We start from the raw sequence: 115,343 nt of genomic DNA on the forward strand, positions 1-115,343 counted from the left end.
AAAAGAGAGCGATTTTCTCGCTCTCTCAAGATATATGATATTTAATTTTTCATTTTCCCAAAACTCTAGACACTTACAACTATTTTTTTATTTAACGTAAACAACTCCAAGTTTACCAAAAGCAACTTCCCCACGGATAATCAGAGTTTTACTAGTTGGCGCTACAGGAGCATCTGCCTTAGCTGCACCAAAGGAGGTTTCTACTTTCAAATCGACACGCCAGTGTTGTGGAACATAGACGGTTGCATTCCCGAAGGCCACTTCAATATTTAAAGTTGCAAAATCACCTAACATCTCTGCATTATCATAGTAGATTTTAGCATCCCCAAAAGCGACTTCCACTTGGTCATCTACGAGATCTTGATCTTGCTTATAGAAGGTCCCGCTACCAAAAGCGACTTCCTTATCCGTGACGACTGTTTTTTTCCCATCGTACCACCATTTTTTTTCATTCCAGAACTTACTTGAATGCGTCAGATAACCAACACCGAGTACCACCAAGATGCTAGCCCAGATGAGAGAATGATTGGTAACTGGCAAAAAGTCATAAGCGTAATTTGCAATGATGAGCGCCAGTAAACCTGTAAAAACTGCCGAAGTGAGATGGCGTCTAAGGATAGACTCAATGGTCTTATAAGCAAAAAAAACAATACCTAGTAAAGGCCATATCTTGCCATCCAAAGAAGGAATTCCAAAATTCCCTTGCAGCAAGATCCAAGCTGCTAAAACCAATAAAACAATACCAAATGCTTTCTTTTTCATGTTTTTTACCTCATGTTTCTTAGATTTTCTTTTAGGAGGGATTGGTAATGCCGTGAGACATGAACCTCCTTGTGGGTCTGATAAAAGGAAATAGTGCCCGTTCCTGAAAAGGACTTGTCCACTGAGTAAATCTGACGGATGTTTGCGATAGTTGACTTGGACACTCGGCTAAAATAGCGAGGCAAGATGGTCTCCAACTCATAGAGTTTGAGCCGAACCTCATAGGCTTCCTTATGGGTATGGGCGTAGATCTTGCTACCTTCGGTTTCAAAGAAGAGAATCTCTGATAGGTCAAGATAATATTCGCCTGTCCCCTTGTAAAAAATCAACCTCGGAGCTGTCGACTCCTGCAAGAGCCGTTGCAAGTCCGCAATTTCATCTGTCAAAGCAGGGGTCTTGATGACAATTTCAGTTTCTTCTAAATCGCCGTCAATCTCAATTCGTAACTTCATCACATCTCCTTTCTGACTCTACTATATCAAAGCTAGATTAGGAAAACAAGGGCAAAAAAGCAAGTGGTCAATTTGAAGCAGTAAGTGGTTGTCAGACTAGCTTGACTTACATGTCAAAAAAGGAAGAAAAGAACCCCCCACATGAGACCACAAGCGTAACCAACGACCACATCCTTGGGATAATGAACACCCCCTAAAACCCTCACCAAGCCCAGCAAAGCTGAAAAGAGCAAACATACTAAACCAACAGGTAGACTAGCATGCAGACTGGCCATGGAGATGATAGTTGCCGAAAAAACATGGCGACTGGGCATAGACTGTCCCGAACTATCCTTGTCAAGTAAGGGGGCGATGTCCCAAGTTTCGTAGGGGCGTGGATGATTGATTTTCTTACGCAAGAGGGACAAAATTACAAAGCCTGTAGCAGGGACAAGCAAATAGACCCCGACTTGCTGACCAAGTCCTAGTTGCAGGTAAGTGGTGACTAGCAAGGCCAGGTAGACCAGGGGCATGGTGAATGTCATCAAACGATTGAAACTGCGTAACAGAAATAAAAGAGGGGGATGGCTGGTGAGTCTGGAACTGATATTTCGATACCATTCTTGATAATTTTTCATTTATGCTTCTCATTCATTACTTTTTTGCCTACAGGTGAGACGTTTGTCTTCTAGTATAGTCCAGAAAAAGAAGGCCGTCAAGCCTTCTTTTGTTTTATTCTTCTGCTTCGTCTTCTGTAAATTGACTATTATAAAGATCTGCATAGAAACCACCTTGTGCCATTAGTTCCTCATGGTTTCCTTGTTCAATGATATTGCCATCTTTCATGACAAGAATCAAATCTGCATTACGAATAGTTGACAAGCGATGGGCAATGACAAAGGAAGTTCTTCCCTCCATCAAACGGTCCATGGCTTTTTGGATCAATTCCTCTGTACGTGTGTCGACTGAAGATGTCGCTTCATCCAAAATCAAGAGTGGTGCATCCTTGAGAAGGGCACGAGCAATAGTTAAGAGCTGTTTTTGTCCAACAGACAAGGTCACAGTGTCATCCAAAACAGTATCGTAGCCATCTGGCAAGGTCATGATAAAGTGGTGGATTCCCACAGCCTTGCTGGCCTCCATCATTCGTTCATCGCTGATGCCCGTTTGATTGTAGATGAGATTATCTCGAATGGTTCCTTCAAAGAGCCAAGTGTCCTGCAAGACCATTGAAAAGGCATCGTGTACTTCTGAGCGTTTCATGTCCTTAGTATCCACGCCATCGATGCGGATGCTTCCCTTATCTATCTCATAGAACTTCATCAAAAGATTGACAATGGTTGTCTTCCCAGCCCCAGTCGGTCCAACGATAGCAACCTTCTGACCTGCATGAGCTGTCGCAGAAAAGTCATGGATGATGGTGCGCTCTGGTGTATAGCCAAAGGACACATGATCAAAGACTACTTCCCCTTTCATGTTGCTCAATTTTCTGTCCTTATGAGATTCATCTTGCATCTCTGCTTCAGCTAGAAATTCTAATACACGAGTCATGGCTGCACTCGCTTGTTGCAGGCTCGTAATCCCTTGGGCAATCTGTGACAGAGGTTGGGAGAAGGTCCGTACGTAAACCATAAAGGCTACGATAATCCCTATCGTGATATGCCCTTCTAACGCCAGCGCGGCACCAACGATGATGACTAAGACATAACTAAAGTTTCCAACAAAGAACATGGCTGGCATCATGATACCAGAGATAAACTGAGATTTCCAGATACTATCATGCAAGTCTTGGTTTAAACCTGCAAATCTCGCTTTGGAGGTGTCCACTGCGTTGTAACTGGTCACAACATTATGACCTGAGTACATTTCTTCTACATAACCATTGACGGCTGCTAGATTATTTTGTTGGGCTTTAAAATAACCCTGTGACTTGGCCATGATTACGGAAACCGCCGCAAAACCAACAAGGGTTGATACAACGGTTACCAATGCCAAAATCCAGTTCATCCCAAACATGGTCACCAAGACAGCAATCAACAAGAAACTAGCTGAAAGAACTGTCCCTAGACTTTGGTTGAGAGATTGCGCTGCTGTATCCACATCATTGGTCACGCGCGAAAGGGTATCTCCTTGTGAATGACGGTCAAAATAGCCAAGTGGCAAACGATTGATTTTTTCAGCGATTGCCGTCCGCAAGCGTTTTGAAAAATGCTGAATGCTCGTTGAAAAGATATAGGCCTGTGTATAATTAAGGATAGCGCCAAATACATAGAGAATCACTAAAAAGCTAGCAATGTTTGACACAGCTACCAGGTCGATTTCTGTAGCCAAGCCATCTGAAATCAAGTTGGTAATTTCCTTAATCTTAGTTGGACCATAAACGGTGATTATGCTTGAAATGACTGCAGCCACAACTGCTATTAGGAGAGGGAGTTGGAGGCCTGCCATATAAGGTTTGCACTGTTTCCAGACCGAAACTTTTTTATTTTCCATGTTCCAATTCCTCCTTCGATAGTTGTGAGTAGGCAATTTCTTGGTAGACTTCGTTGGTTGCAAGAAGTTCCTTGTGGGTGCCTTGTCCCACGACTTTACCTTGATCCAAAACCAAGATCAGGTCAGCATCCATAATGGTAGAAATGCGCTGCGCTACGATGAGCTTGGTCATGGATTTTGTTTTCTCAGCTAGCTCTTGGCGAAGGACACGATCTGTCTTGTAGTCCAAGGCTGAGAAAGAGTCATCAAAGATGAGAATCTCTGGTTTACGAGCCAAGGCACGCGCAATGGCCAGACGCTGTCTTTGACCTCCTGAGAAGTTGGTTCCACCTTGGGCTACTTCTGATGCAAGACCTGCTTCCTTGTCCTCGATAAATGCTTTAGACTGGGCCAATTCAAGAGCTTGCCACATAGCAGCCTCGCTCAGAGGAGTTTCTTTGCTCTTACCAAAGTCCAAGTTCCCCTTGACATCTCCAGAAAAGAGTACAGCTTTTTGTGGAATATAGCCTACCTTATTGCGCAAATCTTCCAAGTCATAATCTTGCACATTGACACCATCCACTAGGATTTCTCCATCAGAAACGTCGTAAAAACGTGGCAAGAGGTTGACAAGCGTAGACTTACCTGATCCAGTCGATCCGATGAAGGCTACGGTTTGACCCGCTTCTGCTTTGAAAGTGACATGTTCCACGACTGCTTCAGAGTTTTTAGAGTAACGGAAAGTCACATCACGGAATTCCACTTGTCCTTGAACTGAAGGATCCGCTGTCTGTGCATGACTAGGATTTTCAATAGAAGAATGCAGATCCAATACTTGATTGATACGTCCTGCCGAAACCAAGGTACGAGGAAGAACGATAAAGAGTGCTCCCATGAGAAGGAATCCCATCACGACCTGCATAGCATAGGACATGAAGACCACCATATCACTAAAGAGTGGCAGACGTTCTGCCAAACTTGCATCGTTGATGATATAGGCACCAATCCAGTAAATAGCTAAACTTAGTCCACTGGAAATCGCCATCATAATGGGATTCATAATGGCCATCAAACGATTGACAAAGAGATTGAGACGTGTTACCTCATCGTTGGCTGCTTCAAATTTCTTATCTTGGTAATCTTCCGCATTGTATGCACGAACAACTCGAATCCCAGTCAAACTTTCACGAGTGATGCTATTGAGTTTATCTGTCAATTTTTGGATAACAGATTGTTTTGGAAAGGCCAGAGTCATGAGAACGGTAGTCATCAAGACATTGACAATAACAGCCACAACGACCGCCCAGAGCCAGTATTCCGATTTTCCAAGGATTTTTCCAATGGCCCAGATAGCCATAATTGGCCCACGAGTAACCACTTGCAAGCCCATGGTAAAGAGCATCTGTACCTGGGTAATATCATTGGTCGTCCGAGTCAAGAGACTTGGGATTGAAAAGCGCTTGATCTCTGTCTGCGAAAAATCTAAAACACGATGAAATACGTCTCTACGTAGATGGGTTGTATAGGAGGCTGCAACACGAGCGGCAAAGAAACCAACCATAACAGATGAAAAGAAAGCCAATAAAGACAATCCAATCATCTTCGCAGCTGGTGACCAGAGTTCACCCAACTGCGTTCCAGACGTTCCCAGTAATTCTGTAATTTGCGAAATGTAAGTCGGTACCTCTAACTCGAGATAGACCGAGAAACAAGTGAACAGAATCGTAAGGATAATCATTCCCCACTCTTTTCCTGTAATACGTTTAGCGAGTTTCTTCATTCTCTCCTCCTATCTTCTCAACATTTTCTTGCAACTGACTGAGGACCTTTTCAAAGATTGCTAAGTCTGACTTTGAAACCCCCTCTAGCAGACTCTGATCAATCCGATCAAAAAAAGCTTTAACTTTTTGCATCTGCGAACGCGATTTCTCCGTCAGGCGAACAAATTTTGCCCGCTTATCACTCGGGCTGGCCTCTAGCTCAACCAAACCATTTTGCACCATGCGCTTGACTAAATTACTCGCCACAGATTTGGTAATATTGAGTTCCTGCTCGATATCCTTAATTAAGACCAGATTTTCAGACTGTTCTTGGCAATCTAAAAAACGCAGAACCTGCCCTTGCGGTCCACCCATAAATTCAATGCCACAACGCTTGGCTTCTTTCTGTACCATCAGATGAACCTGGTGTCCAAAACGTTTGAATATTAACATTGGCTTGTCCATGATTGCTCCTTTCTCACGATAAATATAGTTCTCACAAGAACTATTTAAGTTTCCATGAGAACTATTTTATCATTTTCAGAAAAGATGTCAAGAAAAAAGTTTCTATGAGAACTATCTTGGTTTAAATTGACATTAGGCAATATTTTTTCTATAATAAGCACTAACTACTGTGGATAGAAATCCATTCACTCGATGAAGGGAGAAAACTTTCAAATGAAACCAGAAGAACAAAGAGTTTTAGGAATCTTAGCAACCATTTTTGGAGCTATCGCACTTTTAGGGTCCTGGATTCCATTTATTAACTATCTATCGTTTTTCATCGCCATCGTAGCATTTATCTTGGGGATTATCGGCCTTATCGTCAACCTCAAAAAGCGGAAAACAATGGCTATTATTGGAACATCCCTGGCAGTTGCCTCTGTTGTACTTTTCTTTACGACCCAGGTACTGTACGCTAATGTCTACAAAGAGTTTGTCAGGGAGTTTAACCGTTCCTACAGCGAGGCGAGTGCCTCAATGGAACGCGAAGAAGAAAGCGACTTGACAGATGATAGCGCCTATTCCATCCCTGAGGAGGAAGAAGACGACACCTTCACCTGGACCCAAGAACAGTTCGACGCCTTAATCGAAGGTGACCTTGACAACAAAGGAAAAGGTGGTACCAACTACAAGGATATTATCAAAAAACACGGACTACCAGACTCCGAGTTTGACTCCACTATCGGAGGTTATAATACGAGAAAAATCACCTATATCTCCATTGGAGACAAGATCAAGACCGTTACCCTAACTTTTGCAAAAGATGACAATGGGCAGCTCTTGCTCGTCCAAAAACATGCAGTTGGTCTAGGTCAAGGAAAAAGCAAGCAACAAAACGATTCTGAAAGCAGAGTCTAAGTTCAAATATCAAAAAAACGAACAGCTAGTAAAACTGTTCGTTTTTCTATTAGAATCCATCTACGTTTGTGTAGATCTTTTGTACGTCTTCGTCGTCCTCAAGAACGCTGTAAAGTTTTTCAAAGGTTTCAAGGTCTTCGCCTGACAATTCCACTTCAGACTGTGGAATCATTTCCAATTCAGTCACTTGGAATTCTTCGATACCAGACTCACGAAGGGCAACGATAGCCTTGTGAAGGTCTGTTGGAGCTGTGTAAACCGTGATTGTTCCTTCTTCTGCTTCTACATCGTCCACATCCACATCTGCTTCTAGCAATTGCTCAAAGACTGCATCAGCGTCCTCACCCGCAAATACGATCACACCCTTGTTATCAAAGAGGTATGAAACTGAACCTGAAGCACCCATGTTTCCGCCGTTTTTACCAAAAGCTGCACGGACATTGGCTGCGGTACGGTTAACGTTTGAAGTCAAGGTATCCACAATCAACATAGAACCATTTGGTCCAAAACCTTCGTAACGTCCTTCTGTAAAGGTTTCGTCTGTGTTTCCTTTTGCTTTATCAATCGCTTTATCGATAACGTGTTTTGGCACTTGGGCTTGTTTCGCACGGTCGATAACGAATTTCAAAGCAGTGTTTGATTCTGGGTCTGGATCACCTTTTTTAGCTGCTACATAGATTTCTACACCAAATTTTGCATATACTTTAGAGTTAGCTCCATCTTTAGCCGTTTTCTTGGCTACGATATTGGCCCATTTACGTCCCATTAGGAATCTCCTTTTTTCACATTTTAATCTTTCTTATTATAACACAAGTTTTTTCGATTTTCACTAGAGGAAATGGATTTTATTCAGCAAATCCAGCTAGGATTGTCCTTTTGTTGCCAAGATTGCCTTGCCTTCTTTTATCAGGGGATGGCGGAAAAGTGAAAAGTACAGTTGGGTAGTCATGGCAACCCAGATAAGGGGTTCGCAGAGAATAACTCCCCTATACCCTGCCCAAGGGATAATCAAGACCACAAAAACGATCTTCCCGATTAGTTCTATAAAGCTGGAAACTAGAGGAAGGACTTTCTGCCCCAATCCCTGCAAGCAATTGCGATAAATCAGCAAAAGGCTCAAAATCGGATAAAAGACTGAACTGATTTGCAGGTAGAGGCTACCATTTTCTACCAAGTATCCATCCGTCGAACTGGCCAAGAAGGAAACCAAGCTAGGACTGGCAAAAAAGAGGAAAATACAAATAAAACCTGCTCAGGACATGCTCAGGCGACTGCCAATTCGAAGACCTTGAACAATGCGGTCTGGTCGCTTGGCCCCGAGATTTTGAGAGGCAAAGGTCGTCATAGCAGAAGAAATAGCCGTCATCGGAAGGAGAGCAAAAGCCATAATGCGTCGAGCTGCTGTTTGGGCACTAATAATCACAGCTCCAAAAGTATTGACCGAAGATTGTAAAATCACACTACCGATAGACACAATGGAACTCATCAAACCCATAGCCAAACCTTGCTCTAAAAGATCCGCGTACAAGGCCTTGTCCCATTTAAAATGCTTGAGTTGAGGAAGCAGTTCTGGAACACTCTTACGGATATAATAAAAGCAGAGAACAGCTGATAAGCCTTGCGAGATGATGGTAGCAAGCCCCGCAGATTGAACTCCCAGATGCAGTTGCGTAATGAAATAGAGATCCAGAACCACATTGACCAAGGCAGAAAAAATCAGAAATCCAAGAGCTGCTAGACTGTCTCCAATGGACCGCAACAAACCTGCAAAGAGATTATAGGCAAAGCTGACGCCTACACAGGTCACAATCATAGAAATATATTGATAGGACTGAGGAAGGATTTCTGCAGGAGTATCTAAATATTGCAAGAGTGGATACAGACCGACAAATCCCATCAGCATGACCACAATGCTCAAAAGAGCACCTAAAATCCAGGTAGCTGCTACTGCTTCCTTGATCTTTGTAAAATTCCGAGCCCCATAATAGCGGGCAATGACGATCCCCATGCCATTGCCAACACCAAGCGTAAAGCCTATAATCAAGTCAAAAATGGCAGTTGTCGCCCCTACTGCTGCCAAGGAATCTTGACCAAGAAATCGTCCAACAATCAAGACGTCAGCTGTATTATAGAGCTGTTGGAAAATATTTGACAGCAAGATTGGAAAGGCAAAGCTTAACAGCGCAGGAAGAATAGGACCATGTATCAAGTCCACGGATCGTTTCTTATTCATAAAGCTATTATATCAGCTTTCTAAAGGAGCGACAAGGCTCTATCACTAAGTTTGCAATCAATTGCTTACAGAGAGACAATTTGCTATAATCAAGAAAAGGAGGTCATTTATGAATTTGACCAGTCAATTAATAACCGATGCATTTCCCGATCTGGATAAGGTTGAAAAGCTAAACAAGGAAGCTTTCCCCAAGGAAGAACGAGTCCCTCTATCCGAGTTCTTGCGCTATCAGGACCGAGAAGACGCTCACTTTTTTGCCTTTTATAACCAAGAAGAGTTTGTCGGCTTTGCTTTTGCCATCTCCAATCAAAAAGCTTTTTATATCAGCTTTTTTGCCATCATGCCCCACTTGAGAAGCCACGGATATGGAAAAGAAATCATCGAAAAGCTGACTGATTTTTACCAGCGAACCATGTTATTGGAAGTCGAGCGATTGGACGAAGAATGCGATAACTTGGAGCAGAGAAAGGCACGCATGGACTTCTACCGCCAAAATGGTTTCAAAACAGCCAATGCTTTTCTAGAGTACGAAGGTTTGAGTTTTGAAATTCTCTACCGTGGCGACTATTTTGACGAAGAAGCCTATCGCGACATCTTCCAAAAGCTACAGAATGAACATTACTTTGACTTTCATATCGAATACAGACGCTTTAGTGATCATTAGTTCGTTTGAGTTAGATAAAAAAGTAGCAGAAAATCTGCTACTTTTATTTTTATTCTTCAATTTCGATTCCAAGATCATCGCCAAGGTCAAGCGTTACTTCTTGGTTAGAAGTTGCCTCCGCTACTGGACTATGATCAGAAGCTTCTTCATCTTCAATCAACCCATATTGAACACGGACTTGGTGGTCAATGGCATCAAAAATTTCCGGATGATCTGCCAAATATTTCTTAGCATTTTCAGATCCTTGCCCGATTTTTTCACCCTTGTAAGAGTACCAAGCTCCTGCTTTTTGGATGATATCAAGGTCACTTGCAATCTTCAAGAGCTCACCAGTCTTAGAAATCCCTTCCCCATACATGATTTCAACAAAGGCTTCCTTGAAGGGTGGAGCCACCTTATTTTTAACAACCTTGATCTTGGTTTCCTTACCGACATTAGTATCTTTTTGGTCACCAGTTCCCTTGATCTGTGTACTTCCACGAACATCCAAACGGACTGAAGCGTAAAATTTCAGAGCACGTCCACCTGGAGTTGTTTCTGGGTTTCCAAACATGACCCCAACTTTTTCACGCAATTGGTTGATAAAGATAGCAATTGTTTTGGTCTTATTGATAGAAGCTCCGAGTTTACGCATGGCCTGGCTCATCATACGAGCCTGCAAACCAACGTGGCTGTCTCCGATATCACCATCGATTTCTGCACGAGGCACAAGGGCCGCAACTGAGTCGATAACGACTAGGTCAACTGCACCTGAGTCAATCAATTTTCCAGCAATTTCAAGACCTTGTTCACCTGAGTCTGGTTGTGACAAGAGCAATTCGTCAATGTTCACACCAAGGGCTGCTGCATAGGCTGGATCAAGGGCATGTTCCGCGTCGATAAAGGCAGCGATACCGCCTTCTTTTTGAGCTTGCGCAACAGCGTGAAGGGCAACGGTTGTTTTACCAGATGATTCTGGTCCATAGATTTCGATGATACGTCCCTTAGGATAACCACCTGAACCAAGAGCAATGTCCAGAGCCAATGAACCTGAACTCATCACTTGAACTTTTTGCTCTGCACGCTCGCCCAAACGCATGATTGAGCCTTTACCGAAATCTTTCTCAATCAATTTAAGCGCATCGTTCAAGGCTTTTTCACGATCAGCTCCAAATTTTTTTCCGATTTCATCTAATTTTTTTGTTGGTTTTTTCGCCATTTTGTTCTCCTATATTCTACTGGTCCTTAGACCTATCTTTCATTATACCAAAATTTAGTCACTTAATAAAGCCTTGCGAACTAGGTTAAAGGCATGCATGACCGCAATATGTCGGACATCTGCTCGACTCCGTCCTGCGATATTAGCCTTGATAACCTCTGTCCCTTTTGCATGTGCCAGTCCAATAAAAACTGTACCAGCTGGATGCCCCTCTAGGCTATCTGGTCCTGCCACACCCGTCAAACTAACTCCGTAGTCAGACTGAGTCTTGAGTCGAGCCTGCTCTGCCATTTTTCGGGCCGTAAACTCAGAAACAACCCCGTGTTCTTTTAGCTCTTGCTCGGAAATATCCAATATCTTGGACTTTTCTTCTAGGCTGTAAGTGACAAAACCGCCATTAAAGATAGCTGAAACGCCCGAAAAGTCTGCTAATGTCGCTTGAAAGAGACCTGCCGTCAAGCTTTCTGCCGCAGTAATGCTTTTCTGTCTCTTCTTTAGCTCTTCTACAACGACACTTGCGAGGCTGGTTTCTTCCCCATATCCATAACAGATGTCTCGTAGAGAAATTCCCTCGAAAGTTTGGCGACTCAAGATTTGACTTTCTAGGATGTCCAGTGCTTGATGAGCCTTTTCTTGACTAACTGCTTTTGTAGACAAGCGCAAGGTCACTTCTCCTGTTTTGGCATACGGCGCCAAAGTCGGATCGGTTTGATGGTCAATCAAATCCGCCAAAATGGTCACCAACTGACTCTCCCCAATTCCAAAGAAACGGAGCACTCGAGAGTATAACTTGGTACCAGTCATTAACTTGGGTAAGAGTTGATTTAAGACCATAGGTTTCAATTCACTAGGTGGTCCCGGGAGGACCACGTAGGTCACGCCATCCACTTCCGACACCCCTCCTACTGCTAAACCTGTCTCATTTGGCAGTGGAGTCGCCCCTTCTACAATTTGGGCTTGGCGCTCATTATTCGGTGTCCGAGCATAGTCAGGTCTATGAGCAAAGAAAATATCCAGTTTCTCTTGCGCTTGAGGGTCAAACACTAGATCTTTTCCTAAAAATTTTGCCAGGGTTTGTTTGGTCAAATCATCCTCAGTTGGTCCCAAGCCCCCTGTCAAAATCACAAGATTACTACGTTGGCTCGCAATCTCAAGCAAGGACAAAAGACGAGCTTCATTATCTCCAACAGCTGTTTGGAAGTAGACGTCTACCCCGATTTCGGCTAGTTTCTCTGATAAAAACTGAGCATTGGTATTGACAATCTGCCCTGTTAAAATTTCTGTTCCAACAGCAATAATTTCTGCTTTCATGTTTCCTCCTACTTATCTATTCGAATTTTTTTGAAAAAATCGCAGGAAATTTCCCACGATTTGATTCTTTTCTTATTCTGCTTCTTCGTTTGAAGCATTAGTACTGGTTGAAGGTGCTGTCCGACCAAAGGCTGTTTCGTACAGTACCGCATTGGTTTCCAATTCTGTCACTGGCTCTTTACCTAATGAACGACGCAAGAGATTTTGCATCTCAAGCATATGTTCTGAAGTGACAATCTGATAAGAAATTCCCTGTAGCTCAGCATCTTCCCCACGCAATTGATGCGTTTCGATATTCTTGAAAGAATCTTGATAGCCAAGCAATTGTGGAATGCTCTTAGCTGATAAGTCTACATTGGTCTGCATGTTATCACTCAAAGCTTTGAGGATACCTTGATAATGACTCACACTGTTTAGGCTCAAAACCTTCTCAACGATTTTTTGAATGACTTCACGTTGACGTTTTTGACGACCATAGTCTCCCTCTGGGTCTTGGTAACGCATCCGTGAATACACCAGGGCTTCCTCCCCATTCAAAGTTTGTTCTCCAACACCGATGGAAATCTTATTAAACTCCTCTTGGTCAGCAATCGAAATTGGGAAACCAAGTGTATTATTGACGGTGATCCCACCAACTGCATCCACCAATTGTTGAAGTCCCTGCATGTTAACCATCACATAGCGGTCAATGTGGATGTTCATCATCTTTTGAATAGTAGAAATTGCAAGTTCCGCACCACCATTAGCATAGGCCGCATTGAGTTTAGCTTCCTGAACTTGACCGTTTCCAGTCTCAATCTTGGTCAAAATATCACGTTCCAAACTCATCATAGTGGTTTTCTTTGTTTTGGGATTAACCGTCAAGAGAATCATGGAATCACTATTTCCCGCCCACGGGTCTGTACGTTCCACATTTCCCGTATCTACCCCCATCAAGAGGATGGTCAGAGGCTCCGTCGCTTCGATAACGTTGGTTTCTTCCCCGATTTTTTTGTAAGTCTTTTTACTTAGGGTTTCTGTTCCCTGTTGGTAGATGGTATAGCCATAAACCGCTACACCTAAAACTGTTACTGCTAGGAAACCTAGCACCATTCCAATTAATTTTTTAATCATCTCGTTATTTATTTATCAGCTTGCCCATAAGACAAACATCTAAAAATATCCCTTCTGCTAAATAGGCTCCTCTTTCTTGTAAGCCTTCTGTGATAAATCCCATTTTTGAATAGAGGTGGACTGCAGCCTCGTTTCGTTTTTGTACACTAAGTTGCAAACGGCGCAAGACGCCACTGACTTTAGCCCACTCGATGCCTTCTTCTAGAAGTATAGTCGCCAAGCCTTGGTTCCAAAATTTCTTGCGAACTGCTAAAAAAACATCACCGATATGTCGAACTCTTAAATGTTGGTCCGCTGTGATATTTAAAACTCCTGCAATCTCATCATTCAGTAAGGCGAGGAGAGTAATTTGATTTTCTGAAGAAGCTTGTTTTTCGATAAAAAGAGCCATTTCAGACGCAGTCATCCCTATGCCATGTTCATCCAAGCTAGTGTAGTCTGTCTCTCGACCGACTTGATTTAAAAATGCAACCAAAGCTGAAGCATCTTGGATCTCAGCCTCACGAATACACAACTCATACTCCATCTTGAAGCTCCTTGATGAGTTGTTCAGCCCGAGAACCATGAGCTATAAATTGAAGGCAACGGCCATCGGCTTCTTTCAAAATTTCCAACTCCAAGTAGGAATCTGGTAAATCCTCACCCAAAAGATGCCCCCACTCGATAACAGTCACACCACCACCAAAGAGAAACTCATCCAAGTCAATAGAATCAGCATCACCTTCGATACGGTAGACATCCAAGTGGTAAAGTGGCAAACGCCCTTCGTACTCTCTGACAATGGTATAGGTCGGACTTTTAATCATCTGACGGATATCCAAGCCCTTGGCAAGGCCCTTTGTAAAGGTTGTTTTACCCGCACCCAACTCTCCAGTCAAGATTAGAACATCGTCTTTTTGGAGTAAATGGCCTAATCTTTCTCCGAGAGCTAGAAGCTCTTCTTCATTTTTTGTGTGCATGCTACTATTATACCAAAAAGTTTTCTTTTGTGTGAATTTTCTTTATGGACTTACTATAACAATTTTGAAAAATTCTCCTCCACTTAAAAGAATACAACTATTGAAAAAACAAACAGGATATCCCGAATCAGGTGTCCATAAAAGGAGATTTCCCTTTGGATACATTTGGGAAAAAGGAAACGTGCACATAGAAAACCGACACTGATATAAAGGAGAATCGAGGAAATCACTAAGGGATTCCTCAAGAAAACCATCGTAGCTAGAACGGAAATGACGACTGTTTTCTTTTTATTTAGGTGATTTTCTATATCGCGAAAAATTTTATCAAAAGGTAAGAAAATCAATAGATCTACTCCTAGCAAGAAAAAGAAGGAGGGTAAAAAGAGGTCAACCAATTCCTGCTGCAATTTGCTAGTGGTTTGGATGCTTTCTGAGAGAACCAGACAGGTTGCCAGAAGATTGACTACTAAAAGGAGGCAATAAACAAGACTCACTTTCTTTTGAACATGCAAAATACTATGTCTAGACTGGTCTGCTGTATGGAAATAATTTATCCCAGCGCACAAAACAGAAATTCCTACTATCAAAATCAAAAAATAAGCATTGGTCTGTTTTAAAGATAAAAAGGATTCTTTCCATAATAGGCAACTACTAAAACTAATCTGGATGACTGCAATCAGTAACAATAGGCGAATTGATTTTACCATTTCTTTTCCCTCCCTATATGGGATTATACCTTGTGAGGAGTTTGAAATGATTGTTTCCGCCTCAAGTGTCCATTTTTTGTGCTCAACTGACCAAAAAACAGCTCTGTTGTGCACAGAACTGTTCTTTTACCAGTCTAATCCTTAAACCAGAGAGCAATTTCACGTTTTGCAGAAGCTTCCGAATCGGAGCCGTGAACTACATTTTGAATGGCTTGATTGTCTCCTGCAGCCTTGGCAAAATCTCCTCGGATAGTTCCTGGCAGAGCTTCTTCTGGACGAGTAGCCCCCATCATGGTTCGCCAAGTTTCAATCACTTTCGGACCTGATAGAATGCCCACCACTACTGGTCCTGAAGTCATAAACTGACGGATAGGAGGATAAAAACTTTTTTCAACCAAGTCTTGATAGTGCTGGTCAATCAAATCTTCTGAAACTGCTGAACGCAACTCTAATTTTTCGATTTTGAAACCACGCTCCTCAATTCTTTTCAGAACCTGACCAACCAGCCCTCTTTTCACACCATCTGGCTTAATGATAAAGAATGTTTGTTCCATACGGACACCTCCTTGGCATTTTAGTTCTTCTATTCTACCATACTTTATGAAAAAGTGGGAAAATTTTTCTGAAATAAAACAAAGAGAACCCAAAGGTTCTCTTGTTTGCTTTTATTCTACTGTTTCTTCAACTTGGATTTCCACAACTTCCTCTACAGGAGCAAGTTCTGCCTCTTCTTGTTCTGGAGCCAGATATTCTGCTTCATTGATAGCTTGTGGTTCAAGGTTACGGTAGCGAGCCATACCAGTACCAGCTGGGATGATCTTACCGATGATAACATTTTCCTTGAGACCAAGGAGATGGTCTTTCTTACCACGAATAGCTGCGTCTGTAAGGACACGAGTTGTTTCCTGGAAGGAAGCAGCTGACAAGAAACTATTTGTTTCAAGTGAGGCTTTGGTAATTCCCATAAGGACTGGGCGACCAGTTGCTGGAACACCACCTGCGATAAGAACATCTTTGTTGGCATCTGTAAAGTCGTTGATATCCATGAGAGTACCCATGAGAAGGTCTGTATCCCCTGGATCCATGACACGAACTTTGCGGATCATTTGACGAACCATTACCTCGATGTGTTTGTCACCGATTTCTACCCCTTGGCTACGGTAAACTTTTTGTACTTCACCAAGTAGGTAGGTTTCAACTGACAAGACATCACGAACAGCAAGGAGACGTTTTGGTTGGATAGAACCTTCTGTCAATGCTGCACCACGAGATACTTGATCGCCAACTTCAACACGCATATGGGCTGTGAATGGTACCACGTATTCGCCTTCGCCAGTTTCACCTTTAACGAAGACTTTCTTAGTACGAGTTGAAGCATCTTCTTCGATTGCTGTAACTTCCCCTTTGACTTCTGTGATGACCGCTTCCCCTTTAGGATTGCGGGCTTCAAAGATTTCTTGGACACGAGGAAGACCCTGAGTGATATCGGTATTTGAGGCAACCCCACCCGTGTGGAAGGTACGCATTGTAAGCTGTGTACCAGGTTCCCCGATAGATTGGGCAGCGATTGTACCAACTGCTTCACCAACTTCAACCGCATCACCAGTTGCCAAGTTGATACCGTAACAGTGACGGCAGACACCATGACGAGTGTTACATGTAAATACTGAGCGGATGGTTACTTCTTCGACACCGGCATTGACGATTTCACGAGCCTTGTCTTCTGTAATCAATTCATTTGGACCAATGATAACCGCACCAGTTTCTGGGTGTTTAACAGTTTTCTTAGTGTAACGACCATTGAGACGCTCTTCGAGAGACTCAATCATCTCTTTACCTTCTGTAATAGAACGAATCAAGAGACCACGGTCTGTTCCACAGTCATCCTCACGGATGATAACATCTTGGGCAACGTCAACCAAACGACGAGTCAAGTAACCTGAGTCGGCTGTCTTAAGGGCCGTATCGGTCATACCCTTACGGGCACCGTGAGTTGAGAAGAACATTTCAAGTACTGACAAACCTTCGCGGAAGTTTGAAAGGATTGGCAATTCCATGATACGTCCGTTCGGAGCAGCCATCAGACCACGCATACCGGCAAGCTGTGAGAAGTTTGAGATATTACCACGGGCTCCAGAGTCCATCATCATAACGATTGGGTTCTTAGGATCTTGGTTGGCAATCAAGCGTTTCTCCAATTTTTCACGGGCAGCACGCCATTCAGCTGTAACAGCATTGTAACGCTCGTCGTCTGTGATCATACCACGACGGAATTGTTTGGTGATTTGTTCTACACGTTTGTGTGATTCTTCAATGATTTCAGCCTTGTCATCAACGACTGGGATATCGGCAATACCCACTGTCAATCCTGCAAGAGTTGAGTGGTGGTAACCGAGGTTCTTCATACGGTCAAGTAGGGCAGAAGTTTCTGTCGTACGGAAACGTTTGAAGATTTCAGCGATGATATTTCCAAGGTTTTTCTTCTTGAATGGAGGGTTGAGTTCGAGATTGCTGATAGCTTCCTTGATATCTCCACCAAGTGGCAAGAGGTATTTATCCGGAACGCCTTCTGTCAAGTTGGCATTGTTTGGCTCTTGCAAGTAAGGTAGACCTTCTGGCATGATATCGTTGAAGAGAATCTTCCCAACAGTTGTCAGCAAGACTTTATGTTTTTGCTCCTCTGTCCAAGGTTTGTTGAGGCTGTCTGTTGCGATACCAACACGTGAGTGGAGGTGAACATAACCATTGCGGTAAGCCATAACAGCTTCGTCACGGTCTTTGAAGACCATTCCTTCACCTTCACGACCAGCTTCTTCCATGGTCAAGTAGTAGTTACCCAAAACCATGTCCTGAGATGGAGTAACAACTGGTTTACCATCTTTCGGGTTCAAGATATGCTCAGCAGCCAACATCAAGATACGAGCTTCTGCTTGGGCTTCTTCTGAAAGCGGTACGTGGATGGCCATTTGGTCACCGTCAAAGTCGGCATTGTAGGCTTCACAGACAAGTGGGTGCAGGCGAAGGGCTTTACCGTCAATCAAGACAGGTTCAAAGGCTTGGATACCCAAACGGTGAAGGGTCGGTGCGCGGTTCAAAAGCACTGGGTGTTCCTTGATAACTTCTTCGAGGATATCCCAGATACGCTCATCTCCACGTTCCACCAAGCGCTTAGCTACTTTAACGTTTTGCACGATATCACGCGCTACGATTTCACGCATCACAAATGGTTTAAAGAGCTCGATAGCCATTTCACGTGGCACACCACATTGGTAGATCTTAAGAGTTGGACCAACAGCAATAACAGAACGTCCCGAGAAGTCAACACGTTTACCGAGCAAGTTTTGACGGAAGCGTCCTTGTTTACCTTTGAGCATGTGGCTCAATGATTTAAGTGGACGGCTACCAGGTCCTGTAATAGGACGACCACGACGACCATTGTCAATCAATGCATCAACTGCTTCTTGAAGCATACGTTTCTCATTTTGAACGATAATACCTGGAGCATTCAACTCAAGCAAACGAGCCAAACGGTTGTTACGGTTGATAACACGACGGTAAAGGTCATTCAAGTCAGATGAGGCAAAACGACCACCATCCAACTGCAACATTGGACGAAGATCTGGTGGAATAACCGGAAGGATGTTGAGAATCATCCATTCAGGTTTGTTTCCAGACTTGTAAAAGGCATCCAAAACATCCAAACGACGGATGGCTTTGATACGTTTTTGTCCAGTTGCTGTCTTCAATTCTTCTTTAAGTTCAGCAATTTCTTTTTCAAGATCTACTTGTTTCAAGAGGTCTTGGATAGCTTCGGCACCCATTTTAGCAACGAATGAGCCGTAGCCATATTCACGCAAGCGCTCACGATATTCACGCTCTGTCATGATAGATTTGTGCTCAAGTGGTGTATCCTTTGGATCGATCACCACATAAGCTGCAAAGTAGATAACTTCCTCAAGTGCACGAGGACTCATATCAAGGGTCAAGCCCATACGGCTTGGAATCCCCTTGAAATACCAGATATGAGATACAGGAGCTTTCAACTCGATGTGTCCCATACGTTCACGACGAACTTTTGTACGCGTCACTTCAACCCCACAGCGATCACAAACAATCCCTCTGTAACGAATGCGTTTGTATTTTCCACAAGCACATTCCCAGTCTTTTGTAGGACCAAAGATGACTTCGTCAAATAGTCCTTCACGTTCTGGTTTCAACGTACGGTAATTGATTGTTTCAGGTTTTTTGACTTCTCCATAAGACCATGAACGGACTTTACTTGGAGAAGCTAGTGTGATTTGCATACTTTTAAAACGATTTACGTCAACCACTATTTCTTCCCTTTCTATTCTAAGTGAGCTACTTATTCTTGTTCAGTAGCTTCTTCTGTTGCTTCCGCTTTTGCACCTTCTTCAGCTTCAAAAGCAGCTTTTGCTTCTTCAGCAGCTTTTTTACGTGCTTTTTCAAGGTCATCTACGTGGATGACATCTTCGTCCATGCCCTCATCAAGATCACGAAGTTCAACTTCTTGATCATCTTCGTCAAGGACACGCATGTCAAGACCAAGTGATTGCAATTCTTTGACAAGAACGCGGAAGGATTCTGGTACACCTGGTTTTGGAATTGGTTTTCCTTTTGTAATAGCTTCATAAGCTTTCAAACGTCCGTTAATGTCGTCAGACTTGTAAGTCAAGATTTCTTGAAGGACATTTGAGGCACCATAGGCTTCAAGCGCCCAAACCTCCATCTCACCGAAACGTTGTCCACCAAACTGAGCCTTACCTCCGAGTGGTTGTTGCGTAACTGTTGAGTATGGTCCGACTGAACGAGCGTGCAATTTATCATCAACCATGTGGTGGAGTTTGATCATGTACATGACACCAACTGACACACGGTTATCAAATGGTTCACCAGTACGTCCATCGTAAAGGATAGTCTTAGCATCGCTATCCATACCTGCTTCCTTAACAGTTGACCAAAGATCTTCTGAACTTGCTCCGTCAAAGACTGGTGTTGCGATGTGGATACCAAGAGTACGAGCTGCCATACCAAGGTGAAGCTCCATAACCTGACCGATATTCATACGCGATGGCACCCCAAGTGGGTTCAACATGATATCGACTGGAGTTCCATCTGGAAGGTAAGGCATATCTTCTACAGGAACGATACGAGAGACAACCCCTTTGTTTCCGTGACGTCCGGCCATCTTATCTCCGACCTTAATCTTACGTTTTTGAGCGATGTAAACACGAACCAGCATATTAACACCTGATTGTAATTCATCACCATTTGCACGTGTAAAGATCTTAACATCACGAACAACACCATCGGCACCGTGGGGTACGCGAAGTGAAGTATCGCGAACTTCACGAGATTTGTCACCGAAGATAGCGTGCAAGAGACGTTCTTCAGCTGAAAGGTCTTTTTCACCCTTAGGTGTTACTTTACCTACAAGGATATCCCCTTCTTTAACCTCAGCACCGATACGGATAATCCCCATTTCGTCAAGGTCTTTAAGGGCATCTTCACCAACGTTTGGAATTTCACGAGTGATTTCTTCAGGCCCAAGCTTTGTATCGCGTGTTTCTGATTCGTATTCTTCAAGGTGGACAGATGTATAGACATCATCTTTAACCAAGCGTTCGCTCATGATAACGGCATCCTCGAAGTTGTAACCTTCCCATGTCATGTAGGCAACGATTGGGTTTTGTCCAAGCGCCATTTCTCCATTTTCCATAGAAGGTCCGTCAGCGATAAAGTCACCTTTTTCAACAACATCTCCAACTTTAACCAGCGTACGTTGGTTGTAAGCAGTACCTGAGTTTGAACGGCGGAATTTTTGAACATGATAAACATCAAGAGAACCATCTTCACGGCGAACTTCTACCTTGTCAGCATCCGCATAGGTAACTTTACCATCGTATTGAGCAATAATAGCAGCTCCTGAGTCGTGGGCAGCTTGGTATTCCATACCAGTACCAACGAAAGGTGCTTTTGGATCAATCAATGGTACAGCCTGACGTTGCATGTTGGCACCCATGAGGGCACGGTTGGAGTCATCGTTTTCCAAGAAAGGAATACATGCTGTCGCAACGGCAACTACCTGTTTAGGAGAAACATCCATGTAATCAACACTTGATGCTGGATATTCTTGGTTGACCCCTTGGTGACGTCCCATGACAACTTTTTCAGCAAAAGTGCCATCTGCGTTCAATTTAGAGTTAGCCTGCGCTACTGTGAACTCATCTTCTTCATCGGCTGTTAACCAAACGATTTCGTTGGTCACTTTACCAGTAGCACGGTCAACCTTACGATATGGTGTTTGAATGAAACCATACTTGTTGAGGTGCCCGTATGAAGACAAGTTGTTGATCAAACCGATGTTTGGCCCTTCAGGTGTTTCAATCGGACACATACGACCATAGTGAGTGTAGTGCACGTCACGAACTTCATATCCAGCACGGTCACGTGTCAAACCACCAGGTCCTAAGGCATTCAAACGACGTTTGTGAGACAACTCAGAAAGTGGGTTGTGTTGGTCCATGAACTGTGACAACTGTGATGAACCAAAGAATTCTTTAACCGCAGCTGTTACAGGACGGATATTGATGATTTGTTGTGGTGTCAAGACTTCATTATCTTGAACAGACATACGTTCACGGACATTACGTTCCATACGAGAAAGTCCAAGACGTACTTGGTTGGCAAGCAATTCACCAACCGCACGGATACGACGGTTTCCAAGGTGGTCGATATCATCTACACGGCCAAGTCCTTCAGCCAAGTTGAGGAAGTAGCTCATTTCAGCAAGGATATCTGCAGGAGTGATAGTGCGAACTTTATCATCTGGATTTGCATTTCCGATGATTGTTACAACACGGTCTGGATCAGTTGGTGCCACAACCTTGAATTTTTGAAGAACAACTGGTTCTGTCAAAACAGCTGAGTCATTTGGAGTGTAGACAATCTTATTCAAATCGCCATCCAAATGGCTTTCAATGCTTTCAATCACGCTACGAGTCATGACTGTTCCAGCTTCTACCAAGATTTCGCCTGTTTCAGGGTCTACCAATGGCTCAGCAATGGTTTGGTTAAGCAAACGTGTTTTAACATTGAGTTTTTTATTGATTTTGTAACGACCAACAGCTGCCAAGTCATAACGACGTGGGTCAAAGAAACGAGCCACAAGCAAGCTACGTGAGCTTTCAGCAGTCTTAGGCTCACCTGGACGAAGGCGTTCGTAAATTTCTTTCAAGGCTTCGTCGGTACGAGAGTCCATTGGATTCTTATGGATATCTTTTTCAACAGTGTTGCGAACCAATTCGCTGTCACCAAAGATATCAAAGATTTCATCATCACCTGAGAAACCAAGCGCACGAACCAAGGTAGTGAATGGAATCTTACGAGTACGGTCGATACGAGTATAGGCGATATCTTTTGAGTCACTTTCAAGTTCCAACCAAGCTCCACGGTTAGGGATAACCGTTGAACCGTAGCCCACTTTACCGTTTTTATCAACTTTATCATTAAAGTAAACACCTGGCGAGCGGACCAACTGAGATACGATGATACGTTCACCACCATTGATGATGAAAGTACCCATTTCTGTCATGATTGGGAAATCACCAAAGAAAACTTCTTGAGTTTTGATTTCGCCTGTTTCTTTATTGATCAAGCGGAAGGTTACAAAAATTGGTGCTGAGTAGCTAGCATCGTGGATACGAGCCTCTTCTAGCGTGTATTTTGGTTCCTTGATTTCATATCCAACAAATTCCAACTCCATTGTGTCTGTGAAGTTTGAAATCGGCAATACATCTTCAAACACTTCCTTAAGACCATGGTCTAGGAAATCTTTGAATGAGTCAGTTTGAATTTCAATCAAATTTGGTAAGTCAAGAACTTCTTTGATTCTTGAAAAACTACGACGGGTACGATGTTTCCCGTATTGAACGTCATGTCCTGCCAAGATGATTCTCCTTTGTAAATAAAATTCCAAGCCTTGTCAATCAGGCTTTTCTAATCGTCATATGGTTTTTAAAACCCCTATCACCGTGTCCCTTTGATGAATTTTCAGAATCTTTAAATCTTTGTTACAAGCACTCAAAAACCTGAAAAAAAGCACAAAAAGAGCAGCTAAATCTGACTTTTTCAGAAGATTTAACTGCTGTGAGCCTTGTCTGGACAATATTTCAGACAAAACCTACGACAAATGATTACTCATAGTATACCTTATTTAGCTAGATTTTTCAAGGTTTTTTTACTATTTTTTAAACAATCTTTTCCTATGTATTATTTTAAAATTTCAAGAGAATGAAGCATTATATTTTCTCTTAAAAGCTAGGAAAACGCTTGCACTAATGTTTACCTCGTGCTATACTGATAGGGAACAACTACACAAGGAGAATTGTGATGAAAAAGATCCCATCTCAAACTGAGAAAAAAATGATTTATGGTATCCGTTCCTTGAAGAACGGAACTGGTTCTGTCCTTATTGGTGCCAGCATTGTCTTGCTTTCTGCTACAATGCCAACTATTTCGGCCAACGAAAACCTGCCTCAAACTCAGGAAAATACCAGCGCTGTGACCAAGGCCCCTACTGAGACTGAAACGAGTCAAACTCAAAAGGAAACGCCTATTTCTGAACAAAAGAATGCAAACGCTTCCCTTGACACTAAAAAGGACGCCCCAGCAACTGACGCTGTTCTAGCATCTGAAACACCTAAAAAAGAAGCTCCAGCTGTGGAAACTACTACAGCGCCAGAAACACCTAAAACAGAAGACGCTAGCACAAACCAGGCTAACAGCAAGGAAGAGAAAGTAGACGCCAACACTTCGACGCAAACTTCAGGCCAAAAACCACAAGCTGACACATCTTCTGAAGAGCCCATCGCAGACAACCACTTCCGCATCCATGTAAAGAAACTCCCTGAAGAAAATAAAGATTCTCAAGGTCTTTGGACTTGGGACGATGTTGAAAAGCCGTCTGAAAACTGGCCCAATGGAGCCAAGTCCTTCAAGGATGCCAAGCAAGATGACTACGGTTATTACCTAGATGTCAAACTCAAAAACGAGCAAGCCAAGAAAGTCAGCTTCCTTATCAACAATACCAAAGGCGATAACTTGACAGGGGACCGTTCAGTAGAGCGCCTCTCTCCAAAAATGAATGAGGCCTGGCTAGATGAAAACTACAAGGTATACAACTACCGTCCTCAGCCAGCAGGAACTATTCGTGTCAACTACTACCGCACCGATGGCAACTATGACAAAAAATCGCTTTGGTATTGGGGCGATGTCAAGAACCCAAGCAGTGGAGAATGGCCTGACGGTACTGACTTTACCGCAACTGGAAAATATGGCCGTTACATTGATATCCCACTCAATGAAGCTGCAAGAGAATTTGGATTTTTATTACTAGACGAAAGCAAGAAAGGCGATGATGTGAAAATCAGAAAAGAAGATTATAAATTCACAGATCTAAAAAATCACAGTCAGATTTTCCTCAAGGATGATGACGAAACCATCTACACTAATCCCTACTATGTGCACGATATCCGCATGACTGGTGCCCAACATGTGGCCAAGTCTCGTATCGAAAGCAGTTTTTCTACCCTTGTTGGAGCTAAGAAAGACGATATCCTTAAACGCTCTAATATCACTGATCATCAAGGGAACAAAGTAACCATTACTGATATCAAGGTTGATGAAGCAGGTAAAAAAGTGACCTACATCGGAGACTTCTCTGACACCCAACACCCTTACACAGTCAGCTACGATTCAGACCGCTTTACCACACGTTCAAGCTGGCGCCTCAAGGATGAGTCCTACAGTTACGATGGTCCACTCGGCGCAACTCTAAAAGAAGATGGCAAGCTTGTTGACCTCACCCTCTGGTCTCCAAGCGCTGATAAGGTTTCCGTTGTCGTATATGACAAGAAAGATCCTGAAAAAGTAGTCGGAACTGTTGCCCTTGAAAAAGGAGAAAAAGGAACCTGGAAACAAACTCTGGATGCAAACTCTGGTCTCGGTATCAGCAACTACACTGGCTATTACTACCACTACCAGATCGAGCGCCAAGGTAAAACTGTCCTCGTTCTTGACCCTTATGCCAAATCATTAGCGGCTTGGAACAGTGACCTAGCAAAAACAGATGCCGCTCATAAGGTCGCTAAAGCTGCCTTTGTCGATCCAGCGAAGTTAGGTCCGCAAGACTTGACCTATGGAAAGATTCGTAACTTCAAATCACGTGAAGATGCCGTTATCTATGAAGCTCATGTACGTGACTTCACTTCGGATCCTGCGATCGCAAAAGACTTGACCAAGCCATTTGGTACCTTTGAAGCCTTTATCGAAAAACTGGACTATCTCAAAGACTTGGGTGTGACCCACATCCAGCTCCTTCCAGTCTTGTCTTACTACTTTGTCAATGAATTGAAAAACCATGAACGTTTGTCTGCCTACGCTTCAAGCAACAGCAACTACAACTGGGGATATGACCCTCAAAACTACTTCTCCTTGACTGGTATGTACTCAAGCGATCCTAAGGATCCAGAAAAACGAATTGCAGAATTCAAAAACCTCATCAACGAAATCCATAAACGTGGCATGGGGGCTATCTTGGATGTGGTCTACAACCATACTGCCAATCTCGACATCTTTGAAGACTTAGAGCCAAACTACTACCACTTTATGGACGCAGACGGAACTCCTCGTACTAGCTTTGGAGGCGGTCGTTTGGGAACAACCCACTACATGTCTAAGCGTGTCTTAGTAGACTCTATCAAGTATCTAGTTGAAACTTACAAAGTAGATGGTTTCCGCTTTGATATGATGGGTGACCACGATGCGGCTTCTATCGAAGAAGCGTACAAAGCTGCACGCGCCCTCAATCCAAATCTTATCATGCTAGGTGAAGGCTGGAGAACCTATACTGGTGATGAAAATACGCCTGTACAACCTGCTGACCAAGATTGGATGAAGAAAACAGATACTGTCGCTGTCTTTTCAGACGACATCCGTAACAACCTCAAGTCTGGCTATCCAAACGAAGGTCAACCTGCCTTTATCACAGGTGGAAAACGCGATATCAATACCATCTTTAAAAATCTGATTGCTCAACCAACTAACTTTGAAGCAGACAACCCTGGAGATGTTATCCAGTATATCGCAGCCCATGATAACTTGACCCTCTTTGACATCATTGCCCAGTCTATCAAAAAAGACCCAAGCAAGGCTGAGAACTATGCTGAAATCCATCGCCGTTTGCGACTTGGAAACCTCATGGTCTTGACTGCTCAAGGAACTCCGTTTATCCACTCTGGTCAGGAATACGGACGTACCAAACAATTCCTTGATCCAGCCTACAAGACTCCTGTTCCAGACGATAAGGTCCCAAACAAGTCTCACTTGTTGCGCGACAAGGACGGCAAGCCATTTGTCTATCCTTACTTTATCCATGACTCTTACGACTCTAGTGATGCTGTCAACAAGTTTGATTGGACCAAAGCTACAGATGGCAAAGCTTATCCTGAAAATGTCAAGAGCCGTGACTACATGAAAGGATTGATTGCTCTTCGTCAATCTACAGACGCCTTCCGACTCAAGAGTCTGCAAGATATCAAGGAGCGCGTCCACCTCATTACTGTCCCAGGCCAAAATGGCGTTGAAAAAGAAGACGTGGTCATCGGCTACCAAATCACAGCTCCAAATGGAGATATCTACGCTGTCTTTGTCAATGCAGATGATAAGGCTCGCGAATTCAACTTAGGAACTGCCTTTGCTCACTTGAGAAAGGCTGAAGTCCTCGCAGATGAAAACCAAGCAGGACCAGTAGGAATCGCTAAACCTCAGGGTCTTGAATGGACTGAAAAAGGCTTAAAATTGAACGCTCTCACTGCCGTTGTTCTCCGCTTGTCTCAAGGTGGTGCCATTGTCGCCCCAGCTGTGGAAGAAAAACCAGAGTTTAATCTTTCTAGCTTGGAAGTTGAACCAGAACAAGGCCTAGCCCAAAACCTAGTAGCAAATCCTGACTCTCAAGAAACTGCTACAGAGGCTCCCTCTCAGAACCTCCTTCCAAATACAGGAACCGAGAGCAAATCCCTCCTTGCCCTTGCTGGATTCAGTATCCTTGCCCTTCTCGGACTTGGATGGTTGATAAAAAACAAGAAAAAGAACTAACACTCAATGAAAATCAAAGGGTAAACTAGGAAGCTAATCGCAGGCTGCTCAAAGCACAGCTTTGAGCTTGTAGATAAGGCGAAGCTGACTTGGTTTGAAGAGATTTTCGAAGAGTATAAACTAGCCCTCCTATAGAAAAACACCCCATGATTAGAAGAATCTTCTAGTCATGGGGTGTTGTTTTTATGATACACTTGTCTATCAAATCATATATTCTACACTATAGGTGGCATCTGATAAGATACGAGCCAGAAACTGCTTGGTTCGTTCTTCCTGCGGACGGCTAAAGAAATCGTGAGGATTGTTCTCCTCTACGATACGGCCCCCGTCCATGAAAATAACGTGGTTGGCAACATCTCTAGCAAATCCCATTTCATGCGTGACGACCACCATGGTCACACCTTCTCCCGCCAACTGTTTCAGAACATCCAAAACATCTCCAACCAACTCAGGGTCTAGTGCCGATGTTGGTTCATCTAGCAAAATGACCTCGGGCTTGACTGCAATGGCACGCGCAATTCCTATTCGTTGTTGTTGCCCTCCAGATAGCTGAGAAGGGTAGTAGTCTTTGTAGGCCAGTAAACCAACTTTTTCCAAGGCAGATTCTGCACGTTTGAGCGCTTCTTCCTTGGGAACTTTACGAGCGACGATTAGGCCTTCTAGAATATTTTCCAGAGCAGTTTTGTTTGCAAAGAGATTGTAGTGTTGGAAAACAAAAGCTGTTTTTTTGCGAATTTCTAGAATGTCTTTCTTGCTTAATTTGGCTAAGTCATAGGTCTTTCCTGCCAATGTCAAACGGCCGCTATCAGCTTTTTCTAAGTGGTTGAGACAACGGAGAAAGGTCGTTTTCCCCGAACCTGATGGTCCTAAAATGACGACTACATCCCCTTGGTTGACCTGGAGATTGACATCCTCCAGTACCTGCCTCTCTCCAAATGTTTTTGCGATATGTTCTACTTGTAACATCCTGTCCTCCTATACAAAACGCGCGCTAGATGCTTTTGCACTCTTTTCTTTTTTCACATAGCCTTTCTCCAGTAGAGAGAAGCCCCACTGAATCAAACCACAGATCAAAATATACTGCAAAAAGATCACAAAATAAGACTCAAAATACTGGTAACCGTAGGACGCTTCTACACGAGCAATAGCTGTGATGTCCTTGATGGTCATAACAAAGACCAGGGAGGTCCCTTTGACGATATTGATCACCAGATTGGCCAAGTTAGGCAAGGCTGAGCGCAAGGCTTGAGGAAAAACAATCCTTAGATAGGCCTGGGTTGTAGTCAGCCCAATCGCATGCGCTGCCTCTAGTTGTCCCTTGTCCACCGTCAAGATCGCTGAACGCAAAATCTCCGAGAAACTCCCGACTGTCATCAAACTATAAATGATAAAGGCATAATAGAGAGGATCAAGCTTGAAAATATCAAGGTCACTTCCTATGCTTTTGAGAAATTGATTCAGCAGGCTTGGAAACAAACTATAAAAGAAGAGAATCAATAAAATCGGAGGAGTCGCTCGGATAAAGGCCAGATAGACCAGAGAAAAACTCCTCACCCCTCGAACCTTGTAAATCTGCCCCAAGGCTAAAAATAGAGCCGGTAAAAAGCTTAAGACCATAGCCACAATCATGATAATCAAGGTGATTGGCACACCTTTCAAGGTCTCCAGAAAGGTCTTTACAATATAGTCTATATCCATTTCTTACCTCCCTTTTGTTTCCAAAGACTTCTCAAGCAAACGACTCAAGCTAGAAATAACCAAGGCAATCCCCCAGTAAAGAAGCGCAACTGCCGTATAGATTTCCAGAGAGTAGTTCCCTAAATTGCGACTGATCAAGAGATTGCCTGCCCCCATAACATCAACAAAACCAATCGTATAAGCCAAGGCAGCATCCCGCATGAGATTGAGAATAGCGGTTGTTATATTGGGAAGAGCAACTTGAAAAGCTTGAGGAAAAATGATTCTCCAAAAAGTCTGACTTGGAGTCAAACCAATACTAAGCCCGGCCTCTGTCTGCCCCTTTGGAATAGCTTGATAGGCCGCCTTGAAAACCTCGGCAACTATAGCCGCAAACAAGAGAATCATCGTCAGGAGAACAAAAATAGTTTTAGACCAGTTGTTGATGTCCAAGCCAAGCCACCATTTCAGAAATTCTGGCAAGCCATAAAAGACTAGAAAAAGCAAGACAATCGGCGGTGTACAACGTAGGGTAAAGATATAGCCTTTGGAAATCGCTGCAAAACTCTTGTCTTCTCCTACTTGCGCCCAGGCCAAGAGACCTCCAAAAAGGGAACCAAGAAGAGTGGTAAAAAAGAGAATGGACAAGGTCATAGGAAGTGCCTGCCATAAGGTCGGTAAGAACTGAAAGACCTTGGAAAAATCATAAGAAACCATGCAAAACCCTTTCTAGTCTTGGAATTTCTGGTCTAGTCTTTGTCTACATAACTAAAGACATCTTCTTTAAAGTATTGCTGAGATAGCTTAGCAAGCGTGCCATCTTCTTTCAACTCTTTGATTGCTTTTTCGTATTCTTTAGCGAATTGCTCACCCTTTTCATCACGGTGAATCAAAGGATAAGTTGGAATGCCCTTGTATGGGAACCAGCTGAGTTTATCCGCATATTGGTGGTAAGGACCATCTTCTGCTGTAACTGCTTTTTCAAAGGACAGTTTGATATCAAAGAAGGCGTCATAACGTCCTTCTAAGACCCAGGCATAGGCATCTGCCACTTTAAAGGATTCAGCAGCTGTTAGCTCAATCGGTGCATCCTGATGTTTTTCATTGTAGCTGGTGATAACATTCCATTGAGCATTCTGTGGAGAGATGGGAACCAATTTCCCTTTATTCTTAGCAAAGTCATCAATGGTTTTGTATTTCTGTTCATCTTCTTTTCTGACAGTAAATCCGATGATGCTCGCTCCGACTGGTTCAGATGGAATGACAAACTTTTTAGCTCGTTCATCTGTGTACCAAGCTCCCTTGGTTCCGATGTCATACTTACCTGATTCCAGACCAATCAAGAGGTCATCATCACTGGTACCCGTATATTCAAATTGATAGTTTGCCAACTTCTCATCAACAGCCTTCAAAACAGCTACTTCATAACCATCTGATTCCCCTTTTTCATTGACAAAATCATATGGAACATAGTTTTGTGTATGGGCAACCTTCAAGGTTATAACTTCAGCAGACGAAGCCGTTTCTCCATCCTTGGCTGGAGCACCAGCTAAACTTCTCCCGATAATCGTTGCCCCAATTACTACAACCACTGCTACACCACCGATAATCCATGCTTTTTTACTCATCTTTTTCTCCTTTAGTTTTCAAGCGCTTCTCTCACCCACTGGATACGTTCAACTGCGATATCACTTGGAATGGTACAATCTGCCCCAAGTACCAAGCCCTGTTCCCCAGCTTCTGCAACTAGTTTCTTTGCCTCAGCCTGAATGGCATCCTTGCTACCAGTATACAGTAAGCCTGTCTTGCCATTTTCGAATCCTCCAAGAACCGTACGTCCCTTGAAAATCTCACGACCTTCCTTGAGAGTGATTCCCTCTGGTCCTACAGCCCAGTTAAAGACTTGGGCTGGATAGTCAGCAAAAAGGTGAATATCATTTCGCGCTCCCTCGTAGCCACAGATATGAAGAACAGTGACACCACCAACAGCACTAGCTGCTTCCAGAACCGTTATCTCGCTAGGTGCAATGACGGCTTGATACTCTGCTGCCGACACTCGTTGATCTTGGATACTTTGCACGCTGAGGTAGATTCCATCAGCACCAGCCTCTTCGATAACAGCTCGGCTGAGACTCGCAATATCCTCTGCAATCACATCCAACACCTTCTTAAGAGCTTTAGGATCTTCCACCAAAAAATCAGCAATGAGGTCATCGCCACCAGACACTTCCCCCAGCAGCCACTTGAGATAGGTCACAGGAGCAAAAATATTGTAAATCGCAACGATATCTTCTGTAAACTCTTGCTTGATTTTCTTAACCAAGTCCACTTGCTCTTTTATCCAAGCGTGATCTGGTCCGAGTGGTTGAATGGTTGCCAATTCTTGAAGTGATTTTCCTTTGGCAATCGCTGGATTTGGATAAGCAAAGTAGCCATCACTCATGAGTTTGATAAAGTCCGGCTGAACTTCTCGGATAAAGCGCTTGTGGCCCTCGATATTCTTCTCGATAATGGCTGGATTTGAGAAACCGTGTAGCCATTCGTCTTCGGATGTGAAATGGTGCCAAAAACCAACTGGCACACGATCAACCTTTTCACCTTTAAATGCTTTTAAAACCCATTCTTTTTTTTCTGACATTCTTATTCTCCATTTCTTACTTTTTCAACTAATAAACTGCTTGCGATATCATTCGAGCGTAGAAAGGGGAGACTGGACTTGAAAAAATCCTGAACTCCACGACATCTCTCTCCATTTTTGCAGTGCCCATTTTTTACGACGCTTATGGCAACCAAAGCCAGCAAACCGATAACTGCAATGAAGATGCCCCATCTTTTACTTTTCATAGCTCCTCCTTTTAGAGAACAGCTGCCTGTCGAATCCAGTCCAACCTCTCTAAGTCAAAGTCATCTGGAACAGTACAGTCAGCTCCCAGAAGAACGCCTTTACTACCAGCTTCAGCCAACAACCGCCTTGTTTCATCTTGCAATTCCGCCTTGGAACCTTGATAAAGCAAGCTTTTCTTGCCATTTTCGAATCCACCTAAAACGGCCTTACCTGGAAACAACTCTTGCCCCTGTGTCAAACTAACCTCCTCATGATGAGTCGCCCAGTTGACCACTTGAGCTGGATAGTCCTTAAATATCGTCACATCATTGCTCACACCTTCAAAACCACAGATATGGAGGATATTGGTCCCACCAACCTGATTGGCTGCCTCCAAAATCGCTATATTGCTCGGTTCGATATAGGTTTGGTAGAGTGCTGGTGTGATGCGCTCATCTTGAATTTCCTGGGTGCTGAGGTAAATCCCGTCAACACCGCCTTGCTGAATGATTTTCTGAGTTAGGGAAGCAATATCTCCTGCAATCACATCTAGAATAGCTCTGAATTGCTCAGAATTTTCAAGCAGTAGATCAGCCACTTCCTTATCACCTCGCGAAGTTTCTGTACGGAACCAGCGCTTGAGGTAGGAGATCGGTGAAAAGATATTGTAGAAAGAAGCAACCTCTTCGGTAAAGGTCTCTCGAACCGCTTGTACCACTTCCACCTGTTGCTGAATCCATGGGTGTTCCTCACCAATCGATTCAATAGAAGTCAGCTCCTGAATGCTTGCAATCTTAGGATTATAGACATTACTTGGATAAAGGAAAAAACCGTCGCTCATAATTTTGACAAAATCAGGACGAATCCTTTCCACATAGCTGCGATGCCCATCAACACTTTTTTGAAAGATACGTGGATTATTTAATCCCTGCCCCTTTTCTTCGAGTGTTACAAAATGAAACCAAAATCCCACAGGAACTCTTTCCACTTCATCGCCTCGAATCGCTCTAAAGACTAGATCTCTTTTACTTGCCATACCTTTCTCCTTCCATTTGGATTGAAACCATCTTACCACTCCTTTTTTCCTTTTCCCAATATATATTGACTATCAACTCGATTAGAAATTTTTATATCTATAAAGAAAAAAATCCCTGAAAAGCTTGATGTTACTAGCCTTTCAAAGATTCACTTTATTTTCATCTATTTTCCAAAAAGAAGCTGATATAGATTTTCTATCAAGCCGATTGAATTTTTTTATATCCATCTTCATTCCAAAATTAAGTACATAATTTTATCCTAATACCAAATTACTACTGAAAAATTTCTTTTCTCTCGATATTTCCTTGCACAAATCCCATGAAAACGCTACAATATTAATAGACTATTATTAGGAGGATGGGATTATGAAAATATCCAAAGTTACCATTACAATTGCTTCTACACTTACTTCCGTCATTTTACTGACTGGCTGTGGCACAAATTCGGCAAATTCACAGACAACACAAAGTAGTACATCTGATAATCAGGTTACAATGACCTATGATCAGTTGCGTTCAAGAGAAAATACTATGTCAACTCTTTGGTATCAAAAAGCAGCTGAAACCAAGGCACTCTATCTACAAGGTTACAATGTCGCTACTGATCGTTTGAAAGAACTACTAAAAACACAGACAGATAAACCCTACTCTATCGTTTTGGACTTAGACGAAACCGTATTAGACAATAGCCCTTATCAAGCGCAAAATGTCAAAGATGGAACAGCATTTACCCCAGAAAACTGGGATGTCTGGGTAAAAAAAGCCGCAGCCAAGGCTGTACCAGGTGCTAAAGACTTTCTCCAATTTGCAGACCAAAACGGTGTCCAAATTTACTATGTATCTGACCGCACGATAGATCAGGTAGATGATACGATCAAAAACCTAGAAAATGAAGGAATTCCTGTACAAAGCCGCGATCATCTCATGTTCTTAGAAAAAGGCGTCAAATCTAAAGAAGGTCGTAGACAAGCAGTCCAAGAAAAAACCAACTTAGTCATGCTACTAGGAGATAATCTTGTGGACTTTGCAGAGTTTTCAAAGACCTCTGAAACTGAGCGCAACCAAAAATTAGAGGAATTACAAAAAGAGTTTGGTGAGAAATTCATCATTTTCCCTAACCCAATGTACGGATCATGGGAAAGCACTGTTTACAATGGTAATAAATTAGATGCCAAGGGTCAAACTGAAGAGCGCCAAAAAAACTTACAAGGTTTTGATAAATAAAATAAGAGAGCTATCTACCAGTTTACACCAACCACAAGATATCGTATTTGCGAGAATAGCGAAAAAAGACGATTTCCAAGCAGAAATCGTCTTTTTTACTTTTTTATCTTGTGCTTGGTATAAACCAGTATATATTCTACTAGATAGTATGCTCTACCCCTTGTACCACTTCCACCTGTTGCTGAATCCATGGGTGTTCCTCACCAATCGACTCAACTGATTGGATTTTTTTATAACCCTTCTTTCATGGCAAAGTAAGCACGCACTTTTGGTGCGACTTGCGTTCCAAAAAGTTCAATAGCTTTGAGAACTTGATCATGTGGCATAGAACCAAGTGGTAGGTGCAACATAAAGCGATCCAAGTCTAAATCCTCAATCATGCAAATCAATTTTTCTGCCACCTGGTCTGGATTTCCCACAAACATGGCTCCATTTGGACCAACTTGCTCCAAATATTGCTCATAGGTCAACTCCTGCCAGTGTGGACGGTCCTTAGAAATCGCATCCACCACTTGCTTGGTCGGATGGAAATAATCTTTCACCGCCTGCTCGCCATCCTCAGCAATCCAGCCCCAAGAATGAGCACCCACTTTCAGGTCTTTATCCGCATGACCGGCATCCCTACCAATCTCACGATAAGCTTGAATCAGCTTTTTAAAATAACGCGGATTGCCACCAATAATAGCATAGACAATTGGCAACCCCGCCTGAGCAATCTTCACTGTTGACTCTACATGACCACCTGTCGCCACCCACAATGGTAATTTCCCCTGAACTGGACGGGGATAAACTTCTTTTCCAGCAATGCTTTGAGTCAATTGCCCCTGCCAGTTCACTTTGGTGCTTTCATTTGCTAGTTGAAGCAGTTCTAACTTTTCATCAAAGAGAGCTTCATAGTCTTTCAAGTCATAGCCAAACAGTGGGAAAGACTCGGTGAATGAACCACGCCCTGCCATAATCTCCGCACGGCCATTTGACAAAGCATCGATGGTGGCATATTGTTGGAACAAGCGAATCGGATCCATACTCGAGAGAATGCTGACTGCACTGGTCAAACGAATCTTCTTGGTATTGACTGCCCCAGCTGCAAGAACAAGCTCTGGCGCCGATACCGCAAAGTCCTCCCGATGATGCTCCCCAATCCCGTACACATCCAAGCCAACCTTATCAGCCAGCTCTATCTCTGCCACCAACTGACGAATGCGTTCATCATGATTGTAAATCTGCCCAGTCGCTTCCAGAGCGGTTGTTTCACCAAATGTTGAAATCCCTAATTCTACCATCCTGTTTCCTCGCTATCTCTTTTAGTTTTAGGGTATTTTAGCACTAATTAGTTTTATTTTCAATGAATTTGCTCATTAGAAAAAGCCTAGATGAACTAGACTTTCTTAGTTTATTCTACTGTTACTGACTTGGCAAGGTTACGTGGTTTGTCCACATCAAGGCCACGGTGTAGCGTTGCGAAGTAGGCAACCAATTGAGTTGGCACGACCATTGAGATTGGTGAGAGGTAAGGGTGAACGGTCGTCAGAACGATATCGTCTGTCTCTTTAGCAACATTTTCTTCTGCGATAGTGAGAACCTTAGCACCACGGGCTGCAACCTCTTGGATATTTCCACGAGTGTGGTTAGCAAGGACTGGATCTGACAAGAGGGCCAAGACAGGGGTTCCCTCTTCAATCAAGGCAATGGTTCCGTGCTTGAGTTCTCCTGCCGCAAAACCTTCACACTGGATGTAAGAAATCTCTTTGAGCTTAAGACTCGCTTCCATGGCTACATAGTAATCCTGACCACGTCCGATGTAAAAGGCGTTGCGAGTAGTTTCAAGAAGCTCACGAACCTTGGCATCAATGGTTTCTTTTTCTGAAAGAGTTGATTCGATAGACTGAGCTACGATTGACAACTCATGAACCAGGTCAAAGGCTTGGGCTTTGGCATTGCCATTTGCTTCTCCGACAGCTTTTGCAAGGAAGGCAAGTGCTGCGATTTGTGCTGTATAGGCCTTGGTTGATGCCACGGCAATTTCAGGTCCTGCGTGAAGAAGCATGGTATGGTTGGCTTCACGTGAAAGGGTTGAACCTGGGACGTTTGTCACTGTCAAGCTTGGGATTCCCATTTCATTAGCCTTGACCAAAACCTGACGGCTGTCAGCTGTTTCACCAGACTGGCTGATAAAGATAAAGAGTGGTTTTTTGCTGAGAAGTGGCATACCGTAGCCCCACTCAGATGAGATACCAAGTTCAACTGGTGTATCTGTCAATTCTTCTAGCATCTTTTTAGAAGCAAATCCAGCGTGGTAAGAAGTTCCAGCTGCAAGAATATAGATGCGATCTGCATCTTGAACAGCCTTGATGATGGCTGGATCTACTACTACTTGACCAGCCTCATCTGTGTAGGCTTGGATGAGTTTACGCATAACCGTTGGTTGCTCATCGATTTCCTTGAGCATGTAGTAAGGGTAAGTTCCCTTACCGATATCAGACAAGTCTAGTTCAGCAGTGTAGCTAGCACGCTCATGGCGATTTCCATCATAATCTTGAACTTCGACACTATCAGCCTTGACGATTACCAACTCTTGGTCATGGATTTCCATGTATTGGTTGGTTTCACGAATCATGGCCATGGCATCTGAGCAGACCATGTTGTAGCCATCTCCAAGACCAATCAAAAGTGGTGATTTATTCTTAGCCACGTAGATGACTTCAGGATCTTGCGAGTCAACCAAGGCAAAAGCATAAGAACCACGGATGATGTGAAGAGCTTTTTTGAAGGCTTCAAGAACTGAGAGGCCATCTTCTTCTGCAAATTTCCCAATCAAGTGAACAGCGATTTCCGTATCTGTTTGCCCCTTGAAGTGGTGACCTGCAAGATATTCTTCCTTGATTTCAAGGTAGTTTTCAATCACTCCATTGTGGACCAAGACAAAACGTCCAGTCTCAGAGCGATGTGGGTGAGCATTGTCTTCCGTTGGTTTCCCGTGAGTCGCCCAACGCGTATGACCGATACCAGTTGTCCCCTCAACACCAGCTGTCTTAGCAGATAATTCTGCAATACGACCAACAGCCTTGACTAGATGATTTTCAGCACCACCTAGGACAAAAATCCCCGCAGAATCATAACCACGGTATTCGAGCTTTTCAAGTCCTTGAATCAAAATATCAGTTGCATTTGTGTTTCCAACAACACCAACAATTCCACACATAGTATATACGACACAGACTAGCTGTGCTTTCTCCTTAAATTGGTATAGTCTGATTTTCCTTTTACAGAATCAGCAAAGACAGTATATACTTGTTTTTCTCACTTGTCAAGGATAAAAATTGGTATAGTTTTTCTATCTGGTATTTTATCAAGATTTCACTTGATACCTGACAAGTCAGCATCAATTACTTATAATAAAAAGAGGAGGTATTTGCCATGTGGTTTTTCTTCGCACTTTTATCTGCTATCTTTGCAGCCCTAACGTCAATTTTAGCCAAGATTGGGATTGAGGGAGTTCCATCCAATCTAGCAACCGCTATTCGTACGATCGTTGTCATTCTTATGGCCTGGGCCATGGTTTTCTTAACCAATAGCCAGACCGAAATTGTCAACATCAGTAGAAAAAGTTGGCTCTTTCTCATCTTATCTGGCTTGGCCACTGGCGCCTCCTGGCTCTGCTACTATAAGGCACTACAGATGGGCAATGCGACTGAGGTATCTGCTGTCGATAAATTCAGTCTCGTCATTACCCTTGTTCTAGCCTTTTTCTTCCTACAGGATATCCTGACGTTTAAAACAATCATTGGCTGTATCCTGATTACGATCGGGACCTTGATGATGATATTGTAATAAAAAGTGAGATGAACACCATCTCACTCTTTTTATTCTTAAAATCCATTATGGTCGCTGAGTTCCTTGAACCAGTGGCCTGATTTCTTCAGGCGACGTTCCTGTGTTTCCAAGTCAAGCTCAACCAGACCGTAGCGATTTTTATAACTGTTGAGCCATGACCAACAGTCGATAAAGGTCCAAATCAAGTAGCCCTTACAGTTGGCACCGTCTTCGATAGCACGATGTAGTTCACGCAGATGCCCTTTGACAAAGTCAATACGATAGTCATCCTGAATCATGCCATTCTCACAGAATTTTTCTTCCCCTTCAACACCCATGCCATTCTCTGTCAGCATCCACTCAATATTACCATAATTTTCCTTGATATTTTGAGCGATATGGTAAATCCCTTGCTCGTAGATTTCCCAACCGCGGTGAGGATTGATCTTACGGCCCGGCATGACGTAAGGTTCGTAGAAATGTTCTGGCAAAAGCGGGCTATCAGGATGCTTAGCAAAACGTGGGGCCATGACGCGCAGAGGCTGGTAGTAGTTGACTCCAAGGAAATCAACTGTATTCTCGCGAATGAGTTCTAACTCTTCAACAGTGTACTCTGGCAGCAAATCATGCTCAGCTAAAATTTCCACTAATTCTTCTGGATAAGCTCCTAAAACAGATGGATCTAGGAAAGATTGAGCTTGGAAGAGATCGGCAATGCGCGCAGCCTTGACATCCGCAGGATGCTGGCTACGTGGATAGGCTGGTGTCAAGTTGAGGACAATCCCAATCTTGGAATCAGGCAAAATCTCATGACAAGCCTTAACCGCAAGACTACTAGCCAGTTGCGTATGATAGGCAACCTTAACTGCTGCTTTGGCATCTACCTTGTGAGGATAGTGGGCATCGTAAAAATAGCCAAACTCTACGGGAACGATGGGCTCGTTAAAGGTAATCCATTGGTCTACCAAGTCACCGTAAGTCTCAAAACAAAAACGAGCATAGTCTTCATAAGCCTTGACAATTGCCTTATTTTCCCAACCATCGCCGTCTTCTTGGAGGGCAAAAGGCAGGTCGAAGTGATAGAGATTGACTAAGAGACGAATCCCTTTGGCCTTAATAGCTTCAAAAACCTGACGGTAGAAAGTCACCCCTTGCGGATTGACCTCTCCACGGCCTTGCGGGAAAATACGAGACCACTGGATAGAAGTTCGGAAGGCTGTATGCCCAGTCTCTACCAAAAGCTCAATATCCTTTTCCCAGTTCTCATAGAAGGTCGATGTTTTATCTGGACCAATCTCATTATAGTAGCGGTTTGGCTCTACTTGATACCAATAATCCCAGAGATTGTCTCCCTTTCCGTCACCAGACACACGCCCTTCAGTTTGCGGTCCAGAAGTGGAAGAACCCCAAACAAAATCCTTTGGAAATTTTAGCATAGCTTTACCTCTTCATTTACTCATTTTCCCCATTATATAGAAAAAACAAGGTAAAAACTAGTTACATTTTTGCCTTGTTTTTCTTCTGATTAAAGTTTTTATTTCTTGCTGAGGATTTCAAGGGTTTCAAGCAAGTTGTCTGCGTGAACTTCAATGGTGTCACCAGTCGCCTTGATTTTAACTTCTACGATACCATCAGCTGCTTTCTTCCCAACAGTAATACGGATTGGCAACCCAATCAAGTCGCTATCGCTAAACTTCACTCCGACACGTTCGTTACGGTCGTCTGTCAAGACTTCGTAACCAGCTTCCATCAAGCTTGCTTCAAGTTTCTCTGTCAAGACTTGCGCTTCTTCATCTTTGACATTGACAGTAATCAAATGCACATCAAATGGCGCCAATTCTTTAGGAAAGTTAACTCCCCAAGCGTAACGGTATTCCCCTTTTGGCGTTTTGTTGACAAAGAGACGAGCGTGTTGTTCCATAACGGCTGAGAGAAGACGGCTAACACCGATACCGTAACATCCCATGATAATTGGCACAGCACGGCCATTTTCATCCAAAACATCTGCACCCATGCTTGCTGAGTAGCGAGTTCCGAGTTTGAAAATATGACCGATCTCAATACCACGGGCGAAGTTTAGGACACCTTGTCCGTCTGGGGAAATTTCACCCTCACGAACTTCGCGGATATCCACGTATTCTGCAGTGAAATCACGACCTGGGTTCACACCCGTCAAGTGGTAGCCATCTTCGTTAGCACCTACAACTGCATTGCGAACATCTTGCACCTTACGGTCAGCGATGATTTTCACATTTTCTGGCAAACCAACTGGACCAAGTGAACCAAAACCAGCTGGGATAACACTTGCCACTTCTTCTTCGCTCGCAACATCAAAGAAATCTGCACCCAAGTGGTTTTTCAACTTGACTTCATTGAGTTGGTCATTTCCAACTAGAAGGGCTGCAACAAGCTCACCATCTGCCTTGTAGAAGAGGGTTTTGATTGTTTGTTCTTCTGGGACATTTAGGAAGGCTGCGACTTCGTCAATAGATTTAACACCTGGAGTTTCGACGCGAGCCACTTCTTCTTCCGCAACGACACGGTTGCTTGGTTTGTAGGCGTTTGTTGCCATTTCTAAGTTAGCTGCATAGCTAGACTCACTTGAGTATGCAATAGTGTCTTCACCAGAAACCATCCATTTGAGCAATTCTGCCTTGATTTCTTCTTGCACTTCTGCAGGAATTTCGTCAAATGAGGCAACTGACTTGTCTAAGACAACCCAGCGGTCAAGGTCTGTACGAGCAGGTGTGATGGCCATAAATTCTTGGCTATCCTTACCACCCATGGCTCCACCATCACCGATGATGGCCTTGAAGTCCAAGCCACTACGAGTGAAAATACGTTCATAGGCTGCCTTGTACTCGTCATAAGTCACATCCAAACTATCGTAATTAGCATGGAAACTATAGCCGTCTTTCATGATAAATTCACGCGTACGGAGAAGTCCGTTACGTGGACGTTTTTCATCACGGTATTTCGGTTGGATTTGGTAAAGGTTGAGTGGCAATTGCTTGTAAGACTTGATAGAGTCACGAACAATAGCCGTAAAAGTTTCTTCGTGTGTCGGACCTAGGATAAAGTCTGACTTTTCACGGTTTTTCAGTTTATAAAGGTCTTCACCATAGGTTTCATAACGACCTGATTCACGCCAAAGATCGGCACTGAGAAGGGCAGGAGCCAACATCTCCACCGCACCAATCTTATCAAACTCTTGGCGCATGATGTTTTTAGCCTTTTCAATCACACGGTTAGCGAGTGGTAGGTAAGAATAAACACCAGCAGAAACTTGACGAACATAACCAGCACGCAACATAAGGGCGTGGCTGATAACTTGAGCATCGCTTGGCATTTCGCGAAGCGTTGGGATTAGCATTTTACTTTGTTTCATAATATTCCTCGATTATCTAAAAAAAGAGTCGCATAATGTCATTCCAGGTCACGGCTAGCATCAAGACAACCATGATAACTACACCAGCCATGGTGACATAGGTTTCAATTTCTTGTTTAAGGGGTTTCCGGCGGATAGCCTCTAGGATATTGAGCACAATCTTTCCACCATCCAAAGCCGGGATCGGAATCAAATTAAAAATTCCGATATTGATGGAAATCATAGCTAGGAAATAGAGGACATTCTCAAGACCATTTTTAGCAGCATCGCTACTCGCCTTAAAAATGGCAACGGGACCACCGAGTTTGTTCAAATCTGGATGGAAAATCAAGTTTTTCAGAGCCGAAAGGATACGGAGCCCTGAATCAGCAGCAGTTGTAAATCCACCAACAAACATGGATAGAAAGTCTGACTTGACCCCTGGTTGAACCCCAAGAATGTAACGTCCTTGATTTTCTTCTGGCGTCACAGTGACTTGTTTTTCGCTACCATTTTCAGAAATGGTCACATCCAAGGTCGGGGCAGTCTTATCCTTGGTATCTGCTTCCACAGCCTGGGTCAAATCTTGCCAATTCTTAACCTCGTGCGAGCCGACCTTGGTAATTTGAGCGGTCTCAGCTACGCCTACCTTAGCCAAAGCTCCCTCTGGCATGACATGAAAGAGATTGGTCTGAGTATCTCTAACACCGCCCTGCAAAAAGATCAAAATCCAAAAAACAACAACACCTAAGATAAAGTTATTCATGGGACCTGCAAAGTTGGTGATGAGCTTGCCCCAGATAGAAGCATTTTGATACTGTACATCCAGAGGAGCGATGCGCACTTCGGTTCCATCTTCTTCAACCACCGTTGCATCGTGATCCACTGCAAAGGTCTTTTCTTCTTCCAAGACCAAGCCTTTAATGAAGAGCTTGTCTTCAAAGTCAAACTGAGTTACCTGCATAGGAAGAGACGTTTGATCCAACTTCTTCCCTGAGAGGTTGATCCGTTTGACCTTACCATCATCGGCAAGTGTTAAACTGACTGGAGTTCCTGTCTTGATTTCTGTCGCATCATCACCCCAGCCTGCCATACGAACATAGCCTCCTAGAGGAAGGATTCGAATGGTATAAGCAGTGCCATCCTTACCGATATGGGAAAAAATCTTGGGCCCCATACCAATGGCAAATTCACGAACTAGAATGCCCGATTTCTTGGCAAAATAAAAATGTCCAAACTCATGCACCACCACAATAATCCCAAAAACGAGGATAAAGGTTAGCAATCCAATCATTCAATATTCCTTTCTTTAAAACAGGCCAAATAAGTGCATCATTGGAAATACAATCAGCATGCTGTCAAAGCGATCCAACACACCGCCATGTCCAGGGATAAATTTTCCAGAATCCTTAACACCGAAATGGCGTTTCATGGCACTCTCAATCAAGTCACCAAACTGACCTGCCACACTGAAGAAGGCAGCAAAGAGACTCATTCTATAAATCCCATAAGGAAGAGCAACTGTGCTGTCCACTAACATGAAAATCACTGTTATCAGTACCGCACCTAGAATACCACCGACAAAGCCCTCAATACTCTTATTAGGAGAAACTCTTGGTGCCAACTTATGTTTACCAAAATTCATCCCTGTCAGATAAGCTGCGCTATCTGTCGCCCAAACGATAAAAAGGGCCAAAAGTACCTTGTCAAATCCAGCTATACGAGCATCTAGTAAGGCATTGAAGCCAAAACCAACATAAAAGCTCACAGCAATTGGAAAAGCGGCATCTTCAATCGTATAGTTTTTACTGAAAACGGTCGTCCCTAGCATTATGGTAATCAAAACACTGTAGGCAACCACATTCCCATCAACAGGCAAAAAAGTTAGGTAATTTTCTAAGGGGATTGTAAGGGCAAAGGTTGCAAGGAGGGTCAAGGTGCCCTCAATGGTCATAGTCTTTAGCCCCTTCATGTGCAAGAGTTCATGGACGCCTAGCATCGCTAACAAGCCAATCCCTATCTGCAACAGGAGCCCGCCAACAAACAAGACTGGAAGGAAGATAGCCAGAGCCAGTCCAGCAAACAGTGTTCTCTCTTGTAAATCCTTGGTCATATTTTCTCCTAAACTCCTCCAAAACGGCGATTGCGATGGTTAAAAGCAGCAATAGCTTCCTGCAAGGCGGCTTCATCAAAATCAGGCCACAAGGTATCCGTAAAGTAAAGCTCGCTATACGCCCCCTGCCATGGCAAGAAATTACTTAAACGCAACTCACCACTCGTACGGATAATCAAATCAGGATCCCGCAAATCCTTTGGCAGGTGTTGCGTGAAAAGATAGTCCCCAATCATATCTTCTGTGATGTCACCAGGGTTTATTTTAGCATCTAGAACATCTTGAGCCAAGCCCTTAAGAGCCTGCGTAATTTCAGCACGGCCACCATAGTTAAGCGCAAAATTGAGAATCAAGCCCGTATTGTTCTTAGTCAATTCCTCTGCTTTTTTCAAAGCTTCAAAAGTCGGCTTAGGCAAACGATCTGTCTCCCCAATCATCTGAATCTTAACGTTATTTGCGTGCAATTCAGGGACGTAGTTATCATAAAATTCGACTGGCAAGTTCATGATAAACTTGACTTCTTGATCTGGGCGTGTCCAATTTTCCATTGAAAAGGCATAAACCGTGATGACCTTAACTCCCATCTTGTTAGCTGCCTTGGTCACCTTTTGGAGGGCTTCCATCCCCGCCTTATGACCAAAAACCCGTGGTTGCATCCGTTTTTTAGCCCAACGACCATTCCCATCCATGATGATGCCAATATGAGCAGGAACCTGTGTTGGAACCTCGACTTCTACAGCTTTATCTTTCTTAAAAAATCCAAACATGTTCTTATTCCTATTCAAAAATCTATCGTTTCATTATACCATATTTCCCTATTTTCTTCTATTGCTAAGTTATTAGCTCTCCGTACAGACAAAAAATAAGCCGCCTGATTGGGCGACTTAATTTTATAGGGAGATTATTATGAAAAAGTTTTAGGAGTTTAAGTTAAGTTCCTCTTAACTTATGAACCTAGTATACCGTCCCTAACTTAAATTTTTCTTAAGTTTTTTGAAAAAGTGAGATTTTTCCATTTTTCTTGCCAATTTTTCTTGGACAAGCGTTCTTGATAGAGCTTCATTCGGTCCTCATTCTCTAAAAAATGAGGAGTAGGGGAAACTTGAAACTTTAAAATATCCTCTAGACCATAGGGCGCAAAGAGCTCCAAAGTTGCGTCTGCATGCAAGCGGAGTCCTATCGCCGTACAGCGTTCGGGATACTTACTCATGGCATCACGAGAACTCGTGTAAGGCGCAGTGTGGGGACTGTGCTGATGCATATAGACCTGATTTTTCAACTCCCACTGATACTGAGGAAAATCTTCTCTCAGCTTTTTCTCTAGGGATACTGTTTCCTCATAAGAAACATCTGGATCAAAGAAAATCACATCCACGTCCGTTTCATGATCAAAAGGAGATTTGTCTGACAAGAGATTCCAAATGAAATTCCTGACAGACCCTGCCGCCAACCAAGAGTCTTTCAGATCAAGGTCACGGATGATGGTCAGAATAGCCATCATATCAGGATTTTTTCTAACACTATCTAGAATTTCTTGCTCATTTTTCATTATACTCATAGCCCAAATGTTCGTAAGCCTTGGCTGTCGCAACCCGTCCAGAACGAGTTCGCATGATGAAACCTTTCTGAATCAGGTAAGGTTCGTACATATCTTCGACTGTCTCACGCTCCTCGGCAATATTAACAGAAAGAGTTCCTAAACCGACAGGACCACCACCGTACATCTCAATCATGGTGCGAAGGATTTTTTGGTCTACATAGTCCAAACCTTCACGGTCTACATCCAGCATGGTCAAAGCCTTATACGTAATCACATCATCAATCAAGCCATCCCCCATAATCTGGGCAAAGTCGCGCACGCGCTTGAGGAGACGATTGGCGATACGAGGAGTTCCTCGACTGCGTAAGGCCAACTCCGAAGCTGCCTCATGGGTGATTTCCATCTCAAAAATATCTGCTGTCCGCTCAACAATCTCTGTCAAGTCAGCGTGGGCATAGTATTCCATATGACCTGTAATCCCAAAACGTGCCCGCAGAGGATTTGAGAGCATCCCCGCACGTGTCGTAGCCCCAATCAAGGTGAATGGTGGCAAGTCCAAATGAACACTGCGACTGCCTTCACCAGCACCAATCATGATATCAATGTAGAAGTCTTCCATGGCACTATAAAGCACCTCTTCCACCGACATGGGCAAGCGATGAATCTCGTCAATAAAAAGGACGTCTCCAGGTTCCAAATCATTCAAAATCGCTACCAGATCACCCGCTTTTTCAATGACAGGACCAGACGTTTGCTTGAGATTGACTCCCAGTTCATTGGCAATGACAAAGGCCATGGTCGTTTTCCCCAAACCTGGAGGCCCAAATAAGAGCACATGGTCCAGCGCTTCATCACGCATTTTTGCTGCCTCAATAAAGATTTGAAGCTGATCCTTGACCTTATCCTGACCGATATATTCACGTAAATACTGAGGACGGAGGGTACGTTCTACCAACTCCTCATCCCCCATGATCTCATTATCTAAAATTCTACTCATGGCTCTATTATATCAAAAATCCAAGCCACAAACAAAAAAGCCACCTGATTGGGTGGCCTCTTAAGGGAGATTATTATGAAAAAGAAAAGTTTAGGATTTCATTAAATAAAGTTAGGAGGTCTTTATTTAATGATTATATAATACAAGATGAATCTTAAAGCTAACTTAACTTTTTCTCTGATTTATTATTTTTTAAAAAATTTTTTTCAAATGGATTTTTCCTCCCCAAGTCATAAAAAAGCCACCTGATTGGGTGACTTCTCTAGGAGATTATGATGAAAAAGAAAAGTTTGGGATTTCATTAAATAAAGGGTACTCAATGAAAATCGAAATCAGACTAGGTAGATAGACGCAAGCATAACTATAGTTAGCTAAGTCGACTCTAACGAAGGTTGATGAGATTTTCGAAGAGTATTAGGAGGTCTTTATTTAATAACTATATGATACACAAGGAGACTTAAACTTTACTTAATAAAAAATAATTTTTTTATCTTTTTCGATCCACCCAAATCATTCCTGTACAATCATAAGTAGATAAGGTTTCAAATCCCAGAGAACGATAGAATCCCAAATTTTTCTCTGTTTGGTCTGTCACCAGTTGAATTTGATAAGCATCCTTGTAGTCTATCAAAGCCTCTTTCATCAAGTTGCTACCAATTCCTTGGCGCTGATAGCTAGGCAAAACGATCAAATCCTGGACAAAAATCGATGAAAAACCATCTCCGACCAAACGGACCAAGCCCACCACGGCATCGCCATCAAGTGCCAGGTAAATCGCTAATGAGTGAGACAAGGCCTTCTCCAACATCTGAGGTTGATGGGTATAATTTGTCCAACCGACAGCCTGATAGAGATGCAAAACATCCTCTAACTTGACAATTTCTTGCTTTTTAATAGTGATCATGTCAACACCTCTTAAAGTTCTCTCAAGCTCTTGTACTGTCGTCCATTTTTATCAAAATTTTCAGGAGCCAACCATGTTTCTAAACGAGCTTTGACTTGAGGCCAGTCCTTATCAATCATAGAGAGCCAATCCGTATCTCTCGTACGCCCCTTATAAACGACTGCCTGACGGAAGTTTCCTTCATAGACAAATCCCAAACGCTCCGCAGCTCGTCTGGATGGCAGATTAAGAGCATCACACTTCCATTCGTAGCGACGATAGTTAAGCTCCTCAAAAACATATCGCGCTAGGAGATACTGAGCCTCTGTCCCTATACGTGTTCCCCTGAGCTCTGGAGAAAAAGTGACTGCGCCCACTTCTATTACTCGGTTATTCTGGTCAATGCGCATGAGAGAAAAAGTCCCTAAAGCCTTACCAGTTGCCTTGTCTATAATCACGTAGTAAAAACGGTCCTTACGAGCCAACATCTGATTTAAGACGGTAACCAACTCCTCCATATCTGCCACTGGTTCCTGAAAGAGATAGGTCCACATCTCCCGAGGCGTATCTGAACCATAAACAGCTAATAAATCCTCCGCATGCTTTTCTACCGAAAGAGCCTCTATCCGAGCGTAGCGCCCTTCTAAGAAATCAATGGAAGGCAATTCACCAGATGTATAACCTTCCATTGACTCACCAATTATCTGACCATATTCATTTACTGGCATTGTTTTCTCCTTGTTTTAGGCTGAAAATACTATATCATAATTTGCTCTATATGGAAACTGGTGCTCTCCTCAAACCTCATCCTCAACACTACATTAGTGATTTGTTTTCTTTCTTTTATCTTCTAAGGCTTGATTAATTCGTTGGGTGAGCTTGTGAGTTTGCCAGATCTGGTACAACCATATCAGTCCATAAATTAATAAGAAAAAGAACCAAAGCAAGGGACTCAACAATGCCGAACCCCAGCCAAAAAATAGGTAGGTCAATACTAAAATAGTAGCTGTCGCTAACAAATGAACTCCTACACGCATACTATAAGCAAGAAACTCTAGCCTTTCAAGGATTAAAGTCAATACCCCCATAATTCCACTCATCAAAAACAAAGCTAGAATATTTTTTGTCGTTGGTGCGGGATAGGTAATACCTGAATAAAACTGAGCCAATAACACCAAACTCAAATAAACAAAGGAGGCCGTACGCATTCCCGATACAAAATAAGCAATCAATCGCTTCATGATTTTCTCCTATAAACCTAGATAATCCATTAAGGACTTAACGTATTTCCGACTCACACTCGATTTGAGACCCCGAGTCATCTTAGCCATCATGTTCCCTGAAAAGCTATCCGATAATGACTCTAAATGGTCAATGTTTATAACTGAATGACGTGATATCTGTATAAAGTTACGTCGATTAATTCGATTCTGAAAGTTTGTTAATGTTTCCTTAGTTTTATAAATCCCATCTACCGTATAAATGGTCAACAAATTCTTATCGATATCTGCTAGAATAAGATCCTCAATTTTCACCATAACCAGATGATCATCCGTTCGAATAGGAATGACCACCTGATTGGTCGTTGAAAATTGTTCTAAATACTCCATGACCTCTCTTGCTTGGTCGGTTAACTGAGCTGCCTGAATTAAAATGTGTGGGTCTTTTTCTGAAAACTCTGTCTTCATTTCAAAACGAATCTTCATTTTCTCTCCAATACATCTTTATTTTCTCTTGCTAAACACTTTAACAAATAAAAGCCAAAGAAGAATAGCGATGAGACTGATAATAACCACTATAAAGTATGTTTCTTCCTTTGTCAATAGTTCTTGCCAGTTGATTTGGATTCCCATTTTTTCTTGAAATTCCTGTAACAGACTGTTATTTCCTGAAAATGCGATCTCTAATCGCTCTTTCATCAAGACTTGTCGATAGAGAGAAGCAATATAAGTTGCAGGGGTACATTTCATGAAAAGCTGCGCAGAATCAGGTAGTACTCCAATGGGGATATAAGTTCCTACTAAAAATCCAGAAGCAGTTCCCACTATCGTTGCCAGTTTACCAAGGCTATCTACAGATTGAAAACGGTAAATCAAGAGAACATTTACCAAACTTGAAAGCAGACTACTTAACAACATAATCAAAGCGATTTCCGGTAAATGGCTGATAACTGGGCTCTCTTTAAAATAAAAACTCATAACAGCATACATAAACACCTGCATGACAAAAGAAATGACAATACTACTGATTAGATAGGACGCCTGTAAGCCCCAGTTACCTAAATCTGTCAAGAAAAGATCTTGATCCACTTGATTTTCGCGATCCTGTACCATTTGTTTAAGAGCCGTAAAACTGGTTGTCATCCCAGTCACAGCCAACGTCCCACCCATCAGCCAGTTATTTAAAAGGTTCGTACTATTAGGGAGTTGGGACCAAGAGTCCGTCAAATTCTTCTGCAAAAAAATGATATAAAGGAGGAAGGAAATCAATGCCCCCAATAATGAGAAAAATACCCCCGAACGATTACGAAAATATAAGATAAAATTCCGTTTCAATAAAGCTAGCATTAGCGAACCTCTCTTCCTGTAAGTGCAATAAAGGCATCATCCATAGTACCCGGACGAAACTCAAAAGAATCAATTTCTTCTCGAACTTTTGCCAAATATTCAATGGCTTCCTGTGACGTCCCTGGATAAAAAAGATATTCCAACTCATTTTCTTCCTCTACTGTCATTCCAGCCTGTAGCAATTTTTCTAGAGCCTTCATTTCCTTAAAACGAATTTTTAGGATATTAGATGCATACTGACTTTTAATAGCAGTCGCAGAACCTTGCGCAATCACTTTCCCATGATCAACGATATAGATCTGATCCGCTTCATCTGCTTCATCCAGATAATGAGTCGTTAAGATAATAGTCATCCCTTCATCCTTTTGTAGTCGATACAGTAGATCCCAGATGGATTTGCGCGTCTGAATATCAAGACCTGTCGTTGGTTCATCCAAGAAAAGAATATCTGGTCGCGAAAGAAGAGCACGCGCAATATCAACCCGACGTTTTTGTCCACCTGACAAAGTCCCATATTGTTGTTTCTGGAAAGCCGTCAAACCCAGTTGATGAATCAAATCATCCACACGACTTTCCGCAATCTCCTTATACTGTTGAGCACGAATCGTGAGATTTTCCCTAACCGTCAACATCTCATCCAGTACACTAGCTTGAAAAACAACTCCGATTTTCGTATTTGGCGCATATCGAATCTGACCTTGTGTCGGCTTTTTCAAACCGATTAACATGGAAATGGTGGTTGATTTCCCTGCACCATTGGGTCCCAAAATAGCATTGAAACTTCCTTTTTCAAACTCTAACTGGATATCGTCGACAGCCATATGATTGCCGTACCGTTTAGTCAAATGTTTAGCTTGTAAAATCATATTTTTTCCTCCTCTTTACCACACTAGTTTAACAAAAAGTATGAAAGAAAAATCGACTTTTGAGATAAGCAGTTAAAATGAAAGGCCAAGTGGTAAAATAATGGGGGTTAAATTAAAGTAGAGCAGGCTTATTTTTCTCCTATCGAATCACTAGAGGAAGTTTAAAATCACTTACAACCACACATTATATTTTTAAACATGTGCTATAAAAGAGGTGTTTTATAGCATCTGGCAGAAAAATCCAGGAGTCAATAGTATTGTTCTCGCTAAACCAAACAATAAAAAATGAATCAGAAATCATGGCACACACTCCCTTCTAGTAAAATGAAAATTCTGAATGGGCAGGATTGAATTTGAAGCAAGCAAGTATGGTCCTGAATTTGAAACTGCCATTAACGATAAGTATATCTATTAGGAAAGAAATCTTCAATACAAGCAAAAACAGCTCTTGTTATCCAAGAAGAGCTGTTCTATTTTATGAAAGAGAAAGCCACTAGTGCCCCTTGTGCTTCTCTCTACGTTTTTGCTGTTTGCGTTCAAATTTCTCTTGCTTGAGCAATTGCTTTTGGAGACTGGACTGTTGTTTTGAATGCTTTTTTCGTTCCTCGTACTGCAACTGTAAAAGCTCTTGTGACTTAGAAGAAACTTTCTGCTTCACCTGTTTCTTTACAGCTCGCTGCAGACGCTTCGGATTCTTAATCTTCACATGCTGTTTAACTGTCGCCTCTGGACTAAAAGATAACCGAGCAAACTGAGTCTGTAAAAGTCTCAAAATTTCATCCTCTTTTGGTTCCTGACCAAATGTCACACGACAAACTTGATAAGTTTCCTCATACTCTTGTTCAAACAATCCATGCCAAAATCCATCTTCAAAATAAACTGTCAAGCCAATTGAAACGATTTCCACGACAGCACCTCCTTAAATCTATCCCTAAGAATGGACAACCAAGGAGGAAGGTTACTGATAGGCTTACCTACGTCTGGACTACCAACCAGAACTGTGTTTTTATCTTAGTTGGGACTATTATAGCATAATCCAATTTAAAAATCCTCCAGATTCTACTCTGAAGGATTCCTATCTTATTTCACAACGATATTAACGAGTTTGTTAGGTACCGCAATCACCTTCACGATTTCCTTACCATCAATCTCCGCTTTGACCTTTTCGTCAGCCAGAGCCACTTCTTGCAATTCTTCGCGTGAAAGGTCTTTAGCGACCATGAGTTTGGCACGGACTTTACCTTTGATTTGAACGACGATTTCGATTTCATCTTCAACCAATTTGCTTTCGTCCCAAGTTGGCCAAGCCACGTAAGAGATGGACTCACCTGTTGCAGCAACTGTTTGCCAGAGTTCTTCTGCCAAGTGAGGTGCAAATGGGGCAATCAATTGGATAAAGCCTTTGGCGAAGTCCACATAGAGTTTGTCTTCCTTGTTAGCAGCGTTGACAAAGACCATGAGTTGGGCAATGGCTGTGTTGAATTTCATGGATTCGATTTGCTCAGTGACAGATTTGACTGTTTCATTGTAGACCTTGTCAAGAGCGCCATTGTTTTCCGCAACGATTTCTTTACTTGTGATCAAACGGTAAACACGGTCAAGGAATTTACGGCTTCCTTCCAAACCTTCTTCTGACCAAGCAATCGAAGCGTCAAGCGGTCCCATGAACATTTCATAGACACGTAGGGTATCAGCACCGTATTGGTCCACTACGTCGTCTGGATTGACAACGTTCTTGAGCGATTTAGACATCTTGGCTGGTGCTTGCTCCAGTTCTTCTCCTGTTTCCACATGGAAGAAAGAACCGTCACGTTTTTCAACCTTGTCAGTCGCTACAAGAGCTCCACGGTGGTCACGGTAGCTTGTTCCCAAAATCATTCCTTGGTTAAAGAGTTTTTGGAATGGTTCCTTAGTTGGAACAACACCGAGGTCATAGAGGAATTTGTGCCAAAAACGAGCGTAAAGCAAGTGAAGTACAGCGTGCTCTGCACCACCCACGTAGATATCTACTGGCAACCATTGTTTGAGGAGATCCTCGTCAGCCAATTTCTCAGTATTGTGTGGGTCAATATAGCGGAGGTAGTACCAGCTTGAACCAGCCCATTGTGGCATGGTGTTGGTTTCACGACGACCTTTGACACCATCTTCGCGCGTCACTTCCAACCAGTCGGTCAAGTTAGCCAATGGGCTTTCCCCTGTACCTGAAGGGCGGATGTCCTTGGTTACTGGCAAGACAAGTGGCAATTCATTCTCAGGAACAGCCGTTGAAGTTCCATCTTCCCAATGAATGATTGGGATTGGCTCACCCCAGTAACGTTGACGGCTAAAGAGCCAGTCGCGGAGACGGTAGGTAACCTTCTCTTGACCGCAACCTTTCTCTTCCAACCAAGCCACAATCTTAGCAATAGCGTCTTCTTTGTTAAGGCCATCTAGGAAGTCTGAATTGACATGAAGACCATCTTCAGTATAGGCAGCTTCTTCAACGTTACCACCTTCAAGCACTTCTACGATTGGAAGACCAAACTGTTTGGCAAATTCCCAGTCACGTTGGTCATGGGCAGGAACAGCCATAACAGCACCTGTTCCATAGCTCGCAAGAACATAGTCGGCAATCCAGATTGGAATTTCTTTGCCATTGACAGGGTTGATGGCATAAGCGCCCGTCCAAACTCCTGTTTTTTCCTTGGCAAGATCGGTACGAGCCAAGTCAGACTTGAGACTAGCTTGGTGTTTGTAGTCAGCTACTGCCTCAGCTTGCTCTGAGCTTGTGATGGCATCTACTAGTTCATGCTCAGGAGCCAAGACTGTGAAGGTCGCACCGAAAAGAGTATCAGGACGAGTAGTAAAGACGGTGAATTCCTTGTCAGTCCCTTTCACTTTGAAAGTTACATTGGCACCAGTGGATTTGCCAATCCAGTTGCGTTGCATATCCTTGATAGACTCTGGCCAATCCAACTCATCCAAGTCATTAAGCAAGCGCTCTGCATAGGCCGTGATTTTAAGCATCCATTGCCGCATTGGTTTGCGGACAACGGGATAGCCTCCACGCTCAGAAGTTCCGTCAGGAAGGACTTCTTCGTTGGCAATGGCCGTCCCCAATTCTTCAACCCAGTTTACTGGTACTTCCGCTTCATAAGCCAAGCCTTTTTCGTAAAGCTTGGTGAAGATCCACTGCGTCCACTTGTAGTAGTTTGGATCTGTGGTGTTGACTTCACGGTCCCAGTCGTAAGAGAAGCCAAGCGCATTGATTTGGCGTTTGAAGTTGGCAATATTTTCCGCTGTAAATTCTGCTGGGTCATTCCCCGTATCCATAGCGTACTGCTCAGCTGGCAAACCAAAGGCATCCCATCCCATTGGGTGAAGGACATTGTAGCCTTGCGCACGTTTGTAACGGCTGAGGATATCGGTTGCAGTGTAGCCTTCTGGGTGTCCTACGTGCAGACCCGCTCCAGACGGATAAGGGAACATATCGAGAGCATAAAACTTCGGTTTTGATGCATCTGTTCCAGTCTTAAATGTATGATGTTCTGCCCAGTAGCCCTGCCACTTAGGCTCAATTTCTTTATGATTGTAAAAACTCATGGTCTCTCTCCAATTTTGTGATGTTACTATTATACCATTTTTGAGGGAATTTGAAAGACGAGAAATGTTCTTTTAGACTTGGATAACAAGAAATACTGAGTCGCAAATCCACCTTATTTAACAGGAAAAAAATTAGCTCCCAATCGGAGCTAACTTATATCAATTTTTTATTTCTTCCATCTTCTCACGTCCGAGCTCTCGATAACTACGGTCACCAACAACTTCTACACTAAACTGACCGTCCTCATATTCAAGAATCGTCACGCTACCATTATCTAGACCATGCGGATGCATGCCATTGATTAGATACACAATGGTACCAATGGTCATCCCGTGGCTAACAACCAAGGCATTGCCACCACCTTGTTCTTCAATTTCTTTGGCAATCGTTTCAAAACCTTCTCTAATTCGGCCACTAAGTTTTTCCCAACCTTCAGCCCAACCAGCAGTATCAACCTCTACCAAACCTTCAGCTAGCTCCGCATAGGATAACTGATGAACATGATCCACCTTGAATACACGAGGAATGACCCCCATAAAGAGATCTCCATCATAGGCCCCATCAAAACTACCAAAGCACCACTCACGGATTCGCTTATCCATGCGGTAAGGGATTTTCCCTTGCAAGCCCAGTTCTTCTAGGATAATTCCCATGGTCTGAATGGTACGCCCTGAATCACTGGAATAAGCTCGGTCAAACTGCAAACCAGACTCTCTCAAGCCAATTCCCAACTCATGAATTCCCAACTCACCTTCTGCAGTTAGAGGCGTATCACTCCATCCTTGAGCACGTCCAATCGTGTTAAACATGGTTTTCCCATGACGGACTAAGTACAATCTTACTTTAGACATTCTCTATCCTCCATTTTCTTCTATTATATCATGGATCAAAGAAATATTTGGCTTTCAAAAGCAAAGCTCCTTCTCCTAATTTTGCCACAAGAAAAGCTACCCTCACGGTAGCTTCCCTAGGAGATTATTATGAAAAAGTTTAGGATTTCTATTAAATAAAGTTAGGAGGTCTTTATTTAATGATTATAGTATACACAGTCATCCTTAAACTCAACTTAAATCCTCTCACTTTTTTATTAATTTTTAAAACTATGGATTGGAGCTGGGATTTGGCCACCACGAGAGATGAAATCAACAGACGAAGCTCCGTTGACCTTCATAACTGGAGCTGTTCCTAGCAAACCACCGAACTCAATCATATCGCCTTCTTTGCCCTTTGGAATAATACGGACAGCCGTTGTTTTCATGTTAATGACGCCGATTGCCGCCTCATCCGCAATCATCGCAGCAATAGTTTCAGCAGGCGTATCTTCTGGAATAGCAATCATATCCAGTCCAACTGAACAGATAGCCGTCATGGCCTCTAGTTTCTCTAAATTCAGAGAGCCATCTTGCACCGCAGCAATCATCCCCTCATCTTCAGAAACGGGGATAAAAGCACCTGACAAGCCACCGACTTGGTTACAAGCCATCACTCCGCCCTTCTTAACTTGGTCATTCAAAAGAGCGAGGGCAGCCGTTGTCCCATGCGTACCAACTGTTTCTAGGCCCATTTCCTCAAGGACACGAGCCACAGAATCACCAACTGCAGGAGTAGGTGCCAAGCTTAGGTCGACAATTCCAAAGTCAACACCAAGGCGTTCACTCGCCATTTGACCGACTAGCTGACCAATACGAGTAATCTTAAAGGCTGTTTTCTTGACCGTCTCAGCTACAACATCAAAACTCTGACCACGAACTTTCTCCAAGGCGCGTTTGACAACACCAGGACCTGAAACACCGACATTGATGATAACATCTGCTTCGCCAACACCATGAAAGGCCCCTGCCATAAAAGGATTGTCCTCAACAGCATTAGCAAATACGACCAACTTAGCCGCACCCATATCTGACATCGCAGCTGTTTCCTTGATGATACGTCCCATATCAGCGACCGCAGTCATGTTGATACCTGACTTGGTCGAGCCAATGTTAACAGACGAACAAACCTTGTCTGTCTCAGCTAGAGCGCGCGGGATAGAATTGATGAGAATTTCATCTCCTTTTTGGTAGCCTTTTTGTACCAAGGCAGAGAATCCACCGATAAAGTCAACACCAATCTCCTTGGCAGCCTTGTCAAGTGCCTTTGCCAAAACAACATAGTCTGTCGCATCAGTCGCAGCACCAATCAATGAAATCGGAGTCACCGATACCCGTTTATTAACAATAGGAATCCCAAGTTCTGCAGCAATTTCATCTCCTACAGCCACTAGATTTGCAGCTTTAGTGGTGATTTTTTGGTAAATCTTTTCAGCAGCACGATTGATATCTGGATCAATACAGTCCAAAAGGGAAATCCCCATGGTGATGGTTCTGATATCGAAGTTCTGCTCCTCGATCATGGCAATGGTTTCTGTAACTTGTCTAATATCCATGATAACCTCCTAGATATTATACATAGCGTCAAAAATCGCCGCACTTTGAATATTGATTTTGACATTCAAGGTCTGACCGAAAGTTTCAAACTCATTTCGCAGATAAGTGAAATCCTGTTTTTCGTCACTAGAAACGACCGCCATCATAGTAAAGTATTCATCCAACACCGTCTGAGAAATATCGTCAATATTCAAACCCAACTCTGCAATCTTAGTAGACACGCCTGCAACGATCCCAGCCTTGTCCTTACCAACCACTGTAATAATAGCCTTCATTCTTATACCCCATTTCTACGATTTTTAGAAAACCTGAACGTTTTTGATTTTCTTTTTTCCTAGTATAGCATATTTCCATAGATAATACTAAAAAACGCCTGCTTACGAAGTTGTTCTTAAGAAAAAAACAATTTCGTAAACAAGCGTCTACCCTATCAAATGATGATGAGTGTTCCCGCTAGGACCGAAGTCCCAGCGGTAGACCAGAGCTAGACTAAGAGCACAAGACTCCATCATCATAACACTCAACAAAATTGATGATTTTATACTAATTCGATGATCGCCATTGGCGCAGCATCACCACGACGTGGTTCAGTTTTAAGGATACGAGTGTATCCACCGTTACGTTCAGCATAACGAGGTGCGATTTCTGAGAACAATTTTTGAAGTGCTGTAGTAGAAGTGTACTTATCAGTTGCTTCATCATAGTTTTCAGATGCGATTTCATTACGTACGAAAGCAGCTGCTTGACGACGTGCATGCAAATCACCACGTTTACCTAGAGTAATCATTTTTTCAACAGTTTTACGGATTTCTTTAGCACGAGCTTCAGTTGTCACGATTGATTCGTTGATCAAAAGGTCAGTTGTCAAATCGCGAAGCATTGCTTTACGTTGTGAGCTAGTGCGTCCTAGTTTACGGTAAGCCATGTATTCCTCCTTTATTTATCTTTTAATCCAAGACCCAAATCAATGAGTTTGAGTTTCACTTCTTCCAAACTCTTACGTCCAAGATTTCGTACTTTCATCATCTCTGCTTCAGATTTTTCTGTCAAATCATGCACAGTGTTGATACCGGCACGTTTCAAACAGTTGTATGAACGCACAGACAAGTCCAGTTCCTCAATCGTACGATCCAAAATACGATCGTCAGATTCAGTATCAGCTTCTTTCATCACTTCAGTTGACTTAGCAATCTCAGTAAGATTTGTAAACAAATCAAGATGTTCTGTCAAGATACGTGCTGAAAGCCCTAAAGCATCTTCTGGAATAATTGTTCCATTAGTCAAGATTTCAAGGGTTAATTTGTCAAATCCATCATTGCTACCTACACGAGCAGGTTCAACTTGATAGTTGACTTTTGTAACTGGTGTATAAATAGAATCTACAGCAAGTGTTCCAACTGGTGCATTATCTTTTTTGTTTTCATCAGCAGGTACATATCCACGACCACTGTTAACAGTCATTGTCGCTTTTAGAGAAGAACCTTCACCGATTGTAAAGAGATAATGATCTGGATTTACAATCTCAACATCACTGTCAGTCAAAATGTCTCCAGCTGTAATTTCAGCAGGACCTTCAACGTCAAGTTCAATGATTTTTTCGTCTTCAACGTATGATTTCACTGCAATCCCTTTAATGTTCAGAATGATTTGCATCACGTCTTCACGAACACCTGGAACTGTGTCGAACTCATGCAAGACACCTTCAATGTTGATAGATGTCACTGCTGCTCCTGGTAGAGAAGCTAGTAGTACACGACGAAGAGAGTTACCAAGAGTTGTACCGTAGCCACGTTCAAGTGGTTCGATTACAAACTTGCCATAATCTTTATTTTCATCAATTTTTGTTATATTTGGTTTTTCAAACTCAATCATTTAGTTACTCCCTCTTAAACGAAAAGCAGTGTAATGCGATGATTATACACGGCGACGTTTTGGAGGACGAGCACCATTGTGTGGCACTGGAGTCACATCACGAATTGCTGTTACTTCAAGACCAGCGGCAGCAAGCGCACGAATAGCTGACTCACGACCAGAACCTGGACCTTTTACAGTAACTTCAACTGATTTAAGACCGTGTTCTTGTGCAGATTTAGCAGCAGCTTCTGAAGCCATTTGAGCAGCGAATGGTGTAGATTTACGAGAACCTTTGAAACCAAGAGCACCAGCTGATGACCAAGCAATTGCATTACCATGCACATCAGTAATCATAACAATAGTGTTATTAAATGTAGCGTGAATATGAGCAATACCAGATTCGATATTCTTTTTCACACGACGTTTACGTGTTGGTTTAGCCAAGACTTTTACCTCCTATATTATTTTTTCTTACCAGCAATCGCAACAGCTTTACCTTTACGAGTGCGAGCGTTGTTTTTAGTGTTTTGTCCACGGACAGGAAGTCCACGACGGTGACGAATACCACGGTAAGAACCGATTTCCATCAAACGTTTGATGTTCAAGTTTACTTCACGACGAAGGTCACCTTCAACTTTGATTGCATCCACTTCACGACGGATAGCATCTTCTTGATCTGATGTAAGGTCACGTACACGAACATCTTCTGAGATTCCAGCAGCAGCCAAAATTTTCTTAGATGTTGCAAGTCCGATACCGTAAACATAAGTCAATGAGATTACTACGCGTTTGTCATTTGGAATGTCAACTCCAGCAATACGAGCCATGTTTTCTCCTTTCTATCTTATCCTTGACGTTGTTTGTGTTTTGGATTTGCTGGGCAAATTACCATAACACGACCATTACGACGAATTACTTTACAGTATTCGCAAATTGGTTTGACCGATGGTCTTACTTTCATTTCTTATCCCTCCAAGTTTTTCGATTATTTAAAGCGGTAAGTGATACGTCCACGTGTCAAGTCATATGGACTCATCTCGACAGTAACACGATCTCCCGCTAAAATACGAATATAGTTTTTACGAATTTTACCAGAAACTGTTGCTAAAATCTGATGTCCATTTTCAAGTTCAACCGTAAACATTGCGTTAGGCATTGTATCGACTACTTTGCCTTCAACTTCAATCACATCGTCTTTTGCCACGCAAAAGCACCTCCATAAATTTCGATTTGATGCCTCTGAAAACAGAGACAACAATTATAAGTCAGACTATCTCAGTATAACATTTGTAGCGATTTTTTGCAAGTGTGAAAAACGCTTTATTTCAAATTTGTCAATACTTTTTCGATGTCTTTGAACACATCATTGATATCTTGATTTCCTTCGATATCGTGGACTAATCCTTTGGCACGGTAGTGAGCAATGATTGGTTCTCCTTGAGCGATATTGACATCCAATCGACGCTTCACTGTCTCCGGTTTATCATCTTCACGTTGGTAATAATCTTCTTCTTTGTAGTCAACTGGTGGGTTGAAAACTTTGTGGAAGGTTTCACCTGTTTCGCGGTGGATGATACGGCCACTCAAACGTTCCAAGAGACAATCTGGATTCACTTCGATATTGATCACACCTTCCAGTTCGATACCGAGTTCCGCCAACGTTTTGTCCAAGGCATGAGCTTGTTCAATCGTACGTGGGTAACCATCCAACAAGAAACCTGTTTCCTTGATGTCGTCCTGTGAAAGGCGTTCTTTAACAATTCCATTTGTAACTTCATCTGGAACCAACTCACCTTTGTCAATATATGACTTCGCAAGTACACCCATTTCAGTTTGATTTGCCATAGCAGCACGGAACATATCTCCAGTTGAAATGTGTGCCACGTGGAATTGCTCCACAATTTTAGCTGCTTGTGTTCCCTTACCTGCTCCAGGTAAGCCCATAATCAAAAGATTCATGATAGGATCTCCTTATTTTGTATTTAAATAGAAGCAGAAATCTCTTTCAACCCCTATTTAAAAACAAAATAGAAGAGGGGAGACGAAAATCTCTCTGATAGATAGATCTTCATACTCCACTCTCTAAGCAAAAGTAATTTTGCTTTTATTCTGTTTTATCCATGAAACCAACATACTTACGTTTCAATAGGTAACCTTCTAACTGTTTGATTCCTTCGATACCAGTTGAGATAATGATCAAAAGACTAGTTCCCCCAAAAGCAACAGCTTCTGAAAGACCAAAGACATCTTTTGCCACAATCGGCAAGATTGAAATCACACCAAGGAAGATTGATCCGACAGTCGCAAGGCGACGAAGAAGTTTCGACATGAACTCTTCAGTACCCTTACCAGGACGGACCCCATGAATGTAGGCTCCACTCTTTTGCAAGTTTTCTGCTGCCTTCTCTGGATTGATCTGTACAAATGTATAGAAGAATGTAAAGAGAATGATTAGCAAGGCATACATAGCAACACCTGTTGGAGCTGTTGTCGATAACATTTCCTGTGCTGTACGCACCCAAGCCCAATCGTGACCTGTAGCACTCAAAAATTGAAGAATGGCTGCAGGTGCTGCTGTAATGGAACTTGCAAAGATAACTGGGATAACCCCCGCTGGGTTCACCTTCAATGGAAGGTATGAACTAGATGGGGCACCTTGAGCAACTTTTGTATATTGGATTGGAATTTTATACTCTGCCTGTTGAACATAGGTTGTAAAGTAAACAATCAACAAGACAGCGATAATCAAAATAACGACAAAGATAATGGATGAAGTCAAACGGCTACTTGGAATATTGACGAAGTAGTCAACATAGATTCCTTTAATCATTTCAGGGATTGAAGCGACAATACCTGCAAAGATGATCATAGAAACACCGTTTCCGTATCCTTTATCTGTAATTTGTTCCCCGAGCCAAGTTACAATCATACTACCTGCTGTGAGGATAATACCGATAGTAACAAAGACTTGTGGTGTTAAAGCTGTCGTTAATAATTTCGCTCCAGATAGAGTATTAAACCCTGCTGTGATCCCGATAGATTGAACAAATGCAAGTACAAGTGCAATATAACGAGTAGCTTGGTTTAGTTTTCTCCGTCCTACTTCCCCTTGTTTGCCCCATTCTACAAACTTCGGTAAAATATCCATTTGTAGCAATTGAACAACGATGGAAGCAGTGATATACGGACTTACACCGAGTGCGAAAACGGAGAAATTCTTCATGGCATTCCCTGAAACAAGACTAAGCATGTTCAAGAAAGATAAACCACTGAGAGCTTCTAAACTTTTCGCATTCACACCTGGAACAGTAATACTTGTCCCAATACGGAAAACAAGAATGATAAAAATTGTAAAGAGAATTTTTGATCGAACTTGTTTAACCTTGAGCGCTTCTTTTAGTAATTTAAAAAACATGGGTCACCTCTCTTAGATGACTTCTACAGAACCACCTTTAGCAGTGATAGCTTCCTCAGCTGATTTAGAGAATTTAGCTGCTTTCACAGTCAATTTCTTAGTCAACTCACCGTTACCAAGAATTTTAACTCCTGATTTTTCAGCTTTCACAATTCCTGCTTCGATAAGCACAACTGGAGTTACTTCTGCACCGTCTTCAAAGACGTTCAATTGGTCAAGGTTTACAATTGCGTATTCTTTAGCGTTGATGTTAGTGAATCCACGTTTTGGAAGACGACGGAACAATGGAGTTTGTCCACCTTCAAAACCAAGGCGAACTCCGCCACCGCTACGAGCTTTTTGACCTTTTTGACCGCGACCAGATGTTTTACCGTTACCTGATGAAGTACCACGACCAACACGGTTACGTACTTTACGAGAACCTTCTGCAGGTTTCAATTCATGAAGTTTCATTATTATTTTCTCCTCTTTTGTAAAATGCTAGCGCCGATAAGAGAGAAAAGGTTGTCTCCCTTATCAACTCGCCTATACATGGTCATCTTAGATGACTATACCTAGTTTTAGGGGATGAGTATTGCCACATCCCCTAAAAATTCATTAGTTTACTTCTTCAACAGTTACCAAGTGAGATACTGCAGTGATCATACCACGGATAGCAGCGTTGTCTTCTTTGATAACAGAGCTGTTCAATTTGCCAAGTCCAAGTGCTACAACAGTTTTACGTTGTGATGGAATGCGTCCGATTGGAGACTTAGTCAAAGTAATTTTAATTTGAGCCATTTTATCCCCTTTCTTATGCCAAATCAGAAACTGAGATACCACGAAGGGCAGCAACTTCTTCAGCGCGTTTCAATTGTTTCAAACCTTCAACAGTTGCGCGAACAATGTTGATTGGAGTGTTAGAGCCAAGTGATTTAGATGTAATATCTGCCACACCTGCCAATTCCACAACGGCACGAACTGCACCACCAGCGGCAACTCCAGAACCTTCTACAGCAGGTTTCAACAATACTTTAGCTCCACCGAATTCTGAAAGAACTTCGTGTGGGATTGTTGTTCCAACCATAGGAACCTCAATCAAGTTTTTCTTAGCATCTTCTACTGCTTTGCGGATTGCTTCTGGAACTTCTTGAGCTTTACCAGTACCAAATCCTACGCGACCGTTGTGGTCACCAACAACAACAAGAGCTGCGAAACGAAGACGACGTCCACCTTTAACAACTTTCGTAACACGGTTGACAGCAACTACGCGTTCTTCTAATTCAACTGCATTGTCTTTAAATGCCATTTTCTAGTGTCCTCCTATTAGAATTTCAATCCGTTTTCACGAGCTGCATCAGCCAAAGCTTTCACACGTCCGTGATATAGATATCCACCGCGGTCGAACACCACTTCTGAAATACCTTTAGCGTTTGCACGTTCTGCAACGAGTTTACCGACAGCAACGGCTTGTTCAGTTTTAGTTCCTTTTGAAACTTCTTTGTCAAGAGTTGAAGCACTTGCGAGCGTTACACCCGCTACGTCATCAATCACTTGAGCGTAGATGCCTGTATTAGAACGAAATACGTTCAAACGTGGGCGATCAGCAGTTCCAGAGAGTTTTCCGCGAACGCGACGGTGGCGTTTTTGGCGGAGTTTGTTTTTATCTGGTTTAGAAATCACAGTTTTCACCTCTTTAGTTTTAAATCGTGTGCTATGCACTAAGTTGGAAAATAGGTTGGTGGTTAAAAATCAACCACTCAACATTATTTACCTGTTTTACCTTCTTTACGGCGAACGAATTCACCAACGTATCGGATACCTTTACCTTTATATGGTTCTGGTGAACGAAGGCTACGTACGTAAGCAGCTGTTTGACCAACTACTTCTTTTGAAATTCCGCTAACAACGATTGTTGTTGGGTTTGGAAGTTCAAAAGTAATTCCTTCTGGAGCTTCAACTTCGTCTGGATGAGATTTACCAACAGCCAAAACAAGTTTAGATCCTTGAAGTTGTGCACGGTAACCAACCCCGCGCATTTCAAGTTCTTTCTTGAATCCTTCTGATACACCAACAACCATGTTGTTCAAAAGGGCACGAGTAGTTCCGTGGATTGTTTTCATTTCTTTTGAATCGTTTGGACGGTGAAGAGTTACTTCAGTACCTTCCACACGAATTTCAATATCTTTTGAGAACTCACGAGTAAGTTCTCCTTTAGGTCCTTTTACAGTTACAACGTTGCCATTGTTAGTGATTTCAACACCAGCAGGCAACACGATAACTTTATTACCAATACGTGACATGTTTTTATTCTCCTGTTAAATTGTCAGGCCAGAACGGCCAGTTTTCACGGGGTTAAAGATACTTATTGAGTTCAATAGCTAAATTGAACACGCTCTAAGAACTGTGCAAAATAGATAAGTTGGCTTGTTTGTAAACAAACTTCTCCAACTTCCTAATTTTGCTTTGTTCTTTACGAGCTTTGTATCTTGATTTTACCAAACGTAAGCGATAACCTCACCACCAACGTTCTTTTGGCGAGCTTCTTTATCAGTAAGCAAACCTTCAGAAGTTGAAAGGATAGCAATTCCAAGTCCGTTAAGAACTTTTGGAAGATCTTCACGTTTTTTGTAGACACGAAGTCCTGGTTTAGAAACACGTTTCAAGTTAGTGATAACTTTTTCACCGTTTGGTCCGTATTTAAGGAATACACGGATGATGCCTTGTTTGTCATCTTCGATGATTTCTACGTTCTTAACAAAACCTTCGCGTTTAAGGATTTCAGCAATCCCTTTTTTGATGTTTGATGCAGGTACTTCAAGTACTTCGTGTTTCGCTTGGTTAGCGTTACGAATACGAGTTAGGAAGTCTGCGATTGGGTCAGTCATAACCATTTTGTTTTTCTCCTCTTACTAGTAGTTTGCAAGTTGCACTTGCTAGTTAATACATGATACAAAGAGCGTAAAAGCAAGAGCAAAAATAGGCAATTTGATGCAGGAGCGATGCTCCAAAGAAAATTGGTCTTTTTTGCCAAAGCTGTAGCTCGTGTTCAAATTGGCAAGTCCAACTGAACCCGGGCTAAACTCTGTGTGAAAAAGATAAACTTTCCTAGAAATTTCAGTTTCTTCGTCAAGTTTCCTATTTTCACTTGGAGTTTTGATGCCCTTGATATCTTAAATTACCAAGATGCTTTTGTTACACCAGGAATTTGTCCTTTGTAAGCTAATTCACGGAAGCAAACACGGCAAAGTTTAAATTTGCGGTAAACTGAATGTGGACGACCACATTTTTCACAACGAGTATAAGCTTGAGTAGAGAACTTCGCTGGACGTTTGTTCTTAGCAATCATTGATTTTTTAGCCATTAGATTTACCTCCTATATTATTTTGCAAAAGGCATTCCAAGGCCTGTAAGCAATGCACGTGACTCTTCGTCAGTGTTAGCAGTTGTTACGATAACGATGTCAAGACCACGAGTTTTGTCAACGTCATCAAAGTTAATTTCTGGGAAGATCAATTGTTCTTTCACACCAAGAGTGTAGTTTCCGCGTCCATCAAATGATTTTGTTGGAACACCGTGGAAGTCACGCACACGTGGAAGTGAAACTGAAACCAATTTGTCCAAGAATTCGTACATACGTTCACCACGAAGGGTAACTTTTGCACCGATCGCTACACCTTCACGAAGACGGAAGCCGGCGATTGATTTTTTAGCTTTAGTGATAAGGGGTTTTTGACCTGAGATAAGCGCCAATTCTTCAGCAGCTTTTTCAAGGCTTTTAGCGTTTGATACAGCTTCACCAACACCCATGTTCAAAACGATCTTATCTACTTTAGGCACAGCCATCACTGATGAGTAGTTGAATTGTTCTGTCAAAGCAGGAACTACTTCATTAAGATATTTTTCTTTTAAACGATTTGCCATTATACTTCTCCTTTCCTTCGTGATTAATCAAGCACTTCGCCTGATTTTTTGTTGTAGCGAACTTTTTTACCGTCTACAAATTTGTAACCAACACGACCAGCTACACCGTTTTTATCCAAAACTTGAACGTTTGATACGTGGATAGCTGCTTCTTTCTCGATGATACCACCTTGAGGAAGTTCGTTAGTTGGACGTTGGTGTTTCTTAACGATGTTTACACCTTCAACGATAACTTTGTTTACTTTTGGAAGGGCAGTAAGGACAACAGCTTCTGTTCCCTTATCTTTACCAGCGATTACGCGAACTTTGTCGCCTTTTTTTACAAACATTAGGTTTCTCCTTGATTTTTCTTACGCCCATAAGGGCACCCTAGCATTAAGCTAGGGGACTAGTTTGTTTTTAAAAATTAAAGTACTTCTGGAGCAAGTGACACGATCTTCATGAAGCCACCTTCACGCAATTCGCGTGCAACTGGACCAAAGATACGTGTTCCGCGAGGAGTTTTGTCTTCACGGATGATAACTGCTGCGTTTTCATCAAATTTGATGTATGAACCATCAGCACGACGAGCACCTGATTTAGTACGAACGATAACAGCTTTTACAACGTCACCTTTTTTAACCGCACCACCAGGAGTAGCTTGTTTTACAGATGCCACGATAACATCACCGATGTTTGCAAATTTACGTCCTGAACCACCAAGAACTTTGATAGTCAAGATTTCGCGCGCACCGCTGTTGTCTGCGACTTTCAAACGAGTTTCTGTTTGAATCATTTCAGTTTTCTCCTTTCAGGTTTGATTAGATGATGACCGCTTCTTCAACAACTTCTACAAGACGGAAACGTTTTGTAGCTGAAAGCGGACGAGTTTCCATGATACGTACGATATCGCCTTCTTTGGCAACATTGTTTTCATCATGTGCTTTGTATTTCTTAGAGTAGTTAATACGTTTACCATAGACTGGGTGGTTACGTTTTGTTTCAACTACAACTGTGATTGTCTTGTCCATTTTGTCAGATACAACACGTCCAACAAGAACTTTACGATTATTGCGTTCCATTGAAATTTCTCCTTCCCTAGTCTATTATTTCGCTTCAGATTGAACTGTTTTGATACGAGCAATTTGTTTTTTAACTTCTTTCAAGCGAGCTGTTTGTTCCAATTGACCAGTAGCAGCTTGGAAACGAAGTTCAAACAATTCTTTTTTCAATTCGTTTTCGCGCTTCGCGAGTTCTTCTTGAGAAAGACCACGAAGTTCTTTAACAAATTCTTTTACTTCATTAAGTTTCATGCCTTCTCCTTATTCTGCTTCACGTTTTACGAATTTACATTTAACTGGCAATTTGTGGCTTGCAAGACGAAGCGCTTCGCGAGCGATCTCTTCAGATACACCAGCGATTTCGAACATCACTTTACCACGTTTAACTGGTGCTACCCAACCTTCAGGTGCCCCTTTACCAGATCCCATACGCACACCGATAGCTTTAGCAGTGTATGATTTGTGTGGGAAGATTTTAATCCAAACTTTACCACCACGTTTCATGTAACGAGTCATGGCGATACGAGCAGCTTCGATTTGGCGGTTAGTGATCCAGTGGCTAGTTGTAGCTTGAAGACCGTATTCACCGAATGCTACTTCTTTTCCACCTTTTGCTTCACCGCGCATTTTTCCACGGAATTCACGACGGTGTTTAACACGTTTAGGTACTAACATTGGTTATTTACCTCCTTTAGTGTTTTTACGAGCTGGAAGAACTTCACCACGGTAGATCCATACTTTAACACCAAGTTTACCGTATGTAGTATCTGCTTCTTCCCAAGCGTAATCGATATCTGCACGAAGTGTGTGAAGTGGAACAGTTCCTTCAGAGTATCCTTCAGCACGGGCGATATCCGCACCGTTCAAACGACCTGATACTTGAGTTTTGATTCCTTTAGCTCCAGCACGCATTGCACGTTGGATTGCTTGTTTTTGTGCACGACGGAAAGCGACACGTTGCTCCAATTGACGAGCAATTCCTTCACCTACAAGGTGAGCATCCAAATCAGGTTGTTTGATTTCGATGATGTTGATGTGTACTTGTTTTCCAGTCAATTTGTTAAGTTTTGCACGGAGTGCATCAACGTTAGCACCACCTTTACCGATAACCATACCTGGTTTAGCAGTGTGAAGTGAAACGTTAACTTTGTTTACTGCGCGTTCAATTTCGATAGTTGAAACTGCTGCGTCAGCAAGTTCTTTTTGAACGAATTTACGGATTGCAAGATCTTCATGAAGGTAATCCGCGTATTCTTTTTCAGCATACCATTTGGCATCCCAATCACGGATGATGCCGACACGCATACCAATTGGATGTACTTTTTGACCCACGATGTTACCTCCTTATTTTTCTGCAACAGCTACAGTGATGTGAGCTGTACGTTTGTTGATTGGTGAAGCTGAACCTTTCGCACGTGGACGGAAACGTTTCATAGTTGGTCCTTCGTTTGCGAATGCTTCAGATACTACCAAGTTAGCTTTGTCCAAACCAAAGTTGTTTTCAGCGTTAGCTACAGCTGAGTTCAAAACTTTCAAGATGATTTCAGCAGCTTTGTTTGGTGTGAATGTCAAGATTGCAATAGCATCGGCTACGCTTTTACCACGGATGTTGTCAAGAACAAGACGTGATTTACGAGGTGAAACACGTACTGTACGAGCCATTGCTTTAGCTGAAGTAATTTCTGCCATTTATGTTCTCCTTATTTTCTACGTGTTTTCTTGTCGTCTGCAGCGTGACCTTTGTAAGTACGAGTTGGTGCAAATTCACCAAGTTTGTGACCTACCATGTCTTCTTGGATGTAAACAGGTACGTGTTTACGTCCGTCATAAACTGCAATAGTGTAACCAATGAAACTTGGGAAGATCGTTGAACGACGTGACCAAGTTTTGATAACTTTTTTCTTTTCGTCGTTAGCTTGAGCTTCAACTTTTTTCATCAAATGCTCATCGACGAAAGGTCCTTTTTTAAGACTGCGTCCCATTTTTATTTTTTCTCCTTTAAATGTTGTACCACAGCGGCTTGCGCTCACATGGAGCGCTACCGAGCTGGCGGATTTCCTAGTTGCTTAGGCGACTAGTTTACTATTATTTCTCGTTGCGACGACGAACGATAAGTTTGTCAGATTTCGCTTTCTTGTTACGAGTTTTAAGACCAAGAGCAGGTTTGCCCCATGGAGTAGATGGCGCTTTACGACCAACTGGTGCTTTACCTTCACCACCACCGTGTGGGTGATCGTTAGGGTTCATTACAGAACCACGAACTGTTGGGCGGATACCTTTCCAACGGCTACGTCCTGCTTTACCAAGGTTTACAAGTCCATGTTGTTCGTTTCCGACAACACCAACTGTAGCACGACAAGTTCCAAGAATCATACGAACTTCGCCAGATTGAAGACGAACAAGAACGTATTTACCTTCTTGACCCAATACTTGGGCAGAAGCACCAGCAGCACGTACCAATTCTCCACCACGACCTGGTTTCAATTCGATGTTGTGGATCAAAGTACCAACTGGGATGTTAGCAAGCGGAAGAGCGTTTCCGACTTTGATATCTGCTTCAGGACCTGAAACGATACGTTGACCAACTTCAAGACCTTTTGGAGCGATGATGTATGCTTTCACACCGTCAGTGTAGTGTACAAGAGCGATGTTTGCAGAACGGTTTGGATCGTACTCGATAGTTTTAACAACTGCTTCAACGTTGTCTTTGTTACGTTTGAAGTCAACCAAACGGTAGAAACGTTTGTGTCCACCACCTTGGTGACGAACAGTGATACGACCGTTGTTGTTACGACCAGCCTTGCTCTTCAAAGCAACAAGCAATGATTTTTCAGGAGTGCTTGTTGTGATTTCAGCGAAATCCAAAGAAGTCATATTACGGCGACCGTTTGTTGTTGGTTTATAAACACGAATTCCCACGATATTTCCTCCTTAGATTATTCAGCTTCAGCAGCAAACAACTCGATTGCTTTTGAATCAGCTGTAAGTGTGATGATAGCTTTTTTAGTTTTGTTAGTAAAACCAGTGTAACGTCCAACACGTTTTGCTTTTGGTTTTACGTTGATTGTGTTAACATTGGCAACTTTAACACCTTCGAAAGCAGCTTCAACAGCTTGCTTAATCAAAAGTTTGTGTGCACGAGTGTCAACTTCAAATACATATTTTCCTGCTTCAAGTTGAGCCATTGAGCTTTCAGTGATGACAGGTTTTTTGATAACATCATACAAATTCATTATGCAAGAACCTCCTCGATTTTAGAGATAGCTGCTTGTGTGACAAGAAGTTTGTCGCTATTTGCGATGTCAAGAACACTTGCAGTTGTAGCAGTTGCAACTTTCACGTTTGGAAGGTTACGAGCTGAAAGAGCTGCGAATTCATTTCCTTCTTCAAGGATAACAAGAACTTTTGAATCGATGCTCAATGCTGCAAGAACTTTTGCAAATTCAGCAGTTTTTGGAGCTGTAAATGAAAGAGCGTCTACAGCTACGAATTTGTTTTCAGCAACTTTTTCAGAGTAAAATGATTTAAGAGCTAGGCGACGAACTTTTTGTGGAAGTTTGTAGCCGTATGAACGTGGAGTTGGTCCGAAGACAACACCACCACCACGCCATTGTGGTGAGCGGATAGAACCTTGACGAGCACGTCCAGTTCCTTTTTGACGCCATGGTTTGCGTCCACCACCTGATACTGCAGAGCGGTTTTTAACAGCGTGTGTTCCTTGACGAAGGCTTGCGCGTTGGCTGATGATCACATCAAACACAACTGATTCATTTGGTTCGATACCAAATACTGCATCGTTAAGAACAACTTGGCCAGCTTCTTTACCAGTTTGGTCAAATAATGTTACGTTTGCCATTGTGACTGATTTCCCCTTTCTTTATTATTTACCAGCTTTAACTGCTGATTTGATAGTGATAAGAGATTTCTTAGCACCTGGTACGTTACCTTTGATAAGGATAACGTTCTTTTCTGGAACAACTTGTACAACTTCAAGGTTTTGAATTGTTACGCGGTCGCCACCCATACGTCCTGCAAGGTTTTTACCTTTGAATACGCGGTTAGGCGCAACAGGTCCCATAGAACCTGGACGACGGTGGTAACGAGAACCGTGAGCCATTGGTCCACGTGATTGTCCGTGGCGTTTGATAACACCTTGGAAACCTTTACCTTTAGAAGTACCAGTTACGTCAACAACGTCTCCAGCTGCGAATGTTTCAACTGTGATTTCAGCACCAACTTCCAAGCCTTCAACGTTTTTGAATTCACGAATGAAGCGCTTAGGAGCCGTGTTAGCTTTCGCTACATGTCCTTTAGCAGGTTTGTTGCTCAATACTTCGCGTTTGTCATCGAAACCAACTTGGATAGCGTTGTATCCGTCTGTTTCAACAGTTTTAACTTGAAGAACAACGTTTGGAGTTGCTTCAATAACTGTTACAGGGATCAATTCGCCAGCTTCAGTGAAGATTTGAGTCATTCCCACTTTTTTCCCTAAGATTCCTTTTGTCATGAGAAAATAGTTCCTTTTCTATATTTTTTATTCAAAAAGTTTTTAACGAGCGTTTTTTATGCTCAAGGTATCAAGCTTTAGATTAAAGTTTGATTTCTACGTTTACACCACTTGGAAGATCCAATTTCATCAACGCATCAACTGTTTTTTGAGTTGGGTTAACGATATCGATCAAACGTTTGTGTGTACGCATTTCAAATTGTTCGCGAGAGTCTTTGTATTTGTGAGTCGCACGAATGATTGTGTAGAGGCTACGTTCAGTTGGAAGTGGGATTGGACCCGCAACTTGTGCACCTGTACGAGTAGCTGATTCTACGATTTTTGCAGCCGCTGTGTCAAGCGTACGGTGTTCGTATGCTTTCAAACGGATACGGATTTTTTTGTTTGCCATCTTTTTCTCCTTTTCGTCTATTTAAGATAATAGGCTAGCTCCACAAGAAAACCGACGCGCGTTGCGTGGCAATGCAACCGAGCGTGTCGCAACCTCTTGCATCAAAGCTAAGGCTGTAATTTACAGCACCATAATAGAATAACACAAAGCCCCTGCGATTGCAAGGGATTTGTGAGCTTTTTTTCGTTTTTTTAGGATGAAACTGTTTTCTCTTTTCATCTTTCCAAGATTACGGATTTATATCTATAAAAAACTACCTTTTCTTCTATATAATGTGTGTCATTTTGACCTTGAATGTATCTTCTGATTGATCTACTAAAATGTCCGCTTTAGACTCGGTTTCTCTATAGTATCGCAGATACTGCTCCCGTCTCATCTGATGGCTAGCTAATACAAAAGATGCATCGCGATTTCTCATAGTCGTATCTCGAGCTAAGCGCCTCTTTAATTCGGTCTCCTCATCCGTGTAGAAACAGATGGTTTTGTCAAAGAGTTTCTCGGGTAGAAAGCCCACAGACATCCCTTCAACAATCAGAATTGGCTTTGCTCCAGACAAGATTTCACTAGCCTTCCACGGTTCATCGATTGTCAGGACATCCATACCTGCCTGCAAGGCGAGAATATCTCTCTGTAAACTTGCCAGTTCATGCGACACTGGCAGACAAGCTGTCACCTTTTGATCTGGTGCTTGCTTTGGTACTACCAGGTGACGTTCCGAGGTGATATAGGGATCTGTTTCTAGCAAATTTACTGTAGTAGAATCTAGGGTTTGATATAATTCCTGTGCAAAGGTTGACTTACCTGAAGCCCCATGACCGTAGATTCCTAGTGTCCTAACTTTTCCCGTTTCGATCTCTGAAACCAGTTGTTCTATCAGGTCTTTTTTTCTTCATTCTCTCTTCACCTGTTCATAGCTTTCTTTTCCGTCATTAAGCTTGTCCCAAATCACCGCTTGCCCACTTTTGAGAGATTTTTGCACATCGATAATCCGTTGATTGGACGAACCTCGAAACTGGAGCATGAGATTGCGTTTGCTTTTATCATACCGTCCATCGACAAGGATGTCAATCAATGATAAGAGTTCCAGTTTATCTGGAGTCTCCAGCATCATTTCTTCCCAAGTATAACCCGTCCAGGACCAGATGTCTTTTTCTGGTAATTCCTTTCGAATGCGCTTAACGAGAGGCAAGAGAATGCCCGTATTAAGAAAGGGTTCTCCTCCTAGCAGGGTCAATCCTTGAACATAGGGTTGGGCAAGGTCTTCCATGATTTGTTCTTCTAATTCTGCCGTATAGGGAATGCCTGTGTTGAAAGACCAAGTCGCAACATTATAGCATCCCTCGCAGTGAAACATGCAACCTGATACATAGAGAGAGTTTCGCACACCTTCTCCATCGACAAAATTAAAAGCCTTGTAATCAATGATTCGCCCTTTACTAAGCTCCTCACTTTTCCATTCACCTGGTTTTGGTGTATTCCATGTCATCCTTTTACTCCAAATCTATCCAATAGCGCTGACTTCTATCGATTGTATTTTCGTAAACACCGCCAGCGGAGAGAATCGTGCGGCGGCTGGCTTCGTTGTCTTCATCGCAGGTAATCAGCACTCGTTCCAATCCTTGCTTTCGAGCCTCTGCTAGTCCTAATCTCAACTGCTCCTTCCCATATCCTTTGCCTCGTTGACTGGGACGGATAGAATAGCCAATATGACCGCCTTCCACAAATAATTTGTCATTCAAGGACAAGCGCAGGGCTAAAAATCCCAAAGGCAAGCCAGTCTCATCAAATGATAAAAATTTGATTGCAGGAACCCAGCCTACTGGCAGGTTGGCAGCATCCTCTTGCTGCTCTACAATCTTTAAACAATCCTCGTAATCCTTTGCTCGCTTCCAAGCGGAGCCCATGCCACCGTGCATATAGGATTTTGCTGCATCGAACTCCGCAATCATCTCTAATATAGCTTCTTTATCTTCCAAAGTTGGTCGTCTTAGCTCCATGCTTCCTCCTTAATCGACATCAATCCAGTAACGTTCTACGCCATTGCGAACATCCTCAAAGAGTCCGCCATTTGCCACAATCACCGCCCTACTAGCAGGATTTTCCGTACTACAGGTCACAAGTGCTTTTTTGATGTTCTTTTCCTTGCCAAATTGCAGACCTTGTCGGAGGGATTCTTTGGCATAACCCTTACCTCTTTCAGATGGACGAATGGAGTAGCCAATATGGCCCCCATTTTCTAGTAAGTAGTCATTTAATCGGAGACGAAGGTTGAGAAAGCCAAGAGCCTGGCCTGCTACGTCAAAACTAACCAGCTGGATAGCAGGAACCCAGTTTTCAGGAATATTGAGTCCCGCTTCCGCTTGAAGATTTTCTTTTAGCCACTCTTCATAAACAAAATTGTTGGCGTTCCAAAACCCACCATCGTGGGCTGATTGAGTCTGTTCAAACTCTGCCATCATCTCTAAAACTGTTTCTTTATCTGCCAATGTTGGTCTGCGTAGTATCATTTTTACCTCCAATAATTAAGAGAAAAGTGAGAGGCAACTCTCACTTTTATTTTTTCTTGTTCTTGTTTAAAAACTGTTCTCTGAGGTTGAGCAAGCGTTCTTTTTTTCCTACTCCACCTTTCGAATGTTTTTCATGATAACGGGTTACTTGAGCACGTCCCTTATCGTCTAATTGGTATTTCCCCATTGCGTTTCCTTCTAATTTATTACTTCATGTCCGGCTGTTTTAATAGTTGAGCCGTTCATGTGTTTGACACGCGCAGCAATTTCCTTATGACGTCCGTTGACCATCGGACGCGCTTGTGGGTTTCCAAGATAGCCACAGGTCCGTTTAACCACATCTACTGTTTTAGGATCGTTATTCCCACAGTTAGGACAAGCAAAGCCTCTCTCTGTCGGTTCAAAATCCCCTTCAAAGTCACACTTGTAGCAACGATCAATCGGAGTATTGGTTCCTAGATAGCCAACTCGGTCATAGGCATAGTCCCAAACAGCTTCCAGGGCCTTAGGATTTTGTTGAAGAACTGGATACTCACAATAATGGATGAAACCACCTGACGCACCTGCTTCTGGATAAACTTTTTCAAAATCCAGTTTTTCAAACGGTGTTGGATTTTTACGGACATCATAGTGGAAAGAGTTGGTGTAATATTCCTTGTCTGTAATATCAGGAATAGAGCCGAACTTCTCTGTATCCAAACGACAGAAGCGGTCTGTCAAGCTTTCAGACGGTGTTGAGTAGATAGAGAAATGGTAATCATATTGATCTGACCACTCTTCTACACGTCGTTTCATATCACGAATGATGTCAAGCGTAAATTCCTTGGCTTCTGGATTGCTTTCCCAGCTATTGCCAAAGAAGACCGTCGCCACTTCATACAAACCGATATAGCCTAGAGAAATGGTCGCACGGCGATTCTTAAAGAGTTGGTCAACACTTTCTTCTTTTCCGAGACGGCGGCCGAAGGCTCCATACTGATAAAGGATAGGGGCATTTGCTGGTGTTGCTTCCTTGGTTCGTTCGACACGATAAACCAGAGCATCCTCCGCAATGTTCATTCGCTCGTTGAAGATTTCCCAGAACTTGTTCAAGTCACCTTCAGACTCTAGGGCGATACGAGGCAGATTGACTGTCACAACACCTAGATTCATCCGACCTGAATTGACTTCTACACCATTTTCATCCTTCCAGCCTTGGAGGAAAGAACGGCAACCCATAGGCACCTTGAAAGAACCTGTCAGCTCGATAATCTTATCATAGGACAAGACATCTGGGTACATCCGCTTGGTTGCACACTCAAGAGCCAACTGTTTGATGTCGTAGTTAGGTGAATCTTCCTCTAAGTTGAGTCCTCTTTTTAGCGTAAAGATGAGTTTAGGGAAGATGGCTGTTCGATGTTCTGAACCAAGACCCTTGATACGAATGGTCAAAATAGCTTTTTGAATTTCACGCTCAAAACGACTAGTTCCTAAACCAAAACCAAGCGAAGTAAAAGGTGTTTGCCCATTTGAAGTGAAGAGGGTGTTGATTTCATACTCAAGAGATTGCATAGCATCGTAGATGTCCTTTTGCGTTTTCTTCCAAGCATAATCTTCCCGTTTGTCAGGTAAGACCCACTCTTCCGCATCCTTGAGGTGCTTTTGATAATTCTTCTCCGCATACGGAGCCAAGACTTCATCGATACGGTCAGCTGAGCAACCCCCGTACTGGCTAGAAGCAACATTGGCGATGATTTGTGAAATTTGAGCTGTCGCAGTCTGGATAGACTTGGGACTTTCTACCTCCGCATTGCCAATCTTAAAACCATTTTCCAACATACCTTTAAAATCAATCAAACAGCAGTTGGTCATAGGAGTATAGGGGCTGTAGTCCAAGTCATGATAGTGGATATCTCCTTTTTGGTGAGCATTGGCTACGTGCTTAGGAAGCATTTGCAGCCCGATTGACTTCCCAACAATCCCTGCTGTCAAATCACGCTGGGTATTAAAGACATCACTGTCTTTATTGGCGTTTTCATTGACAACTGCTTGGTCTTTATTAAGAAGCTTATGAATGCTAAAGTTGATATCTGTCGCTTTTGAGCGCTCAAAATCCCTTTGTGTCCGATAAGTGATATACTCCTCAGCTAGCGCATATTCTTTGGCTTCAAGGAGTTCATGTTCTACGACATTCTGAATTTCGTAAATCTTGACACCTTGAGGAAAGCGACTGTGAATTTCAGTGACGATTCTTTCAACCAGACCGTTTAGGCGTTTTTCTACTAGAGGCGTAAGGTCCATAACCTTTTCTGCCGCCTTGTGGAGAGCCTTGTCAATCTTGTCTACATCAAACACTACACGTCTACCATCTCGTTTTTCAACGAACAAGGTGGGAACGGTTGCAAGCTTTTCTTCTAATACAATCATATCCATGCTCTTTTCTAAAATATTGTTGAATTGTTTATATTCAGTATTATACCACTCTAAAAATAAAAAATCAATATCTTGTGTCAAAAATCCTAAAATTTTTAAAATTCCACAAGATATTGATTTTTTTATTTAGATTTATAAAGCTTGAATTCACTAGTATCTGTCTGAACAAGCTCATATTTCTCGCTGAGCCAGCTCTCTACATCCGACCACAAGGCAACTTTTTGATTGACCATAATCATCTTTGGTTGATTTTCTTTTAGATCATTCATCAGTTTGGTTTTATTTTCGTCGCTTGCAGTATAGAGTGTTGGTGTCACTAGAGAAGTTGGCGCCAAGCGTTCACTTGCACGATAGAAATCTGAACGATCATCCCAAGCATAGACACGATCCTCAGAACTCGTTTGCTGTTTGACCATACTAGCAAGACGTTCTCTCTCCTGATAAGTCGCCGGATGTGAAAGGTAGCGACTCAGGATAGGAAGAGCAATGAGGTAGGCAAGGGCAAACAGTGGCAGATAGAAATTCCCTTTAATAAAAGAGGCTTTTTCCTCACGTCTTCTACGACGACTCCCTCCCTCCGAAACATCTTCCTTGATCCCTGTCAGAAGGAGCAAGACCAAGAAAGGAAGGAGAATAACGAGACGAGTACCGTTGACAGGTTCATTTGAGAGAATCAAGATTCCCAAAGAAACCAACAAGCCCAAGCTAGTAGCAATTGATAAGGCATATTGCTTGGCTGGTTTTGACTGGAATAAACCAGTAAAGAGCAAACCAAGGGAACCTAGCCCCACAGCAAGCAAGCCATAGAAAGCCGCATTTTCAAGTAAATGTGAATTTGAAAAGAGGCTAAGGGTATTTACCGGATACAAGGTCTGGCTAATAGCATCCCCAAAACTACCTGTCCACACTGTATAGTAGCCCAAAGGATAGAATAAGAGTGAGAATCCTAAGGCTGACGCAAAGAACTGATATAACCCGTGAACAAAGTGACCTTTACCTAGATTAAAGCCAATGATGCCTAGAGCCAGTACAGCCGCAAACAAGGCGGTTGGAATCGGCGCAAGGAAGAAAGCAAGAGCAAGACTCATCCCCACTCTTACAAATCCTTTGTCATCATTTGGATAAGCTAAGTAGTTCGTAACAATACTCAATGAATAAAATAGGAAAGGCAAGGCTACTAAGAGAGCATAGCCACCACCAAAAGCGAGTCCTGCCACTAACAAATAGAACACAAATACCAGCTTCTTGGCTTCTTCTGCTTGACCAGTAAGAGCATCTGCAGATTTAAAAAGGAAAACACCTGCTCCAAACAAGGCCAACCACTCAACCAAAGCAAGCAGAATACTTCCTAGGGAAAGATAGGTTAGCAAGTAATAGAGCAATCCATTCGTTCCAAAGTAATCTGTATACATTTGACCATTTTGATGCAAGGCCCAACCGGTATAAAGATCCTGAGTTTGTTGCGGACTGACTAAACCAAAAATAAAAGGCAGGACAACCGAAATGGCTGTGGCTACTAAACTCCAAAGCATGATACTAAAAAAGGGAATGGGAGCTCCTTCTCTCTTTTCTGGCGCTGACCAGTCTTGGTAATGAGATCCTTCTTGTTTCTCATCTATTTTCCCGTATACGTTCATTCAATTTCTCCTCTAAGTTTATCTGTTTTAGTATATCAAAATCTTACAGGAATGTCAGCTTGGGATTGATATTTGCTGAATTTCTTATCCAATATCGCAAAGCGTTCGATTTCACGAAAACGGTGAAACCTACTAATTCTAAACTCTTTAATAAAATCTTCATCTTCTAGATTGAGCATGTTTTTCTCCTTTACCTATCTATTCGTAAGAAGAAAAAATAAGATCCAGCCTTGGGCTAGATCTCGATGGATAGTTAGAGCATGGGTGCAAACAACTGGACAATTTCCTTAATGAGGCTTTGGTACCAGCTTGTTTTGATTGTGTGGGGATAGATTTCTTGAGAAACCTTAAAAATCTCTTCGAAGTCCCTCTCAATATCGATGATAGATTGCGTTCTATAAAGCAAGACGGCATTTTCATAGTGGTGAAGCAAGCTACGATAGTCAAAATTGATGGTTCCCACAGTAGCTGCCTCTCCATCGACCAGCATTTGCTTGCTATGAAGAAAGCCGGGACTGTACTCGTAAATGCGAACCCCTGCAGATAACAAGTCTGGATAAGCTCCGCGAGTAACCAATTGGATGACCTTCTTATCTGGGATACAAGGTGTCACAATTCGCACATCTACCCCTCTCAGAGATGCATTTTTGATACTTTCTGTGAGATCATAGTCCGCAATCAGATAGGGTGTCGTGATATAAACATAGTCTGTAGCTTGATTGATAAGATTTTGATAGACCGTTTTGCCAACCTGAGATCGGTAAATAGGTTTAGGACCACTACTATAGGGGATACAGAGCCCCATCCCGTCTCTAGGTTGATTTTCAAGATGGTATTGGTCAAAGTCACTGATCTCTCCACGATTGATATACCAGGTGGATAAAAAGAGTCTAGTAAAAGCCTTTACTGCTGGACCATCCAACCGAATACCACTATCCTTCCAGTAACCAAAGCGTTCGATATGATTGATATACTCGTCTGCTAGATTGGCACCCCCTGTATAGGCAATCTGCCCATCGATAATCATGATTTTACGGTGGTCACGATTGTTATAGGCAACGGTCAAGCGCGGAATCACCTTGTTAAATTTATGGGCTTCAATCCCTCGGCTACGAAGCTGGATGGTATAATCCCCAGGTAAGGTTGCCATACATCCAATATCGTCATAAAGAAGCTTAACTTCTACTCCTTGAGCAGCCTTTTCTTCCAAAATCTCTAAAATGCTGTTCCACATCAAGCCTTCTTCGATGATATAGTACTCAAGAAAGATAAATTTCTCCGCTTTCCTGAGATCCTCTAGCATCTGATGCCACATACTTTCACCAGAAGCAAAAAATTGTGTATCCGTTCGATCATAGACATCAGCATTCGTATCCATACTGAGAAGGGATTTGATGACGCCATAAGCAGACTTGTCTTGTTCCTTTAACTCCAAACGGAGGGCTCTGCTATTGTCCTCTCTGTCAACCATTGATTGGAGTTGTTTCAATTGCTTGATCTCTTTTTTAGATAGACGGCGTTCTCCAAACATGATATAGAGCAAGGGACCAAATACTGGAACAAAGGCTACTAAGAGCCATGTTACCTTGCTTTCTGGATTCATAGAACGATTAACAATCGATACAATGGTTGCTATACTCATCAAAATAACTAGGATAATCCAGAGAATCGGAGCCATCCGACCTAGATAGAGAAATAAACCAAAGACGATAAACAACTCCGCCAACATGATGGTAATACTAAAACCATACTTGGACATGAGTAGCTGCATTTTTCTAGCTGTCATACATCCCCTTCCTTTTCTAACATTCTCCTAACTGCTTGATAAACTAATGTCTCTACTAGTATACCTCAGTTCAGGGGTAGATAGCAACCTTTTGCCTTTTTCTATGCAAACTATTCCAAGAACTGCAAGATTCTTAAACTACACCCTTACTATTATGAAGCGTTTCCCTTTTTATCTTTTTAACTAGGGTATTAAGAGGCCTAAAAAGAACTACCAAAATGATAGTTCTTTCCAATATTATTTATATTTTGAGGAATTAGTCCCTTCCACTCTACTTGATTTTTAGAAGAGTTCTTTATAAAGAGCAATGGTCTCTTCTAAAGTTGGCATATAAGAAGTTTTACAAATATTTGTAAGCGTTTTAAATAAAAAGTTAGTAAAGAACAGCCAGCCCTTTTTTCAAGAAAAAAGCTCCAAAAAGATAGCTTTCATCTTATTGGAACTTTTACTTAATCATTATTGCTTAGTTAATACCACTCGGTCAGATGCCTCTCGGTCCATATCATCGATAATCAATTGATTACCATTAACCGTGTAAATTTTGACATCATCACCGATAATGACACGTTGATTTTCTGGCTCAAAGCTGACTTGCTTGATTTCCTTATCCCCATCTGGCTCGACCTCAGTCCATGTGCCAGTTTTACCTGTTACAACAAGAGTGATTTGGTCATTCTCATCTTTTCCAGTATAGGTACCATCGATATTCGTAGGTTGAGCTACAGTAGTGTCCTGACTTGAGGACGCCTGTGGTTGGCTGGCACTTGTAGCAGCACTAGAAGATGACTCTTGTTGAGTAGATGGTTGTTGAGCAGATTGCTGGGTAGGTGCTTGTGTCTTAGATCCACAAGCTGTTAAAAGACTAAGAATTGCTAGGGAAGCAATAGAAAGTGTGAATGTTTTTGTTTTCATAGCGATTTCCTTTCTTTTGTGCCAATGTTTTGCTGGATCAGTTTCCAGATGCACCTCCTACCTCAAGTATAACAACTTAAGCCTAGAAGGTCAACCAATCTCATCACTTCCTAGCAAACTCGCTCGGACTTCTGAGATAAAGTAGAGGGATCCCGTCACGAAAAGCAAGTCCTGATCATTGGCCTTTTCTTCAAATTCTCTGATAAAGTCCCCATAGGAAGAAATCAAATCGTAACCCGCCACATCCTTCTCATCCAAGGAGCCTTGGTAGTCAAAGCCCGTTACCTTAAGTTCCACCTGAGGCAACTGCTCCATTAGATAGCCTAGCATCCCCTGATAATCCTTGCGTTTAAGAGCTCCAAAAAGGATGCGAACTTGATAGCCTTGCTGGATTTCCCCCTGGATAAACTCTACTAGACGAGTCAAGGCTGGCAGATTGTGAGCCCCATCTAGATAGAGTTGCGGGCGAATCCGTTCCAATCGACCTGCCCAATGTGTCTCCTTCAAAGCCCGTCTAACAAACTCTTCTTCGACCCTTTCACCTCTTGAAGCTATAAACAGAAGAAAAGTTTGTAAAGCCAAGGCGGCATTTTCCTGCTGATAAACACCCTCCAAACTGATTTCAAGCTGTGAAAAGCTTGCTAGGCTACTTGAAAAATCCCCAGCAGTCAAGGTGAAGTCTCGCCCAGCTTGATAAAGTTCAACAGCTAACTCTCTTGCTCTTTTTTGACAGACAAGCTCCGCTTCTGGAGCAAGTTTAGCAATGACCGCCTTCTTGCCGGCCTTGAAAATACCAGCTTTCTGCTCGGCTATTTCCTTCAGACTATCTCCCAAGGTCTCCTGATGATCTAGCCCAATGGAAGTAATAACTGCAATCTCTCCTGTTACGACATTCGTTGTGTCAAGCAAACCACCAATCCCCACTTCTAGCAGAACTAGATCCACTCCCTGCTCTTTAAAGTAAAGCAAGGCAATCAAGGTCAACAACTCAAAGAAAGACAATTGATCATGTGTTTCTAAGAGAGTTTTCTCCATCTCCTTGACTTGGTTAGCTATACGGACAAAGTCTTCCTCCGCGATCGGCTGTCCATTGATACAGATTCGATCATGGATACTGACGATGTGAGGAGAGGTAAAAGTACCAACTTTTTTACCATGAGCAACAAACAACTCCCTCATAAAGGCAATAGTTGACCCTTTACCGTTAGTCCCTGTTACGTGGATAATAGGATAAGTCTTCTCTAGATTCCCCAGCAAATCCACAGCTCGCTGCATTCGTCCAAGACCAGATCTAAAGTTTAAACCAATCCGACTATGAAGCCATTCTTCTACTTCAAACATACATGTCTCCTTAACAACAATCCAATCAACTAGCGCACTAAAGTTTTACTGTAAATAAAAAGCGAGGCCGGGACAACAATCCCAACCTCTTACCTGGTTAGCTAATCACTAGCTACTATGAATTTCAACGTGGGCTAAAAACATCCCCCGGACATTCCTGCGTTTCTAATTTCTGGCTCAGGGCTAAAAACATCCACTGGATATTCCAACTCTTTCTAGTTTCTAGGAGTTGGGGTGATACAGTCTCCCAGACCCAGATTTACCAGTTCTCTCTTATTTCAAGGAACTGGGGTAAAAATATCCCCCGGATATTTTTACTCCTCCATAAAGCTGTTGAAGACTTCTTCAATCATGTTCCATTCGTCTTCTGAGTCTTCTGGAATTGGTTGCAATTCGCCTTCTGTTCCATCTTCATTTTCAGTGAATGAGTAGGCTTGGATTTCAACTTGCCCGTCTTCGTCTTCTTCTGCGTTAACTGGTACAAGCAGAACATAGTTCTTACCAAATTCTTCTTTTCCATCAATGGTCAAAAGGATTTCAAATAAAGTTTCATTTCCTTGTTCATCAACAAGTGTAATCAATTCACGTTCTTCGTGATCGTGGTTGTGATCGTGTGACATAGTTTCTCCTCTGTCTTAAAATTTTCTATCTAAATAATTTTGCAAAATCAGCTGAGCAGCCAACTTATCAATAACTTTCTTGCGTTTGTTACGGCTGATATCTGCTTGTTCAATCAACATACGTTCCGCAGCGACCGTTGTCAAACGCTCATCCTGATAGTCTACTGGCAAACCAAAGAGTTCTTCTAGCTTGGCACCATAGGCTTGACTGGCTTCTACTCGCGGTCCGCTTGTATTGTTCATGTTTTTTGGCAAACCTACTACAAAGCGTTCTACCTTATAGCTGTCAACCAATTCCTTGATACGGTCAAAACCAAACTGGCCCTGATCCTCATTAATCTGGATGATTTCAAGTCCCTGAGCGGTGAATCCTAGGGGATCGCTAATCGCCACCCCTACTGTTTTTGAACCGACGTCCAATCCCATAATTCTCATAGATTATAGATCGACTCCTTGTCCCTTAAGGTAGTAGCGTACCAATTCTTCAACAATTTCATCACGCTCATACTTACGGATTTGATTTCGTGCATTGTTATAACGAGGAACGTAGGCAGGGTCACCACTCAATACATAACCGACGATCTGGTTAATCGGATTGTAGCCCTTGTCATTCAAAGAAGCATAGACATCTGTCAACGTTTCGCTAATTTCTTTCTTATTGGAATCATCCAATTTAAACCGTACAGTTTCTTCAGTAAATCCCATTCTAACACCCTCTTTCCTTAGAATATTACTATTATAGCATATTTCCTTACGTTCTACAAATAAATCAGTTTGTTTATTTGGATTTTCTTACTGTTCTGTCGCCCCATTTGCCACTCTGTCAGCAATATACTGGCTAGGTTCGTTTTTTAAGAGATTTTCAAGACCAATATTTTTTAAATATTCTAGTTGAGATGCCTTTTTGACATCCAAAACTTGAAAATCATAAGTCGTTGTAGTCTGGATTTCTGTCTCGCTGAGTAGCTTGGTTTCCAGTGTAAATCCTGCCAGTTTGCGCGCCTCTTGGATGGTCTCATCCTTCTCTTCAGCTTCTAGAAGCGCTTTTTGCGTTTCCTCTAGGCCATTTTCAGAGATAAAAGTCTTGAGTTCATCCCCGACAGGTCGTTTTTGCTGGATGGTCAAGGTCAAAAACTGATTGCCTTTATAAGTAATGGTCTGAATCTGCTGCGTTCCATTTTCTGACTTCGGCATCAGCAAGGTCTTGGTGACAACCGTATTCTTTTCGGCATTGTCCAAAACGGGAAGGTTGGATTGGAGAGGTTCAGATGCTGTTGTGGAAGCAGCAGGAGTTTCCTTTTTTTGCCCACATCCCGCAAGCAAAAAGAGGAGAGCAAAACTAGCAATTAGTAACTTTTTCATAATTCCTCACATGATTTTAAAACAAAAGAGCAAACAAGGCCAGGAGTCACTCCCAGCCTTGATGTTTTATAGAGCTGCACGTAGACGTGCTTCTGCATTTTCTACATTACGGACAGAGCGTGGCAAGAAGGCACGGATATCATCTTCTTTATAGCCGACTTGCAGGCGCTTCTCATCAACGAGAATCGGACTCTTTAAGATCCGTGGTGTTTCCATGATTAAGTTGAGCACTTCATTGACACTCAAATCCTCGATGTCAACTCCAAGTGCCTTAGCGTAGCGGTTTTTTGACGAAACGATACTGGCGATTCCATTATCTGTTTTCGTTAGAATATCTAATAACTCTTCTCTTGTAATTCCTTCTTTACCGAGATTTTGTTCTTTATAACTTAACTGGTGGGCATTGAGCCAGGTTTTCGCTTTTTTACAGCTAGTACAACTTGAGACTGTATAAATTTTGATCATGTACCTACCCCTTTCGCTACATGTTACTATCAGTTTAGTCTATTATACCATAAAAAACATCCGACTTGCGACCTATTTTTAAAAAAAATTAACTTTTTTCGCGATTTTCGTACTTTTTTCTTGACAAAATCAATTTATAACCAACTTTTAAATTTTTTGATATACAATCGTTTTACAACTGTAACACTTATCATATAGAGAACGATAATCAAAAGCAAAAAGAGGAAATAAATTGGTTCCAAAGGGGTTAAATGAAGCAGGCTAGCAATTGAAGAGTAGGGAAGGAAGGTCACAAAACTAGCTGCTAGCAAGGTTGTTCCAAGAACAAACCATGATGGACGACTTTGTAAGAAAGGAAGTTTTGCTGAACGAAGCATATGGATAACCATGGTTTGGGACCACATGGATTCAATGAACCAACCTGTCTGGAACAAAATAATAAAGCCCGTTGCAGCCTCTGCTCCGTGAGCATAGGCTTGACCTGTCGCCATTGGGACAATGACAAAATAGAGCAAGATAAAGGTCAAAATATCAAAGGCAGAAGAAATCGGACCCATCCAAATCATAAAACGAGTAATAGACTTAGCTTCCCACTTATGAGGATGTTTCAAAAAGTCTTCATCCACATTATCAAATGGCAAGGCAATGCAAGAAAGATCATAGACGAGGTTTAACACAATCAAGTGAATCGGAGCCATAGGAAGGAAAGGTAAAAAGATACCAGACACTAACAGAGAGAAAATGTTCCCGAAATTAGAGCTGACCGTCATCTTGATATATTTGGTCATGTTGGCATAGACTTTGCGTCCTTCAACCAGCCCTTTTTCAAGCACCATCAAATCCTTATCTAGCAAAATGACATCAGCCGTTTCTTTGGCAATATCTACTGCTGTATCAACCGAAATCCCCACATCGGCCACTTTCATAGAAGGGGCATCATTGATCCCATCTCCCATATAGCCGACACAATGTCCATTCGATTTGATTTGTAAAATGATTCGTGCTTTTTGATCCGGAGAGAGTTTGGCAAAGACCGTCACTTTCTCAACTGCTTGAGCCAACTCTTCGTCCGTCATGGCATCAATATCAGAACCCAACAAGATTTGATCAACGTCTAAACCAACTTTTTCGCAAACTGCGTGGGTTACCTTCTCATTGTCTCCCGTCAAGATCTTTGTTTGAACACCGTGTTCTAACAAAGCTTGGATAGCAGGTGCTGCTGATGGTTTTGGTGGATCTAGAAAGGCAAGATATCCTGTTAGAATCATCTCTTTTTCATCTTCAACTGAGTAAGCAAAACCTTCTTTTAGGCCTGTTTTATAAGCGACTCCCAAGACTCGCAATCCCTGTTGATTAAGTTGATCTACTTCTTTTAAGATTTCCACTCGGATATCATCCGTCAGAGGGCTAATCTGATCTTGATATTCCACATGGGTTGAGATCGCAAGCATTTCCTCTAGGGCACCCTTGGTTACCAAACTAACAACTTCGTTCTCATCCTTGACGATGACACTCATCCGTCTGCGTTCAAAATCAAAAGGTAATTCATCTATTTTTTGGAAGCTAGTATCTAAATTTTGTAGAATAGCGTGTTCTTTAGCTTCTTTTTCAGTTCTACTGATAATAGCACGGTCCATCAAGTTTTTCAAACCGGTTTGAAAATAGGAATTGAGGTAGGCCCGTCTCAACACAGACAAATCCAAATCTCCGTGTATATCCAAAGGATATTCAAGGACAATTTCGTCTTGGGTAAGGGTTCCGGTTTTATCCGTGCATAAGATATCAATAGCACCTAGGTCCTGTATGGCATTGAGTTTTTTGATGACGACTTTTTCCTTGGCCATGATAATGGAGCCTTTTGCTAAACTAGCCGTGATGATCATAGGAAGCATCTCAGGTGTCAATCCAACACCAACACTCAGTGCAAACACACCTGCTTCCAGCCAGTCGCCATCTGTCAAGCCATTGGAGAGAAAGACGATGGGAACCATGACCAACATCAAACGGATCAAGAGCCAAGAGATGCTGTTCATCTCCCGTTCAAAAGAGGTCGGTTCGTCATAGGTATTGAGAGTCTGCTCGATTTCTCCCATCATGGTGTCATCACCGACCGCTAGAATCAAAGCCTTGGCGCTTCCTGATATCACATTGGTTCCCATAAAAGCGAGCGCTTCTGCTTCTAGCAGACTATCAAAATTTGACTGACTCATTTTTGACAAGGCTAGTTTTTCAACCGAGTCACTTTCACCTGTCAAACCAGACTGTTGAACAAAGAAATCACGTGATTCAATCAAAAGGAGGTCTGCTGGTATCATATCCCCAGCACTTAATTTGACTATATCTCCAACGACCAAATCTTCAATTGCAACCTCTAAACTCTGGCCTTCACGAATAACTGTGGCTGTGTTCACAATCATTTTTGATAGATTGGTCGCAGCCTTGTCACTCCGCAGTTCTTGGACAAAGCGTATACCACCAGAGATTAGAACGAGAACGACGATAATGATAGAGGTTGTCGGATCTTCTTGTCCAGGCTTCGCCAACCAGACATTGGTCACCATGGAGATCATAGCGATGACCAGCAGGATGATTGTAAATGGATTGATAATAGATTCGTAAATCTTTTTGAGGATACTGTCTTCTTGACCCTTGGTGATGGTGTTTTCGCCATATAGGTCACGATTTTTCTCCACCTGCTCCTCAGTCAAGCCTGTTAGACTTGTCTTATAAAAAGATAGAGTTTCGTTTAAGGGTGTGTGAATAGCTGTTGCTAATCTTTCTTTTGTAGTTTTCATTGGTTTCTCCTATCTGTATGAATGATGTGTTTCATACACAGAGACCAATCACTTTATAAGGGCAGAACGACACAAATCAGCGATTGGCTGTGTATGTGCGGTTCTGGATGATCGTCAATTTGCATCGTTTGTCTCCTTTCCTTGTTCTAAAACAGTAGAAAATCCCACCATAAAATGGCAGGATTAAAAAACTAATTATCTGTTTTTTCGTTCAAGCTTTAACTCCATAGGGCGATGTAATGAGCTTAGTCTTGGCCTTCGCGACCAGGACTGTTGACCAACGAGTAGTGTCTCCACTGCTTTGCGGTAGTCATCCGTATCCCTATGGTAGCCTCACCTACCGTTTTCGTTTATCAGTATAAACCTTTAAAATATAAAAGTCAATGATTTATCATAATTTTCTTAAATAACAATTAATTCCTTCGGCGCTAGAGTCAACAATTCGCAACCGTTATCTGTAATTAAGATATCATCTTCAATACGAACGCCGTATTTACCTTCAATATAAATACCTGGTTCATCAGTCAAGACCATACCAGATTTAATGACTTCTTTGGAAGTTTGGCTAAAGTAAGGTTCTTCGTGAATATCCAGTCCGATACCGTGTCCAATACCGTGGGTAAAGTAGTCGCCATAGCCTGCCTCGATGATAATATCACGAGGGATTTTGTCAAAGTCGCGGAAACCTAAGCCATCCTTAGCTTGATCAATCAAGGCTTGGTTGGCTTTCAGGACAGTATTGTAAATTTCTGCCTGCTCGTCACTGACATGTCCTAGATAGATAGTCCGTGTCATATCGCTGACATAGTGGTCGTAAAGACAGCCGAAGTCCATGGTGATGGCTTCTCCCAGCTCTACTGGTTTGTGCATGGGATGGGCATGTGGTTTAGAAGAGTTGATACCACTCGCTAGAATGGTATCAAAAGACAAGCCTGCCGCTCCTAGCTCACGCATGCGGAAATCAAGGAAGTTGGCAATCTCAATTTCAGTCTTTCCAGGTTTGATAAAATCAAGCGCATCGCGAAAAGCTTGGTCTGAGATAGAACAAGCCTTGCGAATAGTCGCAATCTCCTTCTCATCCTTAATCATACGAAGCGCTTCAACAAACTGAGTCTGTGGAAGCAAATCAATTCCTGCAAAAGCAGCCTGCATACGGTGGTAATAAGAGACCGAAATCTCGTCCTCAAAACCGACGCGAGACAAGCCCATATCCTTGACAATACCTGCAATGACTGCCAACTCATCACGGTCAGCCACAATCTCAAAACCTGTCACTTCTTGCTTAGCTGCAATGATATAGCGAGAGTCTGTCACCAAAACCTGACGGTCACGGCTGATAAAGACTGTTCCATTTGAACCCCAAAAACCAGTCAAATAATAGACGTTTTTAAGGTTGTTGATGATGATACCATCTAGTTCTTTTTCTTGCATTTTAGCTAGAAATGCTTGCACACGTTTATTCATTATCTAACTTTCCTTTCAAATAGTGTCCTGTGTAGCTGGCTTCATTGGCCGCTACTTCTTCGGGAGTTCCTGTTGCAATGATGGTTCCACCACCGACACCGCCCTCAGGTCCCAAGTCAATAATATGGTCTGCAGTCTTGATAACATCCAGATTGTGCTCGATGACGAGGACTGTATTGCCATCGTCGACAAAGCGAGCCAAGACCTTGAGCAGACGAGCGATGTCTTCAGTATGAAGTCCTGTCGTCGGCTCATCGAGAATGTAGAAAGATTTCCCTGTCGAGCGTTTGTGGAGTTCACTAGCCAACTTCATACGCTGGGCTTCTCCTCCAGAAAGGGTGGTAGCCGGTTGCCCTAGCGTTACATAGCCCAGTCCCACATCCTTGATGGTCTGAAGTTTGCGTTGAATCTTTGGAATGTGTTGGAAGAATTCCACCGCATCGTTAACCGTCATATCCAAGACTTGCGAGATATTCTTTTCCTTATAGTGAACTTCTAAGGTTTCACTGTTGTAGCGAGTCCCGTGGCAGACTTCACAAGCCACGTATACATCTGGCAAGAAGTGCATCTCGATCTTGATAATCCCGTCACCTGAGCAGGCTTCGCAACGACCGCCCTTGATGTTGAAACTGAAACGGCCCTTCTTGTAGCCTCGAATCTTAGCTTCGTTTGTCTGGGCAAAAAGGTCACGTATATCGTCAAAAACTCCCGTATAGGTAGCCGGGTTAGACCTTGGCGTTCGCCCGATTGGACTCTGGTCAATATCAATCAAGCGGTCTACATGCTCAATCCCTGTAATCGTCTTAAATTTACCAGGCTTGTCTGAATTGCGATTGAGCTTCTGCGCAATGGCTTTTTTGAGGATGCTGTTGATTAAGGTCGATTTCCCTGAACCTGACACACCTGTCACCGCGATGAATTTTCCTAATGGGAAGCGAGCAGTGATATTTTGCAAGTTGTTCTCACGCGCACCTGTCACTTCGATAAAGCGACCATTTCCGGCACGGCGCTCTTCTGGTACTGGAATGGCACGTTTACCTGACAAGTACTGGCCTGTAATAGACTTACTATTACGGGCCACCTGCTTGGGTGTTCCTGCAGCAACAATCTCGCCACCAAAAACACCGGCACCTGGACCAACGTCAATCAGATAATCCGCCTCGCGCATGGTATCTTCGTCGTGTTCCACCACGATGAGAGTATTGCCCAAGTCACGCATCTTTTTCAGACTAGCAATCAGGCGGTCATTATCCCTCTGGTGAAGACCAATCGACGGCTCATCCAGGATATAAAGGACACCTGATAAATTGGACCCAATCTGGGTTGCCAAGCGAATACGCTGACTCTCTCCACCTGATAGGGTTCCTGCCGAACGTGACAGGGTCAGATAGTTAAGACCTACGTTATTGAGGAAGGTCAATCGATCCTTGATTTCCTTGAGAATGGGACGGGCGATAATCGCTTCATTTTCAGACAAGGTCAGCTGGCTCACCAACTCCAAGTGGTCTGCGATAGACAGATCTGAGATTTCACCAATATGTGGTCCTTGCTCGCCACCTACACGAACAGACAAGGCCTGATCGTTGAGACGATAGCCATGACAGGTTCCACAAGTCAGCTCATTCATGTAGAGTCGCATCTGGGTACGGGTGTAGTCACTGTTAGTCTCATGGTAACGACGCTTGATATTATTGACAACTCCCTCAAAAGGAATGTCAATATCGCGCACACCGCCAAATTCATTTTCATAGTGGAAATGGAATTCCTTGCCATCAGACCCGTAAAGAATCAAGTTTTTATCTTCTTCTGACAAGTCCTCAAAAGGCTTATCCATATCCACTCCAAAGGCTGTCATGGCCTGCTCTAGCATGTTTGGATAGTAGTTGGATGAGATAGGATTCCAAGGTGCCAAGGCTCCCTCACGCAAAGTTTTGCTGGTATCAGGAACCACCAAGTCAACATCCACCTCCAGCTTGATGCCCAAACCGTCACACTCACTGCATGAGCCAAAAGGAGCATTAAAGGAGAAGAGACGTGGCTCTAACTCTGGAACAGTAAAACCACAAACTGGACAGGCATAGTGCTCAGAAAAGAGCAACTCAGAATCGTCCATAGTGTCGATAATGACATAACCTTCTGCGATACGAAGGGCAGCCTCTATGGAGTCAAAGAGACGGCTACGAATGCCCTCCTTGATAACAATACGGTCAACCACAACATCGATATTGTGTTGCTTGCTCTTGGACAACTCTGGCACTTCGGTCACATCATAGACTTCCCCATCCACACGGACACGGACATAGCCATCTTTCTGAACCTTTTCAATGACACTCTTGTGTTGCCCTTTTTTCTTACGAATGACCGGAGCTAAAATTTGCAGACGTTGGCGTTCTGGTAATTCCAAAACCTTATCCACGATTTGCTCTACAGAAGAAGCCTTGATAGCCCCGTGTCCGTTGAGACAGTAAGGCGTCCCCACACGTGCGTAGAGGAGACGCAGATAATCATTGATTTCAGTCGTCGTTCCCACGGTCGAACGAGGGTTTTTGCTGGTGGTTTTCTGGTCGATGGAAATAGCTGGGCTGAGGCCATCAATGGCATCCACATCAGGTTTTTCCATATTGCCCAAAAACTGACGAGCATAAGCTGATAGACTCTCTACATAGCGACGTTGACCCTCCGCATAGAGGGTATCAAAGGCCAGACTGGATTTCCCAGACCCTGACAAACCAGTCACAACAACTAGCTTGTCTCGCGGAATCTCCACATCAATATTTTTTAAGTTATGGGCACGTGCCCCATGAATCACAATTTTATCTTGCATCTTTGTTCTTTCTAGTCCATTATTGCTTTCCATTATACCAAAAAATGTGAAATTCTATTACCCAAAAAGCTGTTTTTATAGTATAATAGTACGGTGCAAAAAATGAATCACTGAATAGTAGGAAAGGATAGGGGATATGAAACAAGTTTTTCTCTCAACAACAACTGAATTTAAAGAGATCGACACGCTTGAACCGGGTACTTGGATCAATCTCGTCAATCCTACACAAAATGAATCGTTGGAAATCGCCAACGCCTTTGACATTGATATTGCCGACCTTCGAGCACCGCTCGATGCGGAAGAAATGTCCCGTATTACCATCGAAGATGAGTATACTTTGATCATCGTAGACGTTCCCATCACTGAGGAAAGAAACAATCGTACCTACTACGTTACGATTCCGCTGGGGATTATCATCACCGAGGAAACCATTATCACCACCTGCTTGGAATCCCTCCCCGTTCTCGATGTCTTTATCAACCGTAGACTGCGTAACTTTTACACCTTCATGCGTTCACGCTTTATCTTCCAGATTCTCTACCGCAACGCCGAACTTTACCTTACTGCCCTTCGTTCGATCGACCGTAAGAGTGAACAAATCGAAAGTCAACTTCACAAGTCTACTCGAAACGAAGAGCTGATCGAGCTCATGGAATTGGAAAAGACCATCGTCTATTTCAAGGCCTCACTTAAAACGAACGAACGCGTGATTAAGAAATTGACCAGCGCAACTAGCAATATCAAGAAATACCTAGAAGACGAAGACTTGCTCGAAGACACCCTGATTGAAACCCAACAGGCCATCGAGATGGCAGATATCTATGGAAATGTCCTTCACTCTATGACAGAGACCTTTGCCTCTATCATTTCCAATAACCAAAACAACATCATGAAGACTCTGGCTCTCGTGACCATTGTCATGTCTGTCCCAACCATGATCTTCTCAGCCTATGGTATGAACTTCAAGGATAATGAAATCCCTTTGAACGGTGAACCACACGCCTTCTGGTTAATCGTCTTTATCGCCTTTGCAATGAGTGTTTCGCTCACTCTCTATCTCATCCATAAAAAATGGTTCTAAGAGGAATCCCTATGTCTCAGATTGATTTACAAAAATTAACTAAGAAAAACCAAGAGTTTATCCACATCGCTACCCAACAATTTATCAAAGATGGTAAAACAGACGCTGAAATTAAGGCTGTCTTTGAGGAAGTCATTCCTAAAATCCTTGAAGAGCAGGCCAAAGGGACGACCGCTCGTTCCCTCTACGGGGCTCCAACCCACTGGGCTCATAGCTTCACTGTCAAGGAGCAATACGAAAAAGAGCATCCAAAAGAAAATGACGATCCAAAACTCATGATTATGGACTCCGCTCTTTTTATCACCAGTCTCTTTGCATTGGTTAGCGCTCTGACTACCTTCTTCTCTACAGATCAGGCTATTGGCTATGGGGTGATTACCCTCTTGTTGGTTGGACTTGTAGGGGGACTTGCCTTCTACTTGATGTACTACTTTGTCTACCAGTATTATGGACCAGACACAGATCGTAGCCAACGTCCTCCATTCTGGAAATCAATCCTCGTCATCCTGGCCTCTATGGTCCTTTGGTTGGTTGTCTTCTTTGCAACAAGCTTCCTACCAGCAAACCTCAATCCAGTCCTTGCTCCATTGCCTTTGGCTATTCTAGGAGCAGCACTTCTCGCCCTTCGCTTCTATCTCAAGAAACGCTTCAATATCCGAAGTGCAAGCGCGGGCCCATCACGTTATTAAGAAAAGTGAACAGCTATGGCATATAGTCAATCTTTAGCTCAGCAGATTCGAAAAATTCTAGCACTCAAACTTCCTCCCCAAATTTTCGAAGAAGAGTTAGAAGAAAAGAAACTGTTTGGTGGCCTGGCCTTTATGATTCGTGGGAAAATGGTCCTTACAGTCAGTTCCAGAAAAGACGAGCTGGTTATGGTGAGAATTGGCAAAGAAATGGAAAAGCAAGTTCTACCCCGAACAGGAGCTCATACTACATTGATGAGAGGGCGACCTTATCATGGCTATATAGACCTAGATATCGAAGGTCAAAAAGAACTTCCTTACTGGATTGATTTAGCTCTCTCCTATAATCAAGAGTTGACCAAGTAACTCATATCTAGTGAGATTAGAAAAACGAAAAGCAACTGCATAGGCGGTTGCTTTTTCACTTGCTTTCTTGAGATTCAATAGTACTTCTGACTCTAATTCCTATAGTTTTCTCTCATCTTTTGTGATAGAATAGGCTCAATCTATTTCTAGGAGGATGAGATATGGTTTCTACTATTGGTATTGTTAGTTTGTCTAGTGGTGTTATCGGAGAGGATTTTGTCAAACACGAAGTTGACTTGGGTCTCCAACGTCTCAAGGATTTGGGACTCAATCCTATCTTTTTGCCCCATTCGCTAAAAGGTTTAGACTTTATCAAGGACCATCCTGAGGCGCGTGCAGAGGATTTGATGCAGGCCTTTTCGGATGATAGCATCGACATGATCCTCTGCGCCATCGGTGGGGATGATACCTATCGCTTGCTACCTTATCTTTTTGAAAACGACCAGCTCCAAAAGGTTATCCAACAAAAGATTTTTCTTGGCTTCTCGGATACAACCATGAACCACCTTATGTTGCACAAACTAGGAATTAAGACTTTTTACGGCCAATCATTTCTAGCAGACATTTGTGAATTGGACAAGGAGATGTTGCCCTATAGCTTTCACTACTTTAAAGAATTGATCAAGACAGGAAGAATCTCAGAAATCCGCCCTAGCGACCTTTGGTATGAGGAACGAACTGATTTTAGTCCCAAGGCTCTGGGAACAGCTCGTGTCAGTCATGCAAATACTGGTTTTGACTTGTTGCAAGGAAGTGCTCAGTTTGAGGGAGAAATTCTCGGCGGTTGTCTTGAATCTCTCTATGATATCTTTGACAACTCTCGATACGCAGACAGCACGGAGCTCTGCCAAAAGTACAAACTCTTCCCTGACTTATCCGACTGGGAAGGAAAGATTCTCTTGTTAGAAACAAGCGAAGAAAAGCCTGAGCCGGAAAACTTCAAAAAAATGGTGCAGACTTTAAAGGAAACTGGAATATTCGAGGTCATCAGTGGACTCTTGGTCGGAAAGCCAATGGATGAAACCTTCTATGACGACTACAAGGTAGCACTAATGGACATCATTGACAGCAATATCCCGATTGTCTATAATCTAAACGTTGGCCATGCAACCCCAAGAGCCATTGTACCCTTTGGCGTCTATGCTTATGTGGATGCAAAAGAGCAAGTCATTCGCTTTGACTATAACAAAAAATAAACAATTTCTCCATTTTTGTGCTTTGGTATTGATTTTCGTTACAATTTGTGTCTAAATTTATTGCATTTTGCTTATTTCTATGATATCTTTTTAAAGGAGGTGTATATGACTAAACAAAAAATAAATCAAATTGTCGGTTCAATTGGAGCCTTTATCGGGATTGTTGTATTTATCGCCTACATCCCACAAATTTTTGCCAATTTACAAGGCAACAAAGCTCAACCATTCCAGCCTTTATCCGCAGCAGTATCTTGTTTAATTTGGGTTATTTACGGATGGACAAAAGAGCCTAAGAAGGATTGGATACTAATTATTCCAAACTCAGCTGGCGTTGTCTTAGGTGGACTGACATTTCTTACTGCACTATAAAAGTTACTAGCATATAATCAAAAAGCTGAGATAATTTTCTCAGCTTTTTCTATTTTCTCAGATAGTTAGACGCTTGGACTCACTAATTTCCGTTTTTCCACTCGCAATCATTCTCGTGGTCATCAACCAGGCCTGCCGCCTGTAGAAAAGACAAAACTGCGACTGGACCTGTGAACTTGAAACCTCGTTTTTTAAGATCTTTGGCTAATTTTTCAGACAAGGCTGTTTTAGCAGGTGCTAGGTGATAGTCAGGAACATCATTGATGATGGTTTGTCCATCAACAAAGGACCAGAGATAAGCATCAAAAGAGCCGTAGATTTTCTGGACTTGTAAAAATGCTTGGGCGTTGGCACGCGTCGCAAAGAGCTTGGCGCGATTTCGAATGATGGCTGGATTTTCTAACAAGGCTTCCAACTCCCCATCTGTCATATCTGCAACACATTGGACTTGGTAGTTGTGAAATACTTCTCGGAATCCTTGGCGTTTGTTTAGTACCGTTTCCCAAGATAAACCCGACTGGTAAGTTTCCAAACAAAGCAACTCAAAAAGAGCACGGTCATCATGAAGGGGCTGGCCCCACTCTTCATCATGATAGGCTACATATAAAGGGTTGTTCATTTTAACCCAACCACAGCGTTTTGTCATAGACTTCTCCTATTTCACCAACATCTTAAGGGCCGACTTGATATAGTTCTCAGCTGTATCTGTTGTTCCTTCAAAGAATTTCTTGATTTTCTTAAGCTCGGTTGCCTTGTAGCCCAGTGCCAACATGGCTTCCATAGCTTCTTCCAGTTCTTGGTTTTCAACGCTGGTTTGCATTGCCACCTTGGCAGGAAGGTCATCACTAGCCACAACTACCTTGCCTTCCAAGTCCAGCACCATCTGTTGGGCTGTTTTCTTGCCAATTTTAGGGAACTTGGTCAAGTAGGTGATGTTCTTAGTCTCGATCGCCTGAACCAAGCCAGCATTGTCATCAGCTGCGATGATAGCAAGAGCTGATACCGGACCAATCCCTGATACCGAAATCAGACTAAGAAAGAGTTTCTTCTCATCTTCTGATCGAAAACCATAGAGCAGATGGGCGTCCTCACGGACAACTTGGTGCACATAAATTTGAGTTTCTTGATTGACCTGACCTGAGTAAGCATAGGGATTGGCTACATGCAAAATATAACCTATACCATTTGCCTCTAGGACGATGTATTTGGCAGTGATTTTAGTAATGATTCCTTTTAAATATTCGTACATAATTTTCACTTTCTATAATTGATTTGCAATTCCTTGTAAATGCGCTGCTCTGATGATAAGAAGCAACCCAAGTACTGCACACACAATAAAAACGAGCCAAACACCTACAGCACCTGTTGCAGCGCTGATAGAAATCATCGCCCCCGCTAAAATAGACGCTAAAGGCTGCGCCATATTAAGGAAACCTGAGTAGGTTCCGAGCTTATTCTCATTCATCATTTCCGCCCGCAAAACTTGGCTTGGTGGCATGCAGATGAGTTCCCCCATAGTATAGAGAATGGCTAGCAAAAACAGAGCCCAGAAACTCCTGAAGACAATGGTGAAAAGCATACCCAAGTCAAAGATAATACTTCCCAATAAAAACTGCGGTATGATCTTCATTTCCTTGGTCAAACGATTGGCAGTCGTTATGAAGCAAACAATAATCAGGGTATTGATAAAAACCATGATACTGAGCATCTTAGCTCCTGAAATATGAATACCGAAAATACTACTCGCGATGAATGACTCTTTCAAATGAACGGGTATATAATTGTCAATTTGCAACCAGATAACTCCATTAAATACAGTCCCTAACGTATAAAGTAGGAAAATTTTGTCCTGAAAAACAGAAACATAATTTTTCACAGTTGCCAAAGGACTGCTACCATGCTCAAAGACCAGATTAGCTGGCTTGCTTTCTGAAAAATATTTCCAAGCGAGGAAAAAATTCAAGAAGCTAATCACCGTCAAAACCAGAAGCAACTCAAAAAAATGGTGGTCGTAAAAGAAACCTGCAAGCCCTGCTCCTAACATAACGGATACATTGACAAACCAATAACTAATCGTATAAACGAAACGGCGATTTTGCTCGTCGGTCAAATCAATAATCATCGCATCAATAGCCGGCCAAGAGAAAGTTCCTGCGGTCTCTGCCAGCAACATTCCGACAAAAGTCAAAAAGGGAAAAATATGATTAGGCATATTTGCCAGCAGCACAAGAAAGTAGCCACTCGCAAGACCAAAGTTTCCCCAGTCAATGACTTTCTTACGTCCCCAAAGATCCGCCAAATGTCCACCATACAGCCCAGCTAAAAAACCAATGAGTTTGGTTGTGATCATCAATAACCCCGCCCAAAAGGCTCCAAAATATTGAACATAGTACATGGCCATAAAAGGAGTAATGGCACTCTCTAAAATCCGTGCTACAAAGCTCATCCATTCCCGCATTTGAATTTGCTTGGGGAGGGCAAAAAATTCTTTCATCTTTCATTCCTTTTTCATAATTTCTTCGCTTTTTCTTACCTAGTATATCATATTTTTTTGCTGAAAACTGCAAACACAAGTGCAACCTCTGGTTGACAAATAGTACAGGAGATTGTATTCTCATAATAAGTAAAAATTGTTAGGATAGAAGTAGAAAAAGGAGGATAGAATAATGAAACTCGCAGAAAAACTATTTGAGCTCAGAAAGGAAAAAGGTTGGTCCCAAGAAAAACTAGCAGAACAAATCAATGTTTCTCGGCAAAGCATCTCCAAATGGGAGTCTGGACAAGTACTTCCTGAAATCGAAAAAATTATTGAATTAAGCAAGATTTTTCAAGTGACAACTGACTATCTCTTACTGGATGAAAACTCTGAAAAATCTTCAACGGCAGTGATTTTGGAGGAAGACAAGGACAACTACTATAAAGAGGTTAAATCCTTTGGTCTTTGGCAAGTGATTTATATTTTCGTATTGGCTCTGGCTATCTATCTCTTTTTAGCCGGTTCTAGTTTTCCAGCCGAATTCACCGCTTTGATCTGGCTAACCTTCGTTCTCTTAATCGCTTCTGCAATTGCTATTAACAAGGCGCTAAAGATTAAGCAAAAGTATCTGGACAAGGTTATATGCCTTGATGATTTTAAGAAAGAAGGTGCTAAAGATGAAACTAAAAACTGACAATCCCATACCTATCAAAACTCGTCTGAAAGAGCTGATTGGAGACTGGCTCTTTATCTCGGGCTACCTCATTTCTTTATTTTTACTAGCTATGGGCTTTTACAATCTAGTTCTAGGAGGCGTTCCCGTATTCACTGAAGCCCAGAGCCAACTTCTGGCTTTTTCTAGCTCGGTTCTGCCCCTAACTATCATCTTTGCTTGGCTCGACTATAGAAAAGGAAGTTTTGGCAAGCGTTGGGCAGGTTTACAGCTGATTTACAAGCATAGGAGCCTTTCCCACAGCCTTTTGCGCTCTGCTATCAAGTTTTTCCCTTGGCAGTTGGGACATATGGGAGCTATTCGTAGTGCTTATCAAGCAGATGCTCTGTCAATTTTCTTGTCAACCTCAGCAGGGATTCTCTTCTTGATTTTTCTGCTGATGGGACTCCTTCGCAAGGACAAACGTCATCCAGCTGATTTGCTTGCTGGAACACAAGTTCAACTCAAAAATTCAAAACAGCTCTAGTTTTATAACTAGGGCTGTTTGATTTTCTATAAGGTTTAGTATTTCCCCAACTCTCGGAGGCTGGTATGATTCTCCTGAATGCGTCGGAACATCTTTTCCATATCCGACTTGGTAAAATGCACCAAAACAGGACGGCCATGTGGACAGTTATAGGGATTGTCACATTGAGAAAGCTGATAAAGGAGCTGTCTGGCTGAGTGGTCATCGATACGATGGTTGGCCTTGATAGACCGCTTGCAGGACATCATGATAGCCAACTCTGCTCGGTATTTCTTGATCGAAACTTTCTTGGTCAAGAGCAGCATATCACACATTTCATAGATACCAGACTCGATTTCTTCCTCTGCCATCCAAATAGGATGTTCACGTAGGATAAACTGGTTGGCTCCGTACTCTGCTAAAAAGACACCCACTTCCTCTAAGAGAGGCATTCTTTCCCTGAGACGAAGGGCATCATCTGCTGGGAATTCAAAGATATAGGGCACTAGAAGTTGTTGCTGACTCTGGTCAACATTGCCGATGCTTTCACGGTATTCCTCGTACTTAACCCGTTCCTGAGCCGCATGCTGGTCAATGATATAGAGTCCATCTCGACCTTGGGCAAAGAGATAGGTCCCGTGCATTTGCCCGAAAAATTCCAACTCTGGAAAGCTGGATGCTTCTTCTCGCTCCAGCTTGTCATAGGCCTTATCGAGACTGGCAAGATCTAACTCTGGGTGATCTAGTTGGTCATAGCTGACAGGCTTTCTCTCTGCAAAATGCAGTTTTGCTGGCTTGGTCAGTTGCTCCAAGGTTTCCTTGGCAAACAAGGTTAAATCCTGCCCTTCCTCAGTTAATTCAACCTGATGATCAGCCACCTCAGCTTGACTGGCTCTAGTTACCTCCGTTTTTTCATAGTAAAGCGTATTTTCTTTGAGTGGGAGAATAGTTTGCTCTACCTTTTGACGATTGCGCACGGTCGACTTGGCAAGATTTTCTAAAGCATCAGGAATCAAGGCTTGTTCCTTGAGACTATTTGAAATAGCTTCTGAAAGCAGCGCCATCAGTTCTCTTTCCTTAGAAATCCGCACTTCTTGTTTGGTTGGATGCACATTGACATCAGCTAGATAGGGGTCAATATGGATGTGAATGACAGCCAGTGGAAAACGCCCTACCATAAGCTTGCTTCCGTAACCATCCAAAATAGCACGGTTGAGCAAGAAGTTCTTGATATAACGGCCATTGATGAAGAGGCTGATATAGTTACGATTTGCTCGGGTTAATTCAGGTAAAGACACAAAACCTGAAATTTCGAAATCTAAGTCAGAATTCTCAATTTCAATCATCTTCTTGGCACTCGCCAAACCATAAATCCCTGCGATGGCTTGACGCAGTTGACCAGTCCCTGCTGTCCGCGTCATTTCCTTGCCATCACTAATCAAGCTAAAAGAAATCTCTGGATGGGCCAAGCCCAGACGGTTGACAATATCAATGATATGAGACAGCTCCGCTTGCTGGCTCTTCATATACTTGAGACGAGCTGGTGTGTTGAAAAAGAGGTCCTCCACACAAACTTTGGTCCCCACAGGACTAGTCGCTGGTATGACTTTCTCAACCTCACCTCCACGCGCAACGAGCTTGGTTCCATGACTCGCACCATCCACCGCCGTCAACAGAGTCAAGACGCTGACAGAAGCGATAGAGGGCAGGGCTTCACCACGAAAACCAAGCGTCCGAATCCGAAAGAGGTCTGCTTGATTTTTTATCTTACTGGTCGCATGACGACGCAGGGCCAATTCCACCTCATCGTGGGCAATTCCATGACCATTATCAGTGATTTGAATCTTCTTAAGACCAGCTTCCTCAATCTCAATGGTAATCTGGCTAGAGCCCGCGTCAATAGCATTTTCTACCAACTCTTTGACCACGCTAGCAGGACGTTCAATGACCTCTCCTGCTGCGATCTGGTTTGCCAGCACCTCTGGCAATTCAATAATATGAGACATCTTTCAGCCCCTTTCTGTATCTATTTTCCTAGAAATTGATTAGTGCTATTATACCATATTTCAGATACTATCAGAAAAAGCAAATACCACATAGACTCCAAACCTCTCCACATAGACAAAAGCTCTTGCCATGGGTCGTAAAATAGTGGTATACTCAATAAAAATCAAAGAGCAAACTAGAAAGCTAGGCGCAGACAGTACTTTTGTACGGCAAGACGACGCTGACGTGGTTTGAATTTGATTTTTGAAGAGTATTAATAAAGGTGTACAGGAAGTGATCACAACCTTGTATAACTGAAAAGGAGGGAAATTTATGAAAGTAGAACTACAGATTAAGGAGACTTACGAGGAGGAAAAGCTGATTGTCCAAACTCCTCAGCCGACCGAAAAAGTCCAGAAAGTCATCGAGTTCGTAGAAAATCTTGACCAAAAAGAAACAATCAAAGGAAAGATTGATGATCAGGTCTATCTAGTTAAGATTTATAAGATACAACGCTTCTATATCGAGAATCGAAAGGTTCTAGCAGAAACTGCCAGTCAGACCTACAGCATTGATTTACGACTCTATCAAGTTCTTGACATTCTGCCGACCACTTTTATCCAAATTTCCCAATCAGAAATCGTTAATATTGACGCTATCTCTCATCTCAAGCTCACGCCCAATGGTCTGGTTGAAATTTTCTTAAAAAACGAAAGCTTCACCTACTCTTCACGCCGTTACCTAAAAACCATCAAGGAGAAATTAGAACTATGAAAAAACAAATCTTTCACGATGCAGCCGCTGGTGTACTTATCGGCCTCATCCTCTCTATCCTCTTTTCACTCATTTATGCACCAAATACCTATACCCCACTAAGCCCCGAGTCTCTTATCGGCCAAGCGATGGCTCAACATCAGGTTCACGGTGCCTTGGTCTTGCTCTACTGTATGATCATCTGGTCAGCTATCGGTGTTCTCTTTAGCTTTGGTGGTCGTTTATTCAGCCGTGATTGGAGCTTGCTCCGTGCCACACTTTCCCATTTCTTCCTTATGCTGGCTGGCTTTGTTCCACTAGCAACTCTGGCTGGTTGGTTCCCCTTCCACTGGACCTTCTATCTCCAACTCATTCCAGAGTTTGCAATCGTCTACCTTATCATCTGGGTTATTCTCTATAAAAGAGAAGCTAAAAAAGTAGACCACATCAATCAACTCTTGGCTCATAAAAAGTAATAGAGAAAAATCCCACTCACAAACACATGAGTGGGGTCCTTTTTATAATTTTTGTTTGAGCTCAACCAAGACATTCATAGCCTGCATAGGTGTCATATTGTACACATCCAGTTTAGCTAATTCTGCTAGGATAGGATGCTCTGCAGGCGCGTCAAAGAGTGACATCTGTTCAGTAACAGCACTTGTTTGTCTCATTGGAGCAGGACTTTCCGTCCCTTGATTCTCCAGTTGAGTCAATATCTTATCCGCCCTTGCTAAAAGTTCTTCTGGTAAACCAGCAATCTTAGCAACGTGGATACCGTAGGATTTGTCAGCTGGTCCTGGTTCGATCTTGTGAAGGAAGGTGACCTGCCCATTCTGCTCCAAGGTTGCCACATGGACATTAACCAAGTGTTCCAAACTGGACTCCAGACTGGTCAACTCATGGTAGTGGGTCGCAAAGAGGGTCTTGGCTCCGATATGTTCATGAATGTATTCGATGATGGACTGGGCCAGAGCCATCCCGTCATAAGTTGCCGTTCCCCGTCCCAATTCATCGAAGAGAATCAAGGAGTCCTTGGTCGCATGCGAAATGGCATTGTTGGCCTCCATCATCTCCACCATAAAGGTTGATTGACCTGAAACCAAGTCATCTGCTGCTCCGATACGGGTAAAGATAGCATCGAAGATAGGCAAATGCGCACTTTCTGCCGGCACATACGAGCCTAGCTGGGCCATAACCGCCGTCATAGCTAGCTGGCGCATGTAGGTTGACTTCCCACTCATGTTGGGCCCTGTAATTAGCTGAATACTGGTATCTTCTGCCATCTGGATACTGTTTGGAATGTAGGTCTGAGCTCCCATGACCTTTTCGACGACAGCATGGCGTCCCTTTTGGATATCGATTTGTGAATCATCCCCAAACTCAGGTCGGATCAAATGCTGTGTTTCAGCCACAACTGCGAGACTTTGCAAGACATCAACCGTTGCAATTCCTTGGGCTAGAGCCTGCAAACGCTGGATGTACTTGCTGACTTCCTCACGGATGCGCATAAAGATTTCATACTCTAGGTTGGCTGACTTCTCACGCGCCTCCAGCATATCTCCCTCGATACGGGCCAATTCCTCAGTCCCAAAGCGTTCCGAGTTTTTCAGCGTTGCCTTGCGGAAAAAGTGGGCTGGCACATTTCCCAGTTGCGAATTAGTCACATGGAAATAGTAGCCGTCCTTTTTATTGTAGTCAATCTTAAGCGTGCTGATGCCAGAGTTTTCCCGCTCCTTAGCCTCAATCTCAGCAATCCAGCTAGTCCCTTCTCTGAGGACACGACGGTATTTATCCAAGGTCTCATCAAATCCCGTCCGAATAATGCCGCCTTCCGTAATCACATGAGGAGCTTCAGGAGCAATCGCTACGCTAATCAAACTCTCTAACTCTGGAATGGCATCCAACTGTGCGATGAGATAAGCTAAAGCAGGCTGCTCCATTCCCTCTAAAATCGCTCGAATCCGTGGCACACTAGATAAGGTAGTCGCCAGTTGCAAGAGATCCTTGGGATTGGTCTTGCCAAAAGAAACCCGACTAGCCAAGCGTTCGATGTCATAAACACCCTTGAGACTATCTGTCAAATCACTACGCTCAAAGAAGTGGTCGAGAAAGACCTGCACCACTTCTTGACGTTGGACGATTCGTTCCTTATCAATCAGGGGGCGATGAATCCAAGACCGCAAGAGCCGCATACCCATAGCTGTTTTAGTTTCATCCAAAAGCCAGAAAAGACTACCTTGCTTCTTGCCTGAACGAGCATTCTCAACCAAATCGAGACTAGCCTTGGTCGCATAATCCATCTGCAAGAAATCCTTGATTTCATAGCGGATAACAGGTTTGAGGTGGTTCAATTCCCTCATCTGAGTCCGATGAACATACTGGAGCAACTTACTAGATGCCGCTTGCTCCACAGGTGCCAATCGTGAATCCAGTAAATGAAGGTCTTCAAAGCCTTCTTTTTCATAGGAAAGTACCAGATTCATCTGACGACTGAGGATTTGTTCCTCTTCCTCAGACGAGACATAGCCCAACACCACTTCTCGCGCCTTGAGATTGCGGATTTCCCCACAAACCAGCGTGAAATCCAAAAGACCTGTCACATAAAAGTCACCCGTCACCAGGTCCATATAAGCTAAGCCAAATTGATTGCCTTCGCGGTCTATGGCAACCAAAAAATTATTCTGACTATCCGGCTTACTGCTATCGACAACTGTCCCTGGCGTAATGACCTGAACAACCTCTCGTTTCACAACCCCAACTGCTTGTTTAGGATCTTCCATCTGCTCTGCGATAGCTACCTTATAGCCCTGCTCAATCAAGACATCGATATACTGTTGGGCAGAATGATAGGGGACACCCGCCATAGGAATCGGATTGTCCGCATTCTTGTTGCGACTCGTTAAGGAAATTTCCAGAATCTGCGCAGCATTGACCGCATCCTCATAAAATAATTCATAAAAATCACCCATCCGAAAGAGCAAAAAAGCATCTGGATATTGCTTTTTAATATCCACGTACTGTTGCATGCCCGGTGATAGCTTTTCTGTCGCCATTTTCCGTCTCTCCTTGTTAAAAATAAGTCTTGAGAGCAACTCCCAAGACCTTACTTATCTTTCATCAAATCTAGCAAACGATCTTCCATGAGTTTGGCAACGTGCTGGTCTCGACAAATGACCAATAAGGTATTAGCACCAGCAACTGTTCCTAAAATCCATTCATCCTTGTTTGCATCTACAATATTTGCCAAAACAGAGGCTTCTCCTAATTTGGTATGAAGCACCAAGGTAAACTCTGCTCTTGCAACACCTTCTAAATGATGAGACAAAAATTCCACCAAATCAATCTTTTCTGTCTCATTTGCTAGTACATAATACACCATATCATTTTTCTTGACCTTGGTCAAGCCGATTTCGCGCAAATCACGAGACAAGGTTGTCTGCGTCACAAAGACATTGTGTGCCTCCAACCGATCTTGAATTTCTTTTTGTGTACTTAATTTCTCCTCAGTAATCATTTTTTTTATTAACTGATGACGATCTCTTTTTCTCATAAAATCCTCTTATATGAATATTTATAACTAATTTTATAACTATATTATACCAAAAAAACAGGAGATTTCAAAAATTTTTTCTTCTTTCTTTAAAATTGTGATAAAATAGTAGAAAAGTCCAAAAAGGAGCTCTTAATGAATACAAAAGAATTGATTGCTAGCGAGTTGGCTAGCGTCATTGATAGCCTGGACCAAGAGGCTATTTTAAATTTACTGGAAACCCCTAAAAACTCAGAAATGGGAGACATCGCTTTCCCTGCTTTTTCTCTTGCAAAAGTCGAACGTAAAGCACCTCAAATGATTGCTACTGAACTGGCTGAAAAAATTAACAGCCAAGCCTTTGAAAAGGTTGTCGCAACAGGACCTTACGTCAACTTTTTCCTTGATAAAAATGCCATTTCTACTCAAGTATTGCAAGCTGTTATTACTCAAAAAGAACACTATGCTGACCAACATATTGGTAAACAAGAAAATGTTGTTATCGACATGTCTAGTCCCAATATCGCAAAACCATTCTCTATTGGGCACTTGCGTTCAACGGTTATCGGAGATAGCTTGTCACATATTTTCCAAAAAATCGGTTATCAAACGGTCAAGGTCAACCACCTAGGAGACTGGGGCAAACAGTTTGGAATGTTGATTGTTGCCTACAAGAAATGGGGAAATGAGGAAGCCGTTAAAGCGCATCCAATCGATGAACTTCTTAAACTCTACGTTCGCATCAATGCTGAAGCTGAAAAAGACCCTAGCTTGGATGAAGAAGCACGCGAATGGTTCCGTAAACTGGAAAATGGAGATGAGGAAGCCCTCGCTCTCTGGCAATGGTTCCGTGATGAAAGTTTAGTGGAATTCAACCGCCTTTACAATGAATTGAAGGTTGATTTTGACAGCTACAACGGGGAAGCCTTTTACAACGATAAGATGGATGCTGTTGTAGACATTCTCGCTGAAAAAGGACTTCTTGTTGAGTCAGAAGGAGCCCAAGTTGTCAATCTTGAGAAATATGGGATTGAACATCCAGCCCTTATCAAAAAATCTGATGGTGCAACTCTCTATATCACACGTGACTTGGCTGCAGCCCTTTACCGTAAAAACGAATACCAATTTGCAAAATCCATCTATGTTGTTGGTCAAGAGCAATCTGCCCACTTCAAACAACTCAAGGCAGTACTACAAGAGATGGGCTACGATTGGAGCCAAGACATTGTCCATGTTCCGTTTGGATTGGTAACAAAAGAAGGGAAAAAACTCTCTACTCGTAAAGGAAATGTCATCTTACTAGAGCCTACTATTGCAGAGGCTGTTAGTCGTGCCAAGGCCCAAATCGAAGCGAAAAATCCTGAGTTAGAAAATAAAGACCAAGTTGCCCACGCTGTTGGAGTTGGGGCCATCAAGTTCTATGATCTTAAGACAGACCGTACAAATGGATATGACTTCGACCTTGAAGCTATGGTATCCTTTGAAGGAGAAACTGGACCTTACGTTCAATACGCCTACGCTCGTATCCAATCTATCTTGCGCAAAGCCGATTTCAAACCAGATGCAGCTGGCAACTACAGCTTGAACGATGCTGAAAGCTGGGAAATCATTAAGCTACTCCAGGACTTTCCACGTATTATCAATCGTGCAGCAGATAACTTTGAACCTTCTATCATTGCGAAATTTGCGATTAGTTTGGCTCAAGCATTTAACAAATATTATGCACATACACGTATCCTAGATGAAAGTCCTGAGCGCGACAGTCGTCTGGCCCTCAGCTACGCAACCGCAGTCGTCCTCAAAGAAGCTCTTCGTTTGCTCGGAGTAGAAGCGCCGGAGAAGATGTAAATCGCCAAAGTTACTTGATTGCAGAGCAATCTAAGTAACTAACGCCAAATCCTATTCGGACTTTGGCTAGGCGCTTCACTAGTCATGGTCCCTAAATATAATCGATTTAGAGCCCATGACGTCGTAACCAGTACGAATTGCCTAAACGCTTCACTAATTCACCTAACCAAATAATATCGATTTGGTTAGGCTCATGTCGTAATCTTTTAAATTACTTGAAAGCAATCTGAAAGATTGAGGCAAAATAACATTTATATTTTGTTCGGCCTTGCAGCTGTTTAATGAAACAATTTATTCACTTTTACTATTTCTTTATCACACTGGGAGATTTCCTATGAGCCAATATGCTTATATCCTCGTTGTACTTAGCTTGGTTTTCCTTTTTCTGCTCAATAAGTACGAGAAGGAAAGACTTCAAAGACTCTACCAAGAGCAACTCTTGAAGGACGAGACATTTAGGTCTGACATCAAAGAGAAAATTCACACGACTGAAAATATCAATGATGTCATTGCACATATCAATAAAACTTACCATCTGGGAATGTTGCTCTCAAAAGACGTCACAGATCAATTGAAATAATCAAAATCCGAGAAGCTTTCTTCTCGGATTTTTTAGCCTTAACTATATTCTCCTTGGAGAAATTTCATTAATGCATGTAAAGTTTTCTGTAATTTTCTGTGTTTTTTCAAAATATTCTTGCATTTCCTTTAAGTTTTTTGTAGAATAGTAGCTATCTATTCAGATTATTCTGAAAATTCAAAAATAGGAGTGTTTATTATGTCACAAGTTACGTTATCAAACCAGTCAACCTGGGCAAGCAAACTAAAGGCAATGGGGCCAGGAATCCTAATGGCTTCTGCTGCCGTTGGAGGTTCTCACATTGTATCCTCTACTCAAGCTGGTGGTTCTTATGGTTGGTCACTACTCCTCTTGGTTATCTTGGCCAATGTTTTTAAATATCCATTTTTCCGTTTTGGTGCCGAATATACTGCCGACACTGGCAAAACCTTGGTGGAAGGCTATGCCGAAAAAGGGAAACTCTATCTCTGGATTTTCTTTGTCCTCAACGTCTTCTCTGCCATGGTTAATACAGCTGGAGTCGCTATCCTTTGCTCAGCCATCATCGCTAGCGCTTTTCCAATGATTGGTCTTAGCATCACTCAATGGTCCCTTATCCTTGTTGCAGTCATTTGGGCCATGCTACTCTTTGGTGGCTATAAACTATTGGATGGTATGGCAAAATGGATCATGTCTGCTTTGACCATTGCAACTGTTCTTGCAGTTATCATTGCAGCAATTAAGCATCCTGAATACAGCTCTGATTTTGTCGAAAAGACACCTTGGCAAATGGCGGCACTCCCTTTTATCGTTTCCCTCTTAGGATGGATGCCTGCCCCTATTGAAATTTCAGCCATCAATTCACTCTGGTCTGCTGAAAAGAAAAAGACCGTCAACTTTAATACAGCGGACGCTCTTTTCGACTTTAACGTTGGTTACATTGGAACTGCTATCCTAGCTGTATTCTTCGTGGCACTAGGAGCACTGATTCAGTATCCTACCGGGCAGGCAGTTGAAGCTGCTTCAGCCAAATACATCTCTCAATTTGTGGGTATGTATGCCTCTGTTCTTGGAGAATGGTCCCGTTATTTGATCACCTTTATCGCCTTTCTTTGTATCTTTGGAACGGTCATCACCGTTATCGATGGCTACTCTCGTGTCAATCAGGAATCCCTACGACTCTTGATTCGTCAAAAAGAGGATACTCGCAAATCTTTGAACATCTGGATGACCATCACTGCTATCATCGGTATCGTCATTATCAAGTTCTTCGCTGGTCAGGTTTCAACCATGCTCCGCTTTGCTATGATTGGTTCTTTCCTGACAACACCATTCTTCGCTCTTTTAAACTACGCCTTGGTAACACGTGAGAATAAAAATCTTCCTTCTTGGCTAAAACTCCTCGCTATCGCAGGATTGATTTTCCTCTTTGGCTTTGCTATTTTCTTTATCTATGCACTTGCCATCGGAAAAGCAGGATAATCGACAAAGTGCGAGATGAAGATAAGGTTTCATTTCAAGAGAAAATTCAGCAAATATTTCTATGATAAAAAGCATAAGAACAAGGTTTTGAAGACCTGAACTTATGCTTTTTTACGTTCTTAAAGACTGTTTATACTCAAAAAAACAGTTGAAAAACTCCAACCACCTCTTATATCAACTTTAATTCTCCTTTTCCAACTCATACAAATCTGCGATAATCGCTGCGACACGTTTGATATCTTCCAGTATGCCTCGCATTTCAAAGTCAGCCAAGACAGGAAAGTCAAAACGTTGACTATATTGCTTGGCTGTCAGGCAGTATTGGTTATTAAAATTACGATTTCCTGAACCAACCACGCCAAAACACTTACTAGCATTATCACCATAGGCGATAAAATCTCCCACTGGTGTCGTCAAAATCTCGACATCTCCGTTATCCACGCCATTCCCACCTTCGAGATAGGTCGGCAAAAAAGCAACGTAAGGATGGTCCATTTCATAGAAATCTTGGCCTTCTTTGACCAAATCCTTGATATGAATCTTTTGAACCTCAATTCCCTCGTACTGGGACAAGAGATAGTCTTTCAAGCGCGTCACAAAACTCTCAGTGTTGCCGCTTAGACTGATATAAACTAAAGAAATTGTCTTCATATGTACCTCCATGATTTTATTTTTAATCGAAAAAGAACTACCAAGATTATATCTTGATAGTTCTTTTTTGTCAATACTTAGGCAAGATCTTCTGTTTCCTCTTCTTCTGCCAAGGCTTTCTGTTGACGCCAAATCTTATAGAAAACAAGGGCTAGGAAAAGAACATTGATAACGATATAGAAAATGCTAACAGCTTTTGAACCAATACTCATTGTCAAACGCATGGTCTCATCTTGAAGCAACTGCACAGCGTCTTGCAAAGTCACATAGGTATAAATTGAACCAATAATAGCTAACAAAACATAGCCAACATAAGTATAGTTTGCATATTGCAAATTCTTACGAACAAGGAACACAATCGCTACTACCACTAAAATAGCAGATAGCACAATCAAGGCAACATTAAAAATAGAATGAGATGCTTCTGCTACTCTATAGCTATAATTAATGCTATCTTCTACCTGCTGAGCACTGACCCCTGCAACTTGTTTTTGAGCAGCACGAAGGACTTCTTTGCTAGGTAAGGGCTTCAAAAGTTCAAACAGAGACGTAGCTGAAATAAGGGCAGACAAGATTAGCAAGACCCATAGATAAATCGGTTTCTTTTTCATGATAGAACCTCCTGATGTTATTATTGATATTATAGCACTTTTTGTAAAGGAATACAAATATTATAGTGTAGTTTCTACCTGTTTTCGGTAGGCTTTTGGCGATTTTCCGCACAATTTTCGGAACACTTTATAGAAATATCCAACATTACTGTAACCAACGGCATAACAAATATCTTCTATACTATCACTAGTTGAAAGTAAAAGTTGCTGCGCTGCTTTTATTCGCTGTTTATTGAGCAATTCCGCAAAAGTCGAGTTTGTTTCCCTCTTGATCAACTGACCGAGATAGACAGGATTGATAAAGAGATCCTTGCTAATATCCTTCAGTGAGAGCTCTTTCTGATAATCACGCCCAATCACCTCCAGCACGCTCACCACATTTTCATTCATGCGGTACTGGCCAAAGAACTTGGTCAAGGTTTCTTTGATATAGGCAACCAATTCTTCAAAGGTGTTAATGGCATGAATAGCTTTTACAATCTCGGTCATATCATCTGCTTTTAGGTGTTCAAACAAATGAAAGACATCCATGACAAACTGGGTGAAGAGCTGCTTCGTGATAGCCACGCGCGGGGTATTCTCCAAGACGACCTTCTCTAGCAAGGTTAATTCTTCGATGATTTGATTGATATTCCCTTGGATAATCACCCGATAAATCGGCTCGTAATAAGCAAACAAACTCTCGGATTTTTCTAGATTGACTGAACCGTAGAAGAGGGCTTTTTCAGCGTTGATCTTCCAATTCTCAAAGGACTGCTGGTAGGGTGCTTCAAATGGTGTCACGATGATGCCATCGAGCTGTTGATCAGAGATGAAAATCTGCCAGTCTTGCCCCAAAACATAGTAAGGAATGGTAAAAGAACCCTGCTTTTCCTTGGATAGACCAATCCACCAGCTGTCTTTACCTGACAGGTAGTTCGTAAATCCTGTCTCATCCAATTCTTGACTGAGGGTCTGACTTTGCTCCACCTTTTCCTGAAGCTGTTGCGCAATTTTTTCTAATAAATTGCCCAACTCCACCTTGTCTACTGGCTTGACCAGATAATCCACGACACTAAGGTTCATGGCTTTTTTAACGTACTCAAACTCCTGATAACCAGACAGCAAGATATAATAGGTATCTGGAAGTAGCTCTTTCATTTCCCTAATCATCTCAAGTCCGGTCTTATCTGGCATGTTGACATCGGAAATGACCACATCTACTGGATTTTTCTTAATATAGTCCAAAGCATCATCTGCGTGATTAGCTGTTGCGACGACTTGCATATCCCATTTTTCAAAGGGGATTAATCGCTTGAGCCCCTCTGTCACCATGTACTCATCGTCTACTAATAAAACTTTATACATTTCTACCCTTTCTATTCATCCTGGATGATGATATGGTAACGAACACCTTCTTGCTCAGCTGACTCTACACTGATTTGGTAGCGATCCCCAAAGTAGAGAACAAAGCGTTCGTGTACATTTACTATTCCAATTGATTGCCGCTCTCCACTATAGCTTGCTTCGTGTTCAAAACTTCGCTGAGTTAATTTTTCTTGCAAGGCAGCTAGTTTCTCAGCGGACATTCCCCGACCATTATCTACTACTAGGATTTCAACGAATCCTTGGCCCTTCAAGGCTTTGATACTGATGACATTATCTGTTCTGCGATGGTCAACACCATGGGCAAAGTAGTTTTCTACTAATGGTTGGAGTGTAAATTTTGGAATTCTCATTTCTTCCAATTCTGGTGCAATCTTGAAACCATAGGCAATGGATTTAGGATAACGCACCATACAGAGATAGCTATATTTTCGGCAAAATTCCAACTCCTGCTTCAAGGTCGTTTCCCGCTCGTCGGAGATATTGTTGCGTAACAAGCTACTAAATTCATAGATAATATCTGCCAGTTCATCCTGACTTTGCATGACGGCATACATCCGTAAAAACTCCAAAGTATTGTACATAAAGTGAGGATTGATTTGAGCCTGTAGGGCTCGCATATTGGCATCCTTTTGGCTGAGCTCTAGCTGATAGATATCGTGAATATTTTTTTCCAGGCGATCCAACATATCATTGGTTGTTTCTGCAATGAGAAGCAACTCTTGGTCTTTTTCAGAGGTATCGATTCGAAGGCCTTCTTCCCCTTGAGCAATCACCTCGATCGAATCTACTAGGTCTACGACCTGCTTTTGGTAATTTGAAAAAGTCTGTCTAAGGGTCACGTACAAAATAATGATAAAGAGAATACTTAGCCCAATAATGACAGCTGAACTCGTCAAAGTTCCTGTAAGAACAAAATTTTTAGGAACAGCAACTCGAACCTGATAACCGTGAGAGGTGACACCTACAAACCAGTTTTCTCGCTCGGCTGAGACCTTCTCCCCAATATGGAACATCTCAGTCTCAAAAGGCGAAGTTACTGTTACAGCCATTGGGATATGACCCCGAGTATTGTCAATAGCGCCATGTAAAACATCTGGGGATAGGGAGATATAGATCACTCCTAAATCCTTGTCAGACACAGGATCGGAAACAGGAATGGCAAAACTATTGGCTGTTGGCTTAAAATCCTCCGCAGGAATTTTCTCTCCACTGCGTTTTTCTCTAGTCGAAACATAGACTTCCTTGTAGTCCTGAAGAACAATAGCCACTCCAGTCACAAAATCATTCCGAACATAGAGGTCATCAATATTTTCATACAGGGAAACAGAGATATAAGGCGAAGTTTTACGCTCTAATTGCCAATAGAAATAGTCTGGTGTGCTGAGACTGAAATACTTGTAAATTCCTTCGATACGGGCCTGATTTTCAACCAAAGACTGAGCAAGTTGGGTTGACTCTCTGTGATAGTATTCCACTTCACTCACTGTCCGAGTGGTCACACGTTCTGCAACCCGTTGGGCCTCTTTCTCACGTGAATCCCAGTCAGCATACGATAGCATAATCGCAAAACTGGCAATGACCACGATCATAACCAAACTATAAATCCGTAAAAGAGAGTGAATCCAAAACTGCTTCATTCTATTTTGTCGCCAATTTTTCATGGATACTTTCATAAATAGGTTCCAACATATCACTGATAAAGAAATGCCACATTCCAATTCCTACAAAAAAGAGCAAGGCAGGCATATAATAACCAACTCCTACAAGGAGAGCGGACCCGAGTAAAACCTTGGCAATCGCAGGTAGGCTCATAAAAATCCCGATAAGGGACAGTTTCAAGGTATTTTGGTAGGATAAATCAAAGTACACCTGAAGTTTCAAGGAAACAGTGTAGGCTAGAAAGACAAGAGCAACTACAAGGACGTTGAGGAAGGTCGCCAAAAGGTGGAAAATCGTCTGGTGGGGCAATTGAACTAGAAGATACAAACCATAAACTAGGACAAGATCAACAAACACAAAACTATAGAAAGCCAGATTGCTCTTGACAAAATTACTCTTATACAATTCCCAAGCTTCCTTCAAATGGTATGCTCGATAGGTATACCCATGCTCCGCATACAAACTCATAAGAGTTGCACTAGCTGGTGCCAAACCAAAGACTACTCCTCCTGCAAGTGTTAATAGCCAGAAATAAGCCGTCGCAATCATTCCCAAAAAGATACGATTAAAGACGAATTCTAGAAATTTTCCCATGCTACTCTCCTTAAACTAACGATGTAACTATTATATCATATTTCAAACGTTTTCAAAAATATAGAACTCCCATTTACAATCCTCAAAAAGCGTGATACAATTGGTTTTGTTAATTCGCATCAAGGAGATTCTCATGAAGAAAAATATCTTAACCACCCTCTTGGCCGCCGTCCTTTATTTCCTCTGTCTAGGGATTGGAGTCTTCCTAGGACACCTGGTCGATCAAACAGGCAATATGTTCTACGCGCCGGCCTTTTCTGCCCTTGTCGGTGGCAGTGTCTACATGCTTCTTTTGACGAAGGTCCCTCGTTTTGGCGCTATCACCACTCTAGGACTTTTTATGGCACTTTTCTTCCTAGCTAGCAAGCATGGCGCTGGTGCCTTTCTCCCAGGACTCGCCTGTGGTCTTGCAGCAGATGCCATCGCTCGTCTCGGAAACTACAGAGATCGAATCAAAAACACCCTCTCCTTCCTCGTCTTTGCTTTTAGCACAAGTGGCCCTATCTTCCTCATGTGGATCCGTCCCAAAGCTTACGTGGCCACCTTACTTGCACGTGGGAAATCCCAAGAATACATTGACCGTATCATGGTCGCTCCAGAGTTGGACAAAATCCTTCTCTTTGTTTCGAGCATCCTCGTAGGTGCCTTGATTGGGGCTTTGGTTGGGCAATTTCTAAGTCAAAAAATAGCTGATAAACTATAAGCTAAAAGCCCTGAAGACTAGCAATACGTAGTTCCAGGGCCTTTTTGTATACAATCTTAGAATTCACTATAGATAAATTCTTGAATATTCGAAAAATCGGTCACAAAACAGTAAATCACGATGCTCAAGATGACCGTATAGAAAAATAGTGTCCACAAGATTAAACGATGTGTGTTAGTTAGCTTGGTTTGCAAATTTGTAAAGTTCTTTTTCAACTTCCATCCATCCTTTCACTCCAACGTGCATCACGTCAAATAAAAAGTAATCATCATACTCTCTGTTTCCATAGTTTAATACGGTTGCACCATGGCTTTTTGCGACATCTTCTATTTTTTTATAAGTTTTTTCTCGCATCTCTCTTGAGACACCAGTGTAGTCATTCCATTTCCCGTTTACTGGGAAAATAATAACCTCAACTTCAATGCCCAATTCTTTAGCAACCGTCAAGAAAAGTTCCATATCTGAATATTCAGGTGACTCTAGTTAGCTCAAATCTTTATTAGAATCTTTCAGCGATGCATAGCGATCTTTTAAGTAAGTATTGTAGTAGTTATTATCAACAGCATAGTCATTATTGTCTGTTTTCTTTTTGACCTCTTCCACAAACTGATCCGTCATCTTTTCCCAATCATAGTCTGGGGTTTTGTCTCCTAGTGAAGGATAATCTGATTTCTCATGATTTTCATAAAATTTTCGTTTGAGCTTAAAGGAATACATCGCGTTATCTAACTCTAGTAGTTTTTTATCGACAATGGTTCCTTTTCCATCTATGAAATAACTTTTGTATTTTTTGTAGATGTCGTTTTGTTGCTTGTTTCCTTTGGTAATCTCGATAATCCGATTGATTAGTTTTTCTTTCGTTTCTTTACTAATCTTGTCATTATCTAGCATGTGGAAAATATGTTCCTGAGAAGCCTTGTTCAAAAAGGCATCTTGATGGGTCCCATCTT

At 42.5% G+C, this 115,343-nt stretch carries 120 protein-coding genes, 2 pseudogenes and 1 riboswitch (1 of these 123 running past the window's edge); of the genes and pseudogenes, 18 read left to right on the plus strand and 104 right to left on the minus strand.

Translation table 11 applies throughout. The features are described from left to right. Window positions 1–87: 87 nt before the first annotated feature. The 6 genes from ACIY19_RS00620 to ACIY19_RS00645 all read right to left on the minus strand — a co-directional run bounded on the left by ACIY19_RS00620 (window position 88) and on the right by ACIY19_RS00645 (window position 5,890). Entirely contained in the window at window positions 88–762 is a 675-nt protein-coding gene (locus tag ACIY19_RS00620) for a LiaF transmembrane domain-containing protein (RefSeq protein ID WP_409002442.1), read from the minus strand. Window positions 763–767: 5 nt separating this feature from the next. Beyond that, a complete protein-coding gene (locus tag ACIY19_RS00625) occupies window positions 768–1,214 on the minus strand; it encodes a LytTR family DNA-binding domain-containing protein (RefSeq protein ID WP_049489485.1) in 447 nt (148 codons plus the stop codon). A gap of 113 nt (window positions 1,215–1,327) precedes the next feature. After that, the gene (locus ACIY19_RS00630; protein WP_409002443.1) at window positions 1,328–1,831 is read right to left on the minus strand and encodes a phosphatase PAP2 family protein; all 504 of its coding nucleotides are present in this window, start codon (window positions 1,829–1,831) and stop codon (window positions 1,328–1,330) included. Between the two features lie 94 nt (window positions 1,832–1,925). Beyond that, window positions 1,926–3,686 carry an ABC transporter ATP-binding protein gene (locus ACIY19_RS00635; protein WP_042902926.1) on the minus strand — a complete coding sequence of 587 codons (1,761 nt, stop codon included), beginning with the start codon at window positions 3,684–3,686 and terminating at the stop codon, window positions 1,926–1,928. Further along, the gene (locus ACIY19_RS00640) at window positions 3,676–5,445 is read right to left on the minus strand and encodes an ABC transporter ATP-binding protein (protein ID WP_042902927.1); all 1,770 of its coding nucleotides are present in this window, start codon (window positions 5,443–5,445) and stop codon (window positions 3,676–3,678) included. Before ACIY19_RS00640 ends, ACIY19_RS00635 begins: the two co-directional genes overlap by 11 nt. Next, window positions 5,429–5,890: a MarR family winged helix-turn-helix transcriptional regulator gene (locus tag ACIY19_RS00645; RefSeq protein ID WP_042902930.1), complete on the minus strand. Its 462-nt coding sequence runs from the start codon at window positions 5,888–5,890 to the stop codon at window positions 5,429–5,431. Before ACIY19_RS00645 ends, ACIY19_RS00640 begins: the two co-directional genes overlap by 17 nt. A gap of 192 nt (window positions 5,891–6,082) precedes the next feature. Here ACIY19_RS00645 and ACIY19_RS00650 point away from each other — a divergent pair, with 192 nt between their 5' ends. Further along, window positions 6,083–6,787 carry a CD20-like domain-containing protein gene (locus ACIY19_RS00650; protein WP_042902931.1) on the plus strand — a complete coding sequence of 235 codons (705 nt, stop codon included), beginning with the start codon at window positions 6,083–6,085 and terminating at the stop codon, window positions 6,785–6,787. A 49-nt stretch (window positions 6,788–6,836) separates the two neighbouring features. Here the strand turns inward: ACIY19_RS00650 and ACIY19_RS00655 are convergent, their stop codons facing one another. Both ACIY19_RS00655 and ACIY19_RS00660 read right to left on the minus strand, forming a co-directional pair. Further along, window positions 6,837–7,553 carry a YebC/PmpR family DNA-binding transcriptional regulator gene (locus tag ACIY19_RS00655; protein ID WP_000532894.1) on the minus strand — a complete coding sequence of 239 codons (717 nt, stop codon included), beginning with the start codon at window positions 7,551–7,553 and terminating at the stop codon, window positions 6,837–6,839. A gap of 96 nt (window positions 7,554–7,649) precedes the next feature. Next, window positions 7,650–9,020 (minus strand): annotated as a pseudogene (locus ACIY19_RS00660) (MATE family efflux transporter). A gap of 109 nt (window positions 9,021–9,129) precedes the next feature. Between ACIY19_RS00660 and ACIY19_RS00665 the strand changes: the two are divergent. Continuing rightward, a complete protein-coding gene (locus ACIY19_RS00665; protein WP_001054828.1) occupies window positions 9,130–9,684 on the plus strand; it encodes a GNAT family N-acetyltransferase in 555 nt (184 codons plus the stop codon). 49 nt (window positions 9,685–9,733) lie between these two features. Here ACIY19_RS00665 and recA read toward each other — a convergent pair whose 3' ends face one another. From recA to rpoB, 9 genes are all read right to left on the minus strand, one after another. Then, window positions 9,734–10,882, minus strand: a complete 1,149-nt coding sequence (recA, locus tag ACIY19_RS00670; RefSeq protein WP_001085515.1) for a recombinase RecA — start codon at window positions 10,880–10,882, stop codon at window positions 9,734–9,736. A gap of 54 nt (window positions 10,883–10,936) precedes the next feature. After that, complete coding sequence (locus ACIY19_RS00675; RefSeq protein WP_049550216.1) at window positions 10,937–12,193, minus strand: competence/damage-inducible protein A; 1,257 nt, start codon at window positions 12,191–12,193, stop codon at window positions 10,937–10,939. Window positions 12,194–12,265: 72 nt separating this feature from the next. After that, entirely contained in the window at window positions 12,266–13,306 is a 1,041-nt protein-coding gene (brpA, locus tag ACIY19_RS00680) for a biofilm formation/cell division transcriptional regulator BrpA (protein WP_000592174.1), read from the minus strand. Between the two features lie 4 nt (window positions 13,307–13,310). Beyond that, window positions 13,311–13,832 (minus strand): GNAT family N-acetyltransferase, encoded by a 522-nt coding sequence (locus ACIY19_RS00685; RefSeq protein ID WP_409002444.1) that lies wholly within the window; start codon window positions 13,830–13,832, stop codon window positions 13,311–13,313. After that, window positions 13,822–14,265 (minus strand): tRNA (adenosine(37)-N6)-threonylcarbamoyltransferase complex ATPase subunit type 1 TsaE, encoded by a 444-nt coding sequence (tsaE, locus tag ACIY19_RS00690; protein WP_049505418.1) that lies wholly within the window; start codon window positions 14,263–14,265, stop codon window positions 13,822–13,824. Before tsaE ends, ACIY19_RS00685 begins: the two co-directional genes overlap by 11 nt. A gap of 83 nt (window positions 14,266–14,348) precedes the next feature. Continuing rightward, window positions 14,349–14,972 carry a hypothetical protein gene (locus ACIY19_RS00695; RefSeq protein ID WP_049505419.1) on the minus strand — a complete coding sequence of 208 codons (624 nt, stop codon included), beginning with the start codon at window positions 14,970–14,972 and terminating at the stop codon, window positions 14,349–14,351. 134 nt (window positions 14,973–15,106) lie between these two features. Then, complete coding sequence (ndk, locus tag ACIY19_RS00700) at window positions 15,107–15,526, minus strand: nucleoside-diphosphate kinase (protein ID WP_049489472.1); 420 nt, start codon at window positions 15,524–15,526, stop codon at window positions 15,107–15,109. 111 nt (window positions 15,527–15,637) lie between these two features. Beyond that, window positions 15,638–19,303, minus strand: coding sequence for a DNA-directed RNA polymerase subunit beta' (rpoC, locus tag ACIY19_RS00705; RefSeq protein ID WP_409002445.1), 3,666 nt, complete (start codon window positions 19,301–19,303; stop codon window positions 15,638–15,640). Between the two features lie 32 nt (window positions 19,304–19,335). Further along, window positions 19,336–22,938, minus strand: a complete 3,603-nt coding sequence (gene rpoB, locus ACIY19_RS00710) for a DNA-directed RNA polymerase subunit beta (protein ID WP_409002446.1) — start codon at window positions 22,936–22,938, stop codon at window positions 19,336–19,338. Window positions 22,939–23,381: 443 nt separating this feature from the next. Here rpoB and ACIY19_RS00715 point away from each other — a divergent pair, with 443 nt between their 5' ends. Then, the gene (locus ACIY19_RS00715; protein WP_409002447.1) at window positions 23,382–27,146 is read left to right on the plus strand and encodes a pullulanase; all 3,765 of its coding nucleotides are present in this window, start codon (window positions 23,382–23,384) and stop codon (window positions 27,144–27,146) included. Window positions 27,147–27,347: 201 nt separating this feature from the next. Here the strand turns inward: ACIY19_RS00715 and ACIY19_RS00720 are convergent, their stop codons facing one another. The 7 genes from ACIY19_RS00720 to ACIY19_RS00750 are packed head-to-tail and all read right to left on the minus strand — an operon-like array spanning window position 27,348 to window position 32,683. Then, on the minus strand, window positions 27,348–28,112 hold the full coding sequence (locus ACIY19_RS00720) for an amino acid ABC transporter ATP-binding protein (RefSeq protein WP_000942247.1): 765 nt from the start codon (window positions 28,110–28,112) through the stop codon (window positions 27,348–27,350). Between the two features lie 9 nt (window positions 28,113–28,121). Next, entirely contained in the window at window positions 28,122–28,844 is a 723-nt protein-coding gene (locus ACIY19_RS00725) for an amino acid ABC transporter permease (RefSeq protein WP_000350568.1), read from the minus strand. A 3-nt stretch (window positions 28,845–28,847) separates the two neighbouring features. Further along, a complete protein-coding gene (locus ACIY19_RS00730) occupies window positions 28,848–29,540 on the minus strand; it encodes an amino acid ABC transporter permease (RefSeq protein ID WP_061418292.1) in 693 nt (230 codons plus the stop codon). A 32-nt stretch (window positions 29,541–29,572) separates the two neighbouring features. Next, on the minus strand, window positions 29,573–30,451 hold the full coding sequence (locus ACIY19_RS00735) for a transporter substrate-binding domain-containing protein (protein WP_409002448.1): 879 nt from the start codon (window positions 30,449–30,451) through the stop codon (window positions 29,573–29,575). Window positions 30,452–30,462: 11 nt separating this feature from the next. Further along, a complete protein-coding gene (locus ACIY19_RS00740) occupies window positions 30,463–31,461 on the minus strand; it encodes a uroporphyrinogen decarboxylase family protein (RefSeq protein ID WP_409002449.1) in 999 nt (332 codons plus the stop codon). Window positions 31,462–31,463: 2 nt separating this feature from the next. Further along, window positions 31,464–31,667, minus strand: coding sequence for a hypothetical protein (locus ACIY19_RS00745; RefSeq protein ID WP_409002450.1), 204 nt, complete (start codon window positions 31,665–31,667; stop codon window positions 31,464–31,466). 11 nt (window positions 31,668–31,678) lie between these two features. Beyond that, window positions 31,679–32,683 carry a uroporphyrinogen decarboxylase family protein gene (locus tag ACIY19_RS00750; RefSeq protein ID WP_409002451.1) on the minus strand — a complete coding sequence of 335 codons (1,005 nt, stop codon included), beginning with the start codon at window positions 32,681–32,683 and terminating at the stop codon, window positions 31,679–31,681. 367 nt (window positions 32,684–33,050) lie between these two features. Between ACIY19_RS00750 and ACIY19_RS00755 the strand changes: the two genes are divergently transcribed. Then, window positions 33,051–33,908 (plus strand): 5'-nucleotidase, lipoprotein e(P4) family, encoded by an 858-nt coding sequence (locus tag ACIY19_RS00755; protein WP_000703388.1) that lies wholly within the window; start codon window positions 33,051–33,053, stop codon window positions 33,906–33,908. 230 nt (window positions 33,909–34,138) lie between these two features. Here ACIY19_RS00755 and ACIY19_RS00760 read toward each other — a convergent pair whose 3' ends face one another. Together ACIY19_RS00760 and glmS are read right to left on the minus strand one after the other, a co-directional pair. After that, window positions 34,139–35,191, minus strand: coding sequence for an LLM class flavin-dependent oxidoreductase (locus tag ACIY19_RS00760; protein WP_409002452.1), 1,053 nt, complete (start codon window positions 35,189–35,191; stop codon window positions 34,139–34,141). A gap of 110 nt (window positions 35,192–35,301) precedes the next feature. Continuing rightward, a complete protein-coding gene (gene glmS / locus ACIY19_RS00765; protein ID WP_409002453.1) occupies window positions 35,302–37,110 on the minus strand; it encodes a glutamine--fructose-6-phosphate transaminase (isomerizing) in 1,809 nt (602 codons plus the stop codon). 215 nt (window positions 37,111–37,325) lie between these two features. On the opposite strand from glmS, the gene ACIY19_RS00770 reads away from it, so the two are divergent. Next, a complete protein-coding gene (locus ACIY19_RS00770) occupies window positions 37,326–37,739 on the plus strand; it encodes an EamA family transporter (RefSeq protein WP_409002454.1) in 414 nt (137 codons plus the stop codon). 38 nt (window positions 37,740–37,777) lie between these two features. Here ACIY19_RS00770 and ACIY19_RS00775 read toward each other — a convergent pair whose 3' ends face one another. From ACIY19_RS00775 to uvrA, 66 genes are all read right to left on the minus strand, one after another. Further along, a complete protein-coding gene (locus ACIY19_RS00775; RefSeq protein ID WP_409002455.1) occupies window positions 37,778–39,157 on the minus strand; it encodes a glycoside hydrolase family 1 protein in 1,380 nt (459 codons plus the stop codon). A gap of 98 nt (window positions 39,158–39,255) precedes the next feature. After that, a complete protein-coding gene (locus tag ACIY19_RS00780; RefSeq protein WP_409002456.1) occupies window positions 39,256–41,109 on the minus strand; it encodes a proline--tRNA ligase in 1,854 nt (617 codons plus the stop codon). 16 nt (window positions 41,110–41,125) lie between these two features. Continuing rightward, a complete protein-coding gene (gene rseP / locus ACIY19_RS00785; RefSeq protein ID WP_409002457.1) occupies window positions 41,126–42,382 on the minus strand; it encodes an RIP metalloprotease RseP in 1,257 nt (418 codons plus the stop codon). A 15-nt stretch (window positions 42,383–42,397) separates the two neighbouring features. Continuing rightward, window positions 42,398–43,201: a phosphatidate cytidylyltransferase gene (locus ACIY19_RS00790; RefSeq protein WP_409002458.1), complete on the minus strand. Its 804-nt coding sequence runs from the start codon at window positions 43,199–43,201 to the stop codon at window positions 42,398–42,400. Between the two features lie 8 nt (window positions 43,202–43,209). Then, the gene (locus ACIY19_RS00795; protein ID WP_409002459.1) at window positions 43,210–43,968 is read right to left on the minus strand and encodes an isoprenyl transferase; all 759 of its coding nucleotides are present in this window, start codon (window positions 43,966–43,968) and stop codon (window positions 43,210–43,212) included. A 206-nt stretch (window positions 43,969–44,174) separates the two neighbouring features. Beyond that, window positions 44,175–44,759: a nucleotidyltransferase family protein gene (locus ACIY19_RS00800; protein ID WP_409002460.1), complete on the minus strand. Its 585-nt coding sequence runs from the start codon at window positions 44,757–44,759 to the stop codon at window positions 44,175–44,177. Further along, on the minus strand, window positions 44,740–45,738 hold the full coding sequence (gene ruvB, locus ACIY19_RS00805) for a Holliday junction branch migration DNA helicase RuvB (RefSeq protein WP_409002461.1): 999 nt from the start codon (window positions 45,736–45,738) through the stop codon (window positions 44,740–44,742). Before ruvB ends, ACIY19_RS00800 begins: the two co-directional genes overlap by 20 nt. A gap of 487 nt (window positions 45,739–46,225) precedes the next feature. Next, window positions 46,226–46,642 carry a GNAT family N-acetyltransferase gene (locus ACIY19_RS00810; RefSeq protein WP_000628401.1) on the minus strand — a complete coding sequence of 139 codons (417 nt, stop codon included), beginning with the start codon at window positions 46,640–46,642 and terminating at the stop codon, window positions 46,226–46,228. A gap of 11 nt (window positions 46,643–46,653) precedes the next feature. After that, the gene (locus ACIY19_RS00815; protein WP_001144895.1) at window positions 46,654–47,349 is read right to left on the minus strand and encodes a GNAT family N-acetyltransferase; all 696 of its coding nucleotides are present in this window, start codon (window positions 47,347–47,349) and stop codon (window positions 46,654–46,656) included. Between the two features lie 93 nt (window positions 47,350–47,442). Beyond that, window positions 47,443–47,862 (minus strand): DUF3021 domain-containing protein, encoded by a 420-nt coding sequence (locus ACIY19_RS00820; protein WP_000825486.1) that lies wholly within the window; start codon window positions 47,860–47,862, stop codon window positions 47,443–47,445. Window positions 47,863–47,871: 9 nt separating this feature from the next. Next, window positions 47,872–48,327 carry a LytTR family DNA-binding domain-containing protein gene (locus ACIY19_RS00825; protein ID WP_000701939.1) on the minus strand — a complete coding sequence of 152 codons (456 nt, stop codon included), beginning with the start codon at window positions 48,325–48,327 and terminating at the stop codon, window positions 47,872–47,874. Between the two features lie 18 nt (window positions 48,328–48,345). Continuing rightward, window positions 48,346–49,188 carry an ABC transporter permease gene (locus tag ACIY19_RS00830; RefSeq protein WP_409002462.1) on the minus strand — a complete coding sequence of 281 codons (843 nt, stop codon included), beginning with the start codon at window positions 49,186–49,188 and terminating at the stop codon, window positions 48,346–48,348. After that, the gene (locus tag ACIY19_RS00835; RefSeq protein ID WP_409002463.1) at window positions 49,188–50,054 is read right to left on the minus strand and encodes an ATP-binding cassette domain-containing protein; all 867 of its coding nucleotides are present in this window, start codon (window positions 50,052–50,054) and stop codon (window positions 49,188–49,190) included. Before ACIY19_RS00835 ends, ACIY19_RS00830 begins: the two co-directional genes overlap by 1 nt. 493 nt (window positions 50,055–50,547) lie before the next feature. Continuing rightward, window positions 50,548–50,961 carry a YjdF family protein gene (locus ACIY19_RS00840; RefSeq protein WP_247931422.1) on the minus strand — a complete coding sequence of 138 codons (414 nt, stop codon included), beginning with the start codon at window positions 50,959–50,961 and terminating at the stop codon, window positions 50,548–50,550. Window positions 50,962–51,134: 173 nt separating this feature from the next. Continuing rightward, window positions 51,135–53,636, minus strand: coding sequence for a leucine--tRNA ligase (leuS, locus tag ACIY19_RS00845; protein ID WP_247923950.1), 2,502 nt, complete (start codon window positions 53,634–53,636; stop codon window positions 51,135–51,137). Between the two features lie 159 nt (window positions 53,637–53,795). Continuing rightward, on the minus strand, window positions 53,796–54,488 hold the full coding sequence (locus ACIY19_RS00850) for a histidine phosphatase family protein (protein ID WP_409002464.1): 693 nt from the start codon (window positions 54,486–54,488) through the stop codon (window positions 53,796–53,798). A gap of 236 nt (window positions 54,489–54,724) precedes the next feature. After that, a complete protein-coding gene (locus ACIY19_RS00855; RefSeq protein ID WP_409002465.1) occupies window positions 54,725–56,062 on the minus strand; it encodes a PFL family protein in 1,338 nt (445 codons plus the stop codon). A gap of 9 nt (window positions 56,063–56,071) precedes the next feature. Next, window positions 56,072–56,338: an ACT domain-containing protein gene (locus ACIY19_RS00860; protein WP_000644111.1), complete on the minus strand. Its 267-nt coding sequence runs from the start codon at window positions 56,336–56,338 to the stop codon at window positions 56,072–56,074. A gap of 263 nt (window positions 56,339–56,601) precedes the next feature. Continuing rightward, window positions 56,602–56,988, minus strand: a complete 387-nt coding sequence (gene rplQ, locus ACIY19_RS00865) for a 50S ribosomal protein L17 (RefSeq protein ID WP_000331493.1) — start codon at window positions 56,986–56,988, stop codon at window positions 56,602–56,604. A gap of 11 nt (window positions 56,989–56,999) precedes the next feature. After that, window positions 57,000–57,935, minus strand: a complete 936-nt coding sequence (locus ACIY19_RS00870; protein WP_007520800.1) for a DNA-directed RNA polymerase subunit alpha — start codon at window positions 57,933–57,935, stop codon at window positions 57,000–57,002. Window positions 57,936–57,977: 42 nt separating this feature from the next. Continuing rightward, window positions 57,978–58,361 carry a 30S ribosomal protein S11 gene (gene rpsK / locus ACIY19_RS00875; protein WP_001118385.1) on the minus strand — a complete coding sequence of 128 codons (384 nt, stop codon included), beginning with the start codon at window positions 58,359–58,361 and terminating at the stop codon, window positions 57,978–57,980. A 17-nt stretch (window positions 58,362–58,378) separates the two neighbouring features. Further along, window positions 58,379–58,744, minus strand: coding sequence for a 30S ribosomal protein S13 (gene rpsM / locus ACIY19_RS00880; protein WP_000090781.1), 366 nt, complete (start codon window positions 58,742–58,744; stop codon window positions 58,379–58,381). Window positions 58,745–58,761: 17 nt separating this feature from the next. Continuing rightward, window positions 58,762–58,878 carry a 50S ribosomal protein L36 gene (rpmJ, locus tag ACIY19_RS00885; protein ID WP_001808836.1) on the minus strand — a complete coding sequence of 39 codons (117 nt, stop codon included), beginning with the start codon at window positions 58,876–58,878 and terminating at the stop codon, window positions 58,762–58,764. 24 nt (window positions 58,879–58,902) lie between these two features. Beyond that, on the minus strand, window positions 58,903–59,121 hold the full coding sequence (gene infA / locus ACIY19_RS00890) for a translation initiation factor IF-1 (RefSeq protein ID WP_001029883.1): 219 nt from the start codon (window positions 59,119–59,121) through the stop codon (window positions 58,903–58,905). A 116-nt stretch (window positions 59,122–59,237) separates the two neighbouring features. Further along, window positions 59,238–59,876, minus strand: a complete 639-nt coding sequence (locus ACIY19_RS00895) for an adenylate kinase (RefSeq protein ID WP_001050433.1) — start codon at window positions 59,874–59,876, stop codon at window positions 59,238–59,240. 145 nt (window positions 59,877–60,021) lie between these two features. Further along, window positions 60,022–61,332 (minus strand): preprotein translocase subunit SecY, encoded by a 1,311-nt coding sequence (secY, locus tag ACIY19_RS00900; protein WP_139689728.1) that lies wholly within the window; start codon window positions 61,330–61,332, stop codon window positions 60,022–60,024. A gap of 12 nt (window positions 61,333–61,344) precedes the next feature. After that, window positions 61,345–61,785, minus strand: a complete 441-nt coding sequence (gene rplO / locus ACIY19_RS00905; RefSeq protein WP_000766089.1) for a 50S ribosomal protein L15 — start codon at window positions 61,783–61,785, stop codon at window positions 61,345–61,347. A gap of 144 nt (window positions 61,786–61,929) precedes the next feature. Then, entirely contained in the window at window positions 61,930–62,112 is a 183-nt protein-coding gene (rpmD, locus tag ACIY19_RS00910; RefSeq protein WP_000057241.1) for a 50S ribosomal protein L30, read from the minus strand. Window positions 62,113–62,125: 13 nt separating this feature from the next. After that, complete coding sequence (gene rpsE / locus ACIY19_RS00915) at window positions 62,126–62,620, minus strand: 30S ribosomal protein S5 (RefSeq protein WP_000874204.1); 495 nt, start codon at window positions 62,618–62,620, stop codon at window positions 62,126–62,128. Window positions 62,621–62,637: 17 nt separating this feature from the next. Further along, window positions 62,638–62,994 carry a 50S ribosomal protein L18 gene (rplR, locus tag ACIY19_RS00920; RefSeq protein WP_000624044.1) on the minus strand — a complete coding sequence of 119 codons (357 nt, stop codon included), beginning with the start codon at window positions 62,992–62,994 and terminating at the stop codon, window positions 62,638–62,640. 83 nt (window positions 62,995–63,077) lie between these two features. After that, the gene (gene rplF, locus ACIY19_RS00925; protein ID WP_049519218.1) at window positions 63,078–63,614 is read right to left on the minus strand and encodes a 50S ribosomal protein L6; all 537 of its coding nucleotides are present in this window, start codon (window positions 63,612–63,614) and stop codon (window positions 63,078–63,080) included. 192 nt (window positions 63,615–63,806) lie between these two features. Beyond that, on the minus strand, window positions 63,807–64,205 hold the full coding sequence (gene rpsH, locus ACIY19_RS00930) for a 30S ribosomal protein S8 (protein ID WP_000245504.1): 399 nt from the start codon (window positions 64,203–64,205) through the stop codon (window positions 63,807–63,809). Between the two features lie 284 nt (window positions 64,206–64,489). Continuing rightward, window positions 64,490–64,675 carry a type Z 30S ribosomal protein S14 gene (locus tag ACIY19_RS00935; protein ID WP_001085697.1) on the minus strand — a complete coding sequence of 62 codons (186 nt, stop codon included), beginning with the start codon at window positions 64,673–64,675 and terminating at the stop codon, window positions 64,490–64,492. 17 nt (window positions 64,676–64,692) lie between these two features. Continuing rightward, window positions 64,693–65,235, minus strand: a complete 543-nt coding sequence (rplE, locus tag ACIY19_RS00940) for a 50S ribosomal protein L5 (RefSeq protein WP_000013542.1) — start codon at window positions 65,233–65,235, stop codon at window positions 64,693–64,695. A 23-nt stretch (window positions 65,236–65,258) separates the two neighbouring features. Then, window positions 65,259–65,564 carry a 50S ribosomal protein L24 gene (gene rplX, locus ACIY19_RS00945; RefSeq protein WP_000497691.1) on the minus strand — a complete coding sequence of 102 codons (306 nt, stop codon included), beginning with the start codon at window positions 65,562–65,564 and terminating at the stop codon, window positions 65,259–65,261. Window positions 65,565–65,641: 77 nt separating this feature from the next. Continuing rightward, window positions 65,642–66,010 (minus strand): 50S ribosomal protein L14, encoded by a 369-nt coding sequence (gene rplN / locus ACIY19_RS00950; RefSeq protein ID WP_000616545.1) that lies wholly within the window; start codon window positions 66,008–66,010, stop codon window positions 65,642–65,644. A gap of 25 nt (window positions 66,011–66,035) precedes the next feature. Further along, entirely contained in the window at window positions 66,036–66,296 is a 261-nt protein-coding gene (gene rpsQ / locus ACIY19_RS00955; RefSeq protein WP_000440801.1) for a 30S ribosomal protein S17, read from the minus strand. 24 nt (window positions 66,297–66,320) lie between these two features. After that, window positions 66,321–66,527: a 50S ribosomal protein L29 gene (gene rpmC, locus ACIY19_RS00960; protein ID WP_000772918.1), complete on the minus strand. Its 207-nt coding sequence runs from the start codon at window positions 66,525–66,527 to the stop codon at window positions 66,321–66,323. Window positions 66,528–66,536: 9 nt separating this feature from the next. After that, on the minus strand, window positions 66,537–66,950 hold the full coding sequence (rplP, locus tag ACIY19_RS00965; protein ID WP_000960946.1) for a 50S ribosomal protein L16: 414 nt from the start codon (window positions 66,948–66,950) through the stop codon (window positions 66,537–66,539). Between the two features lie 3 nt (window positions 66,951–66,953). Next, entirely contained in the window at window positions 66,954–67,607 is a 654-nt protein-coding gene (rpsC, locus tag ACIY19_RS00970; RefSeq protein WP_000529936.1) for a 30S ribosomal protein S3, read from the minus strand. A gap of 12 nt (window positions 67,608–67,619) precedes the next feature. Then, window positions 67,620–67,964, minus strand: coding sequence for a 50S ribosomal protein L22 (rplV, locus tag ACIY19_RS00975; protein WP_000818137.1), 345 nt, complete (start codon window positions 67,962–67,964; stop codon window positions 67,620–67,622). Between the two features lie 11 nt (window positions 67,965–67,975). Next, the gene (gene rpsS, locus ACIY19_RS00980; RefSeq protein WP_000533766.1) at window positions 67,976–68,257 is read right to left on the minus strand and encodes a 30S ribosomal protein S19; all 282 of its coding nucleotides are present in this window, start codon (window positions 68,255–68,257) and stop codon (window positions 67,976–67,978) included. Between the two features lie 103 nt (window positions 68,258–68,360). Further along, on the minus strand, window positions 68,361–69,194 hold the full coding sequence (rplB, locus tag ACIY19_RS00985; protein WP_000512910.1) for a 50S ribosomal protein L2: 834 nt from the start codon (window positions 69,192–69,194) through the stop codon (window positions 68,361–68,363). A gap of 17 nt (window positions 69,195–69,211) precedes the next feature. After that, the gene (locus ACIY19_RS00990) at window positions 69,212–69,508 is read right to left on the minus strand and encodes a 50S ribosomal protein L23 (protein ID WP_001055347.1); all 297 of its coding nucleotides are present in this window, start codon (window positions 69,506–69,508) and stop codon (window positions 69,212–69,214) included. Next, the gene (gene rplD, locus ACIY19_RS00995) at window positions 69,508–70,131 is read right to left on the minus strand and encodes a 50S ribosomal protein L4 (protein WP_409002466.1); all 624 of its coding nucleotides are present in this window, start codon (window positions 70,129–70,131) and stop codon (window positions 69,508–69,510) included. The genes ACIY19_RS00990 and rplD overlap by 1 nt, the downstream gene beginning before the upstream one ends. Window positions 70,132–70,155: 24 nt before the next feature. Then, the gene (gene rplC, locus ACIY19_RS01000; protein WP_000160197.1) at window positions 70,156–70,782 is read right to left on the minus strand and encodes a 50S ribosomal protein L3; all 627 of its coding nucleotides are present in this window, start codon (window positions 70,780–70,782) and stop codon (window positions 70,156–70,158) included. 82 nt (window positions 70,783–70,864) lie between these two features. Next, window positions 70,865–71,173, minus strand: a complete 309-nt coding sequence (gene rpsJ, locus ACIY19_RS01005) for a 30S ribosomal protein S10 (protein ID WP_001284513.1) — start codon at window positions 71,171–71,173, stop codon at window positions 70,865–70,867. Window positions 71,174–71,438: 265 nt separating this feature from the next. Continuing rightward, the gene (locus tag ACIY19_RS01010) at window positions 71,439–72,050 is read right to left on the minus strand and encodes a uridine kinase (RefSeq protein ID WP_409002493.1); all 612 of its coding nucleotides are present in this window, start codon (window positions 72,048–72,050) and stop codon (window positions 71,439–71,441) included. 12 nt (window positions 72,051–72,062) lie between these two features. Continuing rightward, window positions 72,063–72,659, minus strand: coding sequence for an anaerobic ribonucleoside-triphosphate reductase activating protein (nrdG, locus tag ACIY19_RS01015; protein WP_409002467.1), 597 nt, complete (start codon window positions 72,657–72,659; stop codon window positions 72,063–72,065). Between the two features lie 4 nt (window positions 72,660–72,663). Next, complete coding sequence (locus ACIY19_RS01020; RefSeq protein ID WP_000423437.1) at window positions 72,664–73,170, minus strand: GNAT family N-acetyltransferase; 507 nt, start codon at window positions 73,168–73,170, stop codon at window positions 72,664–72,666. Between the two features lie 9 nt (window positions 73,171–73,179). Beyond that, the gene (locus tag ACIY19_RS01025) at window positions 73,180–73,680 is read right to left on the minus strand and encodes a GNAT family N-acetyltransferase (RefSeq protein WP_409002468.1); all 501 of its coding nucleotides are present in this window, start codon (window positions 73,678–73,680) and stop codon (window positions 73,180–73,182) included. A gap of 46 nt (window positions 73,681–73,726) precedes the next feature. Further along, the gene (locus tag ACIY19_RS01030; RefSeq protein WP_000521629.1) at window positions 73,727–73,867 is read right to left on the minus strand and encodes a hypothetical protein; all 141 of its coding nucleotides are present in this window, start codon (window positions 73,865–73,867) and stop codon (window positions 73,727–73,729) included. An 11-nt stretch (window positions 73,868–73,878) separates the two neighbouring features. After that, the gene (gene nrdD / locus ACIY19_RS01035) at window positions 73,879–76,086 is read right to left on the minus strand and encodes an anaerobic ribonucleoside-triphosphate reductase (protein WP_409002469.1); all 2,208 of its coding nucleotides are present in this window, start codon (window positions 76,084–76,086) and stop codon (window positions 73,879–73,881) included. Window positions 76,087–76,214: 128 nt separating this feature from the next. Further along, window positions 76,215–77,729: a damage-inducible protein CinA gene (locus tag ACIY19_RS01040; RefSeq protein WP_409002470.1), complete on the minus strand. Its 1,515-nt coding sequence runs from the start codon at window positions 77,727–77,729 to the stop codon at window positions 76,215–76,217. A gap of 35 nt (window positions 77,730–77,764) precedes the next feature. Further along, a complete protein-coding gene (locus ACIY19_RS01045; RefSeq protein WP_185758128.1) occupies window positions 77,765–77,908 on the minus strand; it encodes a hypothetical protein in 144 nt (47 codons plus the stop codon). Window positions 77,909–77,982: 74 nt separating this feature from the next. Then, window positions 77,983–79,515: a cardiolipin synthase gene (cls, locus tag ACIY19_RS01050; RefSeq protein WP_409002471.1), complete on the minus strand. Its 1,533-nt coding sequence runs from the start codon at window positions 79,513–79,515 to the stop codon at window positions 77,983–77,985. A 456-nt stretch (window positions 79,516–79,971) separates the two neighbouring features. Beyond that, a complete protein-coding gene (locus ACIY19_RS01055) occupies window positions 79,972–80,427 on the minus strand; it encodes an SP_0198 family lipoprotein (protein ID WP_409002472.1) in 456 nt (151 codons plus the stop codon). 90 nt (window positions 80,428–80,517) lie between these two features. Continuing rightward, entirely contained in the window at window positions 80,518–81,768 is a 1,251-nt protein-coding gene (locus tag ACIY19_RS01060; protein WP_409002473.1) for a bifunctional folylpolyglutamate synthase/dihydrofolate synthase, read from the minus strand. A gap of 314 nt (window positions 81,769–82,082) precedes the next feature. Beyond that, a complete protein-coding gene (locus ACIY19_RS01065; RefSeq protein WP_000017622.1) occupies window positions 82,083–82,388 on the minus strand; it encodes a DUF1292 domain-containing protein in 306 nt (101 codons plus the stop codon). Between the two features lie 15 nt (window positions 82,389–82,403). Then, complete coding sequence (gene ruvX, locus ACIY19_RS01070) at window positions 82,404–82,823, minus strand: Holliday junction resolvase RuvX (RefSeq protein ID WP_002876031.1); 420 nt, start codon at window positions 82,821–82,823, stop codon at window positions 82,404–82,406. 3 nt (window positions 82,824–82,826) lie between these two features. Next, on the minus strand, window positions 82,827–83,093 hold the full coding sequence (locus ACIY19_RS01075) for an IreB family regulatory phosphoprotein (RefSeq protein ID WP_000507059.1): 267 nt from the start codon (window positions 83,091–83,093) through the stop codon (window positions 82,827–82,829). 87 nt (window positions 83,094–83,180) lie between these two features. After that, window positions 83,181–83,750 carry an SP0191 family lipoprotein gene (locus ACIY19_RS01080; protein ID WP_000734688.1) on the minus strand — a complete coding sequence of 190 codons (570 nt, stop codon included), beginning with the start codon at window positions 83,748–83,750 and terminating at the stop codon, window positions 83,181–83,183. Between the two features lie 66 nt (window positions 83,751–83,816). Beyond that, a complete protein-coding gene (gene spx / locus ACIY19_RS01085; protein WP_000591165.1) occupies window positions 83,817–84,215 on the minus strand; it encodes a transcriptional regulator Spx in 399 nt (132 codons plus the stop codon). A gap of 134 nt (window positions 84,216–84,349) precedes the next feature. Then, window positions 84,350–87,010, minus strand: a complete 2,661-nt coding sequence (gene mgtA, locus ACIY19_RS01090) for a magnesium-translocating P-type ATPase (protein ID WP_409002474.1) — start codon at window positions 87,008–87,010, stop codon at window positions 84,350–84,352. 195 nt (window positions 87,011–87,205) lie between these two features. Further along, a riboswitch (M-box (ykoK) riboswitch) is annotated at window positions 87,206–87,357 on the minus strand. A gap of 55 nt (window positions 87,358–87,412) precedes the next feature. Further along, on the minus strand, window positions 87,413–88,474 hold the full coding sequence (locus ACIY19_RS01095) for a M24 family metallopeptidase (protein ID WP_409002475.1): 1,062 nt from the start codon (window positions 88,472–88,474) through the stop codon (window positions 87,413–87,415). Beyond that, the gene (gene uvrA, locus ACIY19_RS01100) at window positions 88,467–91,298 is read right to left on the minus strand and encodes an excinuclease ABC subunit UvrA (protein WP_409002476.1); all 2,832 of its coding nucleotides are present in this window, start codon (window positions 91,296–91,298) and stop codon (window positions 88,467–88,469) included. Before uvrA ends, ACIY19_RS01095 begins: the two co-directional genes overlap by 8 nt. Before the next feature lie 136 nt (window positions 91,299–91,434). On the opposite strand from uvrA, the gene ACIY19_RS01105 reads away from it, so the two are divergent. From ACIY19_RS01105 to ACIY19_RS01125, 5 genes are all read left to right on the plus strand, one after another. Beyond that, window positions 91,435–92,379: a magnesium transporter CorA family protein gene (locus ACIY19_RS01105; protein WP_000815620.1), complete on the plus strand. Its 945-nt coding sequence runs from the start codon at window positions 91,435–91,437 to the stop codon at window positions 92,377–92,379. Between the two features lie 11 nt (window positions 92,380–92,390). Continuing rightward, window positions 92,391–93,068, plus strand: coding sequence for a DUF1129 domain-containing protein (locus ACIY19_RS01110; protein WP_000077999.1), 678 nt, complete (start codon window positions 92,391–92,393; stop codon window positions 93,066–93,068). 15 nt (window positions 93,069–93,083) lie between these two features. After that, window positions 93,084–93,431, plus strand: a complete 348-nt coding sequence (locus ACIY19_RS01115; RefSeq protein WP_000331825.1) for a TfoX/Sxy family protein — start codon at window positions 93,084–93,086, stop codon at window positions 93,429–93,431. Between the two features lie 161 nt (window positions 93,432–93,592). Continuing rightward, window positions 93,593–94,627, plus strand: coding sequence for a S66 peptidase family protein (locus tag ACIY19_RS01120; RefSeq protein ID WP_409002477.1), 1,035 nt, complete (start codon window positions 93,593–93,595; stop codon window positions 94,625–94,627). Window positions 94,628–94,732: 105 nt separating this feature from the next. Continuing rightward, entirely contained in the window at window positions 94,733–94,996 is a 264-nt protein-coding gene (locus ACIY19_RS01125) for a SemiSWEET family transporter (protein ID WP_000166113.1), read from the plus strand. A gap of 82 nt (window positions 94,997–95,078) precedes the next feature. On the opposite strand, the gene ACIY19_RS01130 is transcribed toward ACIY19_RS01125, so the two are convergent. From ACIY19_RS01130 to ACIY19_RS01140, 3 genes are read right to left on the minus strand one after another with little or no spacing between them, the layout of a single operon-like run. Continuing rightward, window positions 95,079–95,642 carry a DNA-3-methyladenine glycosylase I gene (locus ACIY19_RS01130; RefSeq protein ID WP_268711613.1) on the minus strand — a complete coding sequence of 188 codons (564 nt, stop codon included), beginning with the start codon at window positions 95,640–95,642 and terminating at the stop codon, window positions 95,079–95,081. Between the two features lie 9 nt (window positions 95,643–95,651). Further along, window positions 95,652–96,245 (minus strand): Holliday junction branch migration protein RuvA, encoded by a 594-nt coding sequence (gene ruvA / locus ACIY19_RS01135; protein WP_409002478.1) that lies wholly within the window; start codon window positions 96,243–96,245, stop codon window positions 95,652–95,654. A gap of 12 nt (window positions 96,246–96,257) precedes the next feature. Beyond that, window positions 96,258–97,490, minus strand: a complete 1,233-nt coding sequence (locus tag ACIY19_RS01140; RefSeq protein WP_000657469.1) for an MFS transporter — start codon at window positions 97,488–97,490, stop codon at window positions 96,258–96,260. Between the two features lie 172 nt (window positions 97,491–97,662). On the opposite strand from ACIY19_RS01140, the gene ACIY19_RS01145 reads away from it, so the two are divergent. Next, window positions 97,663–98,166, plus strand: coding sequence for a helix-turn-helix domain-containing protein (locus ACIY19_RS01145; protein WP_000761364.1), 504 nt, complete (start codon window positions 97,663–97,665; stop codon window positions 98,164–98,166). Continuing rightward, window positions 98,150–98,671 (plus strand): RDD family protein, encoded by a 522-nt coding sequence (locus ACIY19_RS01150; RefSeq protein WP_000769794.1) that lies wholly within the window; start codon window positions 98,150–98,152, stop codon window positions 98,669–98,671. Before ACIY19_RS01145 ends, ACIY19_RS01150 begins: the two co-directional genes overlap by 17 nt. Window positions 98,672–98,706: 35 nt before the next feature. Here the strand turns inward: ACIY19_RS01150 and mutL are convergent, their stop codons facing one another. Beyond that, entirely contained in the window at window positions 98,707–100,656 is a 1,950-nt protein-coding gene (gene mutL / locus ACIY19_RS01155) for a DNA mismatch repair endonuclease MutL (protein WP_268714705.1), read from the minus strand. A gap of 313 nt (window positions 100,657–100,969) precedes the next feature. Here mutL and ACIY19_RS01160 point away from each other — a divergent pair, with 313 nt between their 5' ends. Both ACIY19_RS01160 and ACIY19_RS01165 read left to right on the plus strand, forming a co-directional pair. Beyond that, a complete protein-coding gene (locus tag ACIY19_RS01160; protein WP_000861947.1) occupies window positions 100,970–101,410 on the plus strand; it encodes a LytTR family DNA-binding domain-containing protein in 441 nt (146 codons plus the stop codon). Further along, window positions 101,407–101,865: a DUF3021 domain-containing protein gene (locus tag ACIY19_RS01165; protein WP_000743977.1), complete on the plus strand. Its 459-nt coding sequence runs from the start codon at window positions 101,407–101,409 to the stop codon at window positions 101,863–101,865. Before ACIY19_RS01160 ends, ACIY19_RS01165 begins: the two co-directional genes overlap by 4 nt. 42 nt (window positions 101,866–101,907) lie before the next feature. Here ACIY19_RS01165 and mutS read toward each other — a convergent pair whose 3' ends face one another. Continuing rightward, on the minus strand, window positions 101,908–104,442 hold the full coding sequence (mutS, locus tag ACIY19_RS01170) for a DNA mismatch repair protein MutS (protein WP_409002479.1): 2,535 nt from the start codon (window positions 104,440–104,442) through the stop codon (window positions 101,908–101,910). A 50-nt stretch (window positions 104,443–104,492) separates the two neighbouring features. Continuing rightward, on the minus strand, window positions 104,493–104,939 hold the full coding sequence (gene argR / locus ACIY19_RS01175; RefSeq protein ID WP_001231476.1) for an arginine repressor: 447 nt from the start codon (window positions 104,937–104,939) through the stop codon (window positions 104,493–104,495). 135 nt (window positions 104,940–105,074) lie between these two features. On the opposite strand from argR, the gene argS reads away from it, so the two are divergent. The 3 genes from argS (at window position 105,075) to ACIY19_RS01190 (ending at window position 108,807) form a co-directional block, all read left to right on the plus strand. Continuing rightward, window positions 105,075–106,766 carry an arginine--tRNA ligase gene (gene argS, locus ACIY19_RS01180; protein ID WP_409002480.1) on the plus strand — a complete coding sequence of 564 codons (1,692 nt, stop codon included), beginning with the start codon at window positions 105,075–105,077 and terminating at the stop codon, window positions 106,764–106,766. 334 nt (window positions 106,767–107,100) lie between these two features. Continuing rightward, window positions 107,101–107,346, plus strand: coding sequence for a hypothetical protein (locus ACIY19_RS01185; RefSeq protein WP_000084865.1), 246 nt, complete (start codon window positions 107,101–107,103; stop codon window positions 107,344–107,346). 198 nt (window positions 107,347–107,544) lie between these two features. Then, the gene (locus ACIY19_RS01190) at window positions 107,545–108,807 is read left to right on the plus strand and encodes an NRAMP family divalent metal transporter (protein WP_409002481.1); all 1,263 of its coding nucleotides are present in this window, start codon (window positions 107,545–107,547) and stop codon (window positions 108,805–108,807) included. Window positions 108,808–108,987: 180 nt separating this feature from the next. Here ACIY19_RS01190 and nrdI read toward each other — a convergent pair whose 3' ends face one another. From nrdI to ACIY19_RS01215, 5 genes are all read right to left on the minus strand, one after another. Further along, window positions 108,988–109,458, minus strand: coding sequence for a class Ib ribonucleoside-diphosphate reductase assembly flavoprotein NrdI (gene nrdI / locus ACIY19_RS01195; protein WP_409002482.1), 471 nt, complete (start codon window positions 109,456–109,458; stop codon window positions 108,988–108,990). Window positions 109,459–109,535: 77 nt separating this feature from the next. After that, on the minus strand, window positions 109,536–110,069 hold the full coding sequence (locus ACIY19_RS01200) for a hypothetical protein (protein WP_033685596.1): 534 nt from the start codon (window positions 110,067–110,069) through the stop codon (window positions 109,536–109,538). Window positions 110,070–110,129: 60 nt separating this feature from the next. Next, the gene (locus ACIY19_RS01205) at window positions 110,130–111,416 is read right to left on the minus strand and encodes a response regulator (protein WP_409002483.1); all 1,287 of its coding nucleotides are present in this window, start codon (window positions 111,414–111,416) and stop codon (window positions 110,130–110,132) included. Between the two features lie 11 nt (window positions 111,417–111,427). Further along, entirely contained in the window at window positions 111,428–113,098 is a 1,671-nt protein-coding gene (locus ACIY19_RS01210) for a sensor histidine kinase (RefSeq protein WP_409002484.1), read from the minus strand. Continuing rightward, the gene (locus tag ACIY19_RS01215; protein ID WP_000514460.1) at window positions 113,076–113,690 is read right to left on the minus strand and encodes a YesL family protein; all 615 of its coding nucleotides are present in this window, start codon (window positions 113,688–113,690) and stop codon (window positions 113,076–113,078) included. Before ACIY19_RS01215 ends, ACIY19_RS01210 begins: the two co-directional genes overlap by 23 nt. Before the next feature lie 133 nt (window positions 113,691–113,823). Between ACIY19_RS01215 and ACIY19_RS01220 the strand changes: the two genes are divergently transcribed. Further along, window positions 113,824–114,393 carry an MptD family putative ECF transporter S component gene (locus ACIY19_RS01220; RefSeq protein WP_000739505.1) on the plus strand — a complete coding sequence of 190 codons (570 nt, stop codon included), beginning with the start codon at window positions 113,824–113,826 and terminating at the stop codon, window positions 114,391–114,393. A gap of 174 nt (window positions 114,394–114,567) precedes the next feature. Here the strand turns inward: ACIY19_RS01220 and dltD are convergent. Beyond that, window positions 114,568–115,343: pseudogene (gene dltD, locus ACIY19_RS01225) on the minus strand (D-alanyl-lipoteichoic acid biosynthesis protein DltD) (it continues 397 nt past the right edge of the window).

The sequence above is a fragment of the Streptococcus sp. ST14 genome (assembly GCF_046098195.1).
GTDB lineage: Bacteria > Bacillota > Bacilli > Lactobacillales > Streptococcaceae > Streptococcus.

Coding starts and splice junctions, on each gene's coding strand:
- ACIY19_RS00620 (WP_409002442.1), bottom strand. CDS start 762: ATGAAAAAGAAAGCATTTGGTATTGTTTTATTGGTTTTAGCAGCTTGG.
- ACIY19_RS00625 (WP_049489485.1), bottom strand. CDS start 1,214: ATGAAGTTACGAATTGAGATTGACGGCGATTTAGAAGAAACTGAAATT.
- ACIY19_RS00630 (WP_409002443.1), bottom strand. CDS start 1,831: ATGAAAAATTATCAAGAATGGTATCGAAATATCAGTTCCAGACTCACC.
- ACIY19_RS00635 (WP_042902926.1), bottom strand. CDS start 3,686: ATGGAAAATAAAAAAGTTTCGGTCTGGAAACAGTGCAAACCTTATATG.
- ACIY19_RS00640 (WP_042902927.1), bottom strand. CDS start 5,445: ATGAAGAAACTCGCTAAACGTATTACAGGAAAAGAGTGGGGAATGATT.
- ACIY19_RS00645 (WP_042902930.1), bottom strand. CDS start 5,890: ATGGACAAGCCAATGTTAATATTCAAACGTTTTGGACACCAGGTTCAT.
- ACIY19_RS00650 (WP_042902931.1), top strand. CDS start 6,083: ATGAAGGGAGAAAACTTTCAAATGAAACCAGAAGAACAAAGAGTTTTA.
- ACIY19_RS00655 (WP_000532894.1), bottom strand. CDS start 7,553: ATGGGACGTAAATGGGCCAATATCGTAGCCAAGAAAACGGCTAAAGAT.
- ACIY19_RS00665 (WP_001054828.1), top strand. CDS start 9,130: ATGAATTTGACCAGTCAATTAATAACCGATGCATTTCCCGATCTGGAT.
- recA (WP_001085515.1), bottom strand. CDS start 10,882: ATGGCGAAAAAACCAACAAAAAAATTAGATGAAATCGGAAAAAAATTT.
- ACIY19_RS00675 (WP_049550216.1), bottom strand. CDS start 12,193: ATGAAAGCAGAAATTATTGCTGTTGGAACAGAAATTTTAACAGGGCAG.
- brpA (WP_000592174.1), bottom strand. CDS start 13,306: ATGATTAAAAAATTAATTGGAATGGTGCTAGGTTTCCTAGCAGTAACA.
- ACIY19_RS00685 (WP_409002444.1), bottom strand. CDS start 13,832: ATGGAGTATGAGTTGTGTATTCGTGAGGCTGAGATCCAAGATGCTTCA.
- tsaE (WP_049505418.1), bottom strand. CDS start 14,265: ATGCACACAAAAAATGAAGAAGAGCTTCTAGCTCTCGGAGAAAGATTA.
- ACIY19_RS00695 (WP_049505419.1), bottom strand. CDS start 14,972: ATGGTAAAATCAATTCGCCTATTGTTACTGATTGCAGTCATCCAGATT.
- ndk (WP_049489472.1), bottom strand. CDS start 15,526: ATGGAACAAACATTCTTTATCATTAAGCCAGATGGTGTGAAAAGAGGG.
- ACIY19_RS00715 (WP_409002447.1), top strand. CDS start 23,382: ATGAAAAAGATCCCATCTCAAACTGAGAAAAAAATGATTTATGGTATC.
- ACIY19_RS00720 (WP_000942247.1), bottom strand. CDS start 28,112: ATGTTACAAGTAGAACATATCGCAAAAACATTTGGAGAGAGGCAGGTA.
- ACIY19_RS00725 (WP_000350568.1), bottom strand. CDS start 28,844: ATGGATATAGACTATATTGTAAAGACCTTTCTGGAGACCTTGAAAGGT.
- ACIY19_RS00730 (WP_061418292.1), bottom strand. CDS start 29,540: ATGGTTTCTTATGATTTTTCCAAGGTCTTTCAGTTCTTACCGACCTTA.
- ACIY19_RS00735 (WP_409002448.1), bottom strand. CDS start 30,451: ATGAGTAAAAAAGCATGGATTATCGGTGGTGTAGCAGTGGTTGTAGTA.
- ACIY19_RS00740 (WP_409002449.1), bottom strand. CDS start 31,461: ATGTCAGAAAAAAAAGAATGGGTTTTAAAAGCATTTAAAGGTGAAAAG.
- ACIY19_RS00745 (WP_409002450.1), bottom strand. CDS start 31,667: ATGAAAAGTAAAAGATGGGGCATCTTCATTGCAGTTATCGGTTTGCTG.
- ACIY19_RS00750 (WP_409002451.1), bottom strand. CDS start 32,683: ATGGCAAGTAAAAGAGATCTAGTCTTTAGAGCGATTCGAGGCGATGAA.
- ACIY19_RS00755 (WP_000703388.1), top strand. CDS start 33,051: ATGAAAATATCCAAAGTTACCATTACAATTGCTTCTACACTTACTTCC.
- ACIY19_RS00760 (WP_409002452.1), bottom strand. CDS start 35,191: ATGGTAGAATTAGGGATTTCAACATTTGGTGAAACAACCGCTCTGGAA.
- glmS (WP_409002453.1), bottom strand. CDS start 37,110: ATGTGTGGAATTGTTGGTGTTGTTGGAAACACAAATGCAACTGATATT.
- ACIY19_RS00770 (WP_409002454.1), top strand. CDS start 37,326: ATGTGGTTTTTCTTCGCACTTTTATCTGCTATCTTTGCAGCCCTAACG.
- ACIY19_RS00775 (WP_409002455.1), bottom strand. CDS start 39,157: ATGCTAAAATTTCCAAAGGATTTTGTTTGGGGTTCTTCCACTTCTGGA.
- ACIY19_RS00780 (WP_409002456.1), bottom strand. CDS start 41,109: ATGAAACAAAGTAAAATGCTAATCCCAACGCTTCGCGAAATGCCAAGC.
- rseP (WP_409002457.1), bottom strand. CDS start 42,382: ATGATTGGATTGCTAACCTTTATCCTCGTTTTTGGGATTATTGTGGTG.
- ACIY19_RS00790 (WP_409002458.1), bottom strand. CDS start 43,201: ATGACCAAGGATTTACAAGAGAGAACACTGTTTGCTGGACTGGCTCTG.
- ACIY19_RS00795 (WP_409002459.1), bottom strand. CDS start 43,968: ATGTTTGGATTTTTTAAGAAAGATAAAGCTGTAGAAGTCGAGGTTCCA.
- ACIY19_RS00800 (WP_409002460.1), bottom strand. CDS start 44,759: ATGAGTATAATGAAAAATGAGCAAGAAATTCTAGATAGTGTTAGAAAA.
- ruvB (WP_409002461.1), bottom strand. CDS start 45,738: ATGAGTAGAATTTTAGATAATGAGATCATGGGGGATGAGGAGTTGGTA.
- ACIY19_RS00810 (WP_000628401.1), bottom strand. CDS start 46,642: ATGATCACTATTAAAAAGCAAGAAATTGTCAAGTTAGAGGATGTTTTG.
- ACIY19_RS00815 (WP_001144895.1), bottom strand. CDS start 47,349: ATGCCAGTAAATGAATATGGTCAGATAATTGGTGAGTCAATGGAAGGT.
- ACIY19_RS00820 (WP_000825486.1), bottom strand. CDS start 47,862: ATGAAGCGATTGATTGCTTATTTTGTATCGGGAATGCGTACGGCCTCC.
- ACIY19_RS00825 (WP_000701939.1), bottom strand. CDS start 48,327: ATGAAGATTCGTTTTGAAATGAAGACAGAGTTTTCAGAAAAAGACCCA.
- ACIY19_RS00830 (WP_409002462.1), bottom strand. CDS start 49,188: ATGCTAGCTTTATTGAAACGGAATTTTATCTTATATTTTCGTAATCGT.
- ACIY19_RS00835 (WP_409002463.1), bottom strand. CDS start 50,054: ATGATTTTACAAGCTAAACATTTGACTAAACGGTACGGCAATCATATG.
- leuS (WP_247923950.1), bottom strand. CDS start 53,636: ATGAGTTTTTACAATCATAAAGAAATTGAGCCTAAGTGGCAGGGCTAC.
- ACIY19_RS00850 (WP_409002464.1), bottom strand. CDS start 54,488: ATGTCTAAAGTAAGATTGTACTTAGTCCGTCATGGGAAAACCATGTTT.
- ACIY19_RS00855 (WP_409002465.1), bottom strand. CDS start 56,062: ATGGATATTAGACAAGTTACAGAAACCATTGCCATGATCGAGGAGCAG.
- ACIY19_RS00860 (WP_000644111.1), bottom strand. CDS start 56,338: ATGAAGGCTATTATTACAGTGGTTGGTAAGGACAAGGCTGGGATCGTT.
- rplQ (WP_000331493.1), bottom strand. CDS start 56,988: ATGGCTTACCGTAAACTAGGACGCACTAGCTCACAACGTAAAGCAATG.
- ACIY19_RS00870 (WP_007520800.1), bottom strand. CDS start 57,935: ATGATTGAGTTTGAAAAACCAAATATAACAAAAATTGATGAAAATAAA.
- rpsM (WP_000090781.1), bottom strand. CDS start 58,744: ATGGCTCGTATTGCTGGAGTTGACATTCCAAATGACAAACGCGTAGTA.
- rpmJ (WP_001808836.1), bottom strand. CDS start 58,878: ATGAAAGTAAGACCATCGGTCAAACCAATTTGCGAATACTGTAAAGTA.
- ACIY19_RS00895 (WP_001050433.1), bottom strand. CDS start 59,876: ATGAATCTTTTGATTATGGGCTTACCTGGAGCAGGTAAGGGAACACAA.
- secY (WP_139689728.1), bottom strand. CDS start 61,332: ATGTTTTTTAAATTACTAAAAGAAGCGCTCAAGGTTAAACAAGTTCGA.
- rplO (WP_000766089.1), bottom strand. CDS start 61,785: ATGAAACTTCATGAATTGAAACCTGCAGAAGGTTCTCGTAAAGTACGT.
- rpmD (WP_000057241.1), bottom strand. CDS start 62,112: ATGGCTCAAATTAAAATTACTTTGACTAAGTCTCCAATCGGACGCATT.
- rpsE (WP_000874204.1), bottom strand. CDS start 62,620: ATGGCATTTAAAGACAATGCAGTTGAATTAGAAGAACGCGTAGTTGCT.
- rplF (WP_049519218.1), bottom strand. CDS start 63,614: ATGTCACGTATTGGTAATAAAGTTATCGTGTTGCCTGCTGGTGTTGAA.
- rpsH (WP_000245504.1), bottom strand. CDS start 64,205: ATGGTTATGACTGACCCAATCGCAGACTTCCTAACTCGTATTCGTAAC.
- ACIY19_RS00935 (WP_001085697.1), bottom strand. CDS start 64,675: ATGGCTAAAAAATCAATGATTGCTAAGAACAAACGTCCAGCGAAGTTC.
- rplE (WP_000013542.1), bottom strand. CDS start 65,235: ATGGCAAATCGTTTAAAAGAAAAATATCTTAATGAAGTAGTTCCTGCT.
- rplX (WP_000497691.1), bottom strand. CDS start 65,564: ATGTTTGTAAAAAAAGGCGACAAAGTTCGCGTAATCGCTGGTAAAGAT.
- rplN (WP_000616545.1), bottom strand. CDS start 66,010: ATGATTCAAACAGAAACTCGTTTGAAAGTCGCAGACAACAGCGGTGCG.
- rpsQ (WP_000440801.1), bottom strand. CDS start 66,296: ATGGAACGCAATAATCGTAAAGTTCTTGTTGGACGTGTTGTATCTGAC.
- rpmC (WP_000772918.1), bottom strand. CDS start 66,527: ATGAAACTTAATGAAGTAAAAGAATTTGTTAAAGAACTTCGTGGTCTT.
- rplP (WP_000960946.1), bottom strand. CDS start 66,950: ATGTTAGTACCTAAACGTGTTAAACACCGTCGTGAATTCCGTGGAAAA.
- rplV (WP_000818137.1), bottom strand. CDS start 67,964: ATGGCAGAAATTACTTCAGCTAAAGCAATGGCTCGTACAGTACGTGTT.
- rpsS (WP_000533766.1), bottom strand. CDS start 68,257: ATGGGACGCAGTCTTAAAAAAGGACCTTTCGTCGATGAGCATTTGATG.
- ACIY19_RS00990 (WP_001055347.1), bottom strand. CDS start 69,508: ATGAATTTGTATGATGTTATCAAAAAACCTGTCATCACTGAAAGCTCA.
- rplD (WP_409002466.1), bottom strand. CDS start 70,131: ATGGCAAACGTAACATTATTTGACCAAACTGGTAAAGAAGCTGGCCAA.
- rplC (WP_000160197.1), bottom strand. CDS start 70,782: ATGACAAAAGGAATCTTAGGGAAAAAAGTGGGAATGACTCAAATCTTC.
- rpsJ (WP_001284513.1), bottom strand. CDS start 71,173: ATGGCAAACAAAAAAATCCGTATCCGTTTGAAAGCATACGAACACCGT.
- nrdG (WP_409002467.1), bottom strand. CDS start 72,659: ATGACATGGAATACACCAAAACCAGGTGAATGGAAAAGTGAGGAGCTT.
- ACIY19_RS01020 (WP_000423437.1), bottom strand. CDS start 73,170: ATGGAGCTAAGACGACCAACTTTGGAAGATAAAGAAGCTATATTAGAG.
- ACIY19_RS01025 (WP_409002468.1), bottom strand. CDS start 73,680: ATGATACTACGCAGACCAACATTGGCAGATAAAGAAACAGTTTTAGAG.
- ACIY19_RS01030 (WP_000521629.1), bottom strand. CDS start 73,867: ATGGGGAAATACCAATTAGACGATAAGGGACGTGCTCAAGTAACCCGT.
- nrdD (WP_409002469.1), bottom strand. CDS start 76,086: ATGATTGTATTAGAAGAAAAGCTTGCAACCGTTCCCACCTTGTTCGTT.
- ACIY19_RS01040 (WP_409002470.1), bottom strand. CDS start 77,729: ATGAACGTATACGGGAAAATAGATGAGAAACAAGAAGGATCTCATTAC.
- ACIY19_RS01045 (WP_185758128.1), bottom strand. CDS start 77,908: ATGCTCAATCTAGAAGATGAAGATTTTATTAAAGAGTTTAGAATTAGT.
- cls (WP_409002471.1), bottom strand. CDS start 79,515: ATGACAGCTAGAAAAATGCAGCTACTCATGTCCAAGTATGGTTTTAGT.
- ACIY19_RS01055 (WP_409002472.1), bottom strand. CDS start 80,427: ATGAAAACAAAAACATTCACACTTTCTATTGCTTCCCTAGCAATTCTT.
- ACIY19_RS01060 (WP_409002473.1), bottom strand. CDS start 81,768: ATGTTTGAAGTAGAAGAATGGCTTCATAGTCGGATTGGTTTAAACTTT.
- ACIY19_RS01065 (WP_000017622.1), bottom strand. CDS start 82,388: ATGTCACACGATCACAACCACGATCACGAAGAACGTGAATTGATTACA.
- ruvX (WP_002876031.1), bottom strand. CDS start 82,823: ATGAGAATTATGGGATTGGACGTCGGTTCAAAAACAGTAGGGGTGGCG.
- ACIY19_RS01075 (WP_000507059.1), bottom strand. CDS start 83,093: ATGGGATTTACTGAAGAAACTGTACGGTTTAAATTGGATGATTCCAAT.
- ACIY19_RS01080 (WP_000734688.1), bottom strand. CDS start 83,750: ATGAAAAAGTTACTAATTGCTAGTTTTGCTCTCCTCTTTTTGCTTGCG.
- spx (WP_000591165.1), bottom strand. CDS start 84,215: ATGATCAAAATTTATACAGTCTCAAGTTGTACTAGCTGTAAAAAAGCG.
- mgtA (WP_409002474.1), bottom strand. CDS start 87,010: ATGAAAACTACAAAAGAAAGATTAGCAACAGCTATTCACACACCCTTA.
- ACIY19_RS01095 (WP_409002475.1), bottom strand. CDS start 88,474: ATGAATAAACGTGTGCAAGCATTTCTAGCTAAAATGCAAGAAAAAGAA.
- uvrA (WP_409002476.1), bottom strand. CDS start 91,298: ATGCAAGATAAAATTGTGATTCATGGGGCACGTGCCCATAACTTAAAA.
- ACIY19_RS01105 (WP_000815620.1), top strand. CDS start 91,435: ATGAAACAAGTTTTTCTCTCAACAACAACTGAATTTAAAGAGATCGAC.
- ACIY19_RS01110 (WP_000077999.1), top strand. CDS start 92,391: ATGTCTCAGATTGATTTACAAAAATTAACTAAGAAAAACCAAGAGTTT.
- ACIY19_RS01115 (WP_000331825.1), top strand. CDS start 93,084: ATGGCATATAGTCAATCTTTAGCTCAGCAGATTCGAAAAATTCTAGCA.
- ACIY19_RS01120 (WP_409002477.1), top strand. CDS start 93,593: ATGGTTTCTACTATTGGTATTGTTAGTTTGTCTAGTGGTGTTATCGGA.
- ACIY19_RS01125 (WP_000166113.1), top strand. CDS start 94,733: ATGACTAAACAAAAAATAAATCAAATTGTCGGTTCAATTGGAGCCTTT.
- ACIY19_RS01130 (WP_268711613.1), bottom strand. CDS start 95,642: ATGACAAAACGCTGTGGTTGGGTTAAAATGAACAACCCTTTATATGTA.
- ruvA (WP_409002478.1), bottom strand. CDS start 96,245: ATGTACGAATATTTAAAAGGAATCATTACTAAAATCACTGCCAAATAC.
- ACIY19_RS01140 (WP_000657469.1), bottom strand. CDS start 97,490: ATGAAAGAATTTTTTGCCCTCCCCAAGCAAATTCAAATGCGGGAATGG.
- ACIY19_RS01145 (WP_000761364.1), top strand. CDS start 97,663: ATGAAACTCGCAGAAAAACTATTTGAGCTCAGAAAGGAAAAAGGTTGG.
- ACIY19_RS01150 (WP_000769794.1), top strand. CDS start 98,150: ATGAAACTAAAAACTGACAATCCCATACCTATCAAAACTCGTCTGAAA.
- mutL (WP_268714705.1), bottom strand. CDS start 100,656: ATGTCTCATATTATTGAATTGCCAGAGGTGCTGGCAAACCAGATCGCA.
- ACIY19_RS01160 (WP_000861947.1), top strand. CDS start 100,970: ATGAAAGTAGAACTACAGATTAAGGAGACTTACGAGGAGGAAAAGCTG.
- ACIY19_RS01165 (WP_000743977.1), top strand. CDS start 101,407: ATGAAAAAACAAATCTTTCACGATGCAGCCGCTGGTGTACTTATCGGC.
- mutS (WP_409002479.1), bottom strand. CDS start 104,442: ATGGCGACAGAAAAGCTATCACCGGGCATGCAACAGTACGTGGATATT.
- argR (WP_001231476.1), bottom strand. CDS start 104,939: ATGAGAAAAAGAGATCGTCATCAGTTAATAAAAAAAATGATTACTGAG.
- argS (WP_409002480.1), top strand. CDS start 105,075: ATGAATACAAAAGAATTGATTGCTAGCGAGTTGGCTAGCGTCATTGAT.
- ACIY19_RS01185 (WP_000084865.1), top strand. CDS start 107,101: ATGAGCCAATATGCTTATATCCTCGTTGTACTTAGCTTGGTTTTCCTT.
- ACIY19_RS01190 (WP_409002481.1), top strand. CDS start 107,545: ATGTCACAAGTTACGTTATCAAACCAGTCAACCTGGGCAAGCAAACTA.
- nrdI (WP_409002482.1), bottom strand. CDS start 109,458: ATGAAGACAATTTCTTTAGTTTATATCAGTCTAAGCGGCAACACTGAG.
- ACIY19_RS01200 (WP_033685596.1), bottom strand. CDS start 110,069: ATGAAAAAGAAACCGATTTATCTATGGGTCTTGCTAATCTTGTCTGCC.
- ACIY19_RS01205 (WP_409002483.1), bottom strand. CDS start 111,416: ATGTATAAAGTTTTATTAGTAGACGATGAGTACATGGTGACAGAGGGG.
- ACIY19_RS01210 (WP_409002484.1), bottom strand. CDS start 113,098: ATGAAAAATTGGCGACAAAATAGAATGAAGCAGTTTTGGATTCACTCT.
- ACIY19_RS01215 (WP_000514460.1), bottom strand. CDS start 113,690: ATGGGAAAATTTCTAGAATTCGTCTTTAATCGTATCTTTTTGGGAATG.
- ACIY19_RS01220 (WP_000739505.1), top strand. CDS start 113,824: ATGAAGAAAAATATCTTAACCACCCTCTTGGCCGCCGTCCTTTATTTC.